Source organism: Thalassospira povalilytica (assembly GCF_002844235.1).
Taxonomy (GTDB): Bacteria; Pseudomonadota; Alphaproteobacteria; order Rhodospirillales; family Thalassospiraceae; genus Thalassospira; species Thalassospira povalilytica.
Map to the genome: position 1 here is coordinate 1 of NZ_PGTS01000006.1, position 115343 is coordinate 115343.

The window sequence follows — 115343 nt, forward strand, 5'->3', positions numbered from 1 at the left end:
TTAAAAAAGTGCATTTAATCGCATTTTTTACAAATTGCCTTGAATTTCAAAGCGATAGCAAAATCACGACATCCAACCTGCGCAATCCCGCCACGGCCCCTGACAGACCACGGGTTGAAAAAACGCGCAAAACCCGGCCTTTCGCCCCTGCAAAATAATCAATCAAGCCCCAGACCGCCCGCAATGCTACCGGGTTGATTCGCCCACACCCGACAAATTAGCGCCAAAACGCGGCAAATTCTTTGATCTGTGACGCAGCGCGGCAATGTTGATCGCGATATAATATATATGTGACTTCTATATATGGTCGGGAAAAGGACGCGAAAGGCTGCATCGCGGCTGCTTGGACAGCCTGCCCAACAAAATGGTGCAAAAGCGAATATGTGAACCTTTCCTTTACATTATGCCGTAATGATAGGCGCAGATATCCATGCCCGCGTGATGAAGATGGGCATCAGGGGACCGAGGGAAGATGATGAGACTGCGACAATATCTTATTTGTGCCGCTGCGATTGCGGGGCTTTCATTGGCCGGATGTTCCGGAACCAATCTGGTTCCCAATACCGCATCAGGTGGCAGCAGCGGCAATAAAGGCGGCCAGCCGGTTCCGTCCTTCACACAGTTCACCGATATTCCGATGCCTTCGAACTCGTCGCTCGACATGGATCGAAGCATTATCTTTGGCGCCTCGGACGCCTGGCACGGACGGCTTGTGCTGAATTCCGGCGGAACACAGGCGCAGATGTATGATTTCTACGAACGTGAAATGCCCAATTTCGGCTGGAGCAAGGTCACGGTCGTGCGCGCCGATATTTCGGTCATGGTCTATGACCGCGAAAATCGCGTCGCAACGATCAAGCTTACCGGCGGTTCGTTTGCTGGATCCGTTGTTGATATCACGGTATCGCCGAAAGGCTGATCCACCGGGTCTCACAAATCAGCAAAAAACAAAGGGTGCCAGTTGGCACCCTTTTTTCTTAGGCATTCATGCAAGCTGCACGATCAGCGCGTTCCGAACAGTCGGTCACCGGCATCGCCAAGGCCCGGCACAATGTAAGCTTTTTCATTGAGCTTTTCATCAAGGCCGGCGGTATAGATCGGAACATCCGGGTGCGCATCCTGGAAGACTTTGACACCTTCGGGTGCTGCAACCAGCGCCATGAACCGGATATCCTTGTCAGCAACGCCATATTTGTTGAGCGTGTCGATTGCGGCCACCGCCGAGTTGCCAGTCGCCAGCATCGGGTCGACAAGGATAAAGGTACGGCCTTCGATTTCCGGCAATTTCACCAGATATTCGACCGGCATGTGGGTATCGGGATCACGATACAGACCGATATGACCGATACGGGCCGAGGGCATCAGTTCAATCAGGCCGTCTGCCATGCCCGAACCGGCACGCAGAATCGGCACAACAGCCAGTTTGCGCCCCTGAATGACCGGCGCCTTCATCGGGCAGATCGGGGTCTGGATATCTTCATAGCTGACAGGAAGCTCACGGGTGATCTCGTAGCCCATCAGAAGCGCGATTTCCTTAAGCAACTGGCGGAAAGTTTTGGTCGAGGTATCGACCTTGCGCATATGGGTCAGTTTATGCTGGATCAGCGGGTGGTCCAGAATGTGGAGATTGGGGAAATCTGTTGGGGTGCTCATATCTTGCCAGCCATCCTGTCTTGGGCGGCAGCCGGGATAGGCGGCTGCCTTTCTGTATTTCTGCTCTGGGCGTACCGCCTAAAGGCTTTGTCCGGTGAAGGCAAGTAGAATGCCGCAAACAGGGGACAAAAACAAACCTGTTAACGCCAAATTCGCCAAATCGCCCCTGCCCCGGCCCACTCGCCTGCCGATCTGCCTGTTCGCCTGCCCGACTGTCGCCAGATTGCTGTTGCCTGCTTGCGGTTGGTTGCCCACGCAGTCGGCCAAGATGCCCCCCCGCCGCCCATGGGCCAAACGCAAAACGGGGCGATACAATATTGTATCACCCCGTTTGTCATCAAAGTTCCGGCTGATCAGTCGACTTCGCGATCATTGGGTTCGGCCCGGACCGGGAACCCGTCAAGCGCGTGGTCCTTTTTGATTTTGGCGGCATCATCACGGGCCTGTTTCAGGGTGGCGTATTTGCCGATCCGCACATAATACCAGGCGGAATCATCGGCGGCACCGCGCACGACAACCGCGACCTCAAGCCCCTTTTTGCGCAGCTCCTCAGCCCGCTGGCTGGCATTTTCATGAACCTTGAATGCCCCGACCTGTACCGAGAACGGCGTTTCACCATTGGTGGCGACTTCGGCCTCGTCATTCTGTGTTGCTGATGTGCGCGCCGCCGTTTCCTGTTTGGCAGGAGCAGCCGGGGCATCTGGGGCAGCATCAGCCTTGGCCGGTTCGGAAGAAGCAGAGTTTTCCCCCGCGGCCTGACCATTCGTACCCTGAGCCGTCGCAGCAGAGCTTTCCACCGCCGGTGCTTCGGGCGCGTCAGGTGCGGCTGGCGCTTCGCCGACTTCGCGAATTTCCGGTGCAGAAAACACTCCACCCTCACCCGCCGTGTCATTTGCCGTCAGCTCGGAAGCCATCCCGCCCGCGTCATCCGCACCGGATGTAGTTGCCGCAGCATCACCATCCGATGCGGCTTCGTCGGAATTTTCAAGGGCCGCACTGCGCTGGGCAATCAGATCCCCGACCGGGTCATCGCTGCTTTCGGCGATTTCGGCAACCGTTTCAGGGGTGGTTGTCGGGCTTTGCGGTACCGGTTCGGAAACCACGGCCGGTTCATCCGGCTCGGTTGCGAGCATTTCAACCGGTGGCTTTTCAAGGGCGGCATTGGTGGCGCCGTCATCGGAATCCATAAACAGTCCGGCCCCGACCAGCATCCCGGCAAAGAACAAGACCAGGCCGAGCATACCGGCCCCGGTAACAAGACCAAGAAGGGTTTTGCGATCCATATCAGCTATCCGTGCATTAAAGTTTTGCCGATCACCGGTGCGACGTCCGTCACGCCCGTTGCCATCACCATGCCCGTCACGCCCATAGATAAAGGCCGGAAGCGGCGCATCCTTTTGCCCGGATTCCGGTTCGGAATCGGGTTGCGGGGTCGCACGCAGATCGGGTTTGTTGGTTTGGTCTTCGCCAACCATGAACTTGGCCATCCTTCACGACATCATTGTGATCATGATTTTGTAACCGCCAGCACGTTTATAAAACGCTAAAGCCGTTCAATCGGCGACACACGACCATATATAAAGGAAACGCCCGCACGGCATGTGAGCCGCGCACGACCTGTGATGATGGATGATGGGGGAAACCGGGATAAAAAAAGGGGGACTGGTATGTTCCCCGGCATTGTCCCGCACAATAAACCGGATACCAGCCCCCTCGAGTGAGAGAGATCGACCTTCGGGGAGAGAGAGTCCCGAAGATAAATGGTCATCAGGCACGCCATGTCAGCCTGAAGACCGGTCACAAACGACATTGCCGTCTGCATTTGACAAAGACAGTCATAGACCATCGAAAATCTAATTGCAAACGATTATCACACACATTCGCATATTTTTTTCCGAAATTTCAAAACACTGACTTTTAACGCGTCAGAATGGACACCATTTAAAGGAGAATTAGCCCCCGCAACCACATACAAATTCCTGATTTTTCCGCGGGTTTCGGCAGTTTTTAACAACTAAAAGATTGTTTTCCAAATTAAGCTCTGTTTGGATCAGGGAAACTACTCATAAGAAGTAGCCAGGTGGGAGCGAGACACCGACACAATACAAAAAACAAAAAACGGTTTGCTCTGGAGTGATGAATATGACGGGAGACAAGGCCGCAAAGACGGCTATTTCAGGAGGTGCAACCAGCCTTCTGACGTTACGGCGCATTTTGCTCGTAACGGGTTTACTGGTTTCAGGTGCTGTTACATGGATGCTCCTTTGGACGGGAGATACCTATCGCAATTTTGCCATCGAGACGCTGAACAACTCGGTCAGTGGCACGGTGAATTTCTTTGTCGGTTCGCGGGTGGCAACCGACTATGCAGACAAGATTACCCCGATTGCCAATGAATGGTCGCGGCTTGGCAGTCTGGTGAAAAGCTATCAGGAAAACGATCAGACTCGCATGAAGGCAGAACTTGATATTCTGTCGAATGCCCGCGAGGTGGTTCAGGGTGACCTGACACTGATTGATGCGATTGCCTATGACACCGATTTCAACCAGCTTGCAACGTCAAAGGCCAATCTTGGCGCCAGTGTGACCGATGATCCGAACGTCAAGGCATTCCTGACCGGACGTGACAAGGGCGAAGCCCGCAAACCGGCCAGTTTCATGTGGACCACGCCCGACGGGCGACCGGTTTTCAGCCTGATCCTGCCGGTCGGGGGCTTCCGCGCAGTCGGCTTCCTTGAAGTCATTACCGACCCTCTGCCCACACTGGCAGGCATCGGCAAGGTTCTGGGGGGCAATTTCCAGATTCTCGACAAATCGGGGACGGTGCTGTTTGAAAGCCTTGAAGATGGCGAAGCCAGCGAAGGCGGCACTGCCATCACCCAGACAGAAGACTCGGCCGAAGGCGAAACCGCCGAAAATGCCCAACCGGCAGACGCAGGCACAACACCGGCCGACACCGGCGAAACCCACCGCGCGGCCGTTGATGTCACCATCAGCGACGGGCGTGGCGGTATCTGGGCCGAGGCGGTATTTGATCGCGACATTTCCGATTTCTATGCCCAGACCGATGATTTGCGGGCCCTGTCGATTGAAATCCTGATCGGTGTGTTGCTTGCGGCCTGGGTGGCCGGGTGGCTTTTGTTGCGGACCACCGTGTTCCGCAATCTTCGGGCATTCTCGCGCGCGATGACGTCGATTTCGGAGGGCGACACCAATGTCAATCTGCCACAGGTCGGCAGCGACGAAATCGGCGATATGAAAAAGGCCCTGATTGCGCTTAGGGAATCGGTGCGCCAGGCCCTGATCCTGCAAAACATGGTCGAACATACCCCGACCATGACCGCATTGATCACCCCCGATGGCAAGGTCGGGTATCTGAATGCCAGCGGGCAGGAATATGTCGGAGCCCCGGCAAGTTCGCTTTCGGGCGACTTCCTTGAACTTGGTGCAGACTTCCAGAGCCGTCTGTCCAATCCGGCCAACCTGCCCTTTACCGAGATCATCCAGAACAAGCGTGACTATCTCGAAATCCTTGCCGCACCTGTGCTGGACAAGGATAACGCGCTTTTGGGCACCATGCTTGCCTGGAATGCAGTGACGGAACGCGAGGAAAGCAAAATCGCCGTCACCGAAATGATGGCCGAAGTTGCCCGCGTTGCCCAATCGGTAACCGAGCAATCCGAAGGCCTTCTGGAGCTGGCAAGCGAACTGACCGATCAGTCGCAAAATACGGTCCAGCAATCGGGCGGTGCACTTGATGTATCGCGCGAAGCCGCATCAAACACCCAGAATGTAGCCACCGCCGTCGAGGAACTTTCATCCTCGATCGCGGAAATCAACCGCCAGGCAACCGAGGCATCCGATGTGACCGGCCGGGCACAAAAAGAAGCCGAGGAAAGCCAGCGCAATATCGGATCACTTGAAAAGGCAAGTTCGGAGATCGGATCGATCATTGATCTGATCAACGATATCGCGCACCGCACCAAGCTTTTGTCGTTGAACGCAACGATCGAGGCCGAACGTGCCGGTGAACTTGGCAAGGGCTTTGCCGTGGTGGCCAACGAGGTCAAATCGCTTGCCGATCAGACCGCAAACGCCACCGGGCAGATTGGCGATCTGACAACTGCGATCCAGCAGGAAGTTCAGAAAGCCGCCCATTCCATCAGCACGGTGGGTGACGTTATTCATCAGGTCAATGACATCCAGTCGACCATCACCCAATCGGTTGATGAACAACGCCGTGCGACAAGCGAGATTTCCGAAAACGTCCAGCGCATCGCCGAAGGTGCCGGGTCGATGGATGAAATGATCCGGTTCGTGAATGAAGGCGCACTTGGCACCGGGCGCAATGCCCAGGACCTTAATACCGCAAGCCATCAACTTTCCGAGATGGCGCGCAATCTTTCTGATCGGATGCGCGAATTTAGCGAACGCATGAAACTGACCTGATCAGGAACATCAGACCGGATCAAGACAAAGGGCGGCCCCGCAAGGCCGCCCTTTTCGTCAGGTGTCGTCAAAGCCGGCCATCAGCTGGCGATTGATTTCGACGCGATTTCATAAAGATCGCGCGAGATTTCCGGTTTTGCCAGAACCCGTTCAAGCGCCTGTTTCATCAGGCGTGCGCGATCGGCATCATATTTCGCCCATTTGCCAAGCGGTGCGCACAGGCGTGCAGCCACCTGCGGGTTGATATCATCGAGTTCGATCAGACGATCGGCATAGAATGCGTATCCCGATCCGTCCTTGGCATGGAAGGCACGCGGGTTGGCCATGGCAAAGGCCCCGACCAGCGACCGGACCTTGTTCGGGTTGCGCATGGTAAAGGCCGGATGGCTCATCAGATCCTTGACGCGGGCAAGCGTATCATCGCGCGATGACATCGCCTGAAGCGCGAACCATTTATCCAGAACCACGCCATCCTTGGCAAAGCGGGCTTCGAAATCGGCCAGTGCCTCGGCCCGCCCCGGATGATCCAGATGGTTCAGCACCGAAAGTGCCGCCATCTGGTCGGTCATATTGTCCGCGGTGCGATACTGTTCGGCGGCAAGATCGGCATATTCCACCTTGTCGCTTGCCACCAGATAGGCCAGCGCCGTCGCGCGCAAGGCACGCTGACCAGCAGACGCTGCATCGGGGGTAAAGGCCGCGTTTGAGCCGTTCTGGCGATAGGTCGCATCAAATTCCGCCAGCAGGCCGAGACCGATCCGCTTGCGCAGGGCCTTGCGGATTTGATGGATGGCTTCGGGGTTTGCCGGTTTGCGCTGTTCGGACAGGAACTCTTCGCCCGGCAGCGCCAGCGCATCAGCCCGGAAGGCCTTATCAAGGTCTTCATTGCAAAGGGTGGCCCGCATCGCATCAATAAAGGCCGCGATGCTGTCGCCCTGCCCGTCCAGTGCGGCATTGGCATCCCCGCCATTCTTTTCAAATTCGGTGATGGCCGCCAGCATCAGGCGGGTTGCATATTTTTGTCCGGCTTCCCAGCGGTTGAACGCATCCGAATCATTGCCCATCAGGAACACCAGTTCATCGTCGGGCTGATCAGTCATGACATTGACCGGTGCTGAAAAACCGCGGTTAAAGGAAACAACCGGCTTTTCCGATACACCGTCAAAGACAAATTCCTGACTTTCCTTGGTCAGTTCCACCGTCTTTGCCACCAGATCCGATCCATCCGCCCCCAGAAGACCGACCGAAATCGGCATGTGAAGCGGATATTTGTCCGGCTGTCCCGGGGTCGGATTGGTTTTCTGTGACACGGTAAGAGTGAACTGCTTGGCATCAGCATCATATTCGCCCTGCCAGGTCAGCTCCGGCGTACCGGCTTGCGAGTACCAGCGTTTGAGCTGAGTGAAATCGGCGTCATTGGCGTCTTCCATCGCCTTGGCAAAATCATCACAGGTCACGGCCTGACCATCATGGCGATCAAAATAAAGATCGATCCCCTTGCGATAGCCATCCGGACCCAGCAGCGTATGCATCATGCGGATCAGTTCCGCGCCCTTTTCATAGACCGTGGCGGTATAGAAATTGTTGATTTCCATATAGCTGTCCGGGCGCACCGGATGGGCAAGCGGCCCGCCATCTTCGGGGAATTGGCGCGCACGAAGCTGTGCGACATCCTTGATGCGCTGCACCGGGCGGGACCGCTGATCAGCCGAGAATTCCTGATCACGGAAAACGGTCAGGCCTTCCTTAAGGGACAACTGGAACCAGTCACGGCATGTCACGCGGTTGCCCGACCAGTTATGGAAATATTCGTGGGCAACGATCGATTCAATCAGTTCATAATCGGTATCGGTTGCCGTGTCGGGCTTTGCCAGAATGTATTTGGCATTAAAGATATTGAGGCTTTTGTTTTCCATCGCCCCCATATTGAAGTCCGACACCGCCACGATATTGAACAGATCAAGGTCATATTCCAGACCATAGACATCCTCGTCCCACTTCATCGAGCGGATCAGGCTGTCCATCGCGTAATCGCAGCGGTCTTCATTGCCATGTTCAACAAAGATGCGCAGCGCAACCTTGCGCCCGGAACGGGTGACAAAGCTGTCTTCGACACAGGCCAGATCGCCGGCAACCAGCGCAAACAGATAGGACGGCTTGGGGAACGGGTCTTCCCACACCGCGAAATGACGCCCGCCATCAAGATCGCCACTGTCAATCAGGTTGCCGTTCGATAGCAGAACCGGGCAGCTTGCCTTGTCGGCATTGATCGTCACCTTAAAGGTCGCCATCACATCGGGGCGATCCGGGAAATAGGTAATGCGGCGGAAACCTTCGGCCTCGCACTGCGTACAGAACGCGCTTTGCGAAACATAAAGCCCTTCGAGGCGTGTATTGTTGGCCGGTGAAATCTGGGTTTCGATTTCGGCAATGAAATTTGCCCCCGGTGCGGCAAAGCGCAAACCTTCGGCATCGACGGTAAAGTCGCTTGAGGCCAGACGATCACCATCAAGGGTCACCGAAAGCAGTTTCATGTCCTCGCCATGAAGGAAAACTTCGTCGCCCTTGCCGGTGCCGCGCGCAGGATTCGCAGCCACAAACAGCCGTGATTTGACATTTGTGACGTCCCGTTCGAGATCAAAAACCAGTTCGACCTTTTCTACAAAAAAGTCAGGTTCTTTATAGTCTTTACGGTGGATCACTTGCGGCTGTTCAGACATTTCTGTGTCCTTTTTCCCTTGGGCTGCGCGGTTTTGGAACGGATTGTATAAATTCGCCAATATTGCAGCGCAGTGTCGTTTGTCAGAACTGAATTTCGGTCATTCGTTTCACTGATAGGATAAATTTCATTTTTCCTCAAATGCGGAGTTTACGGCACCGATTTTAGTATGCATAATCCCAAACGGTGGCGCGAGGGGGGCCAAAGTTTCACATTTCGTGGGGCGAGAGTGATCTTTGGTTTCCCTCAACCTTTCTGCCGATGATCCTTGCGGGCAGATGGGCGCTTTCCGGGTCGCACCCGCACCAAAATCAAAATTATCCCAACATTTTCTCACCTAAGACTTTGTGAGTTCCGATTGATCGGGATAGAATAATTGCGACCTGTCGGGGAAATAACGTCCAGGGGAACTCGCCAATGACCGAGACATTCCAGATTCTGATCGCTGATGACCATCCGCTTGTCCGCGGTGCCCTGAAACAGTCATTAACAACAGAGCTGGATAACGTCACAGTCTATGAAGCCGGCAGCCTGTTTGAAGCCATCGAACAGATCGAAGCCCGCAAAGGCGATATCGACCTTGTACTGCTTGATCTTCATATGCCCGGCATGAACGGCTTTACCGGCCTGTTTTCATTGCGCGCATCCTATCCCGACATTCCGGTTTCCATCGTTTCGGCCAGTCAGGAACTGCCGGTTGTCCGCCGTTCGATCGAATATGGCGCATCGGCCTTTGTGCCGAAATCGGCCCCGGTCGATCAGATCGGGTTGGCAGTCAAAACCGTTCTGGACGGCGGCATGTGGATGCCCGACTGGGCGCGCGAAGCCATGGAAAACGGCCCGGCTGATGACGAGGCCACGGGCCTTGCCGAAAAAATCGGACAACTTACCCCGCAGCAGCTTCGTGTTCTCAACATGCTGACCGAAGGCAAGCTTAACAAGCAGATCGCCTATGAACTTGATGTGACCGAAGCCACCGTCAAGGCCCATGTATCGGCCATCCTGCGCAAACTGTCGGTTCACAGCCGCACCCAGGCGGTGATTATCGCCCGTGAACTTCAGCTTCAGGAACCGGCCATCGACGCCTGATTGCCGGTTCGCATCATGCCGGGTTCAGGAACCTCTGGCGTGGCGGCACGTTTAAGCAGATAGTTCTTTATCTGCGGGCACAGTCCCGAACAAACGGGAGACCATGCATGTCATCGCCATGCGCCGTCGGGACACCATCAGATCCGTCAAACACCACCCGATCACCAAACGAACCGAATGCCGCCGCCAATCAGGCGGCCGTGGATCAGGCAGATACGGTTAACGGCCCGGACCAGACCCGGGTTGCAGGTTCGCGCGCCCTAATCTATCGCCGGGCCCGGACGATTTCGGTCATCGGGACGTTTGGCATCCTCACCCTTGGTTGTCTTTATGTGGCCCAAAGTCTTGTGCTGCCCGTGATCATGGCGTTTTTGCTGTCGCTTGTGTTTTCGCCGGTCGTGCGCACGCTTGCGCAATTTCGCATTCCGCGCAGCATAACTGCGCTGACCATTGTGCTTGGCCTCAGCGCATCGGTGATTGCCGGCATTTACGGATTGAGCGGCCCGGTATCGGGCTGGATCGACGAAGCCCCGGAGATCGAGCAACGGCTGCGCCTGCGTCTTGCCGATCTTAGCGAGCCGCTTGACAAGCTGCGCGATGCCCAGCAACAGGTGGCCGAGGCAACCGACCAGAATAGCGGCGATGAAAATGTCCAGAAGGTGGTGGTGACCGAACCCAACCTGATCAGTCAGGCCGCCGAAGGTGCGCCCGATATTCTGGCCGGTATTGCGTTGATGCTGGTGCTGCTTCTGTTCATTTTGTCGGCCGGTGATCTTGTTTATGAGAAACTGGTGCGTGCGCTTCCGACCTTTGGCGACCGGCGCAAGGGATTGCGCATTGCCCATGATGTCGAACGCGAAGTTTCGCGTTATCTTGCCACCATCACCGCGATCAATATTACGCTTGGTCTTGTTGTCGGCACCCTGATGGCGATCATTGGCCTGCCCAACCCGATCCTGTGGGGGATTGCCGCCGCGGTTCTGAATTACGTGCCGATTCTGGGGGCCCTTACCGGGATTGCCATTGTTGCCGTGGTTGGCCTTGTATCCATGCAGACAACAAGCGAGGCCCTTCTGGCCCCGGCCCTTTATTTCGTCTGCACCGCCCTTGAAGGCCAGATCATCACACCGGCCCTTGTCGGCAACCGGCTTCGGATCAATTCGATTGCCATCATTCTGGCTGTGGCGTTCTGGGGCTGGATGTGGGGTGTGGTCGGCATTCTGGTTGCCGTGCCGCTTCTGATCGTTTCGCGGGTTATCGCCAATCATGTCGACGGGCTTGGCGGGTTGCGCGAATTGCTGGGCCCCCATCATCACGGCAATCAGGGCAATAACCTTGCCCGGTCGAAATAGATCGATTGCGCAGCGCTGGTCAAAGGCGTCAAAGGCGTCAAAGGCGCCAAAGCCCCGATCAACGCGTGCTCAACGCATGATGGCATGCCCTACTAAATCCGGCTGTTCCCCCGCCGCCCCTGCTGCGCGCGTCTAATCGCTTGCCAAGTATCGGCCGGGCTGCCACCCTTGGGGCATGTCCGATCTAGTTGAAATTCTTTGTCATGACTGCCTAGGTGTCGAGGCCGTTCGCGCCCGCACGCGCCACAGCTTTGCCAAACACAGCCATGAAACATTCGGCATCGGCTTGATGTTTTCTGGTGCACAAAAATCCGCATCGGGCCGGGGCATGGTCGAAGCCGGGGCTGGCAACATCATTACGGTCAATCCCCGCGAAATCCATGACGGCCATCCGATCGGCGATGCAGCGCGGGGCTGGAACATGCTGTATTTCGATCCGGCCCTGATTGCCAATACAGCAAACGACATGTCAGACGGCGCAAGCCAGCATTATGAATTCACCCGCCCGGTGATGGATCACCCGCAGGTCCGGCAATGCTTTGCAACCCTGTTTGATGCGATCACCCACGGCACAGCAGATGCCACACGGTTGCGGCGTGAAGAAATGCTGCTTTTGCTGCTTCATCATGCCCTGTCCCATTCCGGTGACGGGCCCGCCAAACCCGCATCCCGAACGGCAGTTGCCCATGCACGGATCAAACGGGCCAAGGCATTGCTTGATGATTGCCCGGCTGATCTGCACAGCCTTGATGATCTTTCCGAGGTAACGGGACTAAGCAAATTTCAAACCGTGCGCGAATTTACCCGTGCCACCGGACTGACCCCGCACGCCTATCTGATCCAGCGTCGCATTGACCTTGCCCGCGACCTGATCCGGGCGGGCCAGCCACTTGCCGATATTGCACATCGCGCCGGATTTGCCGATCAAAGCCACCTGAACCGCCATTTCGTCCGGGCCTTTGGCCTGACACCGGGCCGCTATGCCCGTGCCGCTCGGCAAAACTGAGCAACCCTCACATTTTCCATTTGCCGTTCTGATCCGCCAGACATAGCTTGCCGGACAATGCGGAACACCGCCCCAAATGCGCATCACCGCAAAGCCCCACCAACGCGAAAATCATCCTGCAATTCCGTTCAAGAATGCTTTGCGCCCCGTCCGTAAATTGACCGCATCACAGTCAATCAAACGGACGCATCATGATCACCCTTGATTACCTGATCACATCGCTCATCATCGTCGCCCTGCCCGGCACCGGCGTGATTTATACCCTTGCCCTTGGATTGGGACGCGGCATGAAAGCCAGCATCTGGGCGGCCTTTGGCTGCACCCTTGGCATCGTGCCCCATATGGCGGCAAGCATCCTTGGCCTTGCGGCCCTGCTTCATGCCAGCGCGGTCGCCTTTGAAATCGTGCGTTATCTTGGCGTGGCCTGGCTTCTTTATATGGCCTGGGGCATGTGGTTTGGGACGGGTGCGATGAAAGTCACCGCGAACGAGACCAAAACCGGCACCGCCAAAATCATTCGCGACGGCATCTTGCTGAACCTGCTCAACCCCAAGCTATCCGTCTTCTTCCTCGCCTTCCTGCCGCAGTTTGTACGCGCGAATACGCCTGACACCACATGGGAAATGACCCTGCTTGGCCTAATTTTCATGGCGATGACGTTCGGGGTGTTTGTGATTTACGGATGTTTTGCGGGTGCGCTTCGCAGCCACATCATCGAACGCCCGAAAGTCATGAACTGGATTGGCAAAGGTTTTGCCGGGGCGTTTGTGGCGATGGGAGCAAAACTTGTTCTCACCGCCTGATAGAACAATACGATGCCCGAACCTTTACGGCATGATATGCTTTTTCAAGTGAAGGGAACCGTATCATGCAGACACCAAACGCCCTCAAACCGATTAAGACTGAAGCTGACTATAAGGCGGCGATGGAGCTTGTTAAAAATCTTTGGCACGCAGAACCGGGCACACCTAAATCTAGTCAGCTTGAAGTGCTCGGCATTCTGATTGATCAGTATGAAGCACAACAGTTCCCGATTGTTGGACCCAGCGCTGGCATCAGCACCTGCTGAACATTATCAGCTGACACGCAAATCTGACCAACACCTTTTCGTCAGTCCGGTCCTTTCAGCAAAAGCGATTTCACTCCATAAATCGTTCGTACAAAAAGTTGTAGCACTCAGTGGTCGCAACGCTTCAAATACATTTGGAGCTCTACTCAACAAGTACGATAGCTGCCCTAAATCCAGCCAATAGACACCATGTAGATATGACTGAAGATCACTTTTCTGCTCACGCAAAGGTGCCACTAACTTTAAGTTATGGTATAATTTATCCAGCTCTTTATTAAAATCACCAACAACAGAATGGTGGTCATCGATCTCCTCAGTCGCCGCAAGCTTCATTGAGGCTAGAGCATTCACGATCCCTGTGGTCATAGTTCTACTGGTAATTGGACCAAATGATGTTGGGCTTACTGCCAACTTGATAACTCGTCCTGCCGAGAGACTGCCTTCCAGCAGATAACTATCAACCTCCCCTTCCCTGAGATGAAGTTCTCGGCCCGCAAGTTGTCCAAGCATTTTAATATATGCCTGTCCATAGTCTTCGTAGAATTTCATCATCTCCATAGACTTTGCTTTCGAAGTTAAAACCTTCGACTTCACTTCGGAAATAAAAACATTACCACCTGCTTCTCCTATTACATCTAGGTCGTAATTTATTTTTCCAACAGAGTATTTAGTTCCACGCTCAACTCGGGTTACACCTTTCATAGTAGTTTGCTCAACAGCTCTTTCATAGATATCCGCAATCAAACGCGTATTGCTTTTAAAAGCTCCCCTGACTTTAGAGATAACTAGAGGACATAGCGCCGCACAGCATATTGAAGTCGGCATAGCGATCATTTGCTGTTTGTCCCCTGCGTAAAACAGCGGGCTTGCCATTTCCCAACCGACGGTATCTGTTGGAAGACTTCTTAAATCCGTACATTGTAGCTTTTTCGAAACGCATAATTCGGTAATAGCTGGGAATCGTTTTTTTAGATCCAATTCCTTGAAAACAGACATATATTCAGGATTTAGAACTTTAACAAAATCCGCAACTTCATCTAGCAATCCATATAGGTCAGCCGGGCTATCTTTCCGAGGAATGATATACTTGACCGCATTGATCAAATTCTGAACAGCAATCTTTGGAACTTGAGAAACGCTAAAGGTTGTATCCCATAGTAACGACCTCATCACAGCGTCAGGAACACTGAATGGGTCAATCTGCAGGTACTCATATGTACTATAACGCTCGCAGTTAAAATGAGCGGCATAATCAGTGGAAAGTTGAACAATTTGGGTCCAAACGTTATTCGGCCTTCTCAGTGTATTTCCATTACTTGGATTCTTGATTGCAAGGCCCATTAACCATCCAAATGGCAACGTCGGTTCTTTATTCGACCATACCTGCTCAACAAAATTCCCAAACAGCCAAATCTCATCGTGAAAGCGGCGGCAGCTCCGCATCTCAGATAAGACGTTTGAAATAACTTTTCTCGTGCCCAAAAGTTTCACAAGCGATCTGATCTTAAGAACCAATTCAGAATTGGATTTTCGCTTTAATTTAGCTCCATACGACGAGAATTCGAACTGATACCCTTTCTTATTCAAACGGGCGCAAGCCATTGCTACCTGCAGGTTCCGCCAGTTTGGCGAGGGTTCATCTTGAATTTCAGTTCTTTTGAGCACCGATCGAACTGCTTGAATCCAAGGAGCTTTGTCGTGGAATCCAATACATCGGTCGCTATGCATTTCGCGTGAAATATGTTTGATAACCTGCACTGGCTTCAAGGGAAGGTCATAAAAAAGACAGTAAATTTCCAAAGAAGTAGCAAACCACCAAAGCTCACCACCGTAGAAATCCTCGCCGCACAATAGCTCGCTCAAGCCTGCACAATTTTCACTATCTTGGCTTCCGACTGCAATGTGGTAAAGCTCCAGAAATTTTTGCAAATCTTCTTCTTTTATCATGCATCACTCCGCCGCATCACTCCCCAACCGATTGAGCGCCCGCGTCATCAATGCCCGCAACTTGGCCGGTCGGAGAGGTTTGTTGAGCAGGGAGAAGCCCTGTTCGCGGATCAGGTCAGCGGTTTCGGTCGAGCGGTCGGCGGTGATGATGACGCCGGGTACGTTAACGCCGTGAACATCGCGAAGCCTGATCAGGACATCAAGGCCGGTCTGACCGGAATCAAGGTGGTAGTCAGCAAGGATGATATCGGGTGCAAAGGTCCCCTTGCCCGGTTCTGATCCGTTCAGAAGGTCTTCGGCCGCCGGGCCGGACCGGGCGGTTGCGACCACGCAGTCCCAGTTGCTGAGCATCGCGTTCATGCCGTCAAGAATGTCGGGTTCGTTATCAATGCACAGCACGCGCAAGCCGCCCAGTTCGCCCGCCATGCGGCGTTTGGGTTTGGGGGTTGCAGCCGTATCGGCAACGCCAAGTGGCACTTCGACCGAGAAGACCGTGCCGCTTCCGGGCCGCGAACGCACCGATACCGGATGATCAAGGGACCGGCCAAGACGGTCGACAATCGCAAGGCCAAGACCAAGACCCTTAACATCGGTGGTTTCCGGGCCCTCAAGACGGTGGAATTCGCGGAAGATGATTTTAAGCTTGTCTTCAGGGATGCCCGGTCCGCTATCCCAAACTTCGAGTTTCAGCGTGTCGCCACGCACACGGCAGCCGACCACAGCGCCCCCGGTGCGGGTATAGCGCATGGCGTTGGAAATGAAGTTTTGCAGGATACGGCGAAGCAAGCGACTGTCGCTGCGGACCCAAAGATCGCGTTTATGGACCTTGAAGCTCAGCCCCGCATTTTCGGCAATCGGGCCGAATTCGGTTTCAAGTGCGCTTAACACATCGCTGATTGCGAAATTGCGGATATTGGGCTGCATCGCCCCGGCATCGAGCTTGCAGATATCCAAAAGCTCGTTCAGCAGTTCCTCGACCCCCTTGAGCGACAGATCAACCTTGCCGACAAGGTCGAGCACATCCTCGGCCAGTCCCTGTTTGCCGCCGAGCGCCACGGTAAACAGGCGCGCGGCATTAAGCGGCTGCAAAAGATCGTGGCTGGCCGCGGCAAAGAAGCGGGTCTTGGTATCGTTGGCGGTTTCGGCCTGTTCCTTGGCGTCCGAAAGTTCGGAGTTCAGAACTTCAAGCGCGTGGGTACGTTCGGTCACGCGGGCCTCTAGCCCCTCGTTGGCTTCCTTAAGGGCCTGTTCGGCGGTCTTGCGTTCGGTAATGTCGTGATAGATGCAGAAATACCCCAGCACTTCGCCGGTTTCGTCAAAATGCGGGATATAGGTGCCTTCGGCATAGCGGCCTTCGCGCACGCCCTGCATGCCGCGTTCATCATTGCGATTGCGCGTGATGGCCGGGAATTCGATTTCAAAGCTTTGGCGATAGCCTTTGAGCACCAGCTCGATCATTGGGGCAAGATGGACATAGCGTTCCTCGCCCACCGCTTCGCGGACCGACATGCCGTGGGCCTCAACACGCCTAAGGCCAAACATCCGCTCATAGGGGCGGTTGGTAAAGCGAAGGCGCTGATTTTTATCGGCATAGGCGATCATCACCGGAATGTTGTCGGTGTAAATCCGGATATTGCGTTCACTTTCGCGAAGGGCTTCTTCGGTGCGCACACGCGCGGTAATGTCGGCAATGGTGGCAACAAAGCCGCCATCGGGCATCGGGTTGGTGCGGATTTCAAGCACCATGCCATCGGAACGTTTGCGTTCGTAAGTATGGGGAAGCCGGCGCATCTGCGGTGCGGCAGTGCGGCCCAGAAGGATATCGATATCGACCGAACGGGTGTCGTTGGTGCGGCAAATCTGCACCAGTTCGGACAGCGGCAGGGTGACCTGAATGTCGCTTGTCGCGATACCAAGCAAATCAATGAACCGGTGGTTCCAGGTCGCCAGACGCAGGTTCTGATCAAACACGCCGACCCCTTGGGAAATGTTTTCAAGGGTATTGAGCAACAGGTCACGGTTGAATTTGATCGCCTCGGACGCTTCGTCGAGAAGTTCCATCGCATCACGGCGCGACACCGCCTTATCGGGCAGCAAAAGCGCCATCACCACGCGCGATGATGCCGCCCCCACCGCCCCCGAAAGCAGATGTTCGGTGAAACTTGCGGCATCGACATCGGCAAGGTCGGATCGTTTGGGTTCGCCCCCGCGCGATTTCAGATAATTGCGAAAGGCACGCTGCGCCCAGTGTTTGCCAAGAAACCGCGCGGCAAGGTCTTCGAGGTCGCCCAGCGTGACCCGACCAAGCCAGGTGTCGTTGCGTGCCTTGGTGCTTTTGCGCCAGACATCGACAAAGACCTGGGCCTGACGGCGCTGGGTCACGCCCTGTACCCCGACGGCCGATCCGACAAACATCAGAACGAAATTCACCCCAAGCGACCAGACCACCCCGTGGGTCAGATGATCTTCGATCCCGACCCCGAGCAATGCCTGCGGATTAAGAATGGCAAAACCGAACGGTCCGTCGGTCAGGATCGATGCCGGAAGCAATTCCCCCTGCACAAAGGTCGGCAGCAACAGCGTATAGGCCCAAAGCACAAATCCCGACACAAGGCCAAGGCGCACTCCGGTCCGGTTGATATTTTTAAGATAGATGGCCGCCAGAACCGCCGGACCGAATTGCGCCATGGCGGCAAAGGACAGCATCCCGATATCGGCCAGCGCATATTTTTCCGACAGGAACCGATAGAACCCGTAAGCCAGAAACAGCAACAGGATCACGGCCGCACGCCGGATTTTCAACAGCACCTGGCTGACATCACCGGACATGCGGTTTTGCAATTTTTCCGAGCGCAGCAAAAGCGGCATGATCAGATCGTTACACACCATGGTCGAAACCGCGACGCACGATACGATCACCATGCCGGTACTGGCCGACAGCCCGCCGATAAAGGCAACAATCGCCAGCCAGTCCTGCCCGCCCAGAAGCGGCAAGGTCAGAACGAATGTGTCGGGATTGACCTTTGGCTCGTCCCCGAACATGAACAGACCGGCAATGGCAATCGGAACGACAAAGATATTGATCGCCACCAGATAGGCCGGAAACAGCCAGCGCGCACTAGCGAGATTGCGGCTGTCATCATTTTCAACAAAGGTCACATGGAACTGGCGCGGCAAACAAAACATCGCAAAGGCGGCAAGCAGCGTCGCAATAAAGAAATGCGATGTCAGCCAGGTATCGGGCCGGAAAAGTTGCCGAACGGCGGGATCGGACAAGGCGCGCTTGTTGATATCGGCAACACCGTCAAACATGCCGTACACCACAAAGAACCCGACCAGCAAAAGAGCAGCCAGCTTGACCAGGCTTTCGAACGCCACCGCCAGAATAAGCCCGTCATGATGTTCGGAGGCATGGATATAGCGCACGCCAAACAGGATGGCGAAAACCGCCATCAGGATGGTGACATAAAAGGCCGTATCCTTGGAAAAATGACCGGCCGAATGACGCACCACCTGTTCGCCAAGTTCCCCGATCAGTACATCAAAGGATAGCGACACGGCTTTGAGCTGAAGCGAGATATAGGCAAGAACACCCACCACCGCGATCAGCGCAACAAGGGCGGCCAGACTTTGGCTTTTGCCATAGCGCGACCCCAGAAAATCGGCGATCGAGGTGATGTTCTGTTGATGGCAGACCCGGGCGATTTTGGTCATGATGCCAAAACCGACAATCATCACAATGATCGGGCCGATATAGATCGGCAAAAAGGCCCAGCCGCGTGTTGCCGCCGTCCCGACCGATCCAAAGAATGTCCAGCTGGTGCAATAGACCGCCATCGACAGGGCATAGATCGACGGTTTCAACTTTGATGCGCGCCACTTATCGGCGTATTTGTCACCATAATGGGCAATGGCAAACAACAACCCGATATAGGTCATGGCAACGATAAAGATCAGTCCGCCCTGAAGCATCCGTGTATAGCCCTGTATTCTGACCACCGTTTCAGGCGGTTACGATTATCTTTTCCCGGGGACTATACCACGGCCGATGAATTGTCTAAAACGACGCAAATTCGATTTGGTGCAATAAGCACCCAGACCAAAGACCAATGAAAGCGTGGTTCAGATGTCTTCTGATTATGGCTTTTACGCCGGAATTTTGCGCTTTGTCGCAAAGAAAACCGAAACCGATGACCGTGAAATCCGCATCATGATGGGCCATTTGTCGGGCATTGCCGATGCCATCGCGCAATCCGGGCGTTTCATGATCGAACGCGACAATTGCGAAAGTGCCGCGCGTGCCTTTGCCGGGGTTGCCAAATTCCTGCAGGAACGCATCCTGCCCGAGGCCCTGAATGCCGGGAATGAAGGCGCGGTCGAACAGCTTAAATGGGCGATTGAAACATCGCTTGTCATGGCAGCCGAACTGGTCAAGCGCGCCGCAGACGAAGAGCTTAAAGATCAGGACAGGTTCACCTTTGACCTGCCCGCGCCCAACAAGCCGACCGTGCATTAGGCATTAGGCATTAGGCATTAGGCATTAGGCGTCAGGCATCCCGCATCAGCCGCATAGTGTGTGGTGCATTTACTTGGCGCATAGCCTATAGCGCATAGCGCGCACCAAAAAAGGCCGACACCCGGGGTGTCGGCCTTTTTCGTTTCAGATCGGTATCGCGGACTGATTAGCCCTGATTGGCAAAGACATTGGCGCGCTGGTTCAGCGCGGTTGCCTCGAACTCCTTGCCATAAGGGGCTGCCTTTTTCGCAAAGTCCATCAGCGACGCATAGATACGGCCATTAAGGTCATTCTGACCTGCGATTTCTTCAACCGCTTCCTTGGCGGCACCGGCAAAGGCCGCGATCAAGTCGTCATTGAAATGACGGATCTCGGTACCTTTGGCGAGGATCGCCTGATAGGACTGAACGTTGTTGAAGGTAAAGTCCGCAAGGGTCTGTTCGACATTGGCCTGTGCGGCAATGGCGACAATTTCCTGAAGGTCTTCGGGCAGTTCGGCGAATTTGTCCTTGTTGATAAAGACTTCGATGCCCGAACCCGGTTCGGCAAATGCCGGGGTGTAGTAATATTTGGCTACAGAGGCCAGACCGAACGCATAGTCGTTCCACGGTCCAACCCACTCGGCCGCATCAATCGCACCGGACTGCAAGCTTGGCAGAATGTCAGCAGCCGGAAGCAGCGACGGGGTCGCACCCAGACGGCGCATGGCTTCACCACCGATACCGGCATAGCGGACTTTAAGGCCCTTAAGGTCATCAACAGAATTGATTTCCTTGTTGAACCAGCCACCTGCCTGAAGGCCGGTATTGCCTGCGAGGAACGGTTTGACGTTGAACTGGGAATAAAGTTCGTCCCAAAGTTCCTGACCACCGCCAAAGCGCAGCCAGCCCGAAAGTTCCCACGCCATCAGACCAAACGGAATGGTGGTAAAGAACGAAACGGCCGGGTCCTTGCCAAACCAGTAATAGGGCGTGGAATGAGCCAGATCGGCAACGCCCTGTTCGACCGCATCCATGCATTCAAGGGCCGGAACCAGTTCGCCCGCACCATAAACCGTAATCTTGAGACGGCCACCCGACATCTTGTTGACGCGTTCGGCAAACAGTTCGCCATTGGCACCAAGACCCGGCGTTCCTTTGGGCCAGGGCATGACCATGCGCCAATTGATGGTTTCATCGGCCTTGACGATGGCCGGCGCAGTAGCAGCGGCAGCAAATGCACCGGCAGCAACGCCTGCGCCGCTCAGAAACTGACGACGTTTCATTGTGGGGCTCCCAATATTGGTAAATTTTTGCGTAAAAACTCTACGAAGGTAATTTCGTAACTCTGTTTGAACCCAAAGTTACGGTTTTTGGCGCATGCAACAATTCATGTTTGCGGGATGCAGCATCGCGCAAACTGCATGACATCGACATTTCATCGACATTTCTTCACCCAAAGGTTCAAACAAAAAGGGGCCGCCCGAAGGCAGCCCCTGATATCATGCGCACCGGACCGGGTTGCGGTCGGTTCGCGAAGATTGTTTCAAGACACTGGCGGACTTAGTAGCCCCAGACCTTTGCACGCTGCAACAGACCGGTTGCTTCGAATTCCTTGCCATAGCGCGCGCCCTTCTTGACGAGGTCAAGGTAGCTTGCGGCAATTCGGCCCGACAGGTCGTTCTTGGCGGCGATTTCATCAACCGCGGCCTTGGAATGTTCGGCCAGGGTCATGATGACATCATCGGGGAACTGACGCACTTCAACGCCCTTGTCGATCAGCGGCTGATAGGACTGAAGGTTGTTGAAGGTAAAGTCGGCCAGGGTGTTTTCCGAAATCGCCTGTGCGGCATAACGGATGATTGCCTGCAGATCCGGGGACAGGGCATCGAACTTGTCCTTGCCGACAAAGATCTCAAGACCCGGTCCGGGTTCGTGGAAGGCCGGGGTATAGTAGAATTTGGCAACCTGATAGAGACCAAATGCCAGATCGTTCCAAGGACCGACCCATTCGGCAGCGTCAATCGCGCCGGACTGCATCGACGGCATGATATCGCCGGGCGGCATCATGGTCACGTTAGCACCGGCACGGCGCATGGCTTCGCCGCCCAGACCGGCATAGCGCATTTTAAGGCCCTTAAGGTCATCAAGCGAATTGATTTCCTTGTTGAACCAGCCGCCAGCCTGCATGCCGGAGTTGCCCGCATAGAACGGCACAACATTGAATTCGGCATAGGCTTCTTCCCAAAGTTTCTGACCTTCGCCAAAGCGCAGCCAGGCCGAAAGTTCCCAGGCGGTCAGACCAAACGGAATGGTCGAGAAGAAGTTCAGGGCCGGGTTTTTACCCTGCCAGTAATAGGGCGTACCATGGGCCATTTCGACCACGCCCTGTTCGACCGCATCCATGCATTCGAACGGCGGGACGATCTCGCCACCACCGAACACACTGATATTCAGACGACCATTGGACATTTCCTTGACCATGGCGGCAAATTTTTCTGCATTGGTGCCAAGGCCCGGCGTCCCTTTTGGCCACGGCATCACCATGCGCCAATTCAGACTTTCCTGCGCGGAAACAATAGCCGGTGCCGCGACCGATGCGGCAACCGCACCCGCACCCAGACCGGCTCCTTTAAGGAACTGACGACGTTTCATTGGGATCCCCTTAGATTCTTGTGTTTTGGTGGTTTTTTGCGCGACCACCAGCCTGCGGAGGGGGATTTTCGCTAAAAGACGCGTCGGTTTCCACTATTTTTGCCAAAACGGGGAAATATTTTTTCCCCGACGCTACGGCATGCTGGCTTTATGCGAATGCCAGATACCGTCAATGATCGCTGTTCGGGCCGCAACCCTAGCCAAGGAAACGGTTATAATCGGCAATGAACTGATCCACCGTACCGGCGCCAAGCGGGGTGTTGTAATATTGCTTCCAATAGGCGGCCAGTCCGTTCAGATCATTGGGATCGGACGGCAAGGCACCCGGGGCCCGATAATACCGGATGCGACACATCGCGGTTGCATAGGCAAGATTGGTGGCAAGCTGTGCGGACTTGTCGGGTTTGCCATCCGATCCGACCGGCTGTGCTGCCAGGAAACCATCAACCTTGGCCTTCAAAGCCGCACGGGTCGAATAATCCAGATAATTGACATAGCAATCATTCAGGGTTGCCGGTTCCATCTGATAGATGCCCAGTGCCGGACCGCCACCAACCTGCTGGATATAGTCGCCCAGATGACTTTCATGGGCCGCTGTGCCCATCAGAAGGTTTTCGGCAACATCGGGGGCCGGAAGATCAAGCACAGCCAAAACCGGCTGCACGATCAAAGTTCTCAGCTGATCCTTGTTAATCGGCACGGCGGCCTCCTGTTCATCTGTGACTTACAGACGAAACGACGCCCTGCCCCAAAGGGTGTGACGATTTTTCCCGAAAATCTGCGAGATGCCGAGGTGAATCTACCCTTGCGAGCAAATCATCAATCCTAATGGATAGTTATTTTCCCAAATTGAAGCCCAACCTAAAACCAAGATGCGCATAACAAATGCTGAGAGAGATCAACCTGCTATCGGGGAGAATGGCATGCATCCGGAACTAAAACGCCGTCTTGAATTCATCGGCTTTGACGAGAACAAGGTCAAACAGCTCAAACGGGCATGGCCGGTAATCGAAAAGAACCTTCCACCCATTCTGGACGAATTCTACAAAAAGGTGATGGGCCGACCGGAACTGGCAAAAATCGTCGGGGATCCGTCCAATATCAGCCGCCTCAAGGACGCCCAGCGCAAACACTGGGCCAAACTGTTCGAAGGGTCGTTTGATGACTCGTTTTATGAAGATGTCCGACGCATCGGCAAGGCCCATGAACGGATCGGACTGACGCCGGAATCCTATGTGTCGGCCTATAATTTCATGCTCGGTGAAATATCGGCCCTGCTGTTCAGGCAATTCCACCGCGATTCACAGGTTTCCCTGATGGTGGTCGCATCGATCAATGCGCTTCTGGTCGATGTCGAAATGGCGATCACGGTCTATTACGAGGAAACGCAAAACACCTATCACAACAAACTGCAACAGATGTCGCATGATTTCGAGGAAACCATCGGCACCGTCGTTGCTGCCGTCGCCTCATCGGCCGAGGACATGTCACACGCGTCCAATACGCTGATTTCCAGCATGACCGAAACCCAGGACGAGGTCCAAAGAGCCCGCGGGGCTGCCGAAATTTCCGCGGACAATGCCACCACCGTTGCCGGTGCGGCCGAAGAACTCGACAGTTCCATTCGTGAAATTTCCAGTCAGGTGTCGCGGGCATCGACCATTTCGAACGAGGTCGAACAATCCGTTCGGCGAACATCGGACACCATCGAAACACTGAACGCCGCGGCAGACCAGATTGGAACGGTCGTCGATCTGATTGACAAGATCGCAAGCCAGACCAACCTTCTGGCGCTGAATGCGACAATCGAAGCCGCCCGGGCCGGTGAAGCCGGCAAAGGTTTTGCAGTGGTCGCAAGCGAGGTCAAAAACCTTGCCAATCAGACCGCCAAGGCAACCGGCGATATCACCGAACAAATCAATGCCGTTCAACAAAGCACGTCAGCAGCCGTCAGTGCCATTCAAACCGTGGCCGGACAAATCGGCACCATCGTTGAATCGGTAACGGCAATTTCAGCCGCAGTCGAACAACAGGCCGCCGCCACCACCGAAATCAGTGGCAATATCAATGCGGTATCCGCCGCCAATCAGGACGTGAATACCAGCCTTGAAACGGTCAATGGCACGGCAAGCAAGACAAGCTCGGTGGCATCCCAGGTGTTTGAGGTGTCCAAAACCCTTAAGCAGAATTCCGAACGTTTGCGCAGTGATGTTGATGCCTTTGTGGCGCGTCTGACGGCAACGTCATGACTTTCTGACCGTTGATGCGCGGTCGTGCGGGTGCGGGAACGCCGGTTTCCGCACCCCTTTTTTTGTCTGACGGGTGATGGATTGTGATCAGCACTGCCCCGCCCTTTGCCGGATGATAAGGCCCTTAAAGAAAATAATATTCAAAATCATTCGCAATTGGATGGTTTCTTTGCTATGAAAATTTCCGGCTGTGTGGATGGTGCGCATTTTGATGCGCCGGCCATGGCAGCGGTTTTGGTGCTGATCAACCCGATGGTGAAGGCGCAGCGCCCTGCCCCGACACAGCCAGACAGATTGTCGCTTACATCATGCAACCTTCCAGAATGCAGAAACGATATGAAATTTAACCGTTTACTGAGTTTCGTTGCCGCCGCTGTCCTGTGCGCCACCACGGCCCGGGCTGGTGAAACCATTACCCTGACCGATGTTGCCGGACGCGAAGTTACCGTCGAAGTCCCGATCAAACACATGATCCTGGGCGAAGGTCGCTTTTTGCCATCCATCGGCATTCTGGATCCGGAAAATCCGGTGCGCTGGATCGCGGGCATGATGGGTGAATTCAAACAGCTTGATCCGGGCTCATACGCCCAGTACGAAGCCAAATTTCCCGAAATCGACGACATTCCGTTGATCGGGCGCAGCGGTGAGGCAACCTTTTCGGTCGAAAAGGCACTGACGGTCGAACCCGATGTCGCGATCTTTGGCATGTCGGGCGGCCATGGGCCGGGATCAAAAAGCCACGAAATTCTGTCGGTTCTGGGGGCGGCCCATATCCCGGTCGTGATGATTGATTTCCGCAGCAAGCCGTTCGAAAACACCCCAAAAAGCATCCGCATTCTGGGTAAGCTGATGGGCAAGGAAGACCGGGCCGAAGCATTCGTAAAATTCTACGAAGAAAACCTGCACAAGGTGACCGACAAAACCGCACAGATCACCGACAAACCCAGCGTATTTCTTGAAAGCCGGGTTGGCCTGCAACAGAATTGTTGCGAGGCGATGGGCAATGAAATGATCGGCAAATTTGTCGAACTTGCCGGCGGCAACAACGTATTTGGCGACGAAATCCCAGGCGTCATCGCACAGGTTTCGATCGAGCAGCTTCTTCTCAAGAACCCGGACTATTATGTGACGACCGCGGTCGGATCGGCGGGGCTTGATCCGGAACTCAATTCCAAACGCATTGTTCTTGGCGCATCGACCAGTGCCCAACAGGCCGCAGCGTCGCTTGCGCACAGCATGGAACGTACCGGCCTTTCGGAGCTTTCAGCGGTGAAAAGCGGCCATGTCTATTCCGTCTGGCACCATGTCTATAACAACCCGATCAATGTCACGACCCTTCAGGCGATGGCAAAATGGTTCCATCCCGAAACCTTTGCCGATCTTGATCCGGACGCGACACTCAGAACCTTCTTTGAGCGTTTCCAGGCGGTTGATCTGAATGGTGTTTACTGGATTGGCCTTGATCAGGCGTCATCTTTGTAAACGCCATAAAACATCGGACCAAATGATGAAAGACCAGACCACCGGCGCAGCACATGCTGCGCCGTCGCTGTCACACCAGTATCGGGCATTCGTGTTCAAACGGATTTTCTGGCTGTGCATATTCCTGACTGCCCTGATTGTTTCCTTTGTTGCCAATGTGATCACCGGCCCGGCCATGCTGTCCTTTGTCGATGTGGTGACGGGCATCCTTGATCCCGAAACGCTTTCTGGCGCCATGAAGGTGATTGTGTTTGACGTGCGCCTGCCCTTTGCGGTGCTGGCGATCCTGATCGGGGCGACACTGGGCCTTGCCGGGGCGGAATTGCAGACGGTGCTCAACAACCCGCTGGCCAGCCCGTCGACCCTTGGCATCATGCATGCCGCGACCCTTGGCGCATCGGTCGCCATTGTCTTTCAGCTTGACCAATACGGCCTGCCGGAAAACTACATTGTGCCGGTATTTGCCTTTGCCGGGGCGTTGTGCGCGATTTTCCTGATCCAGATGCTGGCGGGATTTTACGGGGCGACCATTGATACGGTCGTGCTGTTTGGCATTGCGCTGGTTTTCGCACTGGATGCGCTGGTTTCGCTTATCCAGTTCGTTGCCGATACCGACAGCCTGCAACAGATCGTTTTCTGGACCATGGGCAGCCTTGCACGCGCCAGTTGGGAAAAGATCGCGATTGTCGGCGTGGTGTTCCTGTGCTGTGTGCCATTCAGCATTCGCCATGTCTGGAAAATGACAGCCCTTCGTGGCGGCGAAGATTACGCCAAAAGCTATGGGGTGTCGGTTGAACGTTTGCGGATGCTGGTATTGCTGCGCGTCGGGGTTCTGACCGCGGTTGCCGTATCCTTTACCGGCGTGATCGGCTTTGTCGGGCTGGTCGGGCCGCATATTGCGCGCCTGGCCTTTGGCGAGGACCATCGTTACTACATCCCGGGCAGCATCCTTGCCGGGGCATTTATCCTGTCTTGTGCGTCCCTGGCCAGCAAATCGATTGTCCCGGGCATCATGATCCCCGATGGCATTGTCACGGCCCTGATCGGCATTCCGCTGTTCCTGGCCTTGCTGATTTCGCAAAAGCGTCGTGGATAAGGGGCCGATCATGACCAAACTTGATATCCGCGATCTTGTGATTGCCCATGGCAAAAACACCATCCTGTCCAACATCACGCTGGCCGATTTCGAACCGGGCAGCGTGATCGGCGTGCTTGGCCCCAATGGTGTTGGCAAATCAAGCTTCCTGCGATCGCTTGCGGGGCTTGCCCCCTATGGCGGGTCGATCACCTATGACGGGGATGAAAACCGCAAGCTCAGCCATAATCAGCGCGCACGCAAGGTTGCCTATTTGCCGCAAACCTTGCCACAGGCCACCAATCTTGTGGCTTATGAGGCGGTTATTTCGGCCTGCCGGGCGGTGCGCCATGATCTGACACGCGATCATGTGGAAACCCTGACCGAACAGGTTTTTGACCGTTTGAACATCCGCCATATCGCGTTTCAGCCGCTTAGCCGCATGTCCGGTGGTCAGCGCCAGATGGTCGGGCTTGCCCAGATCATTGTCCGCGAACCCGACATCATGCTGCTTGATGAACCGACAAGCGCGCTTGATCTGCGCTGGCAGCTCGGGGTTCTCGATGTGGTGCGCACCCTTGTCAAAGACAAACAGGGACTGGCGCTGATTGCGCTGCATGACATCAATCTGGCGATGCGCCATTGCGACAGCCTGATCCTGTTTGGCGAAGGCGGTGTGTTGTCACATGGCGCCCCAAGACATGCCATGACACCCGAAATGCTGTCGCGGGCCTATCATGTCAGCGGGCGGCTTGAAACATGCTCGCACGGGTCACCATTCGTCATTGTCGACGGGCTCAACACCATAGAGGGACACCGATAAATGTTTACCACCAGGGGATCGGTCAAAACCGATAACGCCGCCAAATATCTTGTGCAGCTGTGCAAGCATTTCGCCCACAAGGTCACAGTCGATCTTGGTGAAACATCGGGCGATGTCGCCTTTCCGATGGGGCCATGCACCATCACGGCAACGGATGACGCCCTGATTTTCGATGGTCACTCCGAAAAGGCCGAAGGGATCGAAAAGATGAAAGGCGTGATTATCGTCCATCTCGACAAATTCGCCTGGCGCGAGGCGCCGCTGGACTATCGGTGGGAAGACGGTCAGGCCTGACCTTCCTTTCCCTCACCTACCCCGTCACACGCCACAAGCCACAAGCCACAATGCGAAATAAAAAACGCCAGCCTTTCGGGGCTGGCGTTTTGCATTAGCGCAGATTGTAGACCACCGGCACGGTCAACATGATCTTGTCTTCGGTCATGGTGTCGGGGAATGGCGGGAATTGGCGTACCCGTTCAATCATCCGCTGGGTTTCGCGATCAAGCAACTTGGATCCGCTTGATGACAGCACCCGGGTTTCAAGCACCGTTCCGTCACGTGCAATCACGATATAGATGCTGTTCTGACCTTCGATGCCGCGTCGCTTGGCCCGGTCGGGATATTCGCGATAGCGGTTCAGCATTTGCAGAACCGATGACTGGTAATCGACCATCGCGGCCTTGCTGGCGGCGCCGCCGCCACTGCCATTCGATGCCGAGGCTGCCTGGCTTTGGGCGACTTCACCCACGGTGCCTTCGGACCGGCTTGAATTGGTCAGGCCGCTTGGCTGCATGACCGGTTCGGGCTTTTTCTGAACCGGTTCCGGTTTTTTCGGTGCTTCGACCTTGGTGACCGGCGGCTTGGGCTTCATCCGGACCGGAAGAACTTCGGCCAGTTCCTGAACCACAACCGGCTCTGGTTCCGGTTCGGGCTTGGGTTCGACGACTTCTTCGACGACGGGCTCGGGTTCCGGTTCAGGCTCGGGTTCGACAATTTCGGGTTCGGGCTCTGGTTCCGGCTCGACGATTTCTTCGGGTTCCTCGACCGGTTCTGGCTCGGGTTCCGGTTCAACGACCGGCTCCGGTTCCGGTTCGGGTTCAGGTTCGGTAACCTCGACCGGTTCTTCGGCGGCACGGCTTTCGACAGAATCCGCACTTTGTTCGTCAATTTCGGACTCACCACTAACGGCATGCCCGGCACCAAGCGAAATGCTGATGCTTTGGACCGATCCGGCCCCGCCCCAACCCGATGGTTGCGGATCGGGCATGGCCAGAACAATCCCCCCGGCCAGAACAATACCGGTCAGCCCGGTTGCGATCAGGAAATCAACGCGTTTTGACATATCAATCCTGTCCCGCCTCGATTGCGGTCATCAGCTGTACCTTGTCAACGCCCAGTTCCTGCAACCGTTTGAGCAAGGCAACAACCTTGGCACCTTCGGTATCGCGGTCGGCACGGATTTCGACAGGACGACCGATATAATCAACCGGCAACATCGATGACAGGCGATCAAGGCCGCCCTTAAGATCATCAATCCCGATTTCACCCGACTTCCCGAACCACAGAACAATCGTGTCTTCGGGGCGGGCTTCGGCGGTATGGCTTGCCGGCGGGTCGACTTCAAATGGACCCAGCTTTTGCAGGCTTCCGGCGATCATGAAAAAGATCAGAAGCAAAAACACGATATTGATCAAAGGCAACATCGGTTCCTGGACCGGGCCGTCCTCGGCGATCTGAATGCGGCGTTTCATTCGATGAACTCCACATCTGTAACCCCGCCACGGCCAAGTGCATCCATCACATCAACCAGATGCTGAAGACTTGCACCATTGACCGGACGCAGACGCACGGGCGATCCGCCATAGCCGCTTTGCAATGCCGGAACAAGTCCCGACAGCGATACGGTTTCCCCGTTGATCGAAAGACCGCCATTGGCATCGACATTGACCGTTACCGGGCGTACGTCGCTTTGGCTGGTTGATCTGCCATCGGTGATGCTGACCGACATCTCGAAGCCCTTCCAGTCAAGGAAGCTTGATGCCAGCATGAAGAAAATCAGCAAAATGAAGACAACATCAATCAGCGGGGTCAGACCGATCATCGGTGATGAACCGCGATTACGTTCGCGCAATTGCATAGGCGTATTCCGGCGGATTGGGTTTATTCGGCTGCGTGGCGAAGTTCGGATACGTTGGACGCCCCCAGAGTGGTCCTGTGGGCCAGTTCGCCCCGATTGACCACCATGGTGCAGACATCTTCCATCACCGCTGCTGCACGGCCGATAACGCCCTGCATCCACATATGGAATGCGGTTGCCGGGATCGCGACGACAAGACCGATCGCGGTTGTCAGCAACGCCAGCCAGATCCCGCCCGACAGGACAGACGGATCAATGCGGCTGCCCGCACCTTCCATTTTCTGGAAGGCCTCGATCATGCCCATCACGGTTCCAAGCAGGCCCAGAAGCGGGCTGAGGACCGCGATGGCCGACATGATGCGCAAACCACCGTTCAGGCTGTCGATTTCCTTGCGCGCACGTGCGGCAATAAGATCGGATGCGGCTTCGCGTTCATCAGCCGATGCCACAGACAGTGACAGGCCCGAAAGTCCGATACGTGCCGCCGGATGACGACGGCGCGCCAGAAGGTCTGCGGCCTGTGCTTCGTCGCCATCAGAAAGGTGGCGTTCGACATCACGCACAAACCCGTCGGCAAAGACACCACGGCGCAAGAAACCAACCAGCTTGTAGAAGAACAGGACAAGCCCGATCAAAGCCATCGCTGCCAGCACCCAGCCGACAACCCCGGCCCGGTCAACCTGTTCAATCACCGGCAACCCGACAAAGGCATCGGTCATGGAATTGGCCTGGGTCGTTGCCGTTGTGTCCATCGGAAGTCCCGTAGCGGGATCAAGGATCACTGTACCATCACTGGACAGGGTTCCGGTCGCAGTTGCGTCAGGTGCAATTGCGCCATCGGATGCAAGCGGGCTTTGCGCATCATCAGATGCGGCCAACGGATTTACAGGTTCAGGCATTTAACTTTCCGATCAAATATACGATCAGCATCAGACGTCCTGCTCTGATGCATTTGAAACTGATTTGCATTCTTTACAGGAAATAGAATTGCGATGCAATCGCAACCAACAAAACATACAGCTTTTTCGTGCATGGCTGCTTTGCTTCGCACCAGGGCGATCAGATATCGAAACAGAGTGAACGGGAAAGTCGGACCATACCGGCGACGCGGGCAAAAATGCCCGATGGGGCAAACAAGTGCGGCGAAGACGTAAGTGATCCAAATGCCGGATATGCAAAACCCCCGGAACTTCTGGGTTCCAGGGGTTTTGAATTGGTGAGCCCGACAGGATTCGAACCTGTGGCCAACTGATTAAAAGTCAGTTGCTCTACCAACTGAGCTACGGGCCCTCAACGTTGGTGAGCGGCGTTTTAATGGGACTGGCGTCATCGGTCAACCCCCCTTTTTACGTGTTTTTGCACATCTGCCATGAATTCGCGCCAAAACCCCGGAAAACCCCGGTTTTGATCGGTTAAAAAAATGTCATGAATTGTCCGGATGCCGACCGACGGAAATCGGACCGCGCGGATGAAACGAATTTGATAAAGGGGGATGGGCGGATAAAGAAAAAGCCCCCGAAACCGGAAAGGTTTCAGGGGCTTATTGGTGAGCCCGACAGGATTCGAACCTGTGGCCAACTGATTAAAAGTCAGTTGCTCTACCAACTGAGCTACGGGCCCTCAACGTTGGTGAAGCGCGTTTTAATGGGAGAGCACGCGCTGGTCAACACCTGTTTTCCATATTTTTCCTCTTTTTCTGCTTTCGCGCCCTAAAACGCGAAAGCCGCCCCACAAAGGGACGGCTTTCGGTTGCAAATGATCGGTTTGCGCGATTATTGCGCGTCTGCAGCAACCTGCATTTTGACAATCACGTCCGGATCGGCAACCGACCCGTTGGCCCAGGGGGCACCTTTTTTGATCATGTCGACATATTCCATGCCTTCGGTCACCTGACCCCAGATGGTGTATTGGCCATCCAGATGCGGTGCATCGGCAAAGCAGATGAAGAATTGCGAATCAGCACTGTTCGGGTTGGCCGAACGGGCCATGGAAACGGTGCCGCGACCATGATGTTCCTTGGAGAATTCGGCATCAAGTTTCTGACCCGATCCGCCGGTACCATTGCCCTTGGGGTCGCCGGTCTGCGCCATGAAGCCTTCGATCACACGATGGAACTTCAGACCATCATAGAACCCCTCGCGGGTCAGTTCCTTGATGCGGGCAACATGTTTCGGCGCAAGGTCCGGGCGAAGCTGAATAACAACGCGGCCATCTTTCAGATCAAGATAAAGCGTGTTTTCCAAATCCTGCGCGACAGCGTCGTTTCCATTGGACATGGTTACAATTCCTAGTACGAGAGCAATTATTGAGAATAGACGAAAAAGACGCATGGCCTGCGTTATTCCTTTTCTTCTGCCAGCTTTTCATGCAAGCGCTTAAGCACGTTGGCCGGCACAAATTCACTTACATTACCACCCAGCCGGGCGATTTCCTTGACGAAGCGCGACGAGACAAACTGCTGTTTGTCGGACGCCATCAAAAACACGGTTTCGACTTCCGGCGACAGCCGGGCATTCATGCCCGCCATCTGGAATTCATATTCAAAGTCCGATACCGCGCGAAGACCGCGGATGATCGTGCTTGAACCGTTTTCTTTGGCGAAATCCATCAGAAGCGAAGAAAATGGCTTAACTGAGGTGCGCGCGGCAACTTCGCCGCCCGCCGCTTTCAGGGCCTCTTCGACCAGTTTGCAGCGTTCATCAACGCCGAACATCGGACCTTTGCCGGCGTTGATCGCAACGCCGACAATAAGCTGGTCCACAATCCGGGTCGCACGACGAATAATATCCATATGCCCCTGGGTCACCGGGTCGAATGTGCCCGGATAAATCCCGATGCGCGATATGGTAGAAGACGTTTCAGTCATCGAATTTCCAATTATTCGTCGCTTTCGGTGCCATCAGTTGCCGGTGCATCATCACCCGCATCACTGGCACTGGTTTCTGCGGTGTCGGTTGATGCGTCATCGATGTTTTCAACACCATCCACATCGCCTTCTTCACCTTCTTCGTCACCGCCAAGGTTTGACAGTCGTTCAACCGCGACGACCTGTTCGTCATCGGCAGTCCGGAACAATGTCACACCCTGTGTCTTGCGGCCGGCGATACGGATGTCGTGGGTCGGCATACGGATGACCTTGCCACCATTGGTGACCATCATCAGTTCGTCGCCTTCTTCGATGACGAAGGATGCAGCGACATTACCGTTACGTTCGGACATCTCGATATTGGCAAAGCCCTGCCCGCCACGACCGGTTACACGATATTCATAGGCAGACGTGCGTTTGCCATAACCGTTTTCGGTCACAGACAGGATCAGCTGATCACCAGCAAGAATTTCCTGATAGCGTTCAGCACTGAGCACTTCGAGCGGAAGATTGTCTTCGGTGATTTCCTCGCGACGCAGTTTGCCTGCGATCGAAAGGTATTCATCACGTTCTTCCATGGTGACATGGTTGCCAAACAGAACCGACATCGCGATGACCGAATCTTCGTCCGCCAGGCGAATACCGCGCACACCAACCGAATTACGGCCAGTAAAGACGCGGACATCCCCGACACGGAAGCGAATGCATTTGCCCATTCGCGTGGTCAGAAGAATATCGTCATCATCGGTACAGGTCTGAACCGCGATCAGCTTGTCACCACGATCTTCTTCAAGCTTCATGGCGATCTTGCCGTTGGATTTCACATTCACGAAATCGGCAAGGCTGTTACGGCGGACATTCCCGGTCGAGGTGGCAAACATCACATGCAGGTTCGGCCATTCTTCCTCGTCGGGAAGCGGCAGAACCGTGGTGATATATTCGCCTTCGGACAGCGGCAGCAGGTTCACAAGGGCCTTGCCGCGCGATTGCGGGGTGCCGACCGGCAGACGCCAGACCTTCATCTTATAGACCATACCCTCGGAGCTGAAGAACAGAACCGGGGTATGGGTATTGGCCACGAACAGCTTGGAAACGAAATCTTCCTCGCGGGTGGCCATGCCCGAACGGCCTTTGCCACCGCGACGCTGCGCGCGATAGGTCGACAGCGGAACACGCTGGATATAGCCGCTGTGCGACACGGTGACGACCATGTCTTCGCGGGCAATCAGATCTTCGATGTCATGTTCGAATTCTGCTTCCTGAATTTCGCTGCGACGCGGGTCGGCGAATTCATTGCGCATTTCGCTCAGTTCGTCCTTGAGAATCGTAAGCTTGCGCTCGCGCGAGGCCAGGATATCAAGGAAGTCTTTGATCTTTTCACCCAACTCGGTCAATTCGCCCGCGATCTTGTCGCGTTCGAGACCGGTCAGGCGATGCAGACGCAGTTCAAGGATTGCACGGGCCTGTGCTTCGGACAGGCGATACATGCCATCCGATGACCCGATCTGGTTCGGATCGGCGATCAGTTCGATCAACGGAACGATATCGCCCGCCGCCCAGTCACGCGCCATAAGCTGTTCACGGGCGATCGTCGGATCGGCCGCATTGCGGATCAGCTTGATGACTTCGTCAATGTTGGAAACGGCAATCCCCAGACCAACCACGACATGGGCACGTTCACGCGCCTTTTTGAGAAGATGGATGGTCCGGCGGGTAATGACTTCTTCGCGGAATTCGACAAAGGCCTGAATGATGTCTTTCAGGTTCATCAGTTCCGGCTTGCCACGGTTCAACGCCAGCATATTGACGCCAAACGACGTCTGAAGGGCGGTAAAGCGGAACAGCTGGTTCAGGACAACGTCGGAATTCGCATCACGTTTGAGTTCGATCACCATCCGGACACCGGAACGGTCCGACTCATCACGCAGATCGGAAATGCCTTCGAGTTTCTTGTCACGTACCAGTTCGGCGATCTTTTCCATCAGGGTCGCCTTGTTCACCTGATAGGGAACTTCGGTAACGATGATCGCTTCGCGGTTGGCACGGATTTCCTCGACATGGGTGCGTGCACGCATGACGACCGACCCGCGGCCGGTCTTGAATGCGGAATGGATGCCCGAACGCCCCAGAATAAGGCCACCCGTCGGGAAGTCCGGCCCATGGACAAATTCCATCAGACCTTCGACGGTGATGTCGGGATTGTCGACATAGGCCATGCAGCCATCAATGACTTCGCCAAGGTTATGGGGCGGAATATTGGTCGCCATACCAACGGCAATACCGCCCGCACCATTGACCAGCATGTTCGGAAAACGTGCCGGGATAACAGACGGTTCCTTGGTGGTTTCGTCATAGTTATCGCGAAAATCAATCGTGTCTTTATCGATATCATCAAGCAGGAAATGGGCTGCCTTGGCCATGCGAGCTTCGGTGTAACGCATGGCGGCGGCCTTGTCGCCATCCATGGAACCAAAGTTCCCCTGCCCGTCAATCAGCGGCAGACGCATGGAGAAGTTCTGGGCCATACGGACCATCGCGTCGTAAATCGCGCTGTCACCATGCGGGTGGTATTTACCCATCACGTCCCCGACCACACGGGCCGATTTGCGGAACGGTTTGTTATATTCGAAACCGTTTTCGTGCATGGCGTACAGAATACGACGGTGCACAGGTTTCAAACCGTCCCGGACGTCAGGCAGCGCACGGCTAACAATCACGCTCATTGCGTAATCAAGGTAGCTGCGGCGCATTTCTTGTTCGATGGAAACCGGGAAAATATCGCGGCTCTCGGAATTGGTCTCTTGGGTGGACAAAGGCCGTGACCTCTTAAACGCTTGATCAGAAATGATTCAATCGGCGTGACATGCACCTGTTTTCAAGCACATGCCGGACCAGAAAGGCGGAAAGTATCAGGTTTGTCGCCCACAAACAATATTGACAAATCCCGACATTCCACGTTGGGCGATAAAGTTCGGCTTTTATCGCGATTTTGTGTTTTTTCTACGGATTAGACTTGCTTTTTTCACGATCGGGACTGTCAAGAACTGGCGCGATCGGGTCACCTTTGACACCATCATCGCCTGTCTGCTTTGCCGTGCGGCCAAATCGCAATTGCGATGCGGCAATCCCGCATAAAATGATCACCAGTGCCACCAGCGCATTGGGCTGGGGCACTTCGCCCAGCACGATAAAACTGATCAGAACCCCGACTGCCGGCACCAGATAATTGTTAAACACCAGGAAACTCGCCCCGGCCACCGCAATCAGATGCAGGATCATGAACATGGCAATCCCGGTCGGGAACATGCCCAGATACATGATCGATATCGCCGCCCCAAGATCCCATTCCATGGTCCATGGCCGGTCAATGATCAGGGCAAAGGGCATCAGCATGAGGGCTGCGAAACTCAGGATCACTGCGGTCGACCCGATGCGCGGCTGATCGCGCAGATTGCGTGCGACCAGCGACGAAATCGCATATCCGACCGCAGCCACCAGAATGGCCAGCTGAAACAGGAACTCCCCGCCCAGCCCCGAAAGCGTTTCCGGACCGACCAGAACAATCACGCCAATGGTGCCCATGATCACCCCGATCACCTTGCCCAGCGTCAGCTTTTCATCATGGGTAAAGAAATGCGCCAGAACCACGGTGGTCAGCGGCACGGTTGACATCAGAATGGCCGCAAGCCCCGCATCGACGCGAATTTCACCATAACTGATCAGAAAGAACGGAATGGCATTGCCAACAAGGGCAACCATGAATGTCGATATCCAGGCCCGCCGCCCGCGCGGCATGTCGGATTTGCGGATCAGGGCAAAACACCACAAGACAAGGGCCGCAAATGTCAGCCGCCCGCCCGCCACCACCAGCGGGGAATAGGCATGAACCCCGATCTTGATAAAGGTGAACGAACTGCCCCAAATCATCGCCAGCAGCAACAGCAAGCCATATTCACGAATTCCCGGACGTGTCATGTTCCCAGCCTATTTTCGCCATAGTTTTTGGGCTTTATCACGGTTGTGATCAAACCGGCATCCAGCGTTAGAGGCCAAACACCAAAGAATCAAGAAAATAGAACCCCGACAGCCCAAAGGCTGGCGCGATGTCCCTTTATGGGGCCACGCATCGGGACCCAAGCTGGCCGGGCCCGAACCACCCGGCCAAGACAGCAAAGCCACAACAGAAAAACATCAACCCAACAGGATAGAACCAGAACACCCGGCCCCGTCCGGACCATACAGCCAAAAGATGCATATTTCCGGGTTTTATACGGTCAGCCAGATACGGATTTTTGATTGCCAGTACCCGGTGATTTTCACCGAACACCAAGGCAGATCAATGCAGCAAACCAGCAAAAGTGGAAAAAAGTAAAATCGGCGCAAGTTTTTAGTTGCGAATGATTTGCAATAGCACTACATTACGCGCAACAAAAAGACCAGGATACGAGATGATGAGTTACGTTGATCAGGAATTGTCGATTGAAGACATGCTTGCCGACCCGATCGTGCAGACATTAATGCGCTATGACGGCATTTCTGCCAGTGACGTTCGTCACACGATCGAGCAGGTAAATCAAAATCGCGCCCAAAAGGCCGAGGCGGCCCTTCCCGGGACGCACCATCACAACCGGTTGCACTGGGGTGCTCCCCATGGCAACACCAGCCGCCTGCGCCACAACGCGGCCTGATCGTGCCGGCCTTGCCACCGGGCGCCATCAAGCGCGCCCGGAGATCTGATCATGATCCTTGGGCAATTGGCGCGCGGGAATTGCCGCACCATTGTCAGGATTGCGGTGCGTTCAGCGCCCAGTCATATTCATCGTCGGAAACATCAAACCCGCCGATATGATCAAGCTGTGCGGTCAGCTCAGGCCCGGCAAAGGTCAGAAGATGGGCGACAAATTGCGCGTCCCCCGCCCCGAAATCATCCCGATACCAGTCATACAGACTTGAAATCACAAAGCCGCCATCGCCGTCACTATGGATGGCGCGCGCATGGTTGATAAAACCGCGCGCGGCCTGATCAAGCTGGCTTTCGATCCGTTTGGCATCATAGGCATCGCGCGCCAGCGCCGGGCATCCGATCGATGCACAATTCACCGCATAGTGAATGCGCGCATCCTGCCAGATCGGGCGCAATATCCGGTGTTCGATATCATCAAGTGACAAGGTCCGCCCTTCGATACGGACAAGCTTTTTACCCCACGGGCCCGATGCGAACAGGCCCGGCGAAATGTCGATATCGCGGATCGATGCCACCGGATAATGGTCAAGCACCACCTTCACGGTCAGCGCGTTATAAAGATTGATCCAGTATGCCATCTGCTCGGCCCGGTTAAGGCGACTGACCGATATATCGACCATCTGGTCTATATAATGTGCAACCGCATAAATCCCGTTTGCGCGCTCCGACAAGGCACGCTGGTAATCAAAGGTGGTCACCCCGGCTTCGGGCTGATCCACAAACCGGTCAAGAACCCCCTGCCATTCCGCATGATCGACCATGATCGTGCTTTGCGGATCGTAAACCTGCCAGTCCGGCCACAGATCGGCCTTTGGCGCGGCATTGACCGCCCCCGGCATCGCAAGCATCACCATGACAACAAGCACAGGTGCAAGACTGGCCAGACCAGGCCATCCGGGCAAACTGGCGCGTCGAACCGGACGGCAAAGACGGCAAAGACCGGAAACAAATGGCAGAAGGGGCAAAGAACGCATAACCGCAAAACCGTTTCATCAGTGATACAGGATCAGGCAAGCGCCTGTCGGCTTTTGGAACAGCTTACAGTGTAACCCGTTTCAGCACGTCACAGCCTCATCAAACCGGCGTGATCACGGGAACCTGCTTTATGTACTTTTAACCCCAAGTTGGGTTACACTATCACCCATGATACAGGCAGGTGCAATACAGGTCATCCCCGGGAGTGGTGGGCAACTTGGCCAGATTATTGCCACACGCGCCCTGCCCGGCTCCGGGAGCCAGCCGCCGACCAGCGGGTCGGGCGGAACGGGCGCGTCTGCGCCACAAACCATGCCAGCCGCCGTCGCCCTTGTCCCGCTTGCCAGCAACACCCCCGCGCCCAACCCGTCACAAACCGGATCGACCACCCTGTCACGGTCGGGGCCGTCCGGTTCCCTCGGATCGACGGCGGGAACCGCCAGCAGCCCAGAACCCGCGCAGCCATCACCCCCGCCGCCCTCAACCGCGCCGGTCAACCGGGCCGCATCGGTCATCACGGTTATTCAGCAACTTGATCCCCGCGATATTGCGGGCGAACAAACGACCGGGGAAACAGACACCCAAAGCCCGACCGAACGCCAGCAACAGGAACGCGAAGACACCCCGAAAAGCGCCCGGCAACCCACCGCCAACCCGGCCCTTCTGACCGCAAGCGAACGCGAAATCGTCCAGCAGCTTCGCGCCCGCGACGCCACCGTCAGAACAGAGGAAGAAAGTCATCAGGCCCTTGCCGGGGCAAATGCCGGCATGATCACCTATAGCTATACCGCCGGGCCTGACGGGCGGCTTTATGCCACCGGCGGCAAGGTCAGCATCCGCCCGCTTCAGGGGCTGGACGGTATCGCTGCCATCGCCAATCAGGCCGCGATATCGCGCGCGGCATCGGTGCCGGGAAGCTCTGCGGCCGACTTCAATGTCGCCAAGGGTGCATCAATGAATATATCGGCAATGATTTCGGCACAGGCCTATGCGGCAGCCGAAAGCTACCGCGCGACCATCGGGCTGAATATCGGGCTGAATGCCGCACCGGGATCGGTCGACCTTCGCGGCTAATCAGCCGTCATCATCGGGCAATCTGTGCTTCGACCGCAAGCTTATCAAGGAGCGAGCGCACATTCACGATCTTGCCATCGCGAAATTCGTAGAACACATTCTCCGAAAAGGCGACCTTCCGACCATTTACCGCAAGCCCAAGAAACTCGCCCTTTGGCGAGCACTCAAAAGCCAGCACGCTTGCAACATGGGTTTCATTGGCAACCAGCAAATCAATATTGAACCGAAGATCGGGAATTTCCCGATAATCACGCTCAAGCATGGCGCGATAGCCCGACAAACCAACATGCTTGCCGTTGTAATGCACATCGTCGCCAACATAATCACCAAGGCGATCCCAATCCTGCGCATTCAGGCAATCGATATATCCGCGGTAAAGTTCTTCCAGACGCCGGGCGTGCATAAAACGCCCCCTATGCGTAATGCCAGAAAATATCAAAGCCCGGATTGAACACCGTGACCGGACCGTCGCCGGTTTCGATCTTGGCGGGGAATTTCGCCGGTTCCGCGCGTTTTTCCAGCGTGATCTGATCACCGTTTAGCGGCAGACCATAGAATTGCGGCCCGTTGATCGAGGCAAAGGCTTCAAGCTTGTCAAGCGCGCCTTCCTGCTCGAACACATGAGCAAGAAGCTGCACGGTGTTGTTGGCGGTAAAGATACCGGCACAGCCGCAAGGGCTTTCCTTGCGATCATCGGTATGCGGGGCTGAATCAGTCCCCAGGAAGAAGCGCGCATCGCCCGATGTTGCCGCCGCACGCAGGGCCAAACGGTGCTTTTCACGCTTGGCAACCGGCAGGCAATACATATGCGGATGAATGCCGCCGACCAGAATGGCATTACGGTTAATGATCAGGTGATGCGTCGTGATGGTCGCGCCCAGATTTTTGTCATTGGCTTTGACATATTCAACGCCGTCTTCGGTCGTGATGTGTTCCATCACCACACGCAGTTCCGGCAGACGCTTGCGCAGCGGATCAAGAACCCGGTCGATAAACACCGCTTCACGATCAAAGATATCAATATCCGCATCGGTGACTTCGCCGTGCACACAAAGCGGAATACCAAGCTCTGCCATCCGCTCAAGCGCCGGCATCGCATTATCGAAATTGCGAACCCCGCTGTCGGAATTGGTGGTTGCCCCGGCCGGATACAGCTTCAAGGCGGTAATCACACCGGCCTTATATCCTTCCTCGATATCATCGGGATTGGTGCCCTCGGTCAGATACAGGGTCATCAGCGGGGTGAAATCATGGCCTTGCGGAATGACTGCGGTGATGCGGTCGCGATAGGCCACGGCATCAGCAGTTTTGACCACCGGCGGCACCAGGTTCGGCATGATGATCGCACGGGCAAAATGCTCCGACGTCTCGCCAATCACACCTTTGAGCATCTCACCATCACGCAGATGCAAATGCCAGTCATCCGGACGGCGAAGGGTAATGCGTTGTGTCGACATGTGGCGATCTCCTGGCAACCATTGAGCCCCGTTTGGGAATATGGAGGGTTTCCTAGCAGATTGGGTGGGAGTTGGGAATGTCAAAGAGACACTATCACCGCTTCACTTTGTAATGAATAGCTGTCCAGCAATTTCTACTGGCATCATGCAGAAATTCGAATGGCCATGTGAACGGGCCGGACTTCGGCAACTGCAGATCACCGCCATTCAGAAAGTATGTAGCTTCTTCTTCGCTTGAGAAATCAAACGCTGCTGAACTTACGCATGCTCGCTTTTCATCATCGCTCAGTGGGCTACCTGCAATAATTACATTCACATGAAGTGCAACAATCACAATAGTGGTTGCGAACAAAAATCCCGCCAGAGTTACAAGTTCAAAGAACCAATTGTATGTAGTCGGAATTGCAGCTCCATCTGCCTCAGCAAGACTTTTGTTGATCCTAGACACGACCAACAGCAAACAAATACCAAGTGCAGAGACCGTAGTAGATCCACTCAGAGCCAATGCCACAGGGAAGTACAGCACAGCCAAATAGTACTCCCCACCAATACAGGAGCAAGGGCTGAGAAAAAGAAAGTCACGTTGCCCAATATCAACAAAGCCGGCATCCCGGTTGGCAAGCTTGACCTAAGCACCAGTTTGCTGCCATCAGGGACGATCTTCATCAGGGCTTGTGCGGCTTCCACCACGCCGCCGATGGTGGTGACCGCCAACTCCTGCACCACACCATCAATCGGGGCGCGCAGGACCTACTGATCGCGGCGGCGTTCGACCTTGATACGTTACTGCACCAATGATCCGCATTCCTGATCAAGCCGCGCGCGCTCGTCAAACAGGTTTTCTTCAAAGTCCGCCAATGTGCTTTGCAGCCGTTCCTGTGCCATGGCGATATCGGCATTGGCCTTTTGCACATCAGCCTCAGCAGCTTCGTCAACTTGCACTGAAACTTTTGCAGCCGCCGAAGAACTAGAATCTCCGCTTTCATTACCCCCGCCGGGGTAATCGGAATAAGAAGGGTTGTTGGGTGACTTAGTTTCACTGACAGACCGACCTCCGCGAACACTATCTCGCGACGCCCTACCACCGGACGAGTGCCCCCAGAACTTCCTGAACTACTTGACGCACCACCTTCCATTTAAATACCCCCTCCCCAATTCACACTTAAAAATAAAAAATTTTACCTGGCACAATCTAATCTTCAATATACTTAAAACCTTGAAATGTTTCGTAAAACTCACTCAAACACGAGTCATATGAAGAGTAACTTCCATCAAAAACAAACATATTAAATGAATAAACGAATCTATTTTCGTTATATATCACCCTAATAATACAATCACTATGATTATCAACATAGTCATGATTATAAAATAGCTCATTTGTTGCTCTTCCGGAAGAAATCATAGAATCAATAATTTCATCTTCACTTTGAATTGAAAAAACAATTGCATAAACAGGAACAACTTCACCTGGATTAATAAAATTAAAATAACCCCTATACTTTTCATTTATTTTATAAATTTCCGATATATTAGTACCAACATCCAGTATTGACACCACGTCAATTGGCGCGTGATCTGCAACCAGCAAATTTTCTTTTTCGGAAATATTTCCCTCTAAATCAACGTAGTACACCTTTGACACAGCCGCGCCTGAGTGAACCCACGCCACAAAAAAAATAACTAAAGGTAGAATTTTCACTCTATTACACCCTTCCAATACATTGATCCGCACCTCGCCCCTACCTTTCCCTCAAACTCTCATCCCGATACCACAACATCGGACCAAGGACATATTCCAATAACCGACGCTCTCCGGTACGAATATCTACTGTAACGGTCATACCGAGTTCGTTGCTACCATGATGAAAGAACATGGAGTGACACAAACATGACGCCTGAGGCGAAAAGAACAAAATGGCTAACGCCCGGGCTCAAGTTAGCGGTAGGAGCCCCTGCATGAGCGCACCGTTATTTCTGACATCACAGCAAGTTTCTAACCGTTGGGCGCAGGCGGGTATTCTTGGAAGATGCAATAAGCCTATTTCGACTGCGACCCTGGCTTTCTGGCGGAGCGAAGGCACAGGCCCCAAACCTGTGAAGGCTGCTGGCGCAATCCGATACGGCATCAAGGCTTTGCGGCAGTATAAACGAGAAAACTTTGGGCAGGAATGTGACGTCATGCCAAATTCCGACGCCCCCGGATAGCGCAGTTTTTTGCTACCTATTTGCTACCTAAACCAAAAAAGGCTTAGAGGGTGAACCTCTAAGCCTTTGAATTTTTGGGGCGAGTGATGGGACTTGAACCCACGGCCCCCAGAGCCACAATCTGGTGCTCTAACCACCTGAGCTACACCCGCCATCGTGTGGCGCGGTTTATATGGCCCGTGGCCCCCAACGTCAAGCGCATATTTTCACTTTTTTCCGCTGATTTTTCCCAAGCCCTTCAAAGCGCCGAATTTTGCGGGCTTGGGCGATGTGGTGGTGGTTTGGCTGGTGAATTCTTCATACAAATTCGCCGACCTACCCGTCTGAACATCTTGCATGTCGGGCCACATGCCTTAATTAATCGGGGTCACGAACTGAACCGCAAAACAGCGTGCAAAACCATGCATATATGTATTTGCGGATTGCCGGCACCCGATGGTTGATCTTGGGGCAACCGGCCACAAAACAGAAAAACAGACGGAGTATCGGAATGAAGTGGGGCGTTATCAGCACCGCCAAGATCGGCACGGAAAAGGTCATTCCGGCCATGCAGGAAAGCGACAAGCTTGAAATTCTGGCGATTGCCGGACGTGATCTTGAAAAGACCCGCGAGGTCGCCGAAAATTTGCGTATTCCGCGTGCCTATGGCTCCTATGAGGAGCTTCTGGCCGACCCGTCAATCGAGGCGGTTTACAATCCCCTGCCCAACCATCTTCATGTCGAATGGACGATCAAGGCGCTGGAAGCAGGCAAACATGTCCTGTGCGAGAAGCCGATCGGCCTTGATACCGAAGATGCCAAGCGCCTGATTGCTGCGCGCGACAAAAGCGGCAAACAGGTTCTTGAAGCCTTTATGGTGCGTCATCATCCGCAATGGCTGGAAGCCCGCAAGATCGTCGAAAGCGGTCAGATCGGCCAGCTGACCGCAGTGCAAAGCATCTTTACCTATTTCAATGCCGATCCGAACAATGTGCGCAACAAAAAGGACATTGGCGGCGGCGGGTTGCTTGATATCGGCTGTTATTGCGTTGTCGGCCCGCGCTTTGTCACGGCAAAGGAGCCGGTCCGCGTTGTGTCGCTGATGGACAAGGACCCGAAATTCGGCACCGACCGGCTTGTATCGGGGATGCTTGATTTCGGTTCGGGCCTTCAGGCGAGCTTTGTTTGCGGCACCCAGTCCGCCGCAGTTCAGCGCGTGCATATTCTTGGCTCTGAGGGCCGGATCGAAATCCTGATGCCGTTCAACCCGATCCCGGAAAACCCGGCAATCATCCGGGTTGGCGGGCAGAAACAGCCGGGCTTTGACGAAGCCCGCGAAATCAAATTCCCGGTCTGCAATCACTACACCCTGCAAGGGGAATCGGCGACCGCGATCTTTGCCGGTGAAAGCCCGGTCGATTATCCAATTGAAGATGCGATCATGAATATGCAGATCCTTGATGCCCTGGCCCGTTCGGCCAAGACCGGCAGTTGGGAAATGGTCAAATCCTGATCAGCAGGTATCGACCTTCTTAAATGACAAAGGGCGCAAGCATCTGCTTGCGCCCTTTGTGTATCGACATATCCGGCACCAGCCGGATCACGGCACGGCAATCCTATTTGGCAAAGGCCTTTTTCATGCGGTCGATGGCATCCTGCATCTTTGTTTCTTCCTTGCAGAAGCAGAACCGCACGAAATGGCGCACGCCACCGTCTTCACCTTGATAGAAGGCCGACACCGGGATGGCGACCACACCGGCTTCCTTGATCATGATCTGACAGAATTCGACATCATCACAATCATAGCCAAGCGGGCGGAAATCACAGGTGATGAAATAGGTCCCCTGGGAATCCAGGACATCAAACCCGACTTCCTTGAGTCCCTTCATCAGGAAATCACGCTTGGCCTGCATTTCGGCGGTGAAGGTTTCGAAATATTCGTCATCCTTGTTCAGCCCATAGGCCACACCGTGCTGAAGCCCCGGCGGCACGGTAAAGACAAGGAACTGGTGCGCCTTTTTGATCGGCTCCATCAGTTTGGCACAGGCCGTGACATAACCGATCTTCCACCCGGTCAGCGAGAATGTCTTGCCCGCCGATCCGATCCGCACGGTGCGATCATGCATGCCCGGAAACGTCATCAGCGGTTTGTGTTTGCGGCCATCAAAGACCAGATGTTCATACACCTCGTCACACAGCGCGATAACATCATGCTTGATGCACAGATCGGCAACAAATTGCAGTTCGTCGTCGCTATAAACCTTGGAACAGGGGTTCTGCGGCGAGTTGATCAGGATCAGCTTGGTTTTTTCGCTAAAGGCGGCGGCCAGTTCTTCGCGCGGCAATTCCCAGTGCGGCGGGGTCACGCGCACCAGTTTGGGAATACCACCGGCCAGCTTCACCATCGGAAGGTAGCTGTCATAAAGCGGTTCGATCAGAATGACTTCGTCACCCGGGGCCACCAGACCAAGGATCACGTCAGCCAGCCCCTCGGTCGCGCCGACCGCAACCAGAACCTCTGTTTTCGGATCGACATCGATGCCATAGAACCGTTTATTGTGATCGGCAACGGCCTGAAGCAATTCGGGCACCCCGGCAAGCGGCGGATACTGGTTGGACAGTTCCATGGTGGCCTTGGCGGCGGCTTCGCGGATATCGGCCGGGCCGTCGGTATCGGGTGCACCCTGCCCCAGATTGATGGCCTGATGTTTCTGGGCCAGTTCGTTCATCACTTCAAAGATCGTAATACCGCCCGAAGCAAAAAGCGGGTTGCCGACAAATTCGGTCATGAGGCGTCCTTTATATTATATGCGTTCGCCGGATGGTGGCGTCCGGTTGCAGCCCGGCCCGATCAGGCCATTTTATGGGTCATCCGTGCCGTACTATAATCGCCCAAAGGCAAATTGTTCGAGTCCATATATCAGACAGACCGATTAAAGGTCATCTGGCGCATATGCATGACACAATTCACTCTTTTGCGGCAAATCCTGTCGCATGCCGGTGTCATTCTGGCAAGGATTGAGCAATCCGGATCACTCTGCCCGGCGATGATGCAGGGCGTTTGCATATTTTTTGATCATTTTGCCTAAAACTCGATCACCTGCAATCAAGAAAATCTTAAAAATTTCATGGGTTTTGCTGGGTTTTCGCGCAAAGAATCCTTAGAATGCCACCGCGGACCAAACTTGGCATGGTCCGTGCAACAGACACCGTGCGAAGCATTACGCTTTCCGAGTTCTACGCAACTCTCGCAAAAAGCAGAGGGCGCTTAATGAAAAAGATCGAAGCCATCATCAAGCCATTCAAGCTTGACGAGGTAAAAGAGGCCCTTCAGGAGATCGGCCTCAAAGGGATTACCGTCACCGAAGCCAAAGGTTTCGGCCGTCAGAAAGGTCACACGGAGCTGTATCGCGGCGCCGAATATGTTGTGGACTTTTTGCCGAAGGTAAAGCTGGAAATCGTCGTCGAGGACACGCTGGTTGAGCGTGCGATTGAGGCAATCCAGCAAGCCGCTCATACCGGCCGTATCGGCGACGGTAAAATTTTCGTTTCCTCACTCGAGGACGCGATCCGTATTCGTACCGGTGAACGGGGCAACGACGCGATCTGATCGGTCTTGCCTGTCAAAGAACACCGTACGGTAACTAAATTTGAGTTTTAAAGGGTTGCATCATGTCTGACGCTGCTTCTGTACTTAATCTGATCAAAGAAAAAGGCATCCAGTTTGTCGATCTGCGCTTTACCGATACCAAAGGTAAATGGCAGCACACCGCGCAGGATATCTGCACGATCGACGAAGATGTCTTTGTTGACGGCATCATGTTCGACGGTTCGTCGATCTCCGGCTGGAAAGAAATCAACGAATCCGACATGATCCTGATGCCGGATCCGTCGACCGCTGTTGTTGATCCGTTCACCGCACAGCCGACCCTGATCCTCGTTTGCGACGTTATCGAACCGGCAACCGGCCAGGGTTACGAGCGTTGCCCGCGTTCGACCGCGAAACGCGCACTGGCTTACATGAAGTCGGCTGGTATCGGCGACACCGCATATTTCGGCGCAGAGCCGGAATTCTTCATGTTCGACGACGTTCGTTGGAGCACCTCGCAGGAGAGCATGGCTTACGCGCTTGACTCCGAAGAAGGTCCGTACAACACCGGCACCGAATTCGAAGGCGGCAACCGCGGCCACCGTCCGGGTCCGAAGGGTGGTTACTTCCCGGTACCCCCGGTTGACTCGGCAAACGACATCCGTGCCGAAATGGTCAACTACATCAACGAAATGGGCGTGCGTTGCGAAAAGCACCACCACGAAGTTGCACCGTCGCAGCACGAACTGGGTATCGCATTCGGCACCCTGATCGAACATGCTGACGCCGTTCAGGTTTACAAATACTGCATCCACATGGTTGCACACCAGTATGGCAAAACCGCGACCTTCATGCCGAAACCGATCTTCGGTGACAACGGCTCGGGCATGCACACTCACCAGTCGATCTGGCACGAAGGCAAGCCGCTGTTCGCTGGTAACGGCTATGCTGATCTTTCTGAAACCGCTCTGTACTACATTGGCGGTATCATCAAGCACGCCAAAGCACTGAACGCTTTCACCAACCCGACGACCAACTCCTACAAGCGTCTGGTCCCGGGCTTCGAAGCACCGGTTCTGCTGGCATATTCCGCACGTAACCGTTCTGCTTCCTGCCGTATCCCGTACACCGCTTCGCCGAAGGGCAAGCGCGTCGAGATCCGCTTCCCGGATGCCCTTGCCAACCCGTATCTCGCATTCTCTGCAATGCTGATGGCTGGCCTTGACGGTATCGAGAACAAGATCCACCCGGGCGAAGCAATGGACAAAAACCTCTATGACCTTCCGCCGGAAGAGCTCAAAGAAGTTCCGACCGTTTGCCGTTCGCTTCACGAAGCTCTCGACAGCCTCGATGCTGACCGTGAGTTCCTGAAGAAGGGCGACGTTATGACCGACGACCTGATCGACGCTTATATCGCGCTGAAAATGGAAGAAGTCGTTCGTTTCGAACAGGCTCCGCACCCGGTCGAATTCGACATGTATTACAGCGGCTAATTCCTTTCACCCGAAAGGAAGACGCGAAATATCGGAAACGCCCGGCCATCTGGCCGGGCGTTTTCATTTGTATATCATCTTTTGTGCATAACAGGCGGCAATCATTAAACGGTTTGCTTACCCCTTCCCGATAAGATTTGACCTGACCTTTCGTATCGGGATTTAATCAGACCTATGAGCAGCAAACCTTCAACGCCCAGTTTTTCCGAAAAACGCAATCGGCAAAAAGCCGACAAACTGGTGCGGACGGCCAAAAATGCGCTGGCAACGGGCCGGGACAAGGAAGCAATCCCCTACCTTGACCGGGCGTCCGAACTTGCGCGCAACAATCCCGAACGACTTGAACGCACCCTGCTTCTGACCGGCGAAGCCCACCGGCATCTTGGCGATATGGACGCCGCGCGCACCTGTTTTCGCAGCGTGCTGAAAGCCAATCCCACCTGCGGCCGGGCCTGGAAATATCTTTCCGATATCACCAAACTCACTGCCGACAGCGACGATATAAAAAACATGGTGGCCCTGCTGAACCGCGATGCCGTGCTTGATTTCCAAAAGGCAAACCGGTCGGTTCGAACCGCCAGTGCGGCACAAGTCCGTCAAAAGCTTTATCAAACCAGTGTTGAACGCTGGAAACCTTACGAACCCTATATTCAGCCACTTTTATCCGCACTTGGCCTGCACGATAGCGACAGGGAAAATTCATGAACACGGCGACATCGCAGACACCCGAACAGGTATTGGAGCAGGCGCAGAAACTTTGGGCGCAGGGCAAATCCCAGAAGACCTACGACCTTGTTTCGACCTATTTGCGGGCCAATCCCAATGACGGGCCGCTGTTGCATTTCTTTGCCGGCGTTCTGGAAAAGCAGGGCAATATATTCGGGGCAATCAAACATCTGGAATTTGCCTGCAAGGCGCCCAACAGCCAAAGCTTGTATTTCCTTGATCTGGCATCACTGCTTGGCAAACAGCAAATGTATGTCGAAAGCCAGAATGTCCTGACGGTTGCGATGAAGCGCGACCCGGGCAATCCGGAAATCCAGGCCCAGCTTGGCAGCATGTTGATCCTGAACGGTTTCTTTGATCAGGGTGTCAAACTGTTCAGTCACGTGATGGCCCAAAGCCCGTCAAACTGGCAACGATGGACCCTGTTTGCAAATTCGGTCGCCAAATCATCCCGGCCCAAACAGGCCGCCGAACTTTATGACCAGGCACTTGAAATCATGCAGGGTGCCGGTGCATCGGATGCGGATGTAAAGCCGTCGCCAGCCGATATTGCCAATACCCTGATGGCCAAGGCCGATCACCTTAAAACCATCGGCGACAAAGACGGCTGCACAGCCCTTATTCGCGCCGCAATCGCCCAGACAAAATATGTCGCGCGTGCATGGGCGGAACTGGCAACGCTCAAGGCATTTACCGACGACGATGTCGCAACGGTCGAGAAAATGATCGGTGCGGAACGCGGCAAATTATCGAAGCTTGATCTGCAATATCTGCACCATGCGCTTGGCCTTGCCTATATGACGCGCGATGACGGCAATGCCGCGATGGCCCATTACCTTAAGGCCAACGCCTATCAGCGTGAACAGATCGACTATAACGAGGAAAAGACCCTGGCATTCCTTGCGAACCTGCCGAATTTCTTTACCCCGGATGCGATAGCCGGCAACACTCTGAGCGAAACCGGGAATGAACAGCAATTCATCTTTATTGTCGGCATGCCGCGTTGCGGATCGACCCTGCTTGAACAGGTTCTTGACAGTCACAGCGACGCGTTCGGCGTCGGGGAAATTCGCACTCTGCCCGGGCTTTTGAAGCGGGCCTACGGCGATGGCTTCCCGTCCCTGCCCGCCCATAAAAAACTTTTGGCCGATCCCAAACGGCTGGCCCTGTTTGCAAAGGCCTATCGCGACGAAGTATCGCGGATGCTGCCGCCGGAAGTTCTGAAAAATGGCAAAGGCCCGCGCTATATCGTTGACAAGATGCTGGGCAACTTTGTGTCGGTCGGCCTGATTGCCATGGCATTCCCCAATTCAAAAATCATTCACGCGCGCCGCGACCCGATGGATACCGCGTTTTCATGCTTTACCCATTTCTTTGCCGACGGGCATAAATATCTGTGTGACTTGCGTGAAATCGGCAATTTCTATGTCGCGTATCGTGATCTGATGGCCTATTGGGAAAAGACCCTGTCAAAGGATCAGCTGATCACGGTCGATTATGAAAAAGTCATTGCCGACCTTGATCACGAAGCCCGCCGGCTTTTTGATTTCCTTGGCCTTGACTGGCAGGACGCGTGTCTTGAATTTTATGCCAACACGCGTGAAGTCCGCACCCATAGCGCCCTTGAAGTCCGCCAGCCCGTCTATAACAGCAGTCTGGAACGCTGGCGCCCCTATCAAAAGGAACTGACCCCGCTGATCGAGGCACTTGGCATCAATCCGGACTGATCACACCATAAAATCGTCACGTCGCGCGCCAGTTTTTGCCTGCTGATACGTGTTTGCTCATAATGGGCGGGCTTTGCATTCGCCCGCATCACTGAGCAAACAGGATGTCGGCCATGAGTGACTATCAAAGCACAACAGCACCAAACGCCGCCCATGTGCGGGCCAAACTTCGCCTGCAACCGGCCATACCGCCCACAAACAGCACGTCTTTGCCGGGCAATCGCGGGACGACGCCATCGGTACCGGCGCATAAACTGGCAACCGGGCTTTCTGAAATCCGGACGCAATGGAGTTCCGGGCATCGACGTGCGGCCCGCAAGCTGTGCGGCAAGCTTCTGCAAGACTATCCCGACAATGGTGATCTGTTGCAGATCAACGGGCTGATTTGCAATGAAAGCGGACAGGTATCCGATGCGGTCCGCAGTCTTGAGCGCGCATGCAACTGCGCATCGCCCAAGCCCGTCTATTTCACCGACCTTTCGGCCGTTCTGGCCAATGCCGGGTATGAGGCACAAGCCAAAACCGTTCTGAATGCCGCGATAAAACACTTTGCGCTTGACGGGAAAGTTCACTTGCAGCTGGGGCTTCTTGAAGCCCGCGGCATGGGCACGCGAAATGCCATTCCCCATCTTAAACGTGCCATTGCCCTTGCGCCGAATGACTGGACCGCATGGAGTGCCATGGGGGTTGTGTTGCTGTCGCTTGATGACATCGAAGCCGCCCTGCAACATCTGGGCAAGGCATTGAAATGTGCACAGGCCAATGCCGATGCCAAGGCGATAAATGATATCCGCATCAGTATTGGCGAATGTCAGAAGGAACTGGGCAATGTCGCGGAAGCCTGCGCATTGTTTGAAATTGTCCTGTCCCAAGAACCCCATAATGTGCGGGCATGGCATTGCCTGACCTTGGCGACACGCGTGCCCGAAGACCACCCGGCACGCGCCGTCATTTTCGATATCTATCAGTCGGGCCGCTATCAATCGATGCCGGTAAACGAACAGGAAATGCTGCTGTTTTCGATCGGTAAGGTCGAAATGGAAGCCAAGAATGTCGATGCCGCAATGAAGGCGCTTGCCGAAGCCAACCGGACCAAACGCCAAACCATCAATTACACCCCCGCTGCGATCGAAGACATGCTTGATCATGTTCGTGACCGGTTTCCGGCCGAACGGTTTGCCCATCTTGGTCCGGTTCGTAACGATGCCGACGAACCCCAGCATGTTTTCATTGTTGGCATGCCCCGTTCGGGCACGACCCTGACCGAGCAGATCCTGAGCTCACACCCCGATGTATTCGGCGCGGGCGAGCTTGATACCATGGTCTATCACCATCATGCCCTGATCGAGCATAAGGTCAAAAACGGGGCCGCACGCGAAGATGTCATGAAATACGATGATGACTTCATCCGTATTCTTGGTCAGGCATACCGCAAGGAAACACTGGGCCGGATCACGCGCATCCAGTCCGGCAGCACCGATAACGGCACCGCCACCATCCGCAGGATCGTCGACAAGCTGCCTTCAAACTTCACGCGGGCCGGGATGCTGGCACTGATGTTGCCAAACACCCGGATCATCCATTGCCGGCGTCATCCGGTGGCATCATGCTTTTCGATCTATAATCGCCGGTTTGGCGGTGTGCAGAACTTTGCCTATGACCAGCGCGATCTTGGGCATTATTACAATACCTATGAACGGTTTATGGATCACTGGCGCGATGTTTTGCCATCGGACCGGTTGATCGAAGTCGATTACGAAAATGTCGTCGACAATCTTGAAACAGAAGCCCGCCGACTGATCGAATTCGTCGGTCTGCCTTGGGATGATGCCTGTCTGAATTTCCATCAGAACGAACGTCAGGTCCGCACACACAGCGCCCTGCAAGTCCGCAAGCCGATCTATCGCACCAGCCTGAAGGGCTGGCAGCCCTATGCAAAACATCTTGGTCCGTTACTTGAAACACTGGGCCTTGATGAACAGGGCAACCCGCGCGACACCGATACAAAAAAGGCCAGCTGACGCTGGCCTTTTGGCGGTCTGATATCGATGTCAGTCCTGATGCAGTTCCGGTTCAAGATCGGGGGTATAAAGGCAATGGCGCGCCTTGCCCGATGCCTTGGCCTGATGCATTGCCTTGTCGGCACGGCGCAGCTGTTCGTTCATGTCGCTGCTGCCACCATCAAAAACGGCAAACCCGATTGATGCGGTCACACCGCAATCTTCGCCTTTCCACACGAAGGGCTGATTGAGTTCCGACAAGATGGCATCGGCCATCTCGATCATTTCCTTTTCACCGCCCTTGTTGATGAACAGCATGGTGAATTCATCACCACCAAGACGCGCGACTTCTTCGGCCCGGCGCGCCGCGCGTTTCAACCGTTTGGAGGTCTCGCTCAGAAGCCAGTCCCCCGCGGCATGCCCCTTCTCGTCATTGAGTTTCTTGAACCCGTCAAGATCAAGGATGAACATGGCGGCCGGGGTGTTGGTGCCGCGCAGCACGGTTTCACACTGATCAATTTTTTGCATGAAGCGCGCCCGGTTGGCCAAGCCGGTCAGTTCATCGTTGTTGGCCTTGTTTTGCAGTTCGCGTGCCGCGTGTTTTTGTTTGGTGATGTCGCTGGTCCACCACAGAACCGATTCCTCGCCTTCGAACGACAGCGGTTCCAGCGATGTCTTGAGCCATTTGGCCTCGGACATGTTCGGGCGGCGCAACCGGATTTCGACATCATGCAATTCGCCAAGCATATCCATGTCGCTCAGCGACTGTTGGCGATAACGGTCCGACAGCAAAATCGCATCGGTCGGTTGTTTCTCGTCCTTGATGTCGAGCATGTTGGCAAAGGTGCTGTTGAAAAACTGGAACACCCCGGTTTCCCGGCTGGAAATGCCGACACCGATCGGCGCACTTTCCAGAAGCCCGGTCAGGCGCTGGGCTGCTTCGGCGACTTCGGCCTGCGCCTTTTTCAGGCTGGTGACATCAATCAAGGATCCGATGGTGCCGGCAATGCTGCCACTTGGCCCCTTAAGGCTTGATGCGGCAAACAAAGCCGTCCGGTTATCATCACCAAGCGCGAATGAGATTTCATCACGCACCTGGCCTTCTTTAACCAGCAATGCCTTTTCGTGATCGGTAATGGTCTTGGCCAGGTCTTTTGGCGCCACTTCGACAAGCTTTTTGCCGATAACGTCGGTAACCTGAAGATCAAACAGTTCCGCAAAGGCGCCGTTACAGCGCGTCACAACGCTTTCGAGGTTTTTAAGGTAAACCGGGGTCGGCAACACATCGATCAGATGCTGGATAAAGATTTTGTGGTCTGCCAATGCACGCGCCAGTTCCTGGGCCTTGCCACCATCACGCAGCACAAGGGCAATCGTATTGCCGGGCCCGGTATCGCAGTGCCAGGAAAACACCGTCTTTTCGAGCCGAAATCCCGGCAGATCCGCACGGCCGCCAGATGAAATCGCGCCCAGCGCGTGGCGAACCGATCCGACCGAATCCCCGTCGGAGAATTCGCCCTTCTTGGCAAGGAAGGCAAGAAACTGTTTGATTTCGGTTCCGGCACGCAAAACAGTTTTCGCCGCAGCGAGCTGTTTCTCGGCGGCCGGATTGACATGAACGATTTTCAGATCGCCCTTATCAAGAAAAACAAGACTATCACGTGACAACGCTGCTGTTGCCACCACATCCACACTAACTGACAAGACACCCCGCACGCCGCAAAACGACGTGCTCCCTCGGCTATGTTATATAGATGTCCCAGCTCAGACCTTTTTTGACCGGTCTTTCTTTATATAAGCAACACCCATTGCATATACTTGAGGATAAGTCATTATTTTTCTTGCGGCCAGAAGAATGCCTTACGGCCTTGTCGTTGCAGATTATTTCGTCGGAATGGGCAGATCGATATAGCCGCGATCAATGCAATGTTCGAGTTCACGCGCCGCCGCCAGCATTTCCTGATAGGTTTCGCGCAAATGTCTGAGCTTTTTAAGCTCTTCCTCGGTCGGGTGCTGGTCGGTGCGATCAGCACTGAGCTTGAACGCATATTTCAGATAATCGGCGCGCAACCGGGCAACCGTGATCATAAGCGGCACCGCGTTTTCCACCGACATGTCAGGTATGGCCGGGCTGATGATTTCGTGATTGATTTCACGCAGGACATGTTCCATGCCCATCATAAAACGGCTTTTGCTGCGGTTTGTATCCTGTGACATGCCCTTTACTCCTACATCATAAGGGTCTGAATTCATGGGACAGTATTACGCGGGAAAGTAAAAACACCTATAACAGTTTGCTACCCGAAGTCCGCCATCGGCCATTTTGCATCCCGTCTGTCGGGATCGCAACTTGCAGGCGCGCGATAACCGCGCTAGAGGATGGGACAATGATTTTTCAAACACAGGAATTCTATCATGGAAGCACGCGTCAAGTGGCTTGAGAACCTTACCTTCACCGGCACCAGCGGCACCGGTCATGGCGTTGTCATGGACGGGGACAAGGATAACGGCTTTGGACCGAGCCCGATGGAAATGCTGCTTCTGGGGATTGGCGGCTGTTCGTCGATTGACGTTGTGCACATCCTGAAAAAAGGCCGCGAAAACGTTCTTGATGTTGAAACCGACGTCAAGGCAGAACGCGCCGAAACCGATCCCAAGGTCTTCACCAAAATCCACCTGCATTTCAAGGTCAAGGGTGAGAACCTTAACGAAACCAAGGTCGGACGCGCGGTTGAACTTTCGGCAGAAAAATACTGCTCGGCATCGATCATGCTGTCCAAGGCCGCCGAAATCACCCATAGCTGGGAAGTCATTGAATAACGGGCATCTGTCTTTCTGCCCCAAACAGGTCACGATGATGACTTAGAAAAAGCGGTCTGGATACGGGCCGCTTTTTTTGTTGTTCGCACCCGGCCACGAGACGGGTTAACATCGCGTTCTGCCTGAAACGATATCGATTACAATTGTTTGCGCCAACCGATACGGAGCCACCCCATGGTCAAACGACAAACAATACGGACCGGCATCACGTCACTTGCCCTGGGTGCTGTCATGGCAATCGGCATTGGCACGCAGGCGTTCGGGCAATATGCGCCGTCGGGCAATGCCGTCACAAGCCCGGCCAACGGTTTGGCCTTTGATGACTATGTCACCGCAACGCGCAAACAGCTTCGCGATGTCATATCGGCCCGTTTCGAGGCCGTAGCAGACCCGTTTGGTTCGTTCGATATTGATCAGGTTGTCGATATGCGAAGCCCCTATTCTCTTGGGGCGGACGAGGCCGCCTGTTTGACGACCGGCCGCGGACTTGCCCATGGTGAAAAAGTCGGTTTTCTGGCCGTTCACGGCCTGACAGACAGCCCCTACTGGCTAAGCGATGTGCGCGATCAGCTGCGCCGGGATTTCCCGTGCGCCACCTTTAACGGCGTGCTGTTGCCCGGTCATGGCACGGCGCCCGGTGATCTGATCGATGTCAGTTATCAGGATTGGCTGGATACCGTGAATTACGGCATGACGGCGTTTGACAAGGATATCGAACATATCATCGCAATCGGTTATTCAACCGGCGCCACCCTGATCGGGCGTGATATCGCCGCGCGCAGCAATGATCCGCGCATCAGTGCCATGATCATGCTGTCCCCGGGGCTTGCGGCCAAAAGCGATATGGCATGGCTGACACCCTATGTCCGGTATGTCAAAAAATGGGTCGGTCAGGGATCTGAAAATGATCCCGGAAAATACGGGTCCATGGCAATGAATGCGGCGGCCGAGTTTCATCTTTTGACCGCCCCGTATCGCGATGCATCAATCCCGGCTTCCAACGTTCCGGTTTTTGTTGCCATCAGTTCCGATGACCAGACCGTTAACCCACTGGCCACCGTGGACTATTTCTGCAACAAGGTCCAAAGCCCGATCCGCCAGATGATCTGGTATCAGGGCGAAATCAATACTGTTGATGAACATCCCCAATGTGATGACATCGATATCGTGAAATCCGCCAATGACGACATGCGAACCATCAATCACGCCCATACCGCCATTACCATGAGCCCGGAAAACCCGGTTTACGGTCTTGATGGTGCGGTACTTGATTGCGGCCATTATGATGATCCCGACGAACTTGCATCCTGCCAGTCCGGCACCGATACAGTTTATGGCGAACGCAATCTGTTGAAATCGGCAACACCCGGGACCCTGCGCCGGGGCACGTTTAATCCTGATTTCAACGCCATGATGGACAAGATGGCAATCTTTGTTGCGGCATCGCTTGGTGTAAACAAACAGCCCGCTGCGCAATGACCGTGCAATCACGTCCCGGCAAAAGCACATCTTCCGATCTGATGGATTTTACCATTGATCACTTCACCGGCCCCGATGGCGTGCGGCTGCGCATCGCCATCATGACCCCGCCCGATACTCGCGGGCATGTTCTTATTCTTCAGGGGCGCGGTGAATTCGTTGAACGCTACCGCGAGACGGCCAACGATCTGGCCCGGCGCGGATACGGCACCGTGACATTCGATTTTCGCGGACATGGCGGATCTTCACGCGCCACCCCGGACCCGATGATGGGATATGTGCGTGATGTTGCGCATTATGGGGCCGATACCCGTCACGTCATTGATCACGTCAAACATCAGCACGGCATTACCTGTGACACCGTCATGACCCATTCAACCGGCGGGCTGGTGGCGATGGTGATGTTGCTTGATCAGCCTGATCTTTGGAAAAGTGTCGTGATGATTGCGCCGTTCTTCGGGCTTGGCGGCCCGCGATGGTTTTCGATTGCCGCCCAGATCCTGTCGGGCAGCTTGTGCCGATATGGTTTTGACAAACAATATCTGCCCGGGCAACGAAACCTCAGCCCGCTTGCAGAATTTGATCCGGAAAACATCCTGACATCTGATCCGCACCGCCATGACCTTAACCGCACGATCCTGCAAGCCGCGCCCGATTTGGTGGTTGGTGGCACATCGGCGGGATGGCTTGATGCCTGTTTCAGGGCACAATCGGAAACAGCCGATCGCTTGGCACAGCCCGACATGGCGCAGAAACTTCCGCCAATGACCATCATTCTGGCGGGCAATGACCAAGTCGTTTCAAACCGGACAACACAAGACCTGCTTGGCCATATCCCGAATGTAACGATCCGGGAAATCCCCGAAGCCCGACATGAAATCTTGCAGGAACGCGATCTTTATCGTGATCAGTTCTGGGCGGCTTTTGACCGGCATATCGACCTTTATGGGACCTGATTCCGCCTAATTCCGCCTGTTTAAGCCATCCGGCTATCAGGTATCAGGCCTTTGAATGGCGGGTTTGTGTCGCGGCGGGGCTCGAGATGCCTTCGAACCGTGATTTGCGAAAGCTGCTTGGTGCCATTCCGCGGTGACGACGGAATTGGCGGTTAAAATGCGACAGGTTTTGAAAACCGGCTTCTTCGGCAACCCGATAGATCGGCATATCTGACGATAACAGCAAGCTTGCCGCCCGGCCCAGCCGCAACCCCATCAGATAATCCTGAATGGTGGACCCCATATGGCGCTGGAAAAACCGGCGCAAGGTGCGTTCGCTCATGCCGGCATTGCGCGCGATCCACGCACTGCTGACCGGTTCGAAATAGCTGCCATGCAGCAAATCAAGAACCCTGCCCAGTCGGCTGGCATCATCATGATCGGGAATTGCTGCATCGAAACGATCAGATGCCAGCGGTATCAGGTCGCTCGCATCAAGCAATGTCCGAAGCACGTCGATCAACATGACAAGCTGATCTGCCGGTGTGCCTTGCTCAAAGACCGGTGCAAATGCCGCGACTTTTCGGGCCGTTGCCGCATCGAACTGAACACCACGACGCGACAGCCGCAATGCGGTTTCAAGCCCGGCCAGTTCGGGCATGGTTTTGCAAACGGTATTGATCCAGTCGGCCGTAAACCAGAAGACAAAGGCCTGATGTCCCTTTGTTGTCCCCGCAACCTGCAGGGCGGCTTCGTGGGCACGCAATTCGCCGTGGCTGGCCGATGGCGGCTGGGCGTTTGCGGAATGCCAAGTATGCGGAAGATTGGGCCCCAACAGCACCAGATCATCATCGCCATAAGAGCCGATATGATCACCGACATAACGCTGCCCGTGACTTCCAAGTGTCAATGTCAGTTCATATTCCGGGTGAAAATGCCATTCAAACGGGATCGCCAGAAGATTGCGATACAGGCCCTTCCATGATCGGTCCGGGGCAATCTGAACATGTTCGAACAAAAGCTTCATCTGATCGCAACCATGCCTTTACGGAACACAATCTGGATTAATTTGGCCAAATAGTATCATTCTTTGTCCGCCCTGTCAGTGTGCAGGTGCCCGTCATCCTGTTTTAATTTTTCCAGATCAAAACAGGATGACGGAGGAACATCATGTCCATGCTTGCCAATGCCCCAACCATGACGCCCACCATGGCCCCGAACAGTGACCGTCCGGGAAATGCATCCACCAAGGAAGTCAGCGGTACACAGCTGCGCGATCTGAAAAAGAAACTTCCGTTGCGCGTCCTGTCCGAAGACGATTTTGCGCATTGGCAGACATATGGATATGTGGTTGTTCCAAATGCAGTCCCCGCCGAACAGGTCAAGGCGACCGTCGATCTTTTGTGGGAATTCGAAGAAATGGACCCCAACGATCCGGAAAGCTGGGGCCGCCCGCAAATGCGCGACAATGCGATGAAGGAATTGAACAATTCCGGCATGGTCGAGATTTACAATCACCAGACCCTTTGGGATAACCGCCAGACCCAGCGAGTCTATGACGCCTTTGTCGATATCTGGGATCGTACCGATCTCTGGGTCTCGATTGATCGTGCCAACCTCAATACGCCCAACAAGGGCACGCGTGCCTTTGACGGTTTCATTCACTGGGATGCCGATACCAGTGCCGATCCGCTGCCGATCAATGTGCAAGGTGTGCTGTCACTGGTTGATACCACCGATGACATGGGCGGGTTCCAGTGCGTACCCGATCTGTTTGCGAATTTCGAAGAATGGCGCAAAACCGCCCCTGCGGATCGTGATCCGTTCCGCCCGGATATGGATACGGTGCCCTATACACCCAAACGCATTGCCATGAAGGCCGGGGATCTTGTGATTTTCAACAGCCTGCTGGCTCATGGCATTCGCGCCAACCGGTCCGATCAGGCCCGCATCGCGCAATATATTTCCATGGCGCCAGCCACCCCGGAGGAACAGGATCTTGTCGACTGGCGGGTTAAAAGCTGGTCCGAACGGCTGCCTGCGCGCGGCTATGCCTTTCCCGGTGATCCGCGCAATTGGGAACAGACCCGCTATGAACGGGCGAAACTGACCCCGCTTGGCGAAAAGCTTCTGGGCAAGACGCCCTGGTAAAGCCCCCCCCATAAAACAAAGAGCGCCCGGCAATCACACCGGGCGCTCTTTTGATTTTTGCATAAAAACCGGGCCTAGAGTTTGGCCAGCAATTTTGCCTTGGTCGCGTCATCAACAAAACCCGCTTTGATCGCGGTGCGCGTTACCCCCAGCAATTCGGCATCACTGAAACCGAACACATCCTGGGCACGCTGATATTCCTCGGCCAGGCTGGTGTGGAAGAAGGGCGGATCATCCGATCCCAATGTGACTTTCACCCCGGAATCATGGAATTTGCGCAGCGGATGGGATGCATAATCCGGATAGACCGACAGTGAAATATTTGATCCCGGACAGACTTCCAGAACAATTCCGCGCTTTGCCAGTGTTTCGACCAGTTTCGGGTCTTCGATTGACCGCACGCCATGCCCGATACGGGTTACCGGCAGTTTGTCAATCGCATCCCAGACGCTTTGCGGTCCCTGTACCTCGCCAGCATGGGTGGTGCAGCCCAACCCCGCATCCGCCGCGATCTTGAAGGCCGGGTAAAACGTTTCTTGCGAAAACATGCTTTCATTCCCGCCCATGCCGAAACCGACAATATAGGGATGCCCGCAATCTGCTGTTTCGCGCGCGACCTTTACCGCGATATCGCCACCTACATGGCGCACACAGGTCATGATGATCCGGCCGGTAATCCCGGTTTCCTTTTCGGCACGGTCAATGCCATCGACCACCGCTTCGAGATGCTCGTCGTAGGAAAGACCACAATCAGCTGCATGGGTTGGTGAACAGAAAAGCTCGACATAAAGCGCGCCAACCTTTGCCTGTTCGGTCAGGTAAAAGTGAGTCAGGTCCGAATAATCCTGCTTGGTGCGGATGGCTGCACTGGCCTTGTCAAAGCTTTTGAGGAATTCCGGAAAATCGTCCCAGATATAACGATCCTGTTCATCATAGATGTCATCAGGCAGGGTCAGATTGTTGCGCTTGGCAAAGCTACGCACCAGCGCAGGCGTCAGGGCCCCTTCAAGATGCAGATGCAATTCGGCCTTTGGAATGGACAGGGTCATTTGGACGCTCCGGATCTGTCGGTATTTTTTGCTATGAATACCTTCTAACCCGAAGCCCCAGCCACGTCACGCAGCAACCGCGTTGCGTGACGATTTCTGTGCTGTCTTGACCTTTGTCTCGTCTGCATCGGAAACAAGCGTCGCCAACGGGCCGATATAGGGTTCAAACCGTTGCCATTTGCCAAGCGAGTCCTTGAAAATCGGCCGGCGGACCTGGATCATGCTGGCCGTGGTGGCCGTGTGATCGGTCTTGTAAAATTCAAGACATTCCGGATGCCAGTCCAGCCCGCAATGCGCCAGATAGTCCTTTGCGACAACGTCCGGATTGGCCACCAGATCCTCATAGGACAGATCATAAAGCATGCCATTGCGGTCAGTTTCAAAGAACACATTCATCAGCCCGACATAAGCACGATAGTAATCGGCCAGTTCGCCAAGATCATCGGAATAGCGCATCGGAATGGCAAAGGGTGTCGTGTAAACCGACAAACAGGTTGCCAGCGGATGACGATGGGTATGAATGATCGGTGCGTCGGGAAATACCCGGCGGATCATTTCAAGGCGCACAAAATTGGCCGGTGTCTTGTTGGTGACAAATCGTTTTTCCGGGGCATAGGAACGCATTGCTTCCAGATACTGGCTTCTGATCTTGCGCGCGGCCTTGTCATCAATACGCGACAATTGTTCGGAAATTCGGCCTTTGCCAACGACATCATTGACCGCCTTGGCAAAATCACCGATTTCACCGGCCGCATACACATCGGGATGCGCACCAAGAATGCGTTCGGTCAACGTCGTTCCCGATCGCGGCATACCGACGATAAAGATCGGTTTGGGGCCCTTGGCATCAAGTGCCATCACATCGCCCGATGACATATCCGTTGCGGCGGCCTGACGTGCCATGCCTTCGAGCGTCTTCATTTCACGCAATTCGCGTTCCATATCAAACGGGCGGGCGGCGCGGTTGGCCGCATGTCCCTTACCGTAATAGGCAAAGGCCCGTTCCATATCGCCTTCGGTTTCGGCGATCTTGGCCAGGGCATAGGCGGCCTTGTATTTTTCAGAACTGTCTGATTTGGGGTTCTGAAGGATCGCCTCAAGATGTTTGACAGCATCCTCGGGCATGGCCTGGGGCCGCATGAAGGAAATGACCATATAAGGCTGGGCTGAATATCCGGGACGATCATTGATAATCGACAGGCTGGTTGATACCGCCTGCTCGACCTCGCCTGCCATGGCGTAGCTTGATGCCAGAACCACCCGCAATTCAAGATTGCCAGGTTGCCGCGCAACCGCCTTTTCCAGAACAGCAAAAGCCTGTGCGTGATCTTCCTGATGCAAATGAATACGCGCCATTAATGTCTGCGCATCGTTGAAATGGGAACTGCTTTCCCCAACGGTTTTCAGCACCGAAACAGCACGCGAAAGTTTAGGTGCAACGCATTTTCCGGGACTGACATGTGACTCTGCGCGAAACAGGACATCGGCAAGCAAAAAGGCCAGAAATCCGTCCTTTGGTGCAGCGCGAAGGCGCTCCTCAAGGACCGACTCGAATGAACAAAAGTCACTTGTAAGATATGAATATTGCAGCAGATTCTGGGCGACAGCCGTGAACAGTCTGTCATTGGTCGGGACAGTGCGAAACAGTTTGCGAAGACGCGGACCGGCAGACGCAGGATTTTTCCCCTGTAACTCGCTGACAGCAGTCATAATCTCGATATCAGTACGTCTTGGATGCAGCCGCAAAATACGGGCACCAATTTTGGCAGCCGTATCAAAGTCGGCTGCTGACATTGCCCGCTTAAGATCCCCGGCAATATCCTTTTTTGACTGCGTCATTCATCTGTCCCTGGATGCGATCAAATAATCTCACGCCCCCTCCCCAAGCACAAAACGACTATAAGTCACTTAAAACTTATCGCACAGCACAAATGTTGATATGAATGCCAAAGATCACGAGATTGTGACAATAAAACCACAACCTTTGTTATAGGCGCAGCATTTCATAGCCTATTGCAGGATGCTGGTCGGTCTTGACTGAACCGAATTCACTTTCAGATTGAACCAAATCGTTTGACCATTGCAAACAGCCACAGGCGACAGGACATGAGCCGACGATTGAAAACACGCCGACGCCGGTGAAATTTCATCGACTTGTACCACACAGAAAAAGCGCCCTATCGTCTTGAAAAATATATTTTTCTTCCTGAACTTTTAATCAGCGCATCTCGTATGGTAAAAATTACAATATTGGAATTTAGCCACCCGGCCTGATGGCCAGACCGCCATGTGACAACCCGACGGGGAGAAGAAGGTGACATACTGCGAAAAATGCGACGCGGTTCCGGAAATTGCCCCACGTCTGGGCACACTTTATCTGTGGCCACCGGTGGCACATACCACCGGTAAAATTCTTGCCGGTGCCAAATCGATTTCGCTGTCGGTCGATAAAACGCCAAGTGTCGCCACCCTTTCGATCCATTACAGTCGTCCGGGCTTGCGCAAATTGATCGACACCATCGCCAAGGATCTTCTGCCCGAAGAACTGGCCGACACCAAAGCTCTGATCATGGCAGAAGGCCAGAAACCCGACATTGACGATATCAGTCGCGTCACCAGTCTGGGGGCCATTCGCGCCGCGATCGGTGCGGAATGGCTCGGTGATCTGTTGCGTGAAAATCGCCTGAATTCGGCATTTCAGCCGATCTTTCCGATCGGTGATCTTGGCACCCCTTATGCCCATGAATGCCTTATTCGCGGGGCGGCGCGCGATGGCAGCGTCATCAATCCCGGCCAGCTGTTTGAAGCAGCGCAATCAGCCACATTGTTGTTTCAGCTTGACCGTGCGGCGCGCGCAGCCAATGTACGCAACGCCACCAGGGCCGGGGTTTCGGGGAACCTGTTCATCAATTTCACGCCAAGTTCGATCTATGATCCGGATTCCTGCCTGCGATCCACCATCGACGTTGTCGAGGAATGCAATCTTGACCGCAAGAATGTGGTGTTTGAAGTCATCGAGACCGAAAAGGTCCGCAGCACAGCACATCTGAGTGCGATTTTGCAGTCCTATCGCAATTCCGGTTTTCGGGTGGCGCTTGATGATGTCGGATCGGGTTATTCGACCCTGAACATGTTGCCCGAACTGCGCCCCGATATCATCAAGATCGACCGCGAACTGGTCGATCATGTTGACCATGACAATTACAAACAGGCCATTGTCAGCAAGCTGATTGCACTGGCAAAACAGCTTGAAATCGAAGTCATTGCCGAAGGGATCGAACGTCAGAAAGAACTCGACTTCCTGATCGAACATGATGTCGATTATGTGCAGGGCTTCCTGCTGGGTCGGCCGGGCGATGGCCCCTATCAGGCTAAATCCGCCTGATGCCCGTAAATCACACGCGCGTCATATCGGTAATTTCGCGCCCCACCATGCGTTTATAGCTGGCAACGATTTCCCGGCCTTCTTTTGACGGCACCGAAATGGCAAGCCGCATTGTGGCTTCGCCGCTATACATGATCAGAAGACAACGCGCGGCGATCGTACTGGCATCGCCATCATTTCCCCGGATGCGCAATATCGCCTTGGTCAGCATGGCGGCATTGGCGCGGCTGACTTCCATTTCCATATCGCGCAGGGTTTTGTCGGCCTGGGTGCCGGTCCAGATATCGCAAATCACCGGTTCGGCCAGAAACAGCTCGTAATAGGTATCAATCAGCTGATCAAACGCACGAACAAGTTCATCTTTTGATGACACGTCTGCCAATGCGTCTTCGATGCAGTGACGGGATTCGTCGTTATAGCGATCCGCCAGGGCATGAATGACCGATGCCTTGTCGGGAAAATATTGATACAGCGATCCGATCGAGACTCCTGCCTTTTGGGCGAGTTCGCCCATCTTCATGGCATCGCTTCCCTGGGCTGCGATCAGCTCACAGGCCACTTTCAGGATATTTTCCACACGTTCGCGACTTCTTTTTTGTGTGGGTGCCTTGCGCATTTTTTTCGCGTTTTCCGACAATTGGTTACGCCCTGTTTTAACCCTTGGGACATGCCGTATACGGCGCCGTTCACGGGCTTGTGACTGCCAAACTCTCTTGACGATCAAAATACGAGGATTTATCACATTTGGCAAATGTGAGGATTACTCACATTTTGTTTTACCCTTCAGGAGCAAGCAATATGACCACACAACCCCGTTTTCTGGTTCTTGGCGCGACCGCCAAAACCGGCCGCCGTGTCGCGGAAAAACTGAACGCCCTTGGACATTCCGTTCGCGCTGTATCACGCAGCACGTCCCCTGCATTTGACTGGACCAAACCGGAAAGCTGGGATGACGCCTTGCGCAATGTTGATGCCGTTTACATCACATTCCAGCCTGATCTGGCGGTTCCGGGATCGGCCGAAACCATTGCCCGTTTTGCGCAAGCCGCCCTCAAGCATGGTGCAAAACGTCTTGTGATGCTGTCAGGACGCGGCGAAGAAGCCGCCCACCGTGCTGAACAGGTACTGCTTCAATCCGGTGCAGAGGCCACCATTCTGCGCGCCAACTGGTTCTTTCAGAATTTCAGCGAAGATCTTTTCCTGCCCTATATCCAGGCCGGCACCCTTGCCCTGCCCGCGGGTGATATTCCCGAACCGTTTGTTGATGCCAATGACATTGCCGATTGTGCGGTAACCTGCCTGCTTGATCCGCACCATATCGGCAAGACATATGAACTGTCCGGTCCCGAAGCCCTGACTTTTGAAGACGTCACATCGATCATTGGCAACAGTGCCAACCGCAAGATCGATTTCGTCCCGATCACGATTGACCAGCTTGATGCCGGACTGGCAAGCGACGGCGTTCCGCAGGACTTCCGCAGCCTGATATCCTATTTGTTTTCCGAAGTTCTTGACGGACGCAACAGCGCGCCAACCGGGGATATCGAGCATATCCTTGGCCGCATGCCGACATCGCTTGCCGATTATGCCCGACAGACCGCGCAGACCGGGATCTGGAAACTTGCCAAACGTGCATAAAAAAATGGTGCGTAGCGGTCTTCTGCTACGCACCAGTTCAGCAACACCCCACCATCGGGGTTCGGAAAACGCGGTATCAGGAAAACAGCGATCTGTTTTCTTCGATGATCAGTGGCAAACGTTCCATCGTGCCAGACAGATGCTGACGCATTTCGGCAACGGCCGTGGCGGCATCGCCTGACTGGATGGCGTCGATGACGGCCTTGTGGCCTTCAAGGACAGACACCATTTTGCCCGCACGCGGCAGATCAAGGGTTCGCACCCGCGCCAGATGACCGCTGCGCGCCGTGATTTGCAGATGCAGGTTGGACTGGTTCACCCCGTTAAACAAAGCGGCATGGAAGCTGTCATCAAGCTGCTTGAACAGATCAATCTGTTCGATGTCTCCAACCAGGGCTTCCTGCATTTTAAGAATGCCCTTGGCCTTGGTCACCGCGGCGGATTCCTTGATATCGGCAAGCTGGCGCACCACTTCGCATTCGGCGGCAACCCGCAGAAAATGTTCTTCGCGGATGCGGGCCTCGTCGATTTTGGTGACCACGGTGCGCGACTGCGGATAGGACACGACCAGTCCGTCCTGCTCAAGACGCATGATCGCTTCGCGCACCGGTGACTGGCTGACCTTGAAACTGTCGGCCAGTTCGGCACGTACCAGTGTCGTTTCGGGCAACAGCGCCAGTGAAATGATCCGGTTGCGGATATCTTCATACACCAGTGCCGAGGCCGGGACATGGGCGTTGCCCTTGATCCCGCCATCATGGATCCCAATCAGTCCGTTCGTAGATGTGTTCATTTTCATCTATCTCCCTGGCAATTCTTTGAATGCCTAAATCCTTGAGATCACTGATTACATTAATGCATTGGGCAACAACAACGTCAAACTCGGGATCGCTGCCATCAGGATGAAAAAGATCACCATGGCAATAAAGAACGGGATCGATGCCCGGCTATAAGCCCCGGTTTTGACATCAAGAATGCCGCAGACCGTAAACATGATGACCCCGACCGGTGGTGTCAGACCGCCGAAATTGATCAGGGTGACAATCAGGATGCCCATGTGAACCGGATCGTACCCGGCATTGACCAGAACCGGCATGACAATCGGCGTCACCAGAAGGATATTGGCCGCCCCTTCAAGGAACATGCCGCTGATCACCAGAACTGCCACAACAAGCACAAGTATCATTGCCCGGTTTTCGGTCAGGGTCGTGACGAATTCGGTGATCTGTTGCGGGGCACGTTCAATGGTCATCGCATAGCCCAGAACCGCCGCCATAATGATCAGCAACATCACCATGCCAAGATCGGAAACCGAACTTGTCACGGCCTCTTTGAACTTGGTGAAATCAAGTTCGCGATAGGCAAATATCCCGACCGCCAGCGCATAGAAAACAAGAAACGCCCCCGCCTCGGTCGCGGTAAACAGGCCAAAGCGGAACCCGACAATCAGGATCACCGGAAAGGCCAGTGCCCAGATGCTTTCCGAGAAACTTTTCAACAATTCGCGACGGCCCGGCATTTCCGGAAGATCCGGCTGATAGCCGTTTTTGCGCGCCACAAACCACGATGTCGCCATCAGAACAAGGGTCAGGCAAATACCCGGCACAATTCCGGCAAGGAACAGGCGCCCGATTGATACTTCATTGACAAAACCAAACAGGATCAACCCGATGCTGGGCGGGATGGTTGCGGTAATGACCGACCCGAATGCCAGAACAGCTGCCGTGGCGGCCTTGGAATAGCCCTGTTTGATCATGCTCGGACCAAGAAGGCGCGCCTCCATCGAGGCATCGGCAACAGCGGACCCGGAAATGCCGCCCATCATGAAGCTGAGCACAATTGAAACCTGTGCCAGACCACCGGCCATCCAGCCGGTCAGAAGCCGGGCAAATTTCACCAGGCGATAGGTAATCCCCGTCACATTCATAAGGTTCCCGGCCAGAATAAAGAACGGCACAGCCAGCAACGGGAAACTTTGGGTCGCGGTCACCATTTTCTGAATGACCACGGTTGGCGGCATGGCGCCACTGACGACAAAGACCGGAATGGATGCCAGGCCCAGCGCAAACGCCACCGGCATACCGATAATCAGGAAAACCGCAAAAAGAACAGCAATCAATATCAACATCAGATGGTCCCCCGTGTCCGAATGCGCCGAACAAGCTGGAACACCATGGTTCGCATCATAAGAAGGATACCGACCACCATCGACGCATGGATGTAGGAGGCATTAATCTGGGCCGCCCCAACAAGGCGCGGATGCATCAGGATCATATTGCCCCACGCGTAATAGAGCAGAAATCCAAGGAAACCGATGACCACGAGAATGTTGAAAATCTCGATCAGGCCAACTGTGCGCGCCGAAAAGATTTCCTGCAAAACCTGAAGGCCGAAATGGCGGTCTTCCTGCATGGCGATATCGGCTGCCAGCATGCAAAGCCAGGCAAAGATCAATTGCGCCATTTCCACCGACCAGATGATCGGCGATCCCATGGCGCGCGCAACCGACGCAATGGCCACAAGGACAACAACAGCAACAAGAAGCCCCCCGGCACAGGCAAACTCAATTCGCTTGAGCATGTATTCAATTCCATCCTGATGTTTGGTGTGCGTTGCCCCGAAAACCGCAAGGCAACGCACCTAGGCAAGGCAGATTGGTCAGGCCGTGTGACTTAGCGGCCCAGAACCTTTTTGACGGTCGCGGCTTCTGCTTCGAGATCAAGCATCTTGTAAACCGGTGCGACAGCCTCCTTGAACGGGGCCAGATCGACGTCGCTGACGGTCACACCACTTGCGGCAACATCGGCCAGTGCCTTTTCACCCAGTTCGATGGTCAACTGGGATGCGTAACGGCCATCTTCAACGGCAAGATCACGCACGATTTTCTGGTTTTCCGGGGAAATTTCATCCCACGCCTGCGCCCCGACAACAAGGGCGGTAACCAGCTGAATGTGACCGGTCTTGGTGACGTTCTTGATCACTTCATAAAGCTTGGCATTCCAGATGGCGGTCGGCTGGGCTTCGGCAGCATCAATCGAGCCAAGCTGCAAGGCGGTGTAAACTTCGCCCCACGCGATCGGGGTCGGTTCTGCCCCCATGGCACGAATGGTTTCGATCCAGACCGGCGCACCGATGGTCCGCATACGCACACCGGAAAGATCGGCCGGGCTTGAAATCGGCTTTTGCGTCAGGGCATGGCGTGCGCCCTGATACCAGTTCGATGCGATCATCACGAGACCGGATTTTTCGCGCAACTCATCACCCCAGGCGATGTATTCCGGCGACAGGGCAAATTTGTCGGCTTCTTCATAGGTATCAAACAGGAATGGCGCCGACATGATGGCAAGTGACGGTACAAAACTTGAAAGACGGGCCACATCCGTCACGGTGCCGACCGCCGCACCCGCGCGGGCCTGATCGATCATTTCGGTGGTATCGCCAAGCTGCGAGTTGTGGAACACCTCGATGATCACATCACCATTGGTCGCCTTTTCCACATCGGCCTTGAATTTTTCAAGTCCCTGGCCCATCGGATCATTCGGCGACAAAACCGTTCCGATCCGAAGCGTGGTTGCCGCAGTTGCCGGCACCGCCAGCGCCACCGCACCGGCCAGTACGGCACAGAGTCCGAGTGTTTTCACAGTCACTTTCATTTGGATGTCCTCCCGTTGGATTGGCATTTTGCCTAAATTGATATTTTAGTTGTTGTGAAATCCTAATTACGATTCAGCGATCTTGTCAACGGATTTCTCAACTTGTAAAAATCGTTTAATTTCAATTATTTATTTTGATTATATGTTTTATGATCGGCGCGCTTGTAATCAACCAACACGCAAATAGCGGTCAGGATGCACTGCCACTCGGCCCGAAAACCGGTGTTATTTCGGGATATGCCGCGCGGCAAAAATGTGCGTGCTGATGGTCAAATTGCCGTCCGCTTTATGTGCGTTTCGAGCAGGCTGGCGCACGCCGTGCGAAACAGCCCAACAACCAACCAAACAACCGAACACCCAAGCACCCAAGCACCCAAGCACCCAGACAGGTGGCATTGATCCGGGAACACGGGAACACCCCGCCGGTTTCTGGTCATGCAACACAGTGATTTTGGATCAAAAGCCGACAGGCAGAAGGGATTTGATACGCAGACCTCTATCCCCCGCCGTCAGCGGGCAATATTGCGGTATTTCGCCGGGGTCAGACCGGTAAAGTGGCTGAACCGTGTGGTCAGATGTGCCTGGCTTGAAAACCCGGTGGCCAGAGCGATTTCGGCAACAGATGCCCGGTCATCGCGCAACATTTCCATGGCGCGTTCGATACGCTGGCGCAAAACAAATTTGTGGGGTGCCTCGCCCACGGTTTTGCGGAACATCCGCGCAAAGTGGTAAGCCGACAAATCGGCAACTTCTGCCAGATCTTCGATGGTCAGTGGTTGGTCAAGATGGGCTTCGACAAAGTCGAAAACCCGCCGTTTGACGACCGGGGACAATCCGCCGCGCACCGCAAAGCCAAGATCGCGCCGCGTCGAATAACTGCGCAGCATATGCCCCATCAACAATTGCCCGGCATTGGACATGGCCATTCGGTCGGCCGGCACATTCCAGTCAAGCGGCAGCATGGCCTGACGCACGGTCTGTTCGATCAGGGGATCAAGGAAAAAGGTTTTCTCGGGCACCTCGACCGCATTGGGTTCGATATCGAAGGCCTCGACCACCGCCCGTTCCCAGGCGGCATGGGGGATATAAAGGTGGAACAACTCCACCTCACCCTGAACCAGCCAGTCCGACGTCATGAAAGCCGGCATCAGGCAACAGCGCCCCGGTCCGCCACCGGTCACCGGATCGGGACCAAGTTGGCGCTGGATGCCTGTTCCGCCATTGATATACAGGCTGATCGTGTGATGATCCGGGTCGGTATATCTGGTGGTGACATGGGCCTTGCGCCGCCAATGGGCCGCCGAAATGCCGTCACCGAAATCCCCCGCGCGCAGCAGATTAGCATCCCCGATCAACTGATTGAAGACTTCAAACTTCTGATAGCGGCCGTTGGGCTGAAAACCCGATCCGGCACATTCTGTGGCAAGCGGCTCTGACATCAAGGCATCCTGAAATTCCAGAATGTGATCATCGCACCGGCCTTGCCGGTTGCAAAGCCCGTTCCACGCATCCCTGCCCTGAATTGCGCAAGAATATATAAAAGCCGGAAAAAAAGAATGGCGATGAGCCAAGGCCCATCGCCGCACACTGCATGACGCAGAAGGAAGTTTATTGTCCGGTAGAAATTTACAAGTTCATTTGATCAGTCACAGCGCGCCGTCATGCCGCCATCAACAACGATTTCGGTCCCGGTGATAAAGCGGGCCTCGTCCGATGCCAGAAACAGCGCCGCATTGGCGGTGTCGCGACCATCGCCCATGAACCCAAGCGGAATACGCGCAAGACGTTGCGCCAGCAACGCATCGACATCGCCGCCAGCCCGTTGCCCGGCAAGGCGGGCTTCGACCATCGGGGTGTGCAACTGCCCGGGCACAACGGTATTTACCCGAACACCCTTGGCGGCATATTCCACCGCGACCACCTTGGAAAACTGGATGACGGCGGCCTTGGTTGCCGCATAGGCCGACTGCGCCGCCCCGGTCCAGCGCATACCAGAGGTCGAGGACGTATTCACAATCGCCCCGCTTTGCTGTTTTTCCATGATCGGCAGCACATTGCGGCAGGTCAGATAGACACTTTTCAGATTGAAATCGACTTGCTTGTCCCAGACATCTTCGGTCATGTCAGCCGGTCCGCCCTTGGCCGAGCCGCCGACATTATTGACCAGAATATCGACCCGCCCGAAATGATCGACACAGGCGCGAACCATCGCGGCAACCGCATCACCATCGGTGATGTCACAGATATGACCGACGATTTCACCGCCGACATTGCGGGTCCGTTCGATGGTTTCTTCAAGCGCGTCCGGGTTCAGATCAACTGCAAAGATCTTTGCCCCTTCCTCAGCGAAACGGACCGCCGTTGCCCGCCCGTTGCCCCAGCCCGGCCCGACACATCCGGCACCGGTTACAATTGCAATACGTCCTTCAAGGCGTCTTGTCATACCGGCCCCCTTATTTGTCAAAACGGTAAAAACGATGCGGGTTATCGACCAGAAGTGCCTGTTGCAATTCGGCAGTCGGGGCGATTTCCGGGATCAGATCGACCAGAACGCCGTCATCAGGCGCATCGGCCCGGAAATTCGGATGTGGCCAGTCTGTCCCCCACAGAACACGGTCCGGGAACCGTTCGACCAGGGTACGTGCAAACGGAACCGCATCGCCATATGGCGCGTCCTGACGCGATGCGCGTTCACAGCCCGACACCTTGACCAGAAGATGATCGTTTTCCATCAGGCGCAGCAATGCATTGAACGGTGCCTGATCCAGACCAAGGGAAGCATCCACGCGCCCCATATGGTCAATCACCACCGGCACGCTTGATTTGGCAAGACCATCTGCCATGCCTTCGATCAGGCTGCTTTCCATATGGATTTGCAGGTGCCAGTCAACTCTGGCCAGACGATCGGCCAGACGCAAAAGCTCGTCAATCGATGCCCCGGGCACAAGATGGGCCATATAGTTAAACCGGATGCCGCGAACGCCCAGATCATCCAGACGGCGGATTTCGTCGTCTTCGACCGTTACCGGCAACAGCGCAACACCAAGATAATCACCCTTGCGGGCGTACATGGCATCAAGCATGGCGCGGTTGTCAAACCCGTGCACACCCGACTGCACAATCACGCATTTTTCAATGCCGATCATGTCATGCAGGGCAAACAGCGTTTCCTTGGGCGCATCGCCCGGCTGAAGTTTGCTTTGCGGTGAATAGGGAAATACAGCAGCAGGACCGAAAACATGACAATGGGTATCGCAAGCGCCTTTGGGCATGGTGAATTTCGGCTGCGTTGGCGCAGGTTTATAGGTGATGGGCGCAGTATTCATGGCCATCCTCGTTGGTATTGATGTCAAAAACAGTGTGGTCCCGAAACCCTATTCCAGTTCGGGTACAGCCCCGTCGGGCGGCGGCAGTTCAAACACATTGATCGTCATGGAGATCAGCGTGTAATAGCCAAGGATACCGGTCAGATCGACGACCGCCTCCTGACCAAGAACCTTGACCGCGCGGGCATAAAGTTCGTCGCCAATATGGCGTTCGGTATGAAGGGTAATCGCATAGTCATAGACCACCGCTTCGTCTTCGTTTTCAAAGACCGGCTGCCGGTCGGTGCGGATCGCCTCGACAATGTCGGGGCTGATACCGGCTTTAAGGGCGATGACCTTGTGCGCGGCCCATTCGAATTCGGATTTCCAGACACGCGCAGTTGCCAGAATGGCAAGTTCCGACAGCCGTGGTTCAAGCAAGGAATCATAGCGGCAATACCGGCCAAGTGCCTGTGCCCGATCAGCAAGATCCGGACGATTGAGCCACACGGCAAGCGGCCCGCGCACCCGGCCACGCGGACCGGATGCAATGGCGTCATACACTTCTTTCTGGCGCGGGGTCAGGTTTTCGGGTTGCAGGGATGCAATACGGGTCATGCCGGGATCTCCGCGGGGCGTTCGGTTCGTCCAAAGGCCGCCTCGGCAGCCGCAAATTCGTCAAGCCAGTCAACAATCACCGGATAGGTTTGCCGCCATTCAACCGGCTGGCGCCAATCAAGATATCCCAGCGCACAGGCCAGACTGATCGACACCACATCGGTTTTGCGCGGATCGGGCAAAGCGGTTTGCATCGCATCAAGCGCCCGGCTGATTTTACCGCGCTGATGATCAAGCCAGATTTCCGAAATCTGTGACGGATCACGAAAACGTCCTTCATAGACCATCAACAAGGCAGCATCGGCAATCCCGTCGGCAAGGGTCGCACGGGTCAATATACGGGCCCGTTCATCCACCGCCTCGGGGATCAGTCTGTTTTGTCCCGACCAGCGATCAAGAAATTCAATGATCACCCGGCTGTCATAAAGAATGCTGCCATCTTCAAGGATCAGACACGGAATTTTGCCAAGCGGGTTCTGCTGACGCAGGGTGTCGCTTTGATCACGGGTGTCGGCGGGCTGAACGTCAATCCGTCCGGACAATCCCAGAACATCCATGGCAATGCGGACCTTGCGCCCGAACGGGGATGTCAGGGTTGATCGCAACAATTTCGGTCCGGGCAGTTTGCCGTCAAACGGGAAAAGGTTTTGTGCTGAATTCATCCTGCGATCCTCAATTCATCGATTCTGGCAGGAACAGCGCCATTTGCGGGAACAGGCACAGCAACAGCAACATCACAAAACCGGCCGCGATATAGGGCAACAATCCGCGGAATACATCTTCGAGACGCACACGCCCGTCAGAGGCCGCCTGCACGACAAAGCAGTTGATCCCGACCGGTGGTGTGACCGCGCCGATTTCCACCAGCAACACCACAAACACCCCGAACCAGATCGGATCAAATCCAAGGTTCATCATCACCGGATGGGTGATCGGAAGCGTGATGGCCAGCAATGCCGGGGCATCCATCATCATGCCAAGCAGCAAATAGATGCCGACAATGATCAGAACGACGATCCAGCGATTGACCTCAAGCCCGATCAGGAAACCGCCAATCGCATTGGCCACACCGCTGAGCGCCAGGAATTTCGAAAAGACCAGCGCACAGATGATGATCGCGAAAATCATGCCCGACGTCTTGATGGTATCCATCAAGGTTTTGCTCAGTTCCAGTTTGCGGATACTGCGCTGACGCATGATTGCCAGAACAAAGGTCAGTCCCGCACCAATGCCCCCGGCCTCGGTCGGGGTGAAAACCCCAAGATAAAGCCCGGAAATGATGCAAATGATGACAAACAGCAGCGGCCCGGCCAGACGAAGGGAATAAAGCTTTTCCTTCATCGGGACATTGGTGGCGGTAACCGGCGCCAGATCAGGATTACGCATCACGGTCAAATAGGTCGCAATACACAGAAGAACCGCAAAGACACCGCCGGGAATGACACCGGCAACCAGCAAACCGCCGATGCTTGAATCCGTCAGGATGCCATAGACCACCACAAGCGCACTGGGCGGGATCATCACGGCCAGCGTCCCGGCAATGGCAATCGATGCCGATGCCAGACGTTTGTCATAGCCACGTGCGAGCATTTCCGGCAGGGCAAGCTTGGTAAAGACCGTGGCAGTCCCGACACTTGATCCGGACGCCGCACCGAATGCCGCCGCCCCCATCGTGGTCGAAATCGCAAGTCCGCCCTTTAAATTGCCAAGCCACTTGGTGGCGGCTTCAAACATGTCTTCGCCAAGGCCCGCGCGCATCGCAAAAAAGCCCATCAGCAAAAACAGCGGAATAACACTGAAATGGAAGCTGTGCGTGGTGTCAAAAAACACCGTCGACAGCATGGCGGTCGCCCCCTTGGTCCCGACCAGGGCCGCAAGACCGGCCGCGCCGACAACACCAAGCGCAACCATCACATTCGCGCCAAACAGGATGGCGGCAAACAGGGCCACAATGCCCAAAGATCCGATTTCAAGCCCCGTCATTGGCCCACGGCCTCCTTGTTTGGCGCAGACCCGATCAGTTCACGCATGAAATCGAGTGCAAACTGAATGGCAAGCATCGTCAGTCCGAAGAAAATCACAAATTTGACCGGATAAAGCGGATAGCGAACCGATCCCCATTGCTGTTCATTGATCGCAAAGGACCGCATCGCAAATTCCCAGCCCGCCTGTGCACACCAGGCAAAGAACACGCAGCCCAGTGCGAGAACAAACAAACGCAACGGTTTTTGCATAAAGACCGGCATGTGCTGAAGAACGACGGTGACCTTGATATGGCCACCTTCATACTGGGTCAGTGCAAGCGACAGGAACACCAGGACCGTCAACATGGTTTCGGTGATTTCAAGGGCGCCCTGCACCGGGGAATTGAATAAGAAGCGCGACACTGCATTGGCCACAACCAGCATCATCATGGCAAAGGTTGTGTAGCCTGCGACAAATCCGCAGCCGCGCAGGAACCGGCCATAGGACTGGCAGATCCGTTCGAACAACGACATTGATGGAAACTCCACTTAATCCGCGTCACCACATTTCATGGTGCCAAACCCGTCCCGGGAAACGGGCATTCCCGGGACGGTGAATGTCGGCAACTCTTAGAATTCGAGTTCCGAAACAATTTCCTGGGCCGGAAGGCCCGCGGCTTCGGCGCGCGCGATCCATTCCTGACGGACAGCCTGGATGCGTTCGTCCTTGATCACGGAGACCAGTTCTTCTTTCGGGAACTGAATGACTTCAACCCCCTTGGCCGGCCAGCCGGCACGGACGTCCTTGATGGTTTTTTCCAGCTCGTCATTATAGGCATCGGCATATTCCTGACCGAGCTTGTCGACCACCGCACGGGTGGCATCATCCATGGCGTTGTAGGTATCAAGGTTCATCGCGATCAGGTGACCGAATGACGCGCCAAGCGGAATTTCGATATAGTATTTGGCAACCTCGTCATATTTCCAGCCATAGGCCAGCGCCGGACCAATCGGCGTGCAATCAAGGATGCTGGTTTCAAGTGCTTCGTAAGCTTCCGACGTTGCAATCGAAACCGGGGTTGCGCCAAGTGCCTCGACCAGTGCCGGATAGGCAAAGCCATAGGTACGGATACGCTTGCCCTTGAGATCGGCCAGCGAACGGATCGGTGACGTGCACAGCAGGCCATAGCTTTCAAGCGGACGGAACCCGACGGCCTTAAGGTTGTAATTGGCCAGTTCCTGGCTGAATTGCGGATATTTGGCGTGCCATTTTTCCATCAGATGCGCGATTTCGATCGTCGAATTCGGCTGCGGAATGAAGAAACCAACGGCGTTATTGAGCGGGAATTTATCGGCAAAATACGGTGTGACAATATCGCCGAATTCACCAACGCCAGCACTGAGCGCATCGGGAATTTCACGGGTCTTGGCAACCGAACCACCCCAGAAAACTTCGATTTCATGTTCGCCATTGGTGCGTTTTTTGAATTCATCAACGAACCACTGGGTCGAAATCGCCTGTGCGTCGCCAGCACCCTGCGGCTTGAAGGTCAGCCATTTATAGGTTTCTGCCGATGCATTATTTGCAAAAGAAGTGGTCGCAACCCCAAGCGCAACCATCGCCATTGCAGCGGATGCAATCATCCCGCCTTTACCAAAACGTTTCATCATTCCTCCCTGGGCCGCGTGGGCCTGGTTACCAATCTTCTTGTTTGCGACAGATGCCCATCTGCCGGTCCTCATTGATTAGTCGCGCCGCGACCTATAATTCAAATACTATGTAATTATGCTTCCCATACCTTTGCGGCATGGCTATTTCCAGATACCGGCCGCAACCAGATCATCAACGATCTCGTGGATCATCTGTTCGACAACACTCAGGGTGCGTTTGCGTCCCTGATCCATGCGCATGGCCACGCAAAGCCGCCATGTGATTGCCGGATCGACAATCGGCATGGCTTCGAGTACCCCGCTTTGCACATCGGAAATGATCGCCCCATAGGTCAGGATCGTGAATCCGTGGCCATAGCGCACCAGCGACTTGGTATGGCCGATCCCGTCCGATCGGGTTTCGATATTGAGCGACACGTCATGCTTTTCGGCATAGCTGTCGACCAGAATGCGCAGGAAATTCGGTCGACTCGGCATGATCAGCGGATAGCTTGCGGCCTCTTTGAGGCTGTAGGACGGCTTTGAAAGCGTGCCCGATCGCCCGACCAGACAAAGATGTTCGACCAGAAGTTCGGTGATCTGGATATCATCGCGCGGGGTCGGGTCATGCATGACCGCAACCCCGATTTCGTTGTTGGCCATTTTCTGTTCAAGATCGGCACTGAAGCCTTCGACAAAGCGCAATTCGATATCGGGATACAGCGCCTTGCTGCGTTCAAGCAGACGCGGGGCGATGAATTCCCCCGGTGTCGGCGGCATCCCCACCGACACCACCCCGCCCAGATGGGTTGAATGAATGGTGATGTCATGATGGGTTTGCTGCAACTGATTGAACATCAGATAGGCACGGCGCAACAGGATTTCGCCCGCCTCGGTCAGGTCCGCCCCGCGTACCGTGCGGGTAAACAGCTGCACCTTAAGGTCTTCTTCAAGCCGCTTGATCTGACGGCTCAATGCAGGTTGTGCGATGCGCAGGCGGTTTGCCGCCCGGGTGAAACTTTTTTCTTCGGCGACACTGACAAAGTATCGCAAGGCCCGCAGTTCCGGTTGCCATTCCCCGTTCATCCGGCTCCCCTTCCCGGTAATTCATGATCATGCTTTTTCTTGCTGATGGTCCGGCCCCTATAACCGGACGGCATAATCAAGGCCAAGCCCCCACAAAATTGCAATAGCCGATAACCCTGAGATTTTCGTCAACCGACCCCAAAACACCGCAAGAACGTGAAAGAACAAAATCCCGGCTTATGGCTTAATCGGGCATGACGGTTATGCCCCACATGGCCGTTGCACAACCAAGCCCTTCTTGCGTCACCACGCTTCCCCTTTATGTGCCGTTACGGCGCCACGCTGTTTGAAAGCCCCGAAATGACTGCCCTTTTATTTGCCATTGTTACATTCTGCTGGGGCTTTACCTGGTATGCGATCAAGCTTCAGATCGGTCCGATCCCGGTTGAAATTTCGATCTTCTATCGCTTTGCCCTTGCCGCGGCCGTGCTGTGCGGCTTTTTGGTGCTGTCGCGCAAATGGCGCCCGGTGCCATGGCGCGCCCATCCGTGGATCGTGCTTCTGGGTTGCGGGCTTTTTGGCATCAACTTTATCCTGATGTATTCGGCCACCGCCTATATCGCATCGGGCATTGTGGCAGTGATTTTCACCACCTCGACCATTTTCAATGCGCTGGGCAACTGGGCCTTTTATGGCAATCGTCCAGGTGTGCGCTTTGTGTTTGGTGCGGCCTTCGGGCTTGGCGGGATTGCCTGCCTGTTTGCCAATCAGATTTACGCGCTTTCGCATAATCCCCATGCGATCACCGGCATGTTGCTGGCCCTGTGCGGGACAGCTGTGTTCAGTTGCGGCAACATGGTATCGGTCAAGCTGCATTCCATGGGCATTCCCAATCGCGATGCGGTTGCGCGCGGCATGATTTACGGCACTGTGTTGCTGTTTATCTTTGCCACCTTGCGCGGCCAGACACCGGTGATGCCGACCGACCCGATCTATATCGGCGGGTTGCTGTATCTTGCCATTCCGGGTTCGGTGGTGGCGTTCATCGCCTATCTCGCGCTGGTCAACCGGGTTGGTGCGGGGCGTGCGGCCTATGTCACTGTCCTGTTCCCGGTTGTCGCCCTTACGGTTTCGACCTTCCTTGAAGGCTATGTCTGGACCCCGATTGGCGCGACCGGCCTTGCCATGGTGTTGCTGGGCAATATCACCATCTTTGCCAAACTGCCGAAATTCATCCGCCTTCCGGGAAATACCGCACCAGTCAAATAACCCTCAATACCGGTCATCAGGCTTCAGGTCCGAAAATGGCGAGCAGCAAGATTGTTGCTCGCCTATTTTTTTGCGTGTCACCGGGGCGTCCCCGCCCGAAAAGCACCAGCCCGGCAAGCACCAGCAAAGAACGGACAAAATCATGCTCCCTACCGAAATCACGCCCAAACGCTTTGCGCTTGAAGAAAATCATCAATCAGGCAAACCTGTTTATCCGCAAGATGACAGCAACCGCCTTGCCGCCACTGCCTCCTCGCCCAAGGCCACGGCCACCCGTCAGGGACATTTGCGCAAACAGGAAACCCGCCCCATGCCCACACAGCCACAACGCCTGCCCGATCTCAAGATGGATGGAACAAGCTGGGCGATGTTGCTCATTCTTTCGGTTCTTTGGGGCGGATCGTTTTTCTTTACCGAAATCGCGCTTGTAGATCTTCCGCCCTTTACGCTTGTGCTGTGCCGGGTGACGATTGCGTCGCTGATCCTGTGGTGGGTGGTGTTGCTCCGTCACATCCCGATCCCGCGTGATCCGAAATTCTGGGGCGCGATTGTCATTATGGGTGCGTTTAACAATCTGGTGCCATTTTCGCTGATTGTCTGGGGACAGACCCATATTGCAAGCGGCCTTGCCGCCATCCTCAATGCGACCACCCCGCTTTTCACCATCGTCATCGCCCATATCGCCACCGACAATGAAAAGCTCAATCTGCGCAAGGCGCTGGGTGTGCTGATCGGCTTTGCCGGGGTGGTGGTGATCATCGGCCCGCCGGGTGGTGAAACCATTGCCGCCAAGGGCGAAAACGCCCTTAAACCGGCTTCTGCACTGGCACCGCTTGCCCCCTTTGCCATCCTGCTTGCGACATTCTGTTATGGCTGCACCGGGGTGTTTGGCAAACGGTTTGGCGGCATGAACCCGATCCTGACCGCAGCCGGCATGACCAGTGCATCAAGCATCCTGCTGATCCCGCTTGCCGCGATCATCGACCGCCCCTGGACCCTGCCGGTGCCCTCCCCCGAAACCCTGATGGCAGTCTTCGGCATCGCCGCCCTTTCGACATCGCTTGCCTATATCCTCTATTTCGCGATCCTCAAACGCGCCGGGGCATCCAACCTTCTGCTCGTCACCTTCCTGATCCCGGTCAGCGCGATATTGCTCGGTGTCGGTTTCCTTGGTGAAACGCTTCTGGTGCAACACATCATCGGAATGGGCGTGATCGGGGTTGGGTTGGCGGTGATTGATGGGCGGTTGGTGCGGCACCTTGGTAATAAAGACAACTAATGCGCATTACGCGCATTAACATTGACTTGTTCTCTCACTATACGCATAATGCGCATAACGAAAAGAAAGGAGGCCATGGATAGCAGGGAAATACTCAAACGGCTGAAAGATGACGGCTGGGAAATCGTTCGCACAAAAGGCAGTCATCACCAGCTTGCGCACCCGACAAAACCGGGCCGCGTTACAGTGCCTCATCCCAAACGGGAGATCCCAAAGGGCACCGTCAAAAGCATTGAAAGGCAATCGGGTATTAAACTGCTGTAAAGGCTTCCCGGTTCCTTACGGGAAATGGAAACAGGATGACAACAGAATGAAACAGACCTATTGGGGTTTGGTCCACACTGACGATGACGGCGGCTTCGGGATTTCCTTTCCGGATTTCCCGGGTTGCGTCAGCGCAGCAGATACAATGACGGAATTGGTGGAGTTGGGTACAGAGGCCCTTAACTTCCACATTGAGGGCATGCATGAAGACGGCGAAGATATCCCCGTCCCCTCGCCGGTCGTCGAGCTTGATGATGGTGCGGTTGGTATCGTTGCCATCACCGCGACTATTCCGGGAAAAAAACGCCGGATCAACCTCACCCTTGATGCCAACCTGATTGACTTGATTGAGGCGAAATACGGCAAGCGCGCAGTTTCAAGTTTTCTTGAGGAAGCAGGGCGGAAGGCGCTTTAATGGCGGGAAAATAAATCTGTCTCGTTTTCCTTGTCCCCTGTTCCTCGAATGACACCCATCACGCCCCCTTTGAGATAGTGTGCCCCACTGGCTTTGACCGCCGAAGTTCGGTCGTTCAGCAGCTTAGGAATAGACCCAAGATGAACTTCCCACAGAGTAGTGACGCGATACCGCTGATCGGAACAACACTTGGCGGCGTTGTCGTTGGTGTGTTCGCCGCCAACGGCTTCACAGCGTTTCGATGCGGCCTGGAATGGGAGACCCTTGCTGCCGGAGCACTCGGCCTTGTAGGTGGTTTGCTTGCTTACAGAGCCGCCACAACCCAGCAACGCGCTATCGAAGAGCGCAATGCATTTTCGTTTGGGGTACGAACCGACAGTCAACGAAAACAGGGGATCGCGGCAATCAACGAGGTTTTGCAAACCCGGTTCGATGGAAACTTTTACAGTGCCGCCGGAACGTTTCTTAGAAACGCTGTGCCAGAGATCCAAAAAGCTCTGGTCGGCAACGAACCATTGCCCAGAGATCTTGCCAAGATGGTTGCAAGAACAAGCCACTTACTCATTGCCATTGTCGCGCATATTGAAGCAGTCGAGAAACGTCGAGCAGCAATACCGACAATTGCTAATACCCCCTGTGATAGAACAAGCGATGCCCCCCGATTGCGGGAAAACTTCGAAAGACTGATCTCTTGCCTTCATGAAATGGACGAATATTTCAGATTTCCTCACGAACACCTCCTAGGGTCATCGAGTTGAAATCAGTATCTGGCTTTGATATGGCGATGCGCCCGACCCGGCCCTTCGCTGCAGCGCGACGACATCCGCGCTCAAGCCTTGCTTTGAGTATACGGATGTCTCCAGAAAATGGAGACAGATACAGAAAATGGGGACAGATTTATTTTAGCGACACAACATTAAATCACCGCACAGACAAAAGGTCGGAGGGAATTGTAAAAATCAGCCTTTGGGCTGCTTTTTATCCTTGGGCTTTCGCCCTGCGGACCGTTGCGCGGTTTGCGCAACGTCTCTCGAAAGCTGCCTGCGTCGCTTTCTCGCGAACCCGCGGGGGTTAAGTCCTCTCCCCGCGTTAGCCACATAACAGAAAAGCCCGATCCATCGGATCGGGCTTTTCTGTTATTGGTAGCGGAGGAGGGACTTGAACCCCCGACACGCGGATTATGATTCCGCTGCTCTAACCAGCTGAGCTACTCCGCCACAAGTATTTTGTGGTGTTCCGTATCGTTCGGAACGAGGCGGTTTTTAAGTCAGGGAGCCGTCCCCGTCAAGCGCCTTTTTGACGTTTTTGTCAAAAAAGATTTCACCTCAATCAACAGATGAAGTTTATCTGCCCTAGCCCGCCTTTCCGTACGAAAAGGCAGGCATTGGTAGCGCTGGAACGACTTGAACCCCCGACACGCGGATTATGATTCCGCTGCTCGCCCTGTGGCCATGCCGCCTTATGCCGCTGTCGCGGTATTGCTGATCAGCTCCTCGCGGGTGATCCAGCCGCCACCAAGGACGCGTTCGCCCTGATAGAACACACCGGCCTGCCCCGGGGCGATGCCGAACTGGGCATCATGGAGTTCGATGCGGGCCTCGCCGCGGGCTTCGGGGAAGACGGTTGCCGTGGTCGGCTGCATGGCCGAGCGCAGTTTGACTTCGACCTCGACCCCGTTTTCATCGATCTGGTCGCCATCAAGCCAGTTGAGCTCTTTGACATAGACCATTTTCTTGGCAAGGGCGGCCTTGGGGCCAACCACGACCTGACGTTTTTCCGGGACCAGCTTGACGACATAAAGCGGCTCTGCCGTGCCCCCGATATTAAGGCCGCGACGCTGCCCGACCGTGTAATGGATCAGGCCGCGGTGATCACCCATGACATTGCCATCAAGGTCAACGATCTGGCCCGGCTCACCGGCTTCGGGACGGAGGCGTTCGACCAGACGGGCATATTTGCCATCGGGCACAAAGCAGATGTCCTGGCTGTCGGGCTTGTCGGCGACCTCAAGACCAAACTTGGCGGCAAGGGCACGGGTTTCGGCCTTGCTCATCAGATGACCAAGCGGGAAGCGCAGGAAATCGAGCTGTTCCTGGGTGGTGGTGAACAGGAAATAGCTTTGATCGCGGTTCGGATCAGCCGCACGGTGAAGCTGCGCGCGCCCATCGGCACCGAGTTTACGCTGCACATAATGGCCCGTCGCCATGCAATCCGCGCCAAGGTCATAGGACGTTTCAAGCAGGTCACGGAATTTGACGGTCTGATTGCATTTCACGCACGGGATCGGGGTTTCGCCGCGCATATAGCTGTCGGCAAAATCATCGATCACTTCTTCGCGGAAGCGTGATTCGTAATCGAGCACGTAATAGGGAATGTCGATATCCTCGGCCACTTTGCGCGCATCGTAAATATCGCGCCCGGCACAGCAGGATTTCGCACGGGTCGGTGCATTGGCACCCATATCATAAAGCTGAAGCGTGATGCCGACCACGTCATAGCCTTCCGATTTCAGAAGGGCCGCAACCGCGGAGCTGTCCACACCACCCGACATGGCCACAACCACGCGCGTGTCTTCAGGGGCCTTATCAAAGCCAAGAGAGTTCATTTTTCCCACCCATCTGCGGGTCAAGGCCGCAGCGACAAGAAGTTAATCCAAAAAGGCAACGGGCGGCATTTCCGCCACCCGCACGCAATATTTCGAGCTTATATAAGCGATGTTCGCCTATTTTGCCAGATCAAGTCCCATCTGCCAGAAATCGGCTTCAAGGCGGCTAGCCATGGCAAAGGTATCGACCAGACCATCAATGCGATCATGACCGCCGCGCTTGGCGACGGTATGTTCCAGCAAATCGATTTCAGCCTTGGCCACGTCCTGGAATTCGGCGGACGCATACATTTCAATCCATGCCCGGTACGGATTGCCGTCCAGCCTTGTATCAGAACTTGCCATCAGGCGGTTTGCGATTTCGGCATAGCCAACCATACAGGGCATCAGGGCAACCTGAAGATCAACCACATCGCCCTGCACACCGCGATCCAGCACATAGCGGGTATAGGTCACGCACGCGCGTGCTTCGGGTTCGGCAATGATATCGGCCTCGGACAGGCTCCAGCCTTTGCAGAATTCAAGATGCAGGCTCATTTCCATATCAAGGATCGCATGCACGGTGCCCGAAAACTGGCGCATGGCGGTCAAATCTTCGGCCTTGTAGACCGCAAGCGCATAGGCGCGCGAAAACTGGATCAGAAACAGGTAATCCTGGATCAGATAATGCTTGAAGGCCGCTTCGGGCAATGTGCCGGCACCAAGCTGTTTGACGAAGTCATGGCAGACATAGCTTTCCCAGGCGTCGGTTGCGCGCGCACGCAATTTGCCAAACAGGCTGTCGTCCGGAATGATATCGGTAAAGGTGGCGGTCTGGCTCATGGATGTTTCGTCCCGTTTTGCGGTATCAGCCATCATGGCGGTGATGGCGGTCATTCAAACAAAAACAGACCAGCCCGCGCAAAGCAGGCTGGTCTGATATTTCGTGGTCAGGGTGCAGGCCGAAAGGCGCACGTCTCAACCCTTTCGAAATCAGTCTTCGCGTTCGTCGATCCAGGCCATCTGGATGGCTTCGAGAATCTTTTCGTTCGATTTCTCGGGATCGTCTTCGAAACCTTCAAGCTCGCAGACCCATTTATGCAGGTCGGTAAAGCGAAGGTTGAGGTTATCCTTGTCAGGATGGGCTTCCTCAAGCTCGATCGCGATGTCCTGAATATCTGTCCAACGCATATCCGTCTCCTTTGGTGCCCGGGGCGCAAAACACACCGGTCAAAAGAAGGTCAAACTTACTTGTCGACCATCATGTTGCGGGTCGCAGCCGGCAGCTTGACGCGCAGGCCGTCGAGTTCGTCGCTCATGATGATCTGGCAGCCAAGACGCGACGTCTCGGTCAGGCCGAAAGCAAGATCAAGCATGTCTTCTTCGTCTTCGGACGGCTCGTCAAGTTTGTCGAACCATTCTTCGTCCAGAACAACGTGGCAGGTCGAGCAAGCCAGCGAACCTTCGCATGCACCTTCAAGGTCAATGCCGTTCTTATGGGCAGCTTCCAGAACGGACAGGCCGTCGGCAACTTCGAATTCCTTTTCGGTGCCATCGGTCTCAACAAAAACGATCTTAGGCATCTGTGCCTTTCTCCTCGGTAATACTTTTCGTTCGATCTCTGTTTGCTGCGCTGCTTGTCACAACGCAATTGTCCGGCCCTGACCTTGGCGGTTGTTCGGGACAATCGCCGTACTTGACCGGTTTGTCAATTCCACCGGTGCCGATTAATTCACTTCATCGACATTTTGACCGGCAAGCGCCTGTCTGATCCGGCTATCCATTCGGGTTTCGGCAAAGGGTCGCGACGCATTTTCAAGGGCCTCGGCGGCCTCGTTAATCGCATCGCGATCATCGCCGGCCATCGCCGTCTCAAGGGCGGTGATGGCGTTGTTGATACTGGTTTCGTCCTCGGCACTCAGAAGCGCACGGTCGGCTGCCATGGCCGCCCGGACCGCAAGGATATTGCGCCGTGCCTCGACCCGTGCTTCGGTCAGGACGCGCATTTCCATATCTTCGCGGGCATGGACCATACTGTCGCGCAGCATGTTGGCCATATCGGTTTCATTGATGCCATAGGTCGGCTTAACCGCGACTTCCTGTTCGGTGCCGGTGGTTTCTTCGCGTGCCGAAACCGTCAAAAGACCATCGGCATCAACATTGAACTGCACACGGATCCGCGCGGCACCGGCCGCCATTGACGGAATGCCGGTCAAAACGAACCGGGCCAGTGACCTGCACTGATCGACCATTTCGCGTTCGCCCTGCACCACATGGATCATCATGGCGGACTGGCCATCCTGATAGGTGGTGAATTCCTGGGCCTTGGCGACCGGGATCGGGGTGTTGCGGTCGATGACCTTTTCAACAATCCCGCCCATGGTTTCAAGACCAAGCGACAGCGGCGTGACATCAAGAAGAAGGTTGTCAGAGCCCCCCGTCAGCGCCTCGGCCTGAAGGGCGGCGCCAAGGGCCACGACCTCGTCCGGGTCAATATCAGACAGCGGTTCCTGTTCAAACAGATCGGCCACCGCCTTGCGCACCGCAGGCACACGGGTTGACCCGCCGACCAGCACCACGCCCTTGACGTCTTCGGGCAGGATATCGGCATCATCAAGTACCTGTTCGGTGATCGCGATGGTACGCGATACCAGCTTGGCGATCATTGCTTCGAACGCGGTGCGGGTTACGGTATGGCTGGTCACCGATCCGTTCAGATCGACAGAGACCTCGACCGCATCCTGATCGGTCAGGCCCTCCTTGACCTTGCGTGCGGTTTTCAACAGCCGTTTGGCATCCGACGCATCAAGGGAGTCGGCTGCACCGCCGTCCTTGCGCTCAGCCAGAAGATGTTCGGCAATGGCGTGATCGAAATCATCGCCACCAAGGGCGGCGTCACCGCCGGTCGCCTTGACCTGGAAAACGCCCTTTTGCATTTTCAGAAGCGAGATATCAAACGTCCCGCCGCCAAGATCGTAAACGGCGTAAAGCCCCTCTGCCCCGTTATCAAGGCCATAGGCAAGGGCGGCTGCGGTCGGTTCATTGACCAGACGCAGAACTTCGATCCCGGCAAGCTTCGCCGCATCCTTGGTCGCGGTACGTGCCCCGTCATCGAAATAGGCCGGAACCGTGATCACCGCCTTTTCGACCGGCTTATCAAGACCTTCTTCGGCGCGTGCGCGCAGGGCACGCAGAATATCGGCCGACACTTCAACCGGGGTCAGAACCCGCCCGCCGACATTGAGGCGCACCATCATCGGTTCACCCGCACCATCGTCGCTGCCTTCGGGGACTTCGACGTCATAGGGCAGCGTACCGGCAACGGATTTGACATCCTCAAGCCCGCGCCCCATCAGGCGCTTGACCGAGGACACCACACGATTGGCATCGGTATTGATATGTTCGCGGGCGTCTTCGCCAACCACCGGTGCGTCATCGCCATAATAGACAACAGACGGCACAATCGCATTGCCACCGGATTTGTCGCGCAGGACTTCGGGCTTTTCGCCGCGTGAAATCGCAACGACCGAGTTGGTGGTACCCAGATCGATACCAACAGCGATCTGGCGCTCGTCCTCGTGGGGGAGCGGCGTTTCGCCCGGTTCGTGGATTTTAAGCAGAGCCATGAATTCTATCCGTATCGGTTATTTGAAATGATCAGGCAGCGGCAAGGCGCGATTTCTTCGCGCGCGCTTCCTCGGTCATTTTCATCAGGTATCTCAGGCGGGTGGTCAGTTTTTTGGCAACGTCATATGACTGTTGATCGAGTGCCTGGCCAAGGTCCTTTTCACAGGCGCGCGCCTGTTTGCGGGTATCCTTGATCATTGCATCGATGGTGATCCTGTCATCGGCATCATCAAGTGCCTCGCGCATTTCCATCGCTTCCATCAGAAGTTCCGGATCATTGACAGTATGGCCTTCGCCGCCTTCGGGTTCGATCCCGGCCAGACGCAACATGTAATGGGCGCGCGACACCGGGTTTTTAAGGGTCTCGAAAGCCTCGTTCAGGCTGGCAGCCTGCTGGGATGACAGAGCCTGCTCGCGACCGGATTTCGATGCAAAACGGTCGGGATGCAATTGCTGCTGCTGTTTGAGGTAGGTTGCCTCCATCGCGTCGATATCAACGTCAAAGGACCGTTCCAGACCGAACCGTTTGAAATGGTCGAGCTGACCCGGGGCCTGAATGGCGTTGCAGGTATCACAAAACAGTGCGCTGACTTCGACCGGCCCCTTGCAGGACCAGCAAGCTTTGTGTGCCGGATGTTCTGTATTGCTCACGCGATGCACTTCCGAGGATTAAAACAATAACAAATCAGTCAAAAGGCAGCCGGGACGATGGATCAGGCCGCCCTTTTCAGCCGATGGCCCCGGCGATGAAACCGGGGCCATGACCAAACAGAAAGCAGGGAAAGCCCGGCCGATCAGACGTGGAAGGATTCCCCGCACCCGCAACGACCTTTTTCGTTGGGGTTACGGAAGACGAAACCTTCTTCCATCTTGTTGACCTCGTAATCCATCTCCGTGCCGAGCACGAACATGATGGCTTTCGGGTCGATCAGGATTTTCACGCCGTCTTCCAGCTCGACAACTTCTTCGAAGCCGCTGGCATCGTCAGCATATTCAAGCGTGTAAGACAGGCCCGAACACCCTTTGCTGCGCACACCAAGCCGAATGCCATGCGACGGTTTGCCGCGGCTATCAAGCAACGCCTTGATGTGATCAAGGGCAACTGGCGTGACAGAAATCGGTGACGGTAAAGCCATGGTATTCTCCCAAATTCCGGAAAACGTGGCGGTTGGGACGCTGCTTATTCAGCAGCGTCAGCCGCACCGTTTTTGGATTTGTAGTCGCTGATGGCTGCCTTGATGGCATCTTCAGCGAGGATCGAGCAGTGAACCTTGACCGGCGGAAGCGCCAGTTCTTCGGCAATCTGCGAGTTTTTGATCGAACCGGCTTCATCAAGCGACTTGCCCTTGACCCATTCGGTGATCAGCGAGCTCGACGCAATCGCCGAACCGCAACCAAAGGTCTTGAACTTTGCGTCTTCGATGATGCCTTCCGGGGTGACCTTGATCTGCAGCTTCATGACGTCGCCGCAAGCCGGTGCACCAACAAGGCCGGTACCAACAGACAGTTCGTTCTTGTCCATGGAACCAACGTTGCGCGGGTTTTCGTAATGGTCGATCAGCTTTTCACTATAAGCCATGATTTCTCTCCAATCTTCTTGTGGTCTCTCGCGAGACAATGACGTTTATTCAGGCGCTTCTTAGTGCTCAGCCCATTCGATCGACTTGAGGTCGATACCTTCCTGGGCCATTTCCCAAAGCGGGCTCATCTCGCGGAGACGCTCGACCGCAGTGCAGATCGCATCGACAGCGGTATCGAGTTCTTCCTTGGTGGTGTAACGGCCGATGCCGATACGAAGCGAGGTATGTGCAAGTTCTTCGTCAACGCCAAGCGCACGCAGAACATAGGACGGCTCAAGCGATGCAGAGGTACATGCCGAACCCGACGAAACCGCAATGTTCTTGATGTCCATCAGAAGGCTTTCGCCTTCGACATAGGCAAAGGAAACATTGAGGTTGCCACAAACGCGTTCTTTTTCGTCGCCATTCAGATAAATGTCGGCAAGACGATCACGGAAACGCTGCAAGGTGTAATCACGCAGTTCAGCGATACGGGCGTTTTCTTCGGCCATTTCGTTGGACAGAATGTCACATGCCTTGCCAAGACCCACGATCAGCGGGGTCGGAAGCGTACCCGAACGCATGCCGCGTTCCTGACCACCACCGGTGATCTGGGCGATAACGCGAACGCGCGGACGACGGCGGACGAACAGCGCGCCGATGCCTTTAGGACCATAGATCTTGTGACCGGAAATCGACATCAGATCGATATTCATGTCTTCGACATCAAGATCGATCTTGCCAACGGCCTGTGCGCAATCGGTGTGGAAGAACACTTTGCGTTCACGGCAGATGGTACCGATTTCTTTCAGCGGCTGAATGACACCGATTTCGTTGTTCACGCCCATGACGGAAACAAGTGCGGTTTCATCGGTGATCGCAGCCTTGAGTTCTTCAAGGTCGATCAGGCCGTTTTCCTTAACGCCAAGATAGGTCACTTTGTAACCTTCCTGCTCAAGGTGACGGGCACTGTCGAGCACGCATTTATGCTCGGTCACGACCGTGATCAGGTGCGGCTTTTTCTTGCCATAGAACTTCATCACACCTTTGAGTGCGAGGTTGTTCGATTCAGTCGCACCAGAGGTAAAGATGATTTCCTTGGCCGATGCGCCAATGATCTTGGCAACCTGGGCACGGGCGACTTCAACGGCATCTTCGGCTTCCCAGCCAAAGCTGTGGTTGCGGGAATGCGGGTTACCGAACTTCTCGGTGAAATACGGCAGCATCGCTTCGACGACACGCGGGTCGGTCGGCGTCGTGGCCTGGTAGTCCAGATAGATCGGCTTTGCTTTAAGCTCGTTCATATTTAAGGCTTCCTCACTCACTCTCTTGTCAGGCAGCGTGACGCGCTTTCTTACGCGCTGCATTGCCCCTCATCCGGCTCCAAACACGGATAAATGTATCAATATCTTCGTCGGTGGTTTCCAGTCCCAGACTGACCCTGATGGCCGATCCGGCATCGGAAACCCCCATTTCCTTAAGCACGTGGCTTTCACGTACCTTGCCTGACGAGCAGGCTGATCCCGAACTGATGGCAACACCTGCCAGATCCAGCGCCATAACCTGGGTTTCCCCCGGCATTCCCGGCAAGATCAGGCAACTTGTATTCACCAGTCGCTCCGTTCCCTTACCAGCGATCAGAAGCTCGGGTGCTTCTGATGCCAATTCCGTTTCAAGGCGGTCGCGCAAGACCGCAACATTCGCCATGTTCGCCAACTGGGCCCCTGCCCGTTCGGCCGCGGCGCCAAAGCCCGCAATGCCCAGAACGTTTTCGGTGCCGCCACGGCGGTATTTTTCCTGTCCACCGCCCCGGATCTGCGGCACCAGCATTACGCCGGGCGCGATCGCCAAAGCGCCAATTCCTTTGGGTCCGCCGATCTTATGGGCCGAAACCGACACCATATCAACCAGCAAGCGCCCCATATCCACCGGCAGACGGCCCAATGCCTGAATGGCATCACAATGGACCTTTGCCCCGTATTCACGCGCCAGCAGCGCCACTTTGGCCACCGGCTGGATCACGCCGGTTTCATTATTGGCCAGCATGACCGAAACCAGAACCTTCTGCCCGGCAGCCGATGCTTCCTTCAGCATCGTTTCAAGCGCATCAAGGTCAACCACACCATTGCCATCAACCGGAATGCGTTTTGCATCCACGCGCCCCTCTATGACAGAGGGATGCTCGATGGCACTGGTAAAGACCGTTACGTCTTCAAGTCCGTTCAGCGCCAGGTTGTTGGCCTCGGTCCCGCCGCTGGTGAAAATGATCCGTTCGGAATCACCGCCCACCAGATCCGCGATGGTGCGCCGGGCATGATCGACGATCTTGCGCGCGGCACGTCCGCTGGCATGAACCGATGACGGATTACCTGCAACATCCATCGCAGCGATCATGGCCTGCCGTGCCTCGGGGCACAGCGGCGCGCTTGCGTTGTAGTCGAGATAAACCTGGTCGGCCATCAGTTTGTAATCATCCTTATTCGCATCTGCTCTCGATATAGAGGAGCATTTACTGTGCCGCAACCTGTGACGGCTCTTCTATTTGAGTTGTTTTGCCCGGGAAGACCCGAAGCGATCCGCTGACATTGCGATCCACAACATCTGCAAGGCTTACCGATGCAAGATAGAGATAAATCTGGTTGCCCAGTTCTTCCCACAATTCATGAGTCTGACAGCGGCCCTTGTTGGCCTTGCAGCCCTTGGGCGATCCGGACTTGCAACGGGTTGCGCGGATCGGCTCGTCAACAGCCAGAATGACATCGGCCACACGGGTTTCATCGGCCGTTCGGGCCAAAAGATAACCACCACCCGGGCCGCGCACGGAACGGACAAGTCCGCCTTTGCGCAATTTGCCAAACAGCTGTTCAAGATAGGACAGCGAAATTTCCTGACGGTCCGCAATATCTGCAAGTGCGACCGGTCGGTCCTTGCTGCTTTCAGCGAGATCGACCATCGCCATAACGGCATAGCGGCCTTTGGTACTCAGCTTCACGGTGCGTCCTCCTGCCTTGCTGCCTGGGTTCGGGTTTCCCCGGACCTGACAGCGGGCTTTTCATTCGACTTTGCGCGATAGGCGCCAATTATTCCGACGATGCGACGATGCGCGGTTTTTCCGGCGTCACATCACCACCCGATTTTCCCGCTGCGCCGGACTTTTCGGCTTCGAGTGCCGTTACCTGATTGCGCAGCGACTGTACCTCGCGGCCAAGCTCTTCAAGGGCGCGCGCCACCGGATCGGGCAGATCACCAAGCGGCGTACCATAGGCACAGAAACGATCATCGGCCTCGCGGCGAACGATCTTGGCGGGGATACCCACCACAGTTGCCCCTTCGGGCACTTCGGAAAGCACAACGGCATTGCCGCCGACACGGGCATTCTTGCGCACGGTGAACGGACCAAGGATCTGCGCCCCGGACCCGACAATCACACCATCTTCAAGTGTCGGATGGCGTTTCAGCCCGCGCTGGCCGTCGCTATTCACACTGGGCGATGTCCCGCCAAGGGTTACCCCCTGATACAGGGTTACGTCATCACCGATCTCGGCAGTTTCGCCAATCACGACACCCATGCCGTGATCAATGAAGAACCGCTTGCCGATGGTTGCACCCGGATGGATTTCAATCCCGGTCAGCCAGCGCATGATCTGCGAAAGAAAACGCGCCGTGATGCGGAAACCGCGCTGCCAAAGCCAGTGTGTGCCACGATATCCCATGATCGCATGAAACGCCGGATAACAGAGCGCGATCTCCCAGCGGGAGCGTGCCGCGGGGTCGCGGGCAATCATCGCGTCAATTTCCTGACGAATTATCTTGAACATGGGGCGGTCCACTGTGTAATTAGTACCTTCGATTCCCGGCAGCCACGCCTACGCCCGGCCTCGCGACACTCGCAAGATCGGGTTTTGTCGGCACCATCGGGTTAGCCGGAATATAGGATAACCGAGTAACTTGGTCAAGTATTTGCCCAAAGCAATTTATGCGCAAAGACGAAAAAACTTACAAAAAGACTCGGATATTTTTGTTACACACTTCATTCCATTCGTGGACAGGAGCAGTCTGATCCATGCCTGAGGTCATTTTTAACGGCCCCGAAGGTCGCCTTGAAGGTCGCTATCACCATAACGGCGCTGACGATTCGCCCATCGCACTTATCCTGCATCCGAACCCGCAGCAGGGTGGCACAATGAATAACAAATTGTGCTTTAACATGTTCAACATGTTCAAGGATCGCGGATATTCCGTCATGCGGTTCAACTTCCGCGGCGTCGGACGTTCGCAGGGCGTTTACGATCAGGGCATCGGTGAACTCTCGGATGCGGCATCTGCGCTTGACTGGATGCAGACCTATAATGCCAATGCGCGCGCAACCTGGGTTGCCGGCTATTCGTTCGGTTCGTGGATCGGCATGCAGCTTTTGATGCGCCGCCCGGAAATTGACGGCTTTATTTCGGTTGCAGCCCCGGCGAGTGAATATGACTTCACCTTCCTGGCCCCCTGCCCGTCATCGGGCATCCTGATCCACGGGTCACAGGACACCAACATTCCGGTTGCCTCGGTCAACAAGCTTGCCGACAAGCTCAATGCCCAGAAAGGCATCGAAGTCGACATGTGCACGATTGACGGTGCCGATCACTATTTTGCCAAACAGCAAGATGACGTGATCAAGCATTCGATCGCCTATCTCGACAAGCGCGGCGCATAACCGCCCGCCAGCATGTCTGACGATCTCGAAATCAAGGCCGCCTGATCAGGCGGCCTTTTTCGTTGGATAAAGCTTCCCGCCACAGCACGGCGTGGGCACCCCGGTCGTCCCCGGGAAACTGAGCGGCAAGCCGCGCAAATGACGCACGGCAAGATAGCCAAAGCATTCCGCCTCGACCGCATCGCCATCCCAGTCAAGGTCATCGACCGGACGCACCGGCACGCCAAGACGACTTGCAAGCGTTTCCATCACATATTGATTATGCCGTCCGCCCCCACAGACAAACCAGCTTTTGGGCGCGACTGGCAAATGGTTCACCCCCGCGACGATGGCGGCAACCGTGCAATTGGCAAGCGTTGCCGCACCGTCAGAAACATTCAGCCTTGCCTCGGCCACCAGACCGTCAATGCGCGCAGCCATGTCTTCGCGGTCCAGTGACTTTGGCGGCACACGGTCGAAATACGGGTCTTCAAGGAACTTGATTTCGACCATCGGGTCCGCCGTTCCGGACGCCGCCGTCGCGCCATTCAGATCAACCGGATTGCCGGTATGGCGCAACATCCAGTCATCAAGACGCGCATTGCCCGGCCCGCAATCAAATGCCAGAAGATCCGTCCCGTCTGCACCATCGCCAATCCACGTGACATTGGACACGCCACCGATATTAAGCACCGCCACCGGCGGTTCAACCCCGGCACTTTTCATCAGGGCGGCATGATAGATCGGGGCAAGGGGCGCGCCTTCACCCCCCGCGGCAACATCGGCCAGACGGAAATCGGCGACCACCGGAATGCCGGTTTTTTCCGCCAGCATATGCGGCGTTCCGATCTGACGGGTCAGCCCCGATGCCGGTTCATGAAACACGGTCTGCCCGTGAAAGCCGATAATCCCGATATCGCCGGCCAACATCCCGGCCTTGGCCAGCAACATGTTAACGGCATCAACATGAACCTGTGTCAAATCATCTGCCACGACATGTTCGGAATTGGTGGCACTGCGATTGCCGAAACATTCACGCATCCGTTCGCGCAGCTCCGGCGCATAGGGCACAAAAACAGACTGATCAAGACGACGCACATCAATGCCATCGGTTTCAATCAGAGCCGCATCGACACCATCAAGTGACGTGCCGCTCATCATTCCGATTGCCGTGATCCAGTCTTGCGTCATGTCGTGCTCCGCATGGTATTTCGGGTTGTTTGCGCAGGTTAACGCCAAATTCTGGTGAAATCGTTACCCGGATTGCAGATCTGCGCGCCGATGCGTTGCCCAGCGCATGTTTTCTGTGCTAGATCATCGCCTCCGCACTTTGGGCGGGTCGAATTTTCTATCACAACCAACATAGCGCAAAAACCATGACTGAACTGAAGTCTGATTTTCTCCGCGTCATGCATGACCGCGGTTACATCCACCAATGTACTGATCTTGAAGGCCTTGATGCCTATGCATCGGAAAATACGGTGGTGTGCTATGTGGGTTATGACTGCACCGCAGACAGCCTTCATGTCGGATCGCTTGTATCGATCATGATGCTGCGCTGGTTGCAGAAAACCGGTCACAAGCCGATCGTTCTCATGGGGGCCGGCACCACGCGCGTTGGCGATCCGACCGGCCGTGATGATGCGCGCCCGGTTCTGACCGACGAAGTTATCGCCACCAACATGGCGGGCATCAAGAAAGTCTTCCAGCAGTTCCTGACTTTTGGCGATGGCCCGACCGATGCGGTCATGGTCAACAATGCCGACTGGCTCGACAAACTGAACTATATCGAATTCCTGCGTGATTTCGGTCGCCATTTCTCGGTCAACCGGATGCTGAGCTTTGACTCGGTCAAGCTGCGTCTGGAACGTGAACAGTCGCTGAGCTTCCTTGAATTCAACTACATGATCCTTCAGGCCTATGACTTTGTCGAACTGAACCGCAACTATGGCTGCATGTTGCAGATGGGCGGATCGGATCAGTGGGGCAATATCGTCAATGGTGTTGAACTGGGTCGTCGCGTTGACGAGAAATCCCTGTTTGGTCTGACGACCCCGCTGATGACCACCGCATCGGGTGCCAAGATGGGCAAAACCGCGGCCGGTGCCGTGTGGCTGAACGAAGAACGCCTGTCGTCCTATGACTATTACCAGTTCTGGCGGAACACCGAAGATGCCGACGTCATCAAGTTCATGCGCCTGTTCACCGAGATGTCGCTTGAACAGATCGACGAATACGCAAAACTTGAAGGCTCGGAAATCAACGAAGCCAAGAAAGTTCTGGCATTCGAGGCCGTCAAACTTTGCCGCGGCGAAGAAGCAGCCCTTGCCGCTGCTGAAACCGCACGCAAAACCTTTGAAGAAGGTGTTCTGGCCGACGATCTTCCGACCGTGGAAGTCGCCAAGGCCGATCTTGATGCCGGTATCCCGGCCTTCGATCTGTTCCGTCGTGCCGATCTTGCCAAATCCGGTGGCGATGCACGCCGTCTGATCAAGGGCGGCGGTGCAAAGATCAATGACGAAAAAGTCAGCGACGAAAATGCCAACATCACCGCAGATGCAGTGAATGCCGACGGCGTGATCAAGGTGTCTGCTGGCAAGAAGCGCCATGTCCTGATCAAGCCGGTCTGATCACACATATCCGGTCAAAATCTAAAAAAGCCCCGTGCAATTTGCGCGGGGCTTTTTTCGTGTGTTAGCGCTAACATCGTCCCGTTTCCGGGCCGATCAACTTGATTGGTCCGGGCCTTAGCCGGGCTCGGCACCGGTAATCAGGTTGCGAAGCACGCCAGGCACAAATGTCGAAAGCGGATTGACCGTCACATCAGGTTCGCCAAGGTCGCCTTCGATGGTGTAGGTCGGCGCAAAGATGCCCCCGCCTTCTTCCCCCACCAGAAGATCGCCAAGGATCGGAATCACGCCAAGGGCCGAATTGATGGCATAGATCGGCACAATCGACCCGGCCAGACGGATTTCGGATTTTGCCAGATCAATCGATCCGTTCGCGGTAACACCAACCGCGGTGCCGTTGGCAGCGACCTTTGACAAGGTCAGCACGTCATTCACATAGGTGAAATCGCCATTCAGTTCGGTGAAGGAAATGCCGTTTCCTTGCAAAACGTCACTGAGCCCCGAAAGAGATGCTGCCCCCAGGACACGTGCGGCAATCGGTGCGTTGACGACACGGAAATCGCCGATCCTGACCGATCCGGTAAAGGGCTGGGCAAAGTCGCTTTCATCGACCGTGCCTTCGACCGTCATGTTCCCGCCCAGAAGGTTTTCATACATATCAAGCGCCCGCAGGAATTTACCGGCATCTTCGGCCGTCAGACTGACCTTGCGGGTGGAAAAATCATCGCGGCTGACCTGTGCAAATATGGTGGCCCGGTCCGCCAGCGAACCATTCAGAACCAGCCGGTCCCATTCCTGTCCGACAACATGGATCGATCCTTTGACATCGCCAAACAGTTCGCCATTGGCCATCACCATCTGTTCGATATCGAGGAAGATCTCGGTCGTTCCACCTTCGCGGCTGGCGCGTTGTCCGATGCCGCCACTGTTTGGTGCCTTGGCATCCTTTGGCTTGCCGGTATCTTCGGCGTCATCCGACAGGATCCAGGGGGTTGCGATCAGCTGACGGGCGGTGATTTCGATTTCGCGATTTTCATTATTCTGCCGGAAGGTGACCTTGCCATCATTGAGCAGCGGCTCCGCCCCCTTAAGCAGGAAGCCGCCACCGGTCAGATTGACAATGACATTGCGTTTTTCCGACGGTTTGGTATCGCTGCCTTCTGCGGGCTCAGGCGATGTTTCATCTTCGACAAACGGTCGCAAGTCAAACTGCGCGCCGCGCAGGTCGACCAGCATCCTGTCATCATTGGCAAGCCTGATCGTTCCCGAAAGACCGGTGTTTTCACGAAAACGGGTATTGTCGATTTCAAAGGACCATTGATCGGCAATCGGGTTTTCACCGCGCCATTTGCCGGTGCCGGACGCCACCAGTGCCGGTGCCATCACAGCAAAGGATTTAAGCGTGCCACCACCTTCATAACGCACAGCCACATCAAAGCTTGCCTTGGCTTCGGCACCGGGTTGTTTGGTGTAGTTGACCCGTTCCATCGGAAGCGTGATGGCAACATCATTAAGCGCCACATCCCCCTTGATCTCGACCCGGTCATCCAGAACCCTGATTTCGACCTTGCCCTTGCCCATCCCGGCAAGATAGGGCGCAACATCAAGTTCCACATCGGGCATCACCGCCAGATCAAGATCGCCAGACAGGCTATAATGGCTGCGGATTTTGGCCGCGGTATCAAAACTTTCAACCCAGTTGATCGCGGTTTTGCCCTTACCGATCGATGCCGTACCGGTCAGTTCCAGCCCCTTGGTGTTGACCTGAAGTTCGAAACTGCCGTTATTGACATCAAGTTCGCGGAACGCGTTGGTGATGCTGGCCTTTTGAATGCGCGATGCTGCCGCGACCTCGACATCGTCGAATGTCACATCGCGCAGCAACGGGAAATTCAGGCGCACGCGGGTCGCCTGTTCACCAGCAATCTGGGCCGGATCAATGCCAAGGCGGGTGGCAAAGCCAAGTGGCTGTGCTTCGATCAGTTCAAGCGCCTTGCGCGCACTGCCATTGGCGACCACTTCGATTTCGGCAAGCGGAACCGGTTCGTCAAGTTTGGTGAACAGGATGCTGGCATCCGTTACAGTCAGCCCGTCTGCCTGTCCGCGATCAACATAGATATTGAAACTGGTTTCATCGAATTCAGCACGACCACCGGCATCATGCACATCGGGCATATCCCCCAGATAATGCACCGTGACACCGGACATCGTCATCTGTCCGCCCAGCGCATCAAGCACCACGTCGCCGGCGTCATCCTGATGAAGTTCGGTATGCAGGGTGGCCTGATGAACAATGCCGTCCGACAGGTTGGTCACAACCCAGATACGGGCATCTTCGCCAACCGATTCCGGCCAAAGCCGATCCAGATCATCTGTGGCCACATCGGTTGCCTTGGCATCCAGACTAAGCTGCCATTTGCCAAACGGATCAAGCACAACACCGGTAACCGATGCCGTGGCATCCCCGACATTGAGCGTCACGTCATCAACACTGAACCGGCCCGGTACATAGCTTGTGACGATCTTGCCGTCATTGACCCGATAGGTCGCGCGGATTTCGGATGGCAGTGAAATCACCCCGCTTCCGACTTCCAGATCGGTCGCAGCAGAAACCAGCTTTCCACTGACATCATATTTGGCACGAATTACCCCCGACACCGGGACATAGGCATCGCGCATCGGTTCAAAGATGTCAGAGATGCTGACCAGATCGGAAAGCTCCACCTCGCCGATGCGGGCTTCGAGATCGATTTCACCGCTGCTTGTGCTGTAATCGCCGGTGACATTGACCCGGGTCGACAAGGCACCTGCACTGACCTGCAAGGAGGCTTCGGCCCCGATGCCAAGCGGCTTGCGCGACAACAGAATTTCCGCCTGCGGCGCAGCCCAGACGATGCCAAGCTGTTCATCGCGCACCTGCAGGTCGGCATTTACAATCCCGAAACTTTCGAAATAGGCCGCAGCCGGAAAATCGGTGCGTTCGCCAGACAGGATCGAGACCACATCGCGCAGGATTTCGCTGCCGGATCTTTCAATCGGCGCGCTTGCTACATCGGTTTCATCATCGGGTGTTTGCGGTGCGGGCTGTATTTCGGTGGTTTCGGGAAGAACCGGTTGCGCAGCGTCACTTTCGGGCAAATCGATTGTGACCGACGCCCCCCGCCCGCTGTCATAAACCGGGTCTTGCGGTTCGACGGATGTGTCTTCGTCCGGTCCGGCAAGAGGTGCTGTCCCATCGGAGTTTTCGGCGACATAGCCGATATCGATCTGACCGTTGGCGCGGCGTTCCAGGCGAATGCGCGGCCCGATCAGGTTCAATTCACGAAGTGCCAGAACCCCTTCAAACAGGGCCTTGCTGGAAAACACCACGTCTGCTTCGGGAATATGGAGCAGTTCACGATCATCCCCGCCAATGATCACCACATCGCGCAAACCGACATCAAATTTTTCGGCCCATCCGCGCCAGCGCAAAACGACGTCACCAACAGACAGCCGGTTTTCACCCATCGACTTGTTAAGATGATCAACGATATAGGGGGTAATGCGGTGCAAGGACACAGGTTCCTGAGACAGTCGCCAGATGGTGACTGCTGCAAATACGCCAACAAACAGCACGACCGCCGACAAAATCAGCGCCAGCCATCCAGCAAAGCTTTTAACGAGGCGCACCCTTATTTATCCTGTTTTCCTGATATCATATGTCGCAATAGCACCACTGCACACGTTCTGGCCGGTGTTTCCGTTCTGCAAGACGAAACAGATATCACCGGAACTGCCAGTATTGATCTAATCCCTTTTTGTCCGATCGCAGAAAAGCTACATAGAGACAGTCACCCGTATGATCGGGGTTGCAATCTCCTTGCCAAGAGCATGCAATCAGGCACAAGTTTGTGCATAGCCCGGTTCGTTACCTTTTCGCAATACAAGGAAAGCAAAAAGTGTCTCTTTCCTGGATTTCACAGGACCTGCCCCAACCCTTTGATGCCGAACGTGTTGCCAATGCGTTTGAACGATGGAACGCCCTTGGCGATCGCCCGGCATTTGAAAGTCTGGCATCCAAAATTGGCGATATTGCGTCCAATGCCCAAAGCAAGGCGGTTTTGGCGGCCCTGTTTGGCAACAGCCCCTATCTGACCAATCTGTGCCTGCGCGATCCCGACATTGTTTGCGAAGTATTCGAAAGCGGCCTTGATCATGCCTTTGCCACCGCACTGGATCCGGTGCGGCAAAGTGCGGATGCCCGTGATCTTGATCAAGCGACAACAATGTCCACGGTGCGCAAGGCAAAACGCCGGGCCGCACTGGTGATTGCGATGGCCGATATCTGCAAGGCCTGGCCGCTTGATAAAGTCACATCAGCGATCAGCGAAACTGCGGAAACCACACTTGATTTCACCATGGCCCATTGCCTGTGTGCGATGGCGCGCCAGCGCAAATATGACCTGCCCAATCCCCAAAACCCGCTTGAAGGATCGGGGATCTTTGCGATCGGTATGGGAAAACTGGGTGCGGGTGAACTGAACTATTCATCCGATATCGACCTGATCTTCCTGTATGATCAGGATATTGTCACCTACCTTGATGAGGATCGCCTGCAACAGGATCTGGTGCGTATGGTGCGTGACATCACGCGCGTGATGGAAGAACGCACCGGGGACGGCTATGTGTTTCGAACCGATTTGCGCCTGCGTCCCGATCCGGCATCGACCCCGCCGATCCTGTCGATGATTGCGGCTGAAACCTATTACGAAACGGTGGGGCAGAACTGGGAACGTGCGGCCATGATCAAGGCCCGCATTGTTGGCGGCGACCGGGCGGCCGGCAACGAGTTTCTGGAAATCCTGCGACCGTTCGTATGGCGCAAACATCTCGATTTCCTTGCCATTCAGGACATTCATTCGATCAAGCGCCAAATCAACGCCCATAAGGGCGGCAGCAAGATCAACATTCCCGGCCATAACATCAAGCTTGGCCGCGGCGGCATTCGCGAGATCGAATTTTTCGCCCAGACACAGCAATTGATCTGGGGCGGACGCGAAGTTGCCCTGCGTGGCAAGGCGACATGTGACACATTGCGCGCCCTGACCAAATTCGGACAGGTATCCGAGGAAGTCCGCGATGAAATGCTGGCGGCCTATGAATTTCTGCGCACGGTCGAACACCGGCTTCAGATGATCAATGATCAGCAGACCCAGACTCTTCCCGATACGGATGACGGGCTGCGCGCCCTTGCGACATTCCTTGGCTATGCGACACTTGATGCGTTCAAGGATCATTTGCTGCTTCATCTGCGCAATGTTGAAAACAACTATGCCGAACTGTTTGAAGACGACACGCCGCTGACCGGCGACAGCACAACCGGCAATCTGGTCTTTACCGGCACCGAAGACGATCCCGACACGCTTGCCAATCTGCGTGAAATGGGGTTTGAGAATGCCGAAAATGTATCGGTTACGGTGCGCGGCTGGCATCACGGGCGCTATCGCGCCACCCGGTCACGCCGGGCGCGTGAAATTCTGACCGAATTGATGCCGACCCTTTTGGGGGCACTGTCGAAAACCACCAACCCGGATATGGCATTCCGGGCCTTTGACGAGTTCCTGAAGGGTCTTCCGGCCGGGGTTCAGCTGTTCTCGCTGTTTACCGCGCACCCGGAATTACTTGAACTTCTGGCCCAGATCGCCGGAACCGCCCCGCGTATGGCCAAATATATTGGACGCAACGCGTCGGTTCTCGATTTCGTTCTGATGTCGGGCTTCCATGAAGAATTGCCCGATGCCGACAGCATGCTGGCAGAACTTGATGCGCGCCTGTCACGTGAAGACATGGTCGAAGACTGGCTGGATGTGGCGCGACGCTGGGCCAATGACCAGAAATTCCAGATCGACGTTCAGACCATCCAGAACCGCCAAACCCCGCACGAGGCCGGTCGTGCACTGGCCGATGTGGCAGATGTTGCCATTCGCGCCCTGTTCCCGCGCATTGCCGATGATTTCGCCGCCAAGCACGGCACCTTTGCCGATGGCGGGCTTGCGGTATTTGCACTTGGCAAACATGGTGGGCAGGAACTGTCCCCGGGGTCGGACCTTGATATGGTGTTCATCTATGATGTGCCCGAAGAAGCCGAAGAGTCTGATGGGGAAAAACCGCTGTCACCCGGGCATTATTTCATCCGGTTGAGCCAGCGTTACATCAACGCCCTTTCCGCCCCCACCGCCGAAGGTGTTCTGTTTGAAACCGACCTTCGCCTGCGGCCCAGCGGGTCAAAAGGCCCGCTTGCCACCCATTTCAAAAGCTTCGAAGCCTATCAGAACAATGAAGCCTGGACGTGGGAGCACATGGCGCTTACGCGGTTGCGCCCGGTTTATGGGCCGCAATCGCTGTGTGACAAGGTGATTGCCACCACAACGGCCGTTCTGCGCAAGGAACGTGACCCCGATCAGCTGGTGCGCGCGGTCTATGACATGCGCAACCGCATGGAAGCCGGCAAAGGCGACAATCACCCCTGGGCGATCAAGATGCGGCGCGGCGGGCTGGTTGATCTGGAATTCATCGCGCAATATTTGCAACTGCGTCACGCCCATGACCATGCCGACATTCTGTCGCCCACGACACGCGACGTGTTCAAACGGCTTGGCACGGCCGGCATTCTTGAAAATGACGAAGCGGAATTTTTGGCCAATGCCGGGTCGTTCTGGCTGGCGCTTCAGGCAATGCTGCGCCTGACGACCGAAGGGCCGTTTGATCCTGCACGGGCCAGTACCGACCTGCAACAGATGCTGGCACGGGCCGGGAAATGTGACGATTTCGCAAGCCTTCAGGACAAAATCGAAACCACGGCAACCCGGATCAAAACGATCTATGACCGGATCATCGCCGATCCGGCCGAAAAGGTCAGCCCGCCCGAAACCACACAATAGCCGGATCGAAATGATCCGGCTGGCCTTGCCATCCTTATAAAGGATTGTATTTTCAGTGCGGAACGGATCGCACAGCGACACAGACAGACAAAGGATGGAACATGACACTTGAAGTAGGTGACAAGGCCCCGGATTTCGAATTGCCAACTGATGGTGGCAACAGCATCAAGCTGTCCGATCTGGCAGGCAAAACGGTGGTGATCTATTTCTATCCCAAGGACATGACACCGGGCTGCACCACGGAATCCTGTGAATTTCGTGATGCCGAGCCGGACTTCAGCGCCGTCGATGCCCAGATCATCGGCATTTCCAAGGACAGTGTCAGCCGCCATGACAAGTTCAAGGCCAAACATGACCTGAACTTCATTCTGGCATCGGATGAAAACGGCAACGTGTGCGAAGATTTCGGCGTCTGGAAAGAAAAAAGCATGTATGGCAAAAAATTCATGGGCATTGAACGGTCCACTTTTGTCATTGATGGCAGCGGCGTCATCCGCAATGCCTGGCGCAAGGTAAAGGTCAAAGGCCACGTGGCAGAGGTTCTAGAAGCCGTTCGCGCCCTTTGATCAAAAAAATGACACTCGTAGCAGACCAATTGGTCCCGTTACCCCGCAAGGCCCGGCAACTGATTGCCGGGCCTTTGTTTTTTGGCCTTCGCCGACTTTAAAATTTAACCCGCCAAACTGCCAAAACGGCCATTCCAACACATTGATTTTGTTGCCTTGGGTTACATGTCAGGATAACAATTTACATATGGGAGTTTGGGTGAAGGTGCTTTTCACCTGTTCAGAGAAAACAAACCGGCACGCCGGCAAAGCAGGTATTGCTATGAACAAAAATGTTGTTGATCTCGACGATCAGATGCTTGCGGATTTTCGCGATGAGGCACATGACATTATCAGTGCGATTGATGTCCATCTGCAAAATGCGCGTGGCAAAAGCGATCCCGCACACCTGACCTCTATCCAGCGCGAAGTTTTCAACTTGCGTTACAAGGGCAAATCGGTTGCGGCACCACTGATCAATCTGACCAGTCATCGTCTGGCCGACTATGTCACCACCTGCAAGGAACTGAATGAAGGTTCCATCGAAGATATCCAGGCCTTTGTCGACAAGATCCAAAGCCTGCTTGAAGGTGACATGACCGCCGGCGGCACCGATACCGCGGAATTTGTCCGTGAGTTGCCGTCCAAACGTGCCCCTGACATTGATCCGAACTGGCTTAAAAAGGCCAATGTCGAAGCATTGCTGGTGATCCCGCAGCGCTCCATGGCAACCATTCTTGAACGCGAACTCGCCGCATGCGGTTATCGCAGTTCCGTGACGCAGACCTCGTTCGAGGCCATCGAACTTGCCGTTCGCACCCGCCCCGACTTCATCATTGTTGCCAAAACCATTGATGAGCTGAGCGGTGTTGATCTGGCCAATGCGTTGCAGGCCATGCCAAAAACCCGCGCCATCCCGACGGCTGTTCTGACGTCCGATGCACCGAACCACCCGTCCTTGCAGGATCTTCCGTGCCGCACGGCAATCATCCGCAAGGGCAATGCATTTGGTGAAGACCTGGCCGAGGCACTGGCACGGTTCAACATCACCTAATAACGACACGACATATCCGTAGGCAGCACAGTATCTGTCACGATGTATCACAGGGGCGGCGCGCGAATTTGCAGGCCGCCCTTTTGTTTGGCCATTGACCATATCCCCGGCAGATGGCAGACAAAGCCGATCTGAAAATCATTCTGAAAACCGGGCCGTCATGACCAAGCTTACCCTCGCCGAAGCAGCCAAACGTGCGCTTTTGACCGAAGATGCGACCGAAAAAGCCGATGTAACGGCCGAACTCGCCGCGATGTGGCGCAATGGCGAGATTACCGAGGTCGGGGAAACCGACCTGCCCGATCGTCCCGGTCGTCCCGCCAAGCCGGAACTTCTGGCGCCAAACAAAATGCCCAAGCGCAAAAAAGGCAGTGTCCAGGGCCGCATCGGGCTTTTGCATGCGCTGGCCCATATCGAGCTTAATGCCATCGATCTGGCCTGGGATCTTTGCGTGCGCTTTCCCGAAGCCGACATGCCGCGCAACTTCCACGATGCCTGGGTACAGGTCGCCGATGACGAGGCCCGGCATTTCAAAATGATCAACAAGCGCCTTGGCGAAATGGGTGCGACCTATGGTGATTTGCCCGCCCATGACGGCCTGTGGCAAACATCGATGGATACGGCCTATGACATTCTGCCACGTCTGGCCGTGGTGCCGATGGTGTTTGAGGCGCGCGGGCTTGACGCAACGCCGCCCACCATTGAACGTCTTTTGGCGCATGGGGATACGGAAAGTGCCCGCATCCTTAAAATCATCGCCCATGATGAAATCGCCCATGTTGCTGCGGGGCGCAAATATTATGAATATGTCTGCGATCAGCGTGGCCTGCCCTATTACACCACCTGGCATGACATGCTGCGCAAGCATTTCCGCGGGCCTCTCAAACCGCCATTCAATGACGAAGCCCGTTACGAGGCGGGCATGCCGCCGGATTATTATCAGGACTATGTTCTGGAACTTCCGGGCGAAGCAGCCGATCTTTAGGCCCGATGTCGCGAACTGGGATTTTTAAAATTTGACCCAGCGCAAAGCGTGCATAAGCAATCAGGTTTAGCCTTTTTCCGAGAATGAGACAGCCGCACCGGTGCGGCACATATTCCATTCCGTCAGGAGGCACGACCATGCCACGCACTATGAAGGCCGCCGTCGTTCGCGCGTTCGGCAAACCGCTTTCCATCGAAGAAGTGACCGTTCCGAAAGTCACGCCGGGAAAAATCCTTGTGAAAATCGAAGCATCGGGTGTCTGTCACACCGATCTTCATGCTGCCGAGGGTGACTGGCCGGTCAAGCCTAATCCGCCCTTTATCCCCGGCCATGAAGGTGTCGGCATCGTTGCCGAAGTTGGCGAAGGGGTCGCGTCCGTCAAGGAAGGCGATCGGGTTGGCGTGCCGTGGCTGCATTCGGCCTGCGGACATTGCCATCACTGCATTACCGGGTGGGAAACCCTGTGCGGCGAGCAACTTAATACCGGCTATTCGGTCAATGGCGGCTTTGCGGAATATGTTCTGGCTGATCCGGACTATGTCGGGCATCTGCCCAAACCGCTTGAATTTGGCAATGCTGCCCCGGTTCTGTGTGCCGGTGTGACCGTCTATAAGGGGTTGAAGGAAACCGAATGCAAACCCGGTGAAACGGTTGTGATTTCGGGGATTGGCGGGCTTGGTCACATGGCCGTGCAATATGCCAAGGCCATGGGCATGAAAGTCATTGCCGTGGATATTGCCGATGACAAACTGAAACTCGCCCGTGATCTTGGTGCGGACTGGACCCTGAATGCATCCGAAATTGATGTGGTATCGGAAGTCCAGAAACAGATGGGCGGTGCCAACGGTGTTCTGGTGACCGCTGTTTCACGCGCCGCCTTCAAACAGGGTGTCGGCATGCTGGGCCGCGGTGGCACCATGTCGCTGGTTGGTCTTCCGCCGGGAACGTTCGAGCTTGATATCTTTGATACGGTTCTGTCGCGCAAAACCATTCGCGGTTCGATCGTCGGCACCCGTGCCGACCTTCAGGAAGCGCTGGAATTTGCAGGCGACGGCAAGGTGCATTCGCACTTTACGACCGAGCCGATGGAAAACATCAATTCGATCTTTGACCGCATGCGCGATGGCAAGATTGATGGCCGTATCGTGATGTCGATCTGATCAATCTGCATATCCCGAGATGCAAAAGGCTGCCATCTGGCAGCCTTTTGTTTTCGATCTCACGCGGCACGCGCCAGCATGGCGGCCTCGTGATCAAGCAGCCATTTCTTGCGATCAAGCCCCCCGGCATAGCCGGTCAGTGTGCCGTTTGATCCGATCACGCGATGACATGGCACAATGATCGACACCGGGTTCAGCGCATTGGCACGTGCCACCGCACGCACGGCCTTGGCATTGCCAAGTTGATCGGCCAACCCGCGATAGGATATGCTTTTGCCACTTGGGATCGTGATCAGGGCATCCCAGACCGATTTCTGAAAATCCGTACCGATCATGTTGATGGCATCAACCGGAAGCGGCACCACATCCCCATTGAAATAGGCATCAAGCCAGTCGATCACGGATTTTGGGGTGGCAGTGCGATCTTCGACCCAGTCGAGTTTTTTGAACCGCCGGGTCTGGATGTTTTTCAGACGATCATCATTGTTTTCGAAATCCAGATGCACAAGCTTGCCGTCAACGGTCGCCAGGGATAATTCGCCAATCGGACTGGCATAGCGGGTTAAATAGATTGTCGTTGTCATCATCCTTCTCCTTCGAGTGCCGACCACAGATATTGCGCGGCATAGGCCCGCCATGGGCGCCAGCTTTCAGACAGGGCATCAAGCGCCTTGGCCTTGTCAGGTCCGCCGCCCATCGCCGATGCCTTAAGGATACCAAGGTCCGCCGCCGGAAAGGCATCCGGATCGCCAAGCCCGCGCAGCCCGAAATAGTTAAGCGTCCAGGGGCCGATCCCCTTTATCCCCGTCAAATCGGCAATCAGGGTTTCGCCCGATTTTTGATCGGATGCGCGATCCGCAAACAGTTCAATGACATCGGCCAATGTTAGCGCACGACGGGTGGTAAGTCCGATGGAAATCAGTTCCTGACCGACAAGCTGTGGCGCATCAGGAAACAGATGCGTCACTCCGGTTCCGGCAACAAGATCGCCCGGCAATTCGGCACCGAACCGTGCAACAAGACGGCCTGCCAAAGTGCGCGCCGCTGCAACCGAGACCTGTTGACCAAGAACGGCCCGCATGGCCAGTTCGAACCGGTCCCAGCATCCCGGAACGCGCAGCCCCGGGCGCTTTTCAATCAGGGGGGCAAGCAGCATGTCTTCGGCAAACTGTGCGGTGATTGATGGCACATCCGCATCCAGATCGAACAGGCGTCTGACCCGTGCGCCGATTTCAAGCACCGCTTCACGGGCGGGCCCCCGCAGGATAACATCCACCCCGCTTTGATCCGGACTGAAATGACAGATCATAAGTCCGACCTGATCGCCCATGGCAAAGCCGCGCGCATAGATGCGATCCCGGACGGCTTCCAGCCCCGGAATGGCGCGGGCCCGGAAGAATGCCAGAAGATATTCGGCATCAAACGGCTGACGGGCGCGCAATCGCAAAATCAGATCGTCATTGCGCGGCGCAAACGGATCATCATCGCCCCTGTCATCGGAACGGGCCTGCGATGATTTAAGTTTGATCCCCCGGCGAAAGGCCGTCGGGGCCTGCCCATAGGCCTGCTTCATGGCATCATTGAACCGCCGTAAACTACCAAACCCGGCAATGTCGGCAATTTCAATCATGGTCAGGTTACTATCAACAATCAGCTGGCGCGCCCGCAAAAGGCGTCTGGCCTTGGCATGTTCCTGGGGCGTTACACCGGTATGTTCCTTGAATATCCGGCGCAAATGCCGGTCCCCGACCCCAAGCCGGTCGGCCAGATCGGCAATCGATCCGGTTTCAAGCACGCCCTGATCAATCAGGCGCACGGCACGGGCCACCGTCGCGTGGACACCGGCACTGGCCGGACTTCCCGGCGCTGCTTCGGGCCGGCATCGCAGGCACGGGCGGAACCCGTGGGCAATTGCGGCCTCTGCACTGGGATAGAATTCCACATTGGCACGCTTTGGCGTGACCGCGGGGCAGATCGGCCGACAAAAAATCCCGGTGGTCAGAACCGCGGTATAAAACCGTCCGTCAAACCGGCGATCACGGGTTTTGAGTGCCTGATAGCATATATCGTTATTGAGCTGTTCCATGCCCGGCAGTGTATCAGAACCGGCGATCAAAACTCGCCAGATTCGGACTCAGACGTCAAATCCCCCGATACCGTCAGTTCAACGGGATGTCATTGTCGGATTTGCCATTCTGATACTGGGCGGACAAGCGGTCATATTCATGGGAAAGCGCCTTGGCCCGGGCGATATAATCCGCCCGCTGATTTTCAGGAAGATCGGCAACCATGCCCATCATCGAATGGCTTTCCCAAAAGGCATTCGATTTGTTGTATTCGCCGTCCTTCAGGGTGAAGACTTCCTGCATGATTTTCAGATCATGGGGAATGGCAAAGGCATCGCGGGAATCTTCGTAAGAAAAGAAATAATAAAAATTGTCAAAGCCCGCCCAGGTGATGGCGGACAAACACATCGAACAGGGTTCGTGGGTCGACAGGAAAATCAGATCCGAAGTCGCCGGGCGCTGATCTGCGGGGATTTCATAGAACCGCTTAAGACAATGCACCTCGCCATGCCATAGCGGGTTTTCGGTTTCATTGTTGGTTTCGGCAATCACCAGTGCCAAATCCGCCTTGCGCAGGATCGCCGCCCCGAAAAGCTTGTTGCCATCAGCAACCCCCATCCGGGTTTTGGGCAGAATATCGTTTTCCAGAACAGAAAACAGCTTGTCGAGAATGTGCTGATCCGGGGTGATGTCTGACATGTTGGCGGTCCCTGATGAACTGGCGTGTTGTTTCAACCATTTCACCGGTTCAGGACCGCCATGCCAACTGTTTTTAAGCACTCCGGGCGCAAAACAGTGATGCGCCCCACATGACAATCAGATGCCGCGCAAGATCCCGTCATTATCGGGGGCCTGGCGACGTTCAGGGGGAACAGGAACATAAAAATCACGGTTCAATAGGGTTGTGACCGCGATCAATGTCGGGGATTTCGTGTCACGTACCTTGGTGATCAGGGCATGATCCACCGGTTTCATTTCACGAATTTTGACAACCTCGAAAACCGGACCGTTGGGAGTAGCAAGTTTGAACTGGTCGCCGACTGCGACCGGACCAAGGGACTGTTGGGCCATTTGGGACTTCACCTGACAATAGATGTTTGCTCTGAGCAAGCCTGCCAGTGACCAGTCGATGTCTGGAATTTTGTTTATAGGCGGCAGGTCTCGCTTGGCCACACCATGGCAAAGCTATTCGGCAATTCTGTGACAGAAATTGGATTTTTGGGGGCAAACCGCCTTTTTCCGCCGCCTGGCACCCTGCCCGATTGCAACGATTTGGGGTCCGAATCAAAACACCCCGCCGGGAAATCGGCGGGGTGTTTTGTAATTTCAACCGGTTAAGGGTAGCCGATCAATCGATATCTTCGATTTCGCCAGCCGAGCCGGTAACCTTGGCGGCAAGGGCGGCTGCCATAAAGGCATCAAGGTCGCCGTTCAGGACACCCTGCGTATCGGATGTTTCGGTGCCTGTGCGCAGGTCCTTGATCATCTGATAGGGCTGAAGGACATAGGAGCGGATCTGATGGCCCCAACCGATATCGGTTTTGCTGTCTTCGACGGCCTGTGCTTCGGCTTCGCGTTTTTGCAGCTCTGCCTCATAAAGACGGGCTTTGAGCATCTTCATCGCGGTGTCGCGGTTTTTGTGCTGTGAACGGTCGTTCTGGCACTGTGCGACAATACCGGTCGGAATGTGGGTAATACGAACCGCAGAATCGGTACGGTTAACGTGCTGACCACCGGCACCCGATGCGCGATAGGTATCAACACGAAGATCCTTATCGAGGATTTCGATATTGATATCGTCATCAATCACCGGATAGACCCAGACCGACGAGAAGCTGGTATGGCGGCGTGCCGAACTGTCATAGGGCGAAATACGCACCAGACGATGCACACCCACTTCGTTCTTGAGCCAGCCATAGGCATTGTGACCGGTGATCTTGTACGTCACCGATTTGATACCGGCTTCCTCGCCCGCGCTTTCTTCGAGCATCTCAAGCTTGTAGCCCTTGGACTCTGCCCAACGGTAATACATGCGCGCCATCATCGATGCCCAATCCTGTGCCTCGGTACCACCGGCACCGGCATGGATTTCAAGATAGGCGTCATTGGCGTCAGCCTCACCCGAAAGCAGGCTTTCGAGTTCACGCTGGGATGCGATTTCACGAATGGCACGCAGGCCTTCCTCGGCCTCGGCAACCGTTTCTGCATCGCCTTCGGCTTCGCCAAGCTCGATCAGTTCGATATTGTCTTCGAGCTCCTGGGCGAGCTGTTTATAGCCATTGATGGCATCATCAAGCTGGGTACGTTCACGCATGACTTTCTGCGCATTGGCGGCGTTGTCCCAAAGGGTCGGGTCTTCGGCCAGTGCGTTCAGTTCGTCGAGGCGTCTAAGAGCGTTATCCCAGTCAAAGATGCCTCCTCAGCAGTGCCATCGACTGCTTGATTTCATCGACCAATGCCTGTGCTTCGGCGCGCATTGATGTCTCCGTTATTCATCAGAAATTTGTTGGGCCCCAGACCGGTTTGGACAAACCGGCTGCGGCAAACTCGGCGCAGCTTATAGCAGTTTTTGCCGCGGTTGAAACCCCTGCAACCATGCAAAAACCCGGCAAGATTTCCCTGCCGGGTTTTGGATGTCTTCATTCAGGTCAGATCAGCCGGTCAGCAAATCCGTCAGTAAATGCCGCCCGGTCCTGAAACCGCGCCATTGCCACTGTCAGAACCGCCAACACCGCTGTAGCCGCCATCAATGACATTGTCATTCGATGCCGGAATGGTTCCGGGTTTGAAAGCTTCCCAGATCACGTCCTGATCGCCCGGACGGGCCGGAATGCCGGTACGGGCTTCGACGCGGACCATGCGAATGCCCGGCGGGGTACGGAACGGAATGGCTTTGGTGCCTTCAAGGGCACCGCGCATGAATTCCTTCCAGATCGGGGCTGCGGCACTGGCCCCCTGTTCCTTGTCACCAAGGGAACGGTTGTCATCAAAGCCGACATAAACACCGACCGCAAGGTCCGGCGAGAACCCGACAAACCACGCATCACGTGAGTCGTTGGTCGTGCCGGTCTTACCAGCCAGCGGATAACCGAGTTCGGCAATCGTGCGGCCCGTGCCACGCGACACCACGCCTTCCATGATATGGACCATCTGGAACGCGCTTGCCGGGTCGGTCAGCTGTTCACGGGTATCGGGAAGATCAGGCGGCATCTGATTGCGGAAGGCAACGTCCTGGCACTGGGCGCAATCGCGTTCGTCCCGGCGATAGATCACATTACCCCGACGGTCCTGAATACGGTCAATCAGGGTCGGTGTGATTTTCTTGCCACCATTGACCAGTTCGGCATAGGCCGCGGTCAGGCGCATCACAGTCGTTTCCGCCGCACCAAGCGACATGGACAGAACTTCGGGCAGATCATCGACAATACCGAACCGTTCGGCATAATCGGCAACAATCGGCATCCCGATGGTCTGGGCAAGACGCACCGTCATCAGGTTACGCGACTTTTCAATCCCCAGACGCATGGTCGATGGACCATAGAAATTGCCGCTATAGTTACCCGGTTTCCATTTGCCAAGTCCCGGCCCCTGATCGATCACGAAAGGCGCATCAAGCACTAGGGTCGAAGGGGTAAAGCCCTGATCAAGGGCCGCAAGATAGACAAACGGCTTGAAGGCCGAGCCCGGCTGACGACGGGCCTGGGTTGCGCGGTTGAATTTCGACAGATCGTGCGAAAAGCCGCCCGACATCGCAAGAACGCGACCGGTATGCGGGTCCATCGCCACCAAGCCCCCGTTGGCATTGGGGATCTGGCGCAGGCCATAGGTATTTGGCGGCAGTTTTTCGCCATCAAGTTCGGCGAAATGTTTGACGTAAACCACATCACCGGGCTTGAGAACATCAGACGGACGATTGACCACCGGACCCAAAGTCTGACCTTTTTGCCAGGGCCGCGCCCATGTCAGGAAGCGCAACGGAATGCGGCCCTGCTCGCCCGATTTAAGGCCAAGGGTCGCCTCATTGGCATCGGTGCCAAGCACGACCGCAATATCCCAGGGAATATCGCCCGGTGTTTCGACTTCGCGCAATTTCTGCTGCCAATTGTCATTCAGGTCGATCTGGGTGATCGGCCCGCGCCAGCCATGACGACGGTCATAGGCAACAAGCCCGTCAAACAGGGCCTTGTCGGCAACACTTTGCAAGCGGGGATCAACAGTCGATCGCACCGAAAGACCACCGTCATAAAGCATGCCTTCGCCGTAACGATCAACAAGCTGACGACGGACTTCCTCGGCAAAGAAATCAGCCTGATAGGTATCCACCGATTCACGGGATTTGCCTTCAAGCGGCGCAGACCATGCGGCCTGTGCTTCGGCCTCGGTGATGTATTTTTCTTCAAGCATCCGACCGATGACCCAGTTACGACGTGCCTTTGCCTCGTCATGGTTGCGGACCGGATGGTAATTCGAAGGCGCCTTTGGCAAGGCAGCAAGATAGGCTGCTTCTTCGATATTAAGCTCATCAAGCGACTTGTCGAAATAGCGCAGCGACGCCGCTGCAACACCATACGCCCCGCTGCCCAGATAAATCTCGTTCAGATACAGCTCAAGGATATGCTCCTTGGAAAATGCCCGTTCGATACGGAAAGACAGGATTGCTTCCTTGATCTTGCGTTCATAGGACACTTCGTTGGTCAGAAGAAAGTTCTTGGCGACCTGCTGGGTGATGGTCGATGCGCCAACCGGGCGACGACCGGTGCCGATATTGACAACGTTGGTAACAGCGGCACGCAAAACAGACGCGAAATCAATCCCGGGATGGGAGAAGAAGTTTTTGTCCTCGGCCGCGACAAAGGCATCAATCACCTTGTGCGGGATGGCGGTGATCGGCACAAAGACACGTTTTTCGCGTGCATATTCTGCAATCAGCGCACCGTCAGATGCATGAACACGTGTCATGACCTCCGGCTCGTAATCTTCAAGCTGGGTGTAATCGGGCAGGTCCTGACCAAAATGCCAGAAAATCGCCAGAACGCCGGCGCCGCCTGCGATCCCCATCAAAAACAGAAAGCCGAAAATACTAAGTAAAATGCGCATATAAGCAGGTCTTTTTTCGTTTTGTTGGCCTGAGGTTGCGCATATTCATGCACAATCATCAGAAATGCAATGTCCCAACGGATAACCGTTTCCCGCAGGGCGATCCCCGCACTAACCACTATTATAGCGGCAAAAAAGTGACGAGGTTGTGACAGCTCTCACTTAAGGGAACTTTTAGTTTAGCAAAACCTGCATATGACTGACCATCTGCCCGCTTAAAAAAATGTCGATGCCGGCAAACCGAACAGACCGGAAGCGTTCAGGGAATGCAGTTCCCGTGCACACCGCTGCTAGAATTTGTGCTTTTCGAAATAGATATCAATTGCCCGCAAGACGGCCTCGGCAATCTTTTTGCGATGGGCCGGGCTTTGCAGCAGTTTGGCATCGGTCGCATTGGACAGATAACCCATTTCAAACAGTGCCGACGGGATGTCAGGCGCCTTCAGAACGGCAAATCCGGCAAAGCGATGAGTTCTGCGTTGCAGTTCGATGCTTTTG

Annotated in this window: 103 protein-coding genes and 4 tRNA genes (1 of these 107 running past the window's edge); 39 read left to right on the forward strand and 68 right to left on the reverse strand. The window is 55.1% G+C overall.

Annotated elements, in window-relative coordinates:
- Window positions 1–472 precede the first annotated feature (472 nt).
- The gene (locus CU041_RS15425; protein WP_228196497.1) at window positions 473–919 is read left to right on the forward strand and encodes a hypothetical protein; all 447 of its coding nucleotides are present in this window, start codon (window positions 473–475) and stop codon (window positions 917–919) included.
- An 83-nt stretch (window positions 920–1002) separates the two neighbouring features.
- Here the strand turns inward: CU041_RS15425 and upp are convergent, their stop codons facing one another.
- Window positions 1003–1653: a uracil phosphoribosyltransferase gene (gene upp, locus CU041_RS15430; RefSeq protein WP_068520042.1), complete on the reverse strand. Its 651-nt coding sequence runs from the start codon at window positions 1651–1653 to the stop codon at window positions 1003–1005.
- A 353-nt stretch (window positions 1654–2006) separates the two neighbouring features.
- Window positions 2007–3140, reverse strand: coding sequence for an SPOR domain-containing protein (locus tag CU041_RS15435; RefSeq protein WP_101247608.1), 1134 nt, complete (start codon window positions 3138–3140; stop codon window positions 2007–2009).
- Between the two features lie 769 nt (window positions 3141–3909).
- Here CU041_RS15435 and CU041_RS15440 point away from each other — a divergent pair.
- Window positions 3910–6102, forward strand: coding sequence for a methyl-accepting chemotaxis protein (locus tag CU041_RS15440; RefSeq protein WP_101247609.1), 2193 nt, complete (start codon window positions 3910–3912; stop codon window positions 6100–6102).
- 80 nt (window positions 6103–6182) lie between these two features.
- Here CU041_RS15440 and pepN read toward each other — a convergent pair whose 3' ends face one another.
- Window positions 6183–8822, reverse strand: coding sequence for an aminopeptidase N (pepN, locus tag CU041_RS15445; RefSeq protein WP_101247777.1), 2640 nt, complete (start codon window positions 8820–8822; stop codon window positions 6183–6185).
- Window positions 8823–9238: 416 nt separating this feature from the next.
- Between pepN and CU041_RS15450 the strand changes: the two genes are divergently transcribed.
- The 5 genes from CU041_RS15450 (at window position 9239) to CU041_RS15470 (ending at window position 13337) form a co-directional block, all read left to right on the forward strand.
- Entirely contained in the window at window positions 9239–9910 is a 672-nt protein-coding gene (locus CU041_RS15450; RefSeq protein ID WP_101247610.1) for a response regulator, read from the forward strand.
- A 107-nt stretch (window positions 9911–10017) separates the two neighbouring features.
- A complete protein-coding gene (locus CU041_RS15455) occupies window positions 10018–11262 on the forward strand; it encodes an AI-2E family transporter (protein ID WP_101247611.1) in 1245 nt (414 codons plus the stop codon).
- A gap of 175 nt (window positions 11263–11437) precedes the next feature.
- Window positions 11438–12268 (forward strand): AraC family transcriptional regulator, encoded by an 831-nt coding sequence (locus tag CU041_RS15460; RefSeq protein WP_101247612.1) that lies wholly within the window; start codon window positions 11438–11440, stop codon window positions 12266–12268.
- Between the two features lie 191 nt (window positions 12269–12459).
- The gene (locus CU041_RS15465; RefSeq protein ID WP_101247613.1) at window positions 12460–13071 is read left to right on the forward strand and encodes a LysE family translocator; all 612 of its coding nucleotides are present in this window, start codon (window positions 12460–12462) and stop codon (window positions 13069–13071) included.
- Window positions 13072–13136: 65 nt separating this feature from the next.
- Window positions 13137–13337, forward strand: a complete 201-nt coding sequence (locus tag CU041_RS15470) for a hypothetical protein (protein ID WP_212733812.1) — start codon at window positions 13137–13139, stop codon at window positions 13335–13337.
- Between the two features lie 6 nt (window positions 13338–13343).
- Here CU041_RS15470 and CU041_RS15475 read toward each other — a convergent pair whose 3' ends face one another.
- Both CU041_RS15475 and CU041_RS15480 read right to left on the reverse strand, forming a co-directional pair.
- Window positions 13344–15284, reverse strand: coding sequence for a hypothetical protein (locus CU041_RS15475; protein ID WP_101247614.1), 1941 nt, complete (start codon window positions 15282–15284; stop codon window positions 13344–13346).
- A 3-nt stretch (window positions 15285–15287) separates the two neighbouring features.
- Window positions 15288–19256: a hybrid sensor histidine kinase/response regulator gene (locus CU041_RS15480; protein WP_101247615.1), complete on the reverse strand. Its 3969-nt coding sequence runs from the start codon at window positions 19254–19256 to the stop codon at window positions 15288–15290.
- 154 nt (window positions 19257–19410) lie between these two features.
- Here CU041_RS15480 and CU041_RS15485 point away from each other — a divergent pair, with 154 nt between their 5' ends.
- Window positions 19411–19800 carry a hypothetical protein gene (locus tag CU041_RS15485; protein WP_101247616.1) on the forward strand — a complete coding sequence of 130 codons (390 nt, stop codon included), beginning with the start codon at window positions 19411–19413 and terminating at the stop codon, window positions 19798–19800.
- 166 nt (window positions 19801–19966) lie between these two features.
- Here CU041_RS15485 and CU041_RS15490 read toward each other — a convergent pair whose 3' ends face one another.
- From CU041_RS15490 to CU041_RS15500, 3 genes are all read right to left on the reverse strand, one after another.
- A complete protein-coding gene (locus CU041_RS15490) occupies window positions 19967–21064 on the reverse strand; it encodes a TRAP transporter substrate-binding protein (RefSeq protein WP_068520056.1) in 1098 nt (365 codons plus the stop codon).
- A gap of 277 nt (window positions 21065–21341) precedes the next feature.
- Window positions 21342–22433 carry a TRAP transporter substrate-binding protein gene (locus CU041_RS15495; RefSeq protein WP_068520057.1) on the reverse strand — a complete coding sequence of 364 codons (1092 nt, stop codon included), beginning with the start codon at window positions 22431–22433 and terminating at the stop codon, window positions 21342–21344.
- 196 nt (window positions 22434–22629) lie between these two features.
- Complete coding sequence (locus CU041_RS15500; RefSeq protein WP_068520058.1) at window positions 22630–23133, reverse strand: hypothetical protein; 504 nt, start codon at window positions 23131–23133, stop codon at window positions 22630–22632.
- Window positions 23134–23356: 223 nt separating this feature from the next.
- Between CU041_RS15500 and CU041_RS21050 the strand changes: the two genes are divergently transcribed.
- The 5 genes from CU041_RS21050 to CU041_RS15525 all read left to right on the forward strand — a co-directional run bounded on the left by CU041_RS21050 (window position 23357) and on the right by CU041_RS15525 (window position 28356).
- Window positions 23357–24682 carry a globin-coupled sensor protein gene (locus CU041_RS21050; protein ID WP_101247617.1) on the forward strand — a complete coding sequence of 442 codons (1326 nt, stop codon included), beginning with the start codon at window positions 23357–23359 and terminating at the stop codon, window positions 24680–24682.
- A gap of 336 nt (window positions 24683–25018) precedes the next feature.
- Window positions 25019–26164 carry an ABC transporter substrate-binding protein gene (locus tag CU041_RS15510; protein ID WP_101247778.1) on the forward strand — a complete coding sequence of 382 codons (1146 nt, stop codon included), beginning with the start codon at window positions 25019–25021 and terminating at the stop codon, window positions 26162–26164.
- Between the two features lie 25 nt (window positions 26165–26189).
- Window positions 26190–27260 (forward strand): FecCD family ABC transporter permease, encoded by a 1071-nt coding sequence (locus CU041_RS15515; RefSeq protein ID WP_170310269.1) that lies wholly within the window; start codon window positions 26190–26192, stop codon window positions 27258–27260.
- Window positions 27261–27270: 10 nt separating this feature from the next.
- Window positions 27271–28062 carry an ABC transporter ATP-binding protein gene (locus CU041_RS15520; RefSeq protein ID WP_101247779.1) on the forward strand — a complete coding sequence of 264 codons (792 nt, stop codon included), beginning with the start codon at window positions 27271–27273 and terminating at the stop codon, window positions 28060–28062.
- Window positions 28063–28356: a DUF2218 domain-containing protein gene (locus CU041_RS15525; RefSeq protein WP_101247619.1), complete on the forward strand. Its 294-nt coding sequence runs from the start codon at window positions 28063–28065 to the stop codon at window positions 28354–28356.
- A gap of 94 nt (window positions 28357–28450) precedes the next feature.
- Here CU041_RS15525 and CU041_RS15530 read toward each other — a convergent pair whose 3' ends face one another.
- The 10 genes from CU041_RS15530 to CU041_RS15580 all read right to left on the reverse strand — a co-directional run bounded on the left by CU041_RS15530 (window position 28451) and on the right by CU041_RS15580 (window position 37040).
- Window positions 28451–29404, reverse strand: coding sequence for an energy transducer TonB (locus CU041_RS15530; protein WP_101247620.1), 954 nt, complete (start codon window positions 29402–29404; stop codon window positions 28451–28453).
- A 1-nt stretch (window position 29405) separates the two neighbouring features.
- The gene (locus CU041_RS15535) at window positions 29406–29813 is read right to left on the reverse strand and encodes an ExbD/TolR family protein (RefSeq protein ID WP_068520066.1); all 408 of its coding nucleotides are present in this window, start codon (window positions 29811–29813) and stop codon (window positions 29406–29408) included.
- A complete protein-coding gene (locus tag CU041_RS15540) occupies window positions 29810–30199 on the reverse strand; it encodes an ExbD/TolR family protein (RefSeq protein ID WP_101247621.1) in 390 nt (129 codons plus the stop codon). Before CU041_RS15540 ends, CU041_RS15535 begins: the two co-directional genes overlap by 4 nt.
- Window positions 30200–30222: 23 nt before the next feature.
- A complete protein-coding gene (locus CU041_RS15545) occupies window positions 30223–31098 on the reverse strand; it encodes a MotA/TolQ/ExbB proton channel family protein (protein ID WP_068520073.1) in 876 nt (291 codons plus the stop codon).
- Window positions 31099–31413: 315 nt separating this feature from the next.
- Window positions 31414–31489 (reverse strand) — tRNA-Lys (locus tag CU041_RS15550).
- Between the two features lie 254 nt (window positions 31490–31743).
- A tRNA-Lys gene (locus CU041_RS15560) sits at window positions 31744–31819 on the reverse strand.
- A gap of 152 nt (window positions 31820–31971) precedes the next feature.
- Entirely contained in the window at window positions 31972–32475 is a 504-nt protein-coding gene (locus CU041_RS15565; RefSeq protein WP_068518488.1) for a peptidylprolyl isomerase, read from the reverse strand.
- A gap of 62 nt (window positions 32476–32537) precedes the next feature.
- Window positions 32538–33065, reverse strand: a complete 528-nt coding sequence (gene coaD, locus CU041_RS15570) for a pantetheine-phosphate adenylyltransferase (RefSeq protein WP_068518489.1) — start codon at window positions 33063–33065, stop codon at window positions 32538–32540.
- 11 nt (window positions 33066–33076) lie between these two features.
- The gene (gene gyrA, locus CU041_RS15575) at window positions 33077–35878 is read right to left on the reverse strand and encodes a DNA gyrase subunit A (RefSeq protein ID WP_101247623.1); all 2802 of its coding nucleotides are present in this window, start codon (window positions 35876–35878) and stop codon (window positions 33077–33079) included.
- A gap of 187 nt (window positions 35879–36065) precedes the next feature.
- A complete protein-coding gene (locus CU041_RS15580; RefSeq protein ID WP_101247624.1) occupies window positions 36066–37040 on the reverse strand; it encodes a DMT family transporter in 975 nt (324 codons plus the stop codon).
- A gap of 473 nt (window positions 37041–37513) precedes the next feature.
- Between CU041_RS15580 and CU041_RS15585 the strand changes: the two genes are divergently transcribed.
- Window positions 37514–37753, forward strand: a complete 240-nt coding sequence (locus CU041_RS15585) for a hypothetical protein (protein WP_170310270.1) — start codon at window positions 37514–37516, stop codon at window positions 37751–37753.
- 94 nt (window positions 37754–37847) lie between these two features.
- Here CU041_RS15585 and CU041_RS15590 read toward each other — a convergent pair whose 3' ends face one another.
- Window positions 37848–38783 carry a DUF547 domain-containing protein gene (locus CU041_RS15590; RefSeq protein ID WP_101247626.1) on the reverse strand — a complete coding sequence of 312 codons (936 nt, stop codon included), beginning with the start codon at window positions 38781–38783 and terminating at the stop codon, window positions 37848–37850.
- A 169-nt stretch (window positions 38784–38952) separates the two neighbouring features.
- On the opposite strand from CU041_RS15590, the gene CU041_RS15595 reads away from it, so the two are divergent.
- The gene (locus CU041_RS15595) at window positions 38953–39858 is read left to right on the forward strand and encodes a putative metalloprotease CJM1_0395 family protein (RefSeq protein WP_101247627.1); all 906 of its coding nucleotides are present in this window, start codon (window positions 38953–38955) and stop codon (window positions 39856–39858) included.
- A 10-nt stretch (window positions 39859–39868) separates the two neighbouring features.
- Here the strand turns inward: CU041_RS15595 and CU041_RS15600 are convergent, their stop codons facing one another.
- The 7 genes from CU041_RS15600 to CU041_RS15615 all read right to left on the reverse strand — a co-directional run bounded on the left by CU041_RS15600 (window position 39869) and on the right by CU041_RS15615 (window position 43675).
- A complete protein-coding gene (locus CU041_RS15600; RefSeq protein WP_101247628.1) occupies window positions 39869–40261 on the reverse strand; it encodes an ester cyclase in 393 nt (130 codons plus the stop codon).
- Window positions 40262–40271: 10 nt separating this feature from the next.
- Complete coding sequence (pyrC, locus tag CU041_RS15605) at window positions 40272–41315, reverse strand: dihydroorotase (protein ID WP_101247629.1); 1044 nt, start codon at window positions 41313–41315, stop codon at window positions 40272–40274.
- A gap of 94 nt (window positions 41316–41409) precedes the next feature.
- Window positions 41410–41847, reverse strand: a complete 438-nt coding sequence (locus tag CU041_RS20690; protein ID WP_170310271.1) for a hypothetical protein — start codon at window positions 41845–41847, stop codon at window positions 41410–41412.
- Window positions 41811–42041: a hypothetical protein gene (locus CU041_RS21080; protein ID WP_407702981.1), complete on the reverse strand. Its 231-nt coding sequence runs from the start codon at window positions 42039–42041 to the stop codon at window positions 41811–41813. The genes CU041_RS20690 and CU041_RS21080 overlap by 37 nt, the downstream gene beginning before the upstream one ends.
- Window positions 42042–42098: 57 nt before the next feature.
- Window positions 42099–42257, reverse strand: coding sequence for a hypothetical protein (locus tag CU041_RS20695; RefSeq protein WP_170310273.1), 159 nt, complete (start codon window positions 42255–42257; stop codon window positions 42099–42101).
- Window positions 42258–42507: 250 nt separating this feature from the next.
- Window positions 42508–43017, reverse strand: a complete 510-nt coding sequence (locus CU041_RS20700; RefSeq protein WP_170310274.1) for a hypothetical protein — start codon at window positions 43015–43017, stop codon at window positions 42508–42510.
- A 581-nt stretch (window positions 43018–43598) separates the two neighbouring features.
- Window positions 43599–43675 (reverse strand) — tRNA-His (locus tag CU041_RS15615).
- A 338-nt stretch (window positions 43676–44013) separates the two neighbouring features.
- On the opposite strand from CU041_RS15615, the gene CU041_RS15620 reads away from it, so the two are divergent.
- Entirely contained in the window at window positions 44014–45015 is a 1002-nt protein-coding gene (locus tag CU041_RS15620) for a Gfo/Idh/MocA family protein (RefSeq protein ID WP_101247631.1), read from the forward strand.
- A gap of 103 nt (window positions 45016–45118) precedes the next feature.
- Here CU041_RS15620 and CU041_RS15625 read toward each other — a convergent pair whose 3' ends face one another.
- A complete protein-coding gene (locus CU041_RS15625) occupies window positions 45119–46291 on the reverse strand; it encodes an aminotransferase (protein WP_068518497.1) in 1173 nt (390 codons plus the stop codon).
- Window positions 46292–46773: 482 nt separating this feature from the next.
- On the opposite strand from CU041_RS15625, the gene CU041_RS15630 reads away from it, so the two are divergent.
- The 5 genes from CU041_RS15630 to CU041_RS15650 all read left to right on the forward strand — a co-directional run bounded on the left by CU041_RS15630 (window position 46774) and on the right by CU041_RS15650 (window position 53058).
- Complete coding sequence (locus tag CU041_RS15630; RefSeq protein WP_007091888.1) at window positions 46774–47112, forward strand: P-II family nitrogen regulator; 339 nt, start codon at window positions 46774–46776, stop codon at window positions 47110–47112.
- A 62-nt stretch (window positions 47113–47174) separates the two neighbouring features.
- On the forward strand, window positions 47175–48584 hold the full coding sequence (glnA, locus tag CU041_RS15635; RefSeq protein WP_008890688.1) for a type I glutamate--ammonia ligase: 1410 nt from the start codon (window positions 47175–47177) through the stop codon (window positions 48582–48584).
- Window positions 48585–48758: 174 nt separating this feature from the next.
- On the forward strand, window positions 48759–49289 hold the full coding sequence (locus CU041_RS15640; RefSeq protein WP_101247632.1) for a tetratricopeptide repeat protein: 531 nt from the start codon (window positions 48759–48761) through the stop codon (window positions 49287–49289).
- Window positions 49286–51037: a tetratricopeptide repeat-containing sulfotransferase family protein gene (locus tag CU041_RS15645; protein WP_101247633.1), complete on the forward strand. Its 1752-nt coding sequence runs from the start codon at window positions 49286–49288 to the stop codon at window positions 51035–51037. The genes CU041_RS15640 and CU041_RS15645 overlap by 4 nt, the downstream gene beginning before the upstream one ends.
- Window positions 51038–51150: 113 nt before the next feature.
- Window positions 51151–53058, forward strand: a complete 1908-nt coding sequence (locus CU041_RS15650; protein ID WP_170310275.1) for a tetratricopeptide repeat-containing sulfotransferase family protein — start codon at window positions 51151–51153, stop codon at window positions 53056–53058.
- 30 nt (window positions 53059–53088) lie between these two features.
- Here CU041_RS15650 and CU041_RS15655 read toward each other — a convergent pair whose 3' ends face one another.
- Both CU041_RS15655 and CU041_RS15660 read right to left on the reverse strand, forming a co-directional pair.
- On the reverse strand, window positions 53089–54741 hold the full coding sequence (locus CU041_RS15655) for a diguanylate cyclase domain-containing protein (RefSeq protein WP_233433131.1): 1653 nt from the start codon (window positions 54739–54741) through the stop codon (window positions 53089–53091).
- A gap of 177 nt (window positions 54742–54918) precedes the next feature.
- Window positions 54919–55254 (reverse strand): hypothetical protein, encoded by a 336-nt coding sequence (locus CU041_RS15660; RefSeq protein WP_068518501.1) that lies wholly within the window; start codon window positions 55252–55254, stop codon window positions 54919–54921.
- Between the two features lie 198 nt (window positions 55255–55452).
- Here CU041_RS15660 and CU041_RS15665 point away from each other — a divergent pair, with 198 nt between their 5' ends.
- The 3 genes from CU041_RS15665 to CU041_RS15675 all read left to right on the forward strand — a co-directional run bounded on the left by CU041_RS15665 (window position 55453) and on the right by CU041_RS15675 (window position 58292).
- Window positions 55453–55857, forward strand: coding sequence for an OsmC family protein (locus CU041_RS15665; protein ID WP_068518502.1), 405 nt, complete (start codon window positions 55453–55455; stop codon window positions 55855–55857).
- 174 nt (window positions 55858–56031) lie between these two features.
- On the forward strand, window positions 56032–57336 hold the full coding sequence (locus CU041_RS15670; RefSeq protein ID WP_101247635.1) for an alpha/beta hydrolase: 1305 nt from the start codon (window positions 56032–56034) through the stop codon (window positions 57334–57336).
- Complete coding sequence (locus tag CU041_RS15675) at window positions 57333–58292, forward strand: alpha/beta hydrolase (RefSeq protein ID WP_233433132.1); 960 nt, start codon at window positions 57333–57335, stop codon at window positions 58290–58292. Before CU041_RS15670 ends, CU041_RS15675 begins: the two co-directional genes overlap by 4 nt.
- A gap of 43 nt (window positions 58293–58335) precedes the next feature.
- Here CU041_RS15675 and CU041_RS15680 read toward each other — a convergent pair whose 3' ends face one another.
- Window positions 58336–59298, reverse strand: coding sequence for a helix-turn-helix domain-containing protein (locus CU041_RS15680; protein WP_101247636.1), 963 nt, complete (start codon window positions 59296–59298; stop codon window positions 58336–58338).
- A gap of 143 nt (window positions 59299–59441) precedes the next feature.
- Between CU041_RS15680 and CU041_RS15685 the strand changes: the two genes are divergently transcribed.
- A complete protein-coding gene (locus CU041_RS15685) occupies window positions 59442–60422 on the forward strand; it encodes a phytanoyl-CoA dioxygenase family protein (protein ID WP_101247637.1) in 981 nt (326 codons plus the stop codon).
- 74 nt (window positions 60423–60496) lie between these two features.
- On the opposite strand, the gene CU041_RS15690 is transcribed toward CU041_RS15685, so the two are convergent.
- Both CU041_RS15690 and CU041_RS15695 read right to left on the reverse strand, forming a co-directional pair.
- Window positions 60497–61471, reverse strand: coding sequence for an adenosine deaminase (locus tag CU041_RS15690; RefSeq protein WP_101247638.1), 975 nt, complete (start codon window positions 61469–61471; stop codon window positions 60497–60499).
- Between the two features lie 66 nt (window positions 61472–61537).
- Window positions 61538–63310 carry a tetratricopeptide repeat-containing sulfotransferase family protein gene (locus tag CU041_RS15695; protein WP_101247639.1) on the reverse strand — a complete coding sequence of 591 codons (1773 nt, stop codon included), beginning with the start codon at window positions 63308–63310 and terminating at the stop codon, window positions 61538–61540.
- A 475-nt stretch (window positions 63311–63785) separates the two neighbouring features.
- On the opposite strand from CU041_RS15695, the gene CU041_RS15700 reads away from it, so the two are divergent.
- Window positions 63786–64856: an EAL domain-containing protein gene (locus CU041_RS15700; protein WP_101247640.1), complete on the forward strand. Its 1071-nt coding sequence runs from the start codon at window positions 63786–63788 to the stop codon at window positions 64854–64856.
- Window positions 64857–64866: 10 nt separating this feature from the next.
- On the opposite strand, the gene CU041_RS15705 is transcribed toward CU041_RS15700, so the two are convergent.
- Window positions 64867–65472, reverse strand: coding sequence for a TetR/AcrR family transcriptional regulator (locus CU041_RS15705; protein WP_170310276.1), 606 nt, complete (start codon window positions 65470–65472; stop codon window positions 64867–64869).
- 182 nt (window positions 65473–65654) lie between these two features.
- Between CU041_RS15705 and CU041_RS15710 the strand changes: the two genes are divergently transcribed.
- Window positions 65655–66494 carry an SDR family oxidoreductase gene (locus CU041_RS15710; protein ID WP_101247642.1) on the forward strand — a complete coding sequence of 280 codons (840 nt, stop codon included), beginning with the start codon at window positions 65655–65657 and terminating at the stop codon, window positions 66492–66494.
- Window positions 66495–66570: 76 nt separating this feature from the next.
- Here the strand turns inward: CU041_RS15710 and CU041_RS15715 are convergent, their stop codons facing one another.
- The 13 genes from CU041_RS15715 to CU041_RS15775 all read right to left on the reverse strand — a co-directional run bounded on the left by CU041_RS15715 (window position 66571) and on the right by CU041_RS15775 (window position 78770).
- The gene (locus tag CU041_RS15715; protein ID WP_068518721.1) at window positions 66571–67287 is read right to left on the reverse strand and encodes a GntR family transcriptional regulator; all 717 of its coding nucleotides are present in this window, start codon (window positions 67285–67287) and stop codon (window positions 66571–66573) included.
- A 54-nt stretch (window positions 67288–67341) separates the two neighbouring features.
- Window positions 67342–68622: a TRAP transporter large permease gene (locus CU041_RS15720; RefSeq protein ID WP_082817781.1), complete on the reverse strand. Its 1281-nt coding sequence runs from the start codon at window positions 68620–68622 to the stop codon at window positions 67342–67344.
- Window positions 68622–69074 carry a TRAP transporter small permease gene (locus CU041_RS15725; protein ID WP_101247782.1) on the reverse strand — a complete coding sequence of 151 codons (453 nt, stop codon included), beginning with the start codon at window positions 69072–69074 and terminating at the stop codon, window positions 68622–68624. The genes CU041_RS15720 and CU041_RS15725 overlap by 1 nt, the downstream gene beginning before the upstream one ends.
- A gap of 92 nt (window positions 69075–69166) precedes the next feature.
- Entirely contained in the window at window positions 69167–70147 is a 981-nt protein-coding gene (locus CU041_RS15730; RefSeq protein ID WP_101247643.1) for a C4-dicarboxylate TRAP transporter substrate-binding protein, read from the reverse strand.
- Window positions 70148–70656: 509 nt separating this feature from the next.
- Window positions 70657–71586, reverse strand: coding sequence for a helix-turn-helix domain-containing protein (locus tag CU041_RS15735; protein ID WP_101247644.1), 930 nt, complete (start codon window positions 71584–71586; stop codon window positions 70657–70659).
- A gap of 203 nt (window positions 71587–71789) precedes the next feature.
- Window positions 71790–72590, reverse strand: a complete 801-nt coding sequence (locus CU041_RS15740; RefSeq protein ID WP_068518511.1) for an SDR family NAD(P)-dependent oxidoreductase — start codon at window positions 72588–72590, stop codon at window positions 71790–71792.
- Between the two features lie 10 nt (window positions 72591–72600).
- Window positions 72601–73473 (reverse strand): amidohydrolase family protein, encoded by an 873-nt coding sequence (locus CU041_RS15745; RefSeq protein ID WP_101247783.1) that lies wholly within the window; start codon window positions 73471–73473, stop codon window positions 72601–72603.
- 48 nt (window positions 73474–73521) lie between these two features.
- On the reverse strand, window positions 73522–74070 hold the full coding sequence (locus tag CU041_RS15750; protein WP_101247645.1) for a carboxymuconolactone decarboxylase family protein: 549 nt from the start codon (window positions 74068–74070) through the stop codon (window positions 73522–73524).
- Complete coding sequence (locus tag CU041_RS15755; RefSeq protein ID WP_068518513.1) at window positions 74067–74732, reverse strand: glutathione S-transferase N-terminal domain-containing protein; 666 nt, start codon at window positions 74730–74732, stop codon at window positions 74067–74069. The genes CU041_RS15750 and CU041_RS15755 overlap by 4 nt, the downstream gene beginning before the upstream one ends.
- Before the next feature lie 10 nt (window positions 74733–74742).
- Window positions 74743–76053, reverse strand: a complete 1311-nt coding sequence (locus CU041_RS15760; RefSeq protein WP_068518514.1) for a TRAP transporter large permease — start codon at window positions 76051–76053, stop codon at window positions 74743–74745.
- Window positions 76050–76568, reverse strand: a complete 519-nt coding sequence (locus tag CU041_RS15765) for a TRAP transporter small permease subunit (protein ID WP_068518515.1) — start codon at window positions 76566–76568, stop codon at window positions 76050–76052. The genes CU041_RS15760 and CU041_RS15765 overlap by 4 nt, the downstream gene beginning before the upstream one ends.
- A 96-nt stretch (window positions 76569–76664) precedes the next feature.
- Window positions 76665–77702 (reverse strand): C4-dicarboxylate TRAP transporter substrate-binding protein, encoded by a 1038-nt coding sequence (locus CU041_RS15770; protein ID WP_068518516.1) that lies wholly within the window; start codon window positions 77700–77702, stop codon window positions 76665–76667.
- 144 nt (window positions 77703–77846) lie between these two features.
- Window positions 77847–78770: a LysR family transcriptional regulator gene (locus CU041_RS15775; protein WP_068518517.1), complete on the reverse strand. Its 924-nt coding sequence runs from the start codon at window positions 78768–78770 to the stop codon at window positions 77847–77849.
- 300 nt (window positions 78771–79070) lie between these two features.
- Between CU041_RS15775 and CU041_RS15780 the strand changes: the two genes are divergently transcribed.
- The 5 genes from CU041_RS15780 (at window position 79071) to CU041_RS15800 (ending at window position 82695) form a co-directional block, all read left to right on the forward strand.
- Entirely contained in the window at window positions 79071–79979 is a 909-nt protein-coding gene (locus tag CU041_RS15780; protein WP_101247784.1) for a DMT family transporter, read from the forward strand.
- 142 nt (window positions 79980–80121) lie between these two features.
- Entirely contained in the window at window positions 80122–81258 is a 1137-nt protein-coding gene (locus tag CU041_RS15785; RefSeq protein WP_233433133.1) for a DMT family transporter, read from the forward strand.
- Window positions 81259–81333: 75 nt separating this feature from the next.
- Window positions 81334–81522 carry a type II toxin-antitoxin system HicA family toxin gene (locus tag CU041_RS15790; RefSeq protein ID WP_101247786.1) on the forward strand — a complete coding sequence of 63 codons (189 nt, stop codon included), beginning with the start codon at window positions 81334–81336 and terminating at the stop codon, window positions 81520–81522.
- A 46-nt stretch (window positions 81523–81568) separates the two neighbouring features.
- Window positions 81569–81937, forward strand: coding sequence for a type II toxin-antitoxin system HicB family antitoxin (locus CU041_RS15795; RefSeq protein ID WP_101247646.1), 369 nt, complete (start codon window positions 81569–81571; stop codon window positions 81935–81937).
- Between the two features lie 140 nt (window positions 81938–82077).
- Window positions 82078–82695: a hypothetical protein gene (locus tag CU041_RS15800; RefSeq protein ID WP_101247647.1), complete on the forward strand. Its 618-nt coding sequence runs from the start codon at window positions 82078–82080 to the stop codon at window positions 82693–82695.
- 382 nt (window positions 82696–83077) lie between these two features.
- Here CU041_RS15800 and CU041_RS15805 read toward each other — a convergent pair.
- The 13 genes from CU041_RS15805 to cysE form a co-directional block, all read right to left on the reverse strand.
- Window positions 83078–83154 (reverse strand) — tRNA-Met (locus CU041_RS15805).
- 242 nt (window positions 83155–83396) lie between these two features.
- A complete protein-coding gene (gene mnmA, locus CU041_RS15810; RefSeq protein WP_101247648.1) occupies window positions 83397–84542 on the reverse strand; it encodes a tRNA 2-thiouridine(34) synthase MnmA in 1146 nt (381 codons plus the stop codon).
- Window positions 84543–84659: 117 nt separating this feature from the next.
- Entirely contained in the window at window positions 84660–85364 is a 705-nt protein-coding gene (gene tenA / locus CU041_RS15815; RefSeq protein ID WP_101247787.1) for a thiaminase II, read from the reverse strand.
- A gap of 150 nt (window positions 85365–85514) precedes the next feature.
- Window positions 85515–85712: a Fe-S cluster assembly protein IscX gene (gene iscX / locus CU041_RS15820; protein ID WP_068518522.1), complete on the reverse strand. Its 198-nt coding sequence runs from the start codon at window positions 85710–85712 to the stop codon at window positions 85515–85517.
- Between the two features lie 56 nt (window positions 85713–85768).
- Window positions 85769–86104, reverse strand: coding sequence for a ferredoxin family 2Fe-2S iron-sulfur cluster binding protein (locus tag CU041_RS15825; protein ID WP_101247649.1), 336 nt, complete (start codon window positions 86102–86104; stop codon window positions 85769–85771).
- Window positions 86105–86248: 144 nt separating this feature from the next.
- A complete protein-coding gene (hscA, locus tag CU041_RS15830) occupies window positions 86249–88147 on the reverse strand; it encodes a Fe-S protein assembly chaperone HscA (RefSeq protein WP_101247650.1) in 1899 nt (632 codons plus the stop codon).
- A gap of 31 nt (window positions 88148–88178) precedes the next feature.
- Window positions 88179–88799, reverse strand: a complete 621-nt coding sequence (gene hscB / locus CU041_RS15835) for a Fe-S protein assembly co-chaperone HscB (protein WP_101247651.1) — start codon at window positions 88797–88799, stop codon at window positions 88179–88181.
- A gap of 143 nt (window positions 88800–88942) precedes the next feature.
- Window positions 88943–89284 (reverse strand): HesB/IscA family protein, encoded by a 342-nt coding sequence (locus CU041_RS15840; protein WP_068518526.1) that lies wholly within the window; start codon window positions 89282–89284, stop codon window positions 88943–88945.
- 44 nt (window positions 89285–89328) lie between these two features.
- The gene (iscU, locus tag CU041_RS15845; RefSeq protein WP_068518527.1) at window positions 89329–89727 is read right to left on the reverse strand and encodes a Fe-S cluster assembly scaffold IscU; all 399 of its coding nucleotides are present in this window, start codon (window positions 89725–89727) and stop codon (window positions 89329–89331) included.
- A 60-nt stretch (window positions 89728–89787) separates the two neighbouring features.
- A complete protein-coding gene (locus tag CU041_RS15850; protein WP_068518528.1) occupies window positions 89788–91011 on the reverse strand; it encodes an IscS subfamily cysteine desulfurase in 1224 nt (407 codons plus the stop codon).
- A gap of 28 nt (window positions 91012–91039) precedes the next feature.
- Window positions 91040–92167 (reverse strand): cysteine desulfurase family protein, encoded by a 1128-nt coding sequence (locus CU041_RS15855; RefSeq protein WP_101247652.1) that lies wholly within the window; start codon window positions 92165–92167, stop codon window positions 91040–91042.
- Window positions 92168–92216: 49 nt separating this feature from the next.
- Window positions 92217–92699 (reverse strand): Rrf2 family transcriptional regulator, encoded by a 483-nt coding sequence (locus CU041_RS15860; protein WP_068518530.1) that lies wholly within the window; start codon window positions 92697–92699, stop codon window positions 92217–92219.
- An 88-nt stretch (window positions 92700–92787) separates the two neighbouring features.
- On the reverse strand, window positions 92788–93525 hold the full coding sequence (gene cysE / locus CU041_RS15865; protein WP_101247653.1) for a serine O-acetyltransferase: 738 nt from the start codon (window positions 93523–93525) through the stop codon (window positions 92788–92790).
- Between the two features lie 245 nt (window positions 93526–93770).
- Here cysE and CU041_RS15870 point away from each other — a divergent pair, with 245 nt between their 5' ends.
- Window positions 93771–94409, forward strand: coding sequence for an alpha/beta hydrolase (locus CU041_RS15870; RefSeq protein ID WP_068518531.1), 639 nt, complete (start codon window positions 93771–93773; stop codon window positions 94407–94409).
- Window positions 94410–94454: 45 nt separating this feature from the next.
- Here CU041_RS15870 and CU041_RS15875 read toward each other — a convergent pair whose 3' ends face one another.
- Window positions 94455–95579 (reverse strand): anhydro-N-acetylmuramic acid kinase, encoded by a 1125-nt coding sequence (locus CU041_RS15875; RefSeq protein WP_101247654.1) that lies wholly within the window; start codon window positions 95577–95579, stop codon window positions 94455–94457.
- Window positions 95580–95764: 185 nt separating this feature from the next.
- On the opposite strand from CU041_RS15875, the gene tyrS reads away from it, so the two are divergent.
- Window positions 95765–97018, forward strand: coding sequence for a tyrosine--tRNA ligase (tyrS, locus tag CU041_RS15880; protein WP_068518533.1), 1254 nt, complete (start codon window positions 95765–95767; stop codon window positions 97016–97018).
- A 117-nt stretch (window positions 97019–97135) separates the two neighbouring features.
- On the opposite strand, the gene CU041_RS15885 is transcribed toward tyrS, so the two are convergent.
- On the reverse strand, window positions 97136–100687 hold the full coding sequence (locus tag CU041_RS15885; RefSeq protein WP_101247655.1) for a YhdP family protein: 3552 nt from the start codon (window positions 100685–100687) through the stop codon (window positions 97136–97138).
- A 269-nt stretch (window positions 100688–100956) separates the two neighbouring features.
- Here CU041_RS15885 and CU041_RS15890 point away from each other — a divergent pair, with 269 nt between their 5' ends.
- From CU041_RS15890 to adhP, 5 genes are all read left to right on the forward strand, one after another.
- Entirely contained in the window at window positions 100957–103938 is a 2982-nt protein-coding gene (locus CU041_RS15890; RefSeq protein ID WP_101247656.1) for a bifunctional [glutamine synthetase] adenylyltransferase/[glutamine synthetase]-adenylyl-L-tyrosine phosphorylase, read from the forward strand.
- A gap of 101 nt (window positions 103939–104039) precedes the next feature.
- The gene (bcp, locus tag CU041_RS15895) at window positions 104040–104504 is read left to right on the forward strand and encodes a thioredoxin-dependent thiol peroxidase (protein ID WP_101247657.1); all 465 of its coding nucleotides are present in this window, start codon (window positions 104040–104042) and stop codon (window positions 104502–104504) included.
- 262 nt (window positions 104505–104766) lie between these two features.
- Window positions 104767–105537 carry a response regulator gene (locus CU041_RS15900; protein ID WP_068518537.1) on the forward strand — a complete coding sequence of 257 codons (771 nt, stop codon included), beginning with the start codon at window positions 104767–104769 and terminating at the stop codon, window positions 105535–105537.
- 160 nt (window positions 105538–105697) lie between these two features.
- Entirely contained in the window at window positions 105698–106522 is an 825-nt protein-coding gene (locus CU041_RS15905; RefSeq protein WP_101247658.1) for a ferritin-like domain-containing protein, read from the forward strand.
- Between the two features lie 137 nt (window positions 106523–106659).
- Window positions 106660–107682 (forward strand): alcohol dehydrogenase AdhP, encoded by a 1023-nt coding sequence (gene adhP, locus CU041_RS15910; RefSeq protein ID WP_101247659.1) that lies wholly within the window; start codon window positions 106660–106662, stop codon window positions 107680–107682.
- Window positions 107683–107741: 59 nt separating this feature from the next.
- Here adhP and CU041_RS15915 read toward each other — a convergent pair whose 3' ends face one another.
- From CU041_RS15915 to CU041_RS15945, 7 genes are all read right to left on the reverse strand, one after another.
- The gene (locus CU041_RS15915) at window positions 107742–108266 is read right to left on the reverse strand and encodes a methylated-DNA--[protein]-cysteine S-methyltransferase (protein ID WP_101247788.1); all 525 of its coding nucleotides are present in this window, start codon (window positions 108264–108266) and stop codon (window positions 107742–107744) included.
- Window positions 108266–109768 (reverse strand): DNA-3-methyladenine glycosylase 2 family protein, encoded by a 1503-nt coding sequence (locus CU041_RS15920; RefSeq protein WP_101247789.1) that lies wholly within the window; start codon window positions 109766–109768, stop codon window positions 108266–108268. The genes CU041_RS15915 and CU041_RS15920 overlap by 1 nt, the downstream gene beginning before the upstream one ends.
- Before the next feature lie 73 nt (window positions 109769–109841).
- Window positions 109842–110447: a nucleoside deaminase gene (locus tag CU041_RS15925; RefSeq protein WP_101247660.1), complete on the reverse strand. Its 606-nt coding sequence runs from the start codon at window positions 110445–110447 to the stop codon at window positions 109842–109844.
- A 117-nt stretch (window positions 110448–110564) separates the two neighbouring features.
- Window positions 110565–110819 (reverse strand): hypothetical protein, encoded by a 255-nt coding sequence (locus CU041_RS15930; RefSeq protein WP_101247661.1) that lies wholly within the window; start codon window positions 110817–110819, stop codon window positions 110565–110567.
- A 277-nt stretch (window positions 110820–111096) separates the two neighbouring features.
- Window positions 111097–112225 (reverse strand): peptide chain release factor 2 gene (gene prfB, locus CU041_RS15935; RefSeq protein ID WP_101247662.1). Its coding sequence is split into 2 segments (ribosomal slippage): window positions 111097–112155 and window positions 112157–112225, totalling 1128 coding nucleotides; the frame shifts between segments, so codons are not numbered across the junction.
- A gap of 196 nt (window positions 112226–112421) precedes the next feature.
- A complete protein-coding gene (locus CU041_RS15940; protein WP_101247663.1) occupies window positions 112422–114845 on the reverse strand; it encodes a penicillin-binding protein 1A in 2424 nt (807 codons plus the stop codon).
- A gap of 290 nt (window positions 114846–115135) precedes the next feature.
- Window positions 115136–115343: the final stretch of an N-acetylmuramoyl-L-alanine amidase gene (locus CU041_RS15945; protein ID WP_233433134.1), read on the reverse strand. The gene runs 980 nt beyond the window's last position; only the last 208 of its 1188 coding nucleotides appear in the window; its start codon lies beyond the right edge, outside the window; the stop codon is at window positions 115136–115138.

Excerpts from the sequence above, each read along its gene's own strand:
- CU041_RS15750 (WP_101247645.1), bottom strand. The coding sequence starts at position 74,070 with ATGACCCGTATTGCATCCCTGCAACCCGAAAACCTGACCCCGCGCCAG.
- CU041_RS15800 (WP_101247647.1), top strand. The coding sequence starts at position 82,078 with ATGAACTTCCCACAGAGTAGTGACGCGATACCGCTGATCGGAACAACA.
- CU041_RS15720 (WP_082817781.1), bottom strand. The coding sequence starts at position 68,622 with ATGTTGATATTGATTGCTGTTCTTTTTGCGGTTTTCCTGATTATCGGT.
- CU041_RS15915 (WP_101247788.1), bottom strand. The coding sequence starts at position 108,266 with ATGACAACGACAATCTATTTAACCCGCTATGCCAGTCCGATTGGCGAA.
- CU041_RS15710 (WP_101247642.1), top strand. The coding sequence starts at position 65,655 with ATGACCACACAACCCCGTTTTCTGGTTCTTGGCGCGACCGCCAAAACC.
- CU041_RS15675 (WP_233433132.1), top strand. The coding sequence starts at position 57,333 with ATGACCGTGCAATCACGTCCCGGCAAAAGCACATCTTCCGATCTGATG.
- CU041_RS15620 (WP_101247631.1), top strand. The coding sequence starts at position 44,014 with ATGAAGTGGGGCGTTATCAGCACCGCCAAGATCGGCACGGAAAAGGTC.
- CU041_RS15930 (WP_101247661.1), bottom strand. The coding sequence starts at position 110,819 with ATGGCCCAACAGTCCCTTGGTCCGGTCGCAGTCGGCGACCAGTTCAAA.
- CU041_RS15645 (WP_101247633.1), top strand. The coding sequence starts at position 49,286 with ATGAACACGGCGACATCGCAGACACCCGAACAGGTATTGGAGCAGGCG.
- hscA (WP_101247650.1), bottom strand. The coding sequence starts at position 88,147 with ATGGCTCTGCTTAAAATCCACGAACCGGGCGAAACGCCGCTCCCCCAC.
- CU041_RS15905 (WP_101247658.1), top strand. The coding sequence starts at position 105,698 with ATGACCAAGCTTACCCTCGCCGAAGCAGCCAAACGTGCGCTTTTGACC.
- CU041_RS15515 (WP_170310269.1), top strand. The coding sequence starts at position 26,190 with ATGAAAGACCAGACCACCGGCGCAGCACATGCTGCGCCGTCGCTGTCA.
- CU041_RS15925 (WP_101247660.1), bottom strand. The coding sequence starts at position 110,447 with ATGTCAGACATCACCCCGGATCAGCACATTCTCGACAAGCTGTTTTCT.
- CU041_RS15490 (WP_068520056.1), bottom strand. The coding sequence starts at position 21,064 with ATGAAACGTCGTCAGTTTCTGAGCGGCGCAGGCGTTGCTGCCGGTGCA.
- CU041_RS15625 (WP_068518497.1), bottom strand. The coding sequence starts at position 46,291 with ATGACCGAATTTGTCGGCAACCCGCTTTTTGCTTCGGGCGGTATTACG.
- CU041_RS15920 (WP_101247789.1), bottom strand. The coding sequence starts at position 109,768 with ATGGAACAGCTCAATAACGATATATGCTATCAGGCACTCAAAACCCGT.
- CU041_RS15695 (WP_101247639.1), bottom strand. The coding sequence starts at position 63,310 with ATGACGCAGTCAAAAAAGGATATTGCCGGGGATCTTAAGCGGGCAATG.
- CU041_RS15785 (WP_233433133.1), top strand. The coding sequence starts at position 80,122 with ATGCTCCCTACCGAAATCACGCCCAAACGCTTTGCGCTTGAAGAAAAT.
- glnA (WP_008890688.1), top strand. The coding sequence starts at position 47,175 with ATGTCTGACGCTGCTTCTGTACTTAATCTGATCAAAGAAAAAGGCATC.
- CU041_RS15525 (WP_101247619.1), top strand. The coding sequence starts at position 28,063 with ATGTTTACCACCAGGGGATCGGTCAAAACCGATAACGCCGCCAAATAT.
- bcp (WP_101247657.1), top strand. The coding sequence starts at position 104,040 with ATGACACTTGAAGTAGGTGACAAGGCCCCGGATTTCGAATTGCCAACT.
- CU041_RS15850 (WP_068518528.1), bottom strand. The coding sequence starts at position 91,011 with ATGAACGAGCTTAAAGCAAAGCCGATCTATCTGGACTACCAGGCCACG.
- iscU (WP_068518527.1), bottom strand. The coding sequence starts at position 89,727 with ATGGCTTATAGTGAAAAGCTGATCGACCATTACGAAAACCCGCGCAAC.
- CU041_RS15665 (WP_068518502.1), top strand. The coding sequence starts at position 55,453 with ATGGAAGCACGCGTCAAGTGGCTTGAGAACCTTACCTTCACCGGCACC.
- CU041_RS15455 (WP_101247611.1), top strand. The coding sequence starts at position 10,018 with ATGTCATCGCCATGCGCCGTCGGGACACCATCAGATCCGTCAAACACC.
- CU041_RS15755 (WP_068518513.1), bottom strand. The coding sequence starts at position 74,732 with ATGAATTCAGCACAAAACCTTTTCCCGTTTGACGGCAAACTGCCCGGA.
- cysE (WP_101247653.1), bottom strand. The coding sequence starts at position 93,525 with ATGTTCAAGATAATTCGTCAGGAAATTGACGCGATGATTGCCCGCGAC.
- pyrC (WP_101247629.1), bottom strand. The coding sequence starts at position 41,315 with ATGTCGACACAACGCATTACCCTTCGCCGTCCGGATGACTGGCATTTG.
- adhP (WP_101247659.1), top strand. The coding sequence starts at position 106,660 with ATGCCACGCACTATGAAGGCCGCCGTCGTTCGCGCGTTCGGCAAACCG.
- mnmA (WP_101247648.1), bottom strand. The coding sequence starts at position 84,542 with ATGAACTCTCTTGGCTTTGATAAGGCCCCTGAAGACACGCGCGTGGTT.
- CU041_RS15520 (WP_101247779.1), top strand. The coding sequence starts at position 27,271 with ATGACCAAACTTGATATCCGCGATCTTGTGATTGCCCATGGCAAAAAC.
- CU041_RS15670 (WP_101247635.1), top strand. The coding sequence starts at position 56,032 with ATGGTCAAACGACAAACAATACGGACCGGCATCACGTCACTTGCCCTG.
- pepN (WP_101247777.1), bottom strand. The coding sequence starts at position 8,822 with ATGTCTGAACAGCCGCAAGTGATCCACCGTAAAGACTATAAAGAACCT.
- CU041_RS15780 (WP_101247784.1), top strand. The coding sequence starts at position 79,071 with ATGACTGCCCTTTTATTTGCCATTGTTACATTCTGCTGGGGCTTTACC.
- iscX (WP_068518522.1), bottom strand. The coding sequence starts at position 85,712 with ATGCGTTGGACAGATATTCAGGACATCGCGATCGAGCTTGAGGAAGCC.
- CU041_RS15475 (WP_101247614.1), bottom strand. The coding sequence starts at position 15,284 with ATGATAAAAGAAGAAGATTTGCAAAAATTTCTGGAGCTTTACCACATT.
- CU041_RS15725 (WP_101247782.1), bottom strand. The coding sequence starts at position 69,074 with ATGCTCAAGCGAATTGAGTTTGCCTGTGCCGGGGGGCTTCTTGTTGCT.
- CU041_RS15790 (WP_101247786.1), top strand. The coding sequence starts at position 81,334 with ATGGATAGCAGGGAAATACTCAAACGGCTGAAAGATGACGGCTGGGAA.
- CU041_RS15760 (WP_068518514.1), bottom strand. The coding sequence starts at position 76,053 with ATGACGGGGCTTGAAATCGGATCTTTGGGCATTGTGGCCCTGTTTGCC.
- CU041_RS15870 (WP_068518531.1), top strand. The coding sequence starts at position 93,771 with ATGCCTGAGGTCATTTTTAACGGCCCCGAAGGTCGCCTTGAAGGTCGC.
- CU041_RS15690 (WP_101247638.1), bottom strand. The coding sequence starts at position 61,471 with ATGACCCTGTCCATTCCAAAGGCCGAATTGCATCTGCATCTTGAAGGG.
- CU041_RS15535 (WP_068520066.1), bottom strand. The coding sequence starts at position 29,813 with ATGAAACGCCGCATTCAGATCGCCGAGGACGGCCCGGTCCAGGAACCG.
- CU041_RS15530 (WP_101247620.1), bottom strand. The coding sequence starts at position 29,404 with ATGTCAAAACGCGTTGATTTCCTGATCGCAACCGGGCTGACCGGTATT.
- CU041_RS15825 (WP_101247649.1), bottom strand. The coding sequence starts at position 86,104 with ATGCCTAAGATCGTTTTTGTTGAGACCGATGGCACCGAAAAGGAATTC.
- CU041_RS15590 (WP_101247626.1), bottom strand. The coding sequence starts at position 38,783 with ATGCGTTCTTTGCCCCTTCTGCCATTTGTTTCCGGTCTTTGCCGTCTT.
- CU041_RS15465 (WP_101247613.1), top strand. The coding sequence starts at position 12,460 with ATGATCACCCTTGATTACCTGATCACATCGCTCATCATCGTCGCCCTG.
- tyrS (WP_068518533.1), top strand. The coding sequence starts at position 95,765 with ATGACTGAACTGAAGTCTGATTTTCTCCGCGTCATGCATGACCGCGGT.
- CU041_RS15470 (WP_212733812.1), top strand. The coding sequence starts at position 13,137 with ATGCAGACACCAAACGCCCTCAAACCGATTAAGACTGAAGCTGACTAT.
- CU041_RS15940 (WP_101247663.1), bottom strand. The coding sequence starts at position 114,845 with ATGCGCATTTTACTTAGTATTTTCGGCTTTCTGTTTTTGATGGGGATC.
- CU041_RS15730 (WP_101247643.1), bottom strand. The coding sequence starts at position 70,147 with ATGAAAGTGACTGTGAAAACACTCGGACTCTGTGCCGTACTGGCCGGT.
- CU041_RS15900 (WP_068518537.1), top strand. The coding sequence starts at position 104,767 with ATGAACAAAAATGTTGTTGATCTCGACGATCAGATGCTTGCGGATTTT.
- coaD (WP_068518489.1), bottom strand. The coding sequence starts at position 33,065 with ATGACTGAAACGTCTTCTACCATATCGCGCATCGGGATTTATCCGGGC.
- CU041_RS15585 (WP_170310270.1), top strand. The coding sequence starts at position 37,514 with ATGATGAGTTACGTTGATCAGGAATTGTCGATTGAAGACATGCTTGCC.
- CU041_RS15735 (WP_101247644.1), bottom strand. The coding sequence starts at position 71,586 with ATGTCAGAGCCGCTTGCCACAGAATGTGCCGGATCGGGTTTTCAGCCC.
- CU041_RS15705 (WP_170310276.1), bottom strand. The coding sequence starts at position 65,472 with ATGCGCAAGGCACCCACACAAAAAAGAAGTCGCGAACGTGTGGAAAAT.
- CU041_RS15580 (WP_101247624.1), bottom strand. The coding sequence starts at position 37,040 with ATGACACGTCCGGGAATTCGTGAATATGGCTTGCTGTTGCTGCTGGCG.
- CU041_RS15795 (WP_101247646.1), top strand. The coding sequence starts at position 81,569 with ATGAAACAGACCTATTGGGGTTTGGTCCACACTGACGATGACGGCGGC.
- CU041_RS15510 (WP_101247778.1), top strand. The coding sequence starts at position 25,019 with ATGAAATTTAACCGTTTACTGAGTTTCGTTGCCGCCGCTGTCCTGTGC.
- CU041_RS15540 (WP_101247621.1), bottom strand. The coding sequence starts at position 30,199 with ATGCAATTGCGCGAACGTAATCGCGGTTCATCACCGATGATCGGTCTG.
- CU041_RS15480 (WP_101247615.1), bottom strand. The coding sequence starts at position 19,256 with ATGCTTCAGGGCGGACTGATCTTTATCGTTGCCATGACCTATATCGGG.
- CU041_RS15425 (WP_228196497.1), top strand. The coding sequence starts at position 473 with ATGATGAGACTGCGACAATATCTTATTTGTGCCGCTGCGATTGCGGGG.
- CU041_RS15740 (WP_068518511.1), bottom strand. The coding sequence starts at position 72,590 with ATGACAAGACGCCTTGAAGGACGTATTGCAATTGTAACCGGTGCCGGA.
- CU041_RS15770 (WP_068518516.1), bottom strand. The coding sequence starts at position 77,702 with ATGAAACGTTTTGGTAAAGGCGGGATGATTGCATCCGCTGCAATGGCG.
- CU041_RS15685 (WP_101247637.1), top strand. The coding sequence starts at position 59,442 with ATGTCCATGCTTGCCAATGCCCCAACCATGACGCCCACCATGGCCCCG.
- CU041_RS15450 (WP_101247610.1), top strand. The coding sequence starts at position 9,239 with ATGACCGAGACATTCCAGATTCTGATCGCTGATGACCATCCGCTTGTC.
- CU041_RS15680 (WP_101247636.1), bottom strand. The coding sequence starts at position 59,298 with ATGAAGCTTTTGTTCGAACATGTTCAGATTGCCCCGGACCGATCATGG.
- CU041_RS15765 (WP_068518515.1), bottom strand. The coding sequence starts at position 76,568 with ATGTCGTTGTTCGAACGGATCTGCCAGTCCTATGGCCGGTTCCTGCGC.
- CU041_RS15460 (WP_101247612.1), top strand. The coding sequence starts at position 11,438 with ATGTCCGATCTAGTTGAAATTCTTTGTCATGACTGCCTAGGTGTCGAG.
- upp (WP_068520042.1), bottom strand. The coding sequence starts at position 1,653 with ATGAGCACCCCAACAGATTTCCCCAATCTCCACATTCTGGACCACCCG.
- CU041_RS15715 (WP_068518721.1), bottom strand. The coding sequence starts at position 67,287 with ATGAACACATCTACGAACGGACTGATTGGGATCCATGATGGCGGGATC.
- CU041_RS15545 (WP_068520073.1), bottom strand. The coding sequence starts at position 31,098 with ATGCCTGAACCTGTAAATCCGTTGGCCGCATCTGATGATGCGCAAAGC.
- CU041_RS15855 (WP_101247652.1), bottom strand. The coding sequence starts at position 92,167 with ATGGCCGACCAGGTTTATCTCGACTACAACGCAAGCGCGCCGCTGTGC.
- CU041_RS21050 (WP_101247617.1), top strand. The coding sequence starts at position 23,357 with ATGCATCCGGAACTAAAACGCCGTCTTGAATTCATCGGCTTTGACGAG.
- CU041_RS15840 (WP_068518526.1), bottom strand. The coding sequence starts at position 89,284 with ATGGCTTTACCGTCACCGATTTCTGTCACGCCAGTTGCCCTTGATCAC.
- CU041_RS15600 (WP_101247628.1), bottom strand. The coding sequence starts at position 40,261 with ATGCACGCCCGGCGTCTGGAAGAACTTTACCGCGGATATATCGATTGC.
- CU041_RS15650 (WP_170310275.1), top strand. The coding sequence starts at position 51,151 with ATGAGTGACTATCAAAGCACAACAGCACCAAACGCCGCCCATGTGCGG.
- CU041_RS15775 (WP_068518517.1), bottom strand. The coding sequence starts at position 78,770 with ATGAACGGGGAATGGCAACCGGAACTGCGGGCCTTGCGATACTTTGTC.
- CU041_RS15595 (WP_101247627.1), top strand. The coding sequence starts at position 38,953 with ATGATACAGGCAGGTGCAATACAGGTCATCCCCGGGAGTGGTGGGCAA.
- CU041_RS15660 (WP_068518501.1), bottom strand. The coding sequence starts at position 55,254 with ATGTCACAGGATACAAACCGCAGCAAAAGCCGTTTTATGATGGGCATG.
- CU041_RS15640 (WP_101247632.1), top strand. The coding sequence starts at position 48,759 with ATGAGCAGCAAACCTTCAACGCCCAGTTTTTCCGAAAAACGCAATCGG.
- CU041_RS15565 (WP_068518488.1), bottom strand. The coding sequence starts at position 32,475 with ATGTCCAATGGAAACGACGCTGTCGCGCAGGATTTGGAAAACACGCTT.
- CU041_RS15485 (WP_101247616.1), top strand. The coding sequence starts at position 19,411 with ATGTCTTCTGATTATGGCTTTTACGCCGGAATTTTGCGCTTTGTCGCA.
- CU041_RS15630 (WP_007091888.1), top strand. The coding sequence starts at position 46,774 with ATGAAAAAGATCGAAGCCATCATCAAGCCATTCAAGCTTGACGAGGTA.
- tenA (WP_101247787.1), bottom strand. The coding sequence starts at position 85,364 with ATGAGCCAGACCGCCACCTTTACCGATATCATTCCGGACGACAGCCTG.
- CU041_RS15440 (WP_101247609.1), top strand. The coding sequence starts at position 3,910 with ATGCTCCTTTGGACGGGAGATACCTATCGCAATTTTGCCATCGAGACG.
- CU041_RS15435 (WP_101247608.1), bottom strand. The coding sequence starts at position 3,140 with ATGGCCAAGTTCATGGTTGGCGAAGACCAAACCAACAAACCCGATCTG.
- CU041_RS15745 (WP_101247783.1), bottom strand. The coding sequence starts at position 73,473 with ATGAATACTGCGCCCATCACCTATAAACCTGCGCCAACGCAGCCGAAA.
- CU041_RS15875 (WP_101247654.1), bottom strand. The coding sequence starts at position 95,579 with ATGACGCAAGACTGGATCACGGCAATCGGAATGATGAGCGGCACGTCA.
- CU041_RS15495 (WP_068520057.1), bottom strand. The coding sequence starts at position 22,433 with ATGAAACGTCGTCAGTTCCTTAAAGGAGCCGGTCTGGGTGCGGGTGCG.